This window comes from Saprospira grandis str. Lewin (assembly GCF_000250635.1).
Taxonomy (GTDB): Bacteria; Bacteroidota; Bacteroidia; order Chitinophagales; family Saprospiraceae; genus Saprospira; species Saprospira grandis.
The window spans coordinates 1,038,084-1,153,426 of record NC_016940.1; the positions used below are offsets into that span (position 1 = coordinate 1,038,084).

A 115,343-nucleotide genomic window follows, 5' to 3' on the forward strand; every position below is an offset into this window, starting at 1 on the left:
TATGAACCGCGCCCACTCCGCAGAAGAAGCCGAAAACTGCCTGGCCAACGCCCTGGCCGTGGGCTTCAACCAACTTTCTGTAGACCTTATCTATGGCGGCCCCTTCCTCTCTGATGAGGATTGGCGAAAAACAATCCGAAAACTCTTTGCCTTTCAGGTCCCTCACCTCTCCGCCTATGCTCTCACCCTAGAACCCAATACCCCCCTCGAACACCTTATCCGACGAAAGAAGTTGCCCACCCTAGATGAAGATAAAGCCGCCCGACATTTCGAAATCCTCCTCGAAGAATGCCAACTTCACAACTATGAGCAGTATGAGATTTCTAATTTCTGCCGCAATGAACAGTATGCCCAACATAATTCGGCTTACTGGAAAAGTCGCCCATATCTAGGCATCGGCCCCTCGGCCCATAGCTTCAATGGCCATAGCCGACAATGGAATATCGCTCATAATATGAAGTATATCAAGGCCCTAGAAAGTAATGAATTGCTCTTCGAAATAGAGGAGCTCTCCCCAATAGAACAATTTAATGAGCTGCTCATGACCCGCCTGCGCACCAAATGGGGCCTCTCGCTCTTAGAGGTGGAACAACGCTGGGGAACAGCCACTAAAACTCAATTGCTGCAAACTATTCAGCCCTTTATTCAAGATGATTTGGCCCAGCTCCAAAATGAACATGTCTATCTCAGCAATGCAGGCAAACTCCTTAGCGACCATATTATTGCCGAGCTGTTTCTAGAGGATAGCCCTGCCTAAGTTTTCTTTTCTTCTGCTTTTTTGGGGCTGCCCCTGCGGCCTGTGGCCTTGGGTCGGGCCATTGCGCAGCTCGCAGGTCTGCTCGGCCCTTCGGCGCTTGCAGCGCCTCGGTCTGCCGCCTGCGGCGGCCCTGCTACAGCCCCTCAGCCGAGGCGCTGCGCGCCTTTGCGGCGGCTTCGCCGCCTGCTATACGCAAAACGGACCGCCAAGTTCTTGGCGGTCCGTTTCTATTTGGCCTAGGGGCCTGAAAGGGTGCCGCGAAGCGGCAGACCCAGCAGGCGAAGCCTGCGCAGGGCCGAGCAGACCTGCGAGCCCTGAAAGGGCCCGGCCGCCAAAGGCGGCAGGCCCCAAAAAATCCTACTTCAACTGCCCTAAAGCATCTAGCAAATAAGCCCAGAATTTCTGTACCGAACTGATCTGTACCCGCTCATCAGGAGAATGCGCCCCCCGAATGTTGGGCCCAAAAGAAATCATCTGCATCTCCGGATAATGACGGCCCAAAATACCACACTCCAAACCCGCATGACAGGCATTTACATCGGGCTCCTCCTCAAAACGATCAAGGAAAAGCTGACGCATTTGGTCCACCAAACTAGAAGCCGGCAAAGGCTCCCAACCCGGATAACTGCCCGACAACTGCGTGTCGGCCCCCAATAGTTCATACAATCCCTGAATGCTCTCGGCCAAAGCCCATTTCTCCGTGTCTACGGAGCTCCGACAAAGGCAAAGCACACTGTATTCCCCATTTTTGACCAGCAAACGCGCCAAGTTATTAGAGGTTTGGACCAAGCCCTCTATCTCGGGACTCATTCTGAAGATGCCGTTGGGCGTAGCCAATACCGCCGATAATAGGGCTTTTTGCTCCGCTTCTCCCAACTTGATGGCCGGTAGAGCTACCTCCTCTGCAGTGAAGCTAAGGCCGGGGTCAGTGCTGGCATATTCCGCCTTGAGCTCGGCCTCCAAAGCTGCTAGTTGTTCTTTGCATTGGGCCGCTTCTGCCTTGGGCAAAACCACAATAGCCCAGGCCTCTCGGGGAATCGCATTGCGCAATCCTCCCCCATCAAATTGGGCCAAAGACAAGGGAGAAAGCGCCCGAAGAACACGGGCCAATAATAGGTTGGCATTGCCCAAACCCTTAATAATATCCATACCCGAATGTCCACCACTCAAGCCTTTCAAACTGATTTTTAAGGCCAAATCTTCTTCTGCCCCTAAGGCCATAGGCGTATAGCTGCCCGCTACCGAGATATCTACCCCACCAGCACAACCAATAGTCAATTCTTTGTCGTCTTCTGTGTCCAGATTGAGCAAGTAATCTGACTTTAACCAGTTGGGGCCCAAGCCCAAAGCACCCGTCATCCCCGTCTCTTCATCTATGGTAAATAGGGCCTCCAAAGGCGGATGCGGAATATCCGTACTGGCCAATAGGGCCATAATAGCCGCCACGCCAATGCCATTATCTGCCCCCAAGGTGGTGCCCTTGGCCTTTACCCAATCCCCCTCTACATACATCTCGATACCCTGGCTCGAAAAATCAAAATCGGTATCCGCATTCTTCTGATGCACCATGTCCAAATGGCTCTGTAAAAGAATAGTGGGACGGTCCTCTAGACCTGCTGTGGCTGGCTTTCGGACCAAAATATTCCCAACTTCATCCTCCTCGGCCACTAATCCCAATTTGGATACATATTCACGCATAAATGCACATACCGCCTCCTCTTTTTTAGAGGGCCGAGGCACCGCATTTAGCTGACTAAAGGCCTCCCATAATGCTTTTGGGGCCAATTCTGCTACTTTCTGACTCATGATTATATAGTATATTTGTTAGGCCAAAAAGCTAAGGAAAATTTAGATAATGCCAAGGGATAAGCCCTATTTCTATCTGGCTTTTGCCTTTTATTTCGACGAAGGGCTTACCGTAATCCTTAGGAGGGCTTACTCTACCCCTTTCAAGGGGTTCAGCTAGCCATACCGAGGGCTTGTCGTAGTCCTCCCGAGGGGTTCAACTAGCCATACCGAGGGGGTGCTCTACCCCTCTCAAGAGGTTCAGCTAGCCCTACCGAGGGGTTACTCTACCCATCTCGAGGGGTTACCTTAGCCCTCTCGAGGGGTGCTCTCCCCCTCTCAAGGGGTTTAACTAGCCCTCCCGAGGGGATACGCTAGCCCTCTCAAGGGGAGCAACTAGTACTACTGATGGGGCACTCTAGCCCTCCCAGGGGTTTGCCTTAGCCCTCCTGATGGGGTACGCTAGCCCTCTCAAGGGGGGCACCTAGCCATACCGAGGGGGTGCTCTCCCCCTCTACAGGACTTCCCCTGATCCTTCAGAGGGTCGTTCTTAGTCCTCAGAGGGATTCATGCCCCCCCAGAACTTTAGTTAAAGAAGCCCTAAAGAGGACCTAAACAAGTCCTAGCGAGGACTAGGGGCCAATCAAAAGAGGGCTTGGGCAAGCCCTAAAGACCATTTAGTCTATAGCAATTGAGGACTTGCCTAAGTCCATTCGAGGAGGTAGTAAAATGGAAGCGAGGACTTGCCTAGGTCCTGCGGAGGACCTAGGCAACATCAACGGAGGACCTATGAAAGTGCTACTGAGGGGGTAGAGTAATCCAAATGGCCAATTATGGGGCTCTTCAGGATTTTGTGTATTAGAATAAAATTTGGGCCTTTAGCTTGTTGGGATTTAGCCAATAGTCGCCCAGGGACAAGCCCCTAGGCTAATCCAATGGAGTCAGCCCTCTTCGAGGGCCTCAACTGTTGATATACAAGGCCTTGTTCAGTTGTTATCGCAGAGAAAAACCTTATCCAAAGGCCCTCTTTAGAGGGCTGTCTGAAAAAGCTAGCCTAGGGGCTTGTCCCTAGGCAGCAAAAAGGAGAAACACAAAATTTTAAACAGACTCCAATTACAGTCTAATTAGTAAGATCTAGCTAAAAGCCCCCTTCTTTTATTTCTAAGATAAAAAGCAGACCTTGGGCAAAAATCAGTCATATGCCACAGCTTATCCGCTTTCTTATTTTGCTTTGTTTTCCCTTTATTCTTTTTGCTCAGCAGCCCTTGCGTTTGGTCGATCAACAGCTAGAACAACTGGTCCCTTTAGCCAATGGAGACTGGGGCTGGAGACCATTTTTAGAACTACCAACTACTTTAAAAACAGTAACGGGCCAGGGGGAAGACATTTGGGCCATTAGTTTGGCCAATGAACTATTGCACTATAATAGAAGTCGAGATTACTGGGAAAACCTAGGCCAAATTGAAGGCCTTCCGGCCCTCATTCAAAGGAGTTTCCTCTATAAGGGGCAGCTGTATTTTCAATCTGGGGCCCTACTCTACCGTCTAGAGCTAGAAACTGAGGCCCAGCCAACTGTAGTCAAAAGAGGACTACCACTGCTGCTATCCAACTGGAGCTATCTGCCCAATCAGGGCCGTTTTTGGGCCATGCAATCTAGTGGGGCGCCCATCTTTTTTGAGCCAGAGAGTGGTGTGATTGAACGGCCCAAAAAAACCTGGTTTAGGAATTTTGCTCGGGGGCAAAGCCAGGCCGAGGGACAACTTTGGCCCATAGATGCAGAGCATTTTTTATACTTTAGTGTAGGGGCCCAAGAGCTCTACCTCCTCAATATGGCCAATTATGAAGCCTATAAATTGGGGCCCGTTCAGGGCATACAACCCAAGGCCGAAGTCCTTAGTCTCAATGGCCCTAAGCTTAAAAGCTTTCTTCCGCCAACGGCCAGCCGTTTGTATTGGGGTAAAGGCCTGCGAGGAGGCCGAATTAGCTGGTGGCAGCACCCTAGTCCAAAAATTGACCACTTTGAGCTAGAACGTAAGGAGGGAAGCAACAGCTCCTGGCTGATTGTCGGCAGCCTTAACGCCTATAATCCCCCCCATCAGGCAGGCTTTCATGCCCTAGATGATAGTCGAAAAAGGGGGAAATCAACGAGCTACCGCCTACTAGCGGTTAATCCCTGGGGGCATAAGCGCTATTTACAAGAAATTTGCTTGGGCCCAGCCTGCCCTAAGGTCCAATTAGGTCCCAATATTTTATCGGCCCAAGAAGATTTACGGCTCTATTTATCGGCCTTAAAGGGAGAATGGCTGAAAATAAAATGGAAAAGGGGCGGTAAAGTCGTTCAAAGCCAAGAAATCTATCTGGATTTACCCACATATCAATTAACTTTGCCCGGACAGGCAGCGGGTCATTATGAGCTGTCTATTGAAAATGCCGACAACTGCCAGCGATTTCAGTTGTTTTATGGTTTTTAGCGAACAAAATCGAGATTATTGGAGACGCAGCAAGCAAAAGCCCCTCTTATTTGGGCCTTAGCGGCTAGTTTGGGCAGTGGATTACTGCTGGCCTTTAGCCTTTCGACATATAGTATTGTATTGACGGCTTTCTTTGCCTTTATTCCTTTGCTTTGGCTTAGTAGAAGGCAGAGCTTTTGGCCTTTTGTAGGCTTTAGTATCTTAAGCAACCTACTTGCCTATGGCCTCTTGGCCCCTCAGGCCATAGAGACGGTAAGCCTGCCTATGGGGCTGTTTTCTTGGGCCTTTGTCAGTCTGTTGTTTAGTATTCCCTGGGCTATGCTTTGGCTGATTCATCATCGGCACAATGCCAAATTGGGCTATTGGGCTTTTGTGAGTAGCTATTTGGCGCTGGAGTGGATGCAAGGGCAGTTTAGTGGACATTGGGCCGGTTGGCAGCTAGGAAGCTTGCCCCTGCTTTTTGGAAATAGTTGGCAGGCCTTAACGCTTGTGGGTACCGGGGGCGCTAGTTTATGGATCCTCAGCCTGAATATTCAGTGGTTCCGCTTTCTCTTTCCAGCCCAAGCCAAAAGTAGAAAAGGCGCTATTTGGGCCGGCATTCCTTTGGTCCTCCTTCCCTTTATCCTCAGTTTGTTGATGGGGGCAGTACAAAAGGGAGATTCGGGCAGTTTTGTTTATCAGTCTAGCTACAAAAGCCAAAAAGGCCGCTTGCTGCTAGGCCAAGCCCCCAAAGAAGAGATTCCAGAAAATGCCCTTTATGCCCAAGAAAAGCCTTTAAATGATTGGGCCTATTTGGCCGGGCAAGATAGTTTGGGTAGCCTTCGGTTTTGGCAAAAAGGAGAGCGGCAGCCACTGAGTAGCCAAGCCTTTTCTGTTCGGACCATTTTGGGGGTAGAGCAGCGCTTTTTTCAGTTTATCGATTGGCAGGGCTCTCGCCTACTCCTGCTCAATGCCCATAGCCTAAAACGTACGGCCCCTATCCGAGAGGGCCTGCAAAAAGGAGCACAAACCGTTATTGCCTTTAGTCCAGACAGCAGTTTATCGCCGATTTTATACCGCTCGGCTAGGGCCCGTGCCCAAGAGAGTGGCAGTGATATTATTTTGGTCCAAAAAAAGAAAGCTCATCATTTTTCGGCAAATGGCGACTACCAAGCCCTAGAAGATGGCCAAACCTGCAGCCCTAAAATATGGAGCCCTACATTTTTTGCCCAATATGGCGATTTGCCTGGGCGATTGTCTATCTTTTTGGCGGCCTGGTTGGCTCTAGCCAGCATTGTCAAACCCTTCCGTAAAAAATAATTTAGCTCATGAGTATGAAAAATGAAGATATAGAACTCGAACAGGAGGTCCTTCAAGCAGAATATATGCAGGCTCAGCAACCTGCGCTTTTGGTCCTTTTGGCCCAGGCTCTTTCAGTGGTCTTCCACCCTTTTCTGATTTTGCTCTACGCCTTTGTCCTTTTGGCCTATTGCAATCCCTTTTTGTTTCGGGTGAGTAGCTTTGCCGCCGTTTTCGAGAATAAGGTCAATAGTATGCTCTTTATTTGGCTGGCCATTTTCTCTTTTGCGGTCCCTCTGCTCACGGTCCTCATGATGCGAGCCCTCAATTTTGTCTCTTCTCTACAGATGCCTGGCCGCATGGAACGCATTGGGCCCTATATCGTGGTGGGCCTTTTATATATGGTCATTTTTGTCAATTTTAAAAATAATCCCGGCGTCCCTCTAGAACTAACGGCCTTTGCCCTAGGCAGTACCATTGCGCTGTTCATCTCTTTTTTCTTCAATCTATTTAGCAAAATTAGTGTGCATACTACGGGCATGGGCGGCCTAGTGGCCATGACCCTACTTGCCGTGAGCAGAAGCTATGATGGCCAGGGCTACTTGTTAGTTTGGGTGGTTTTACTGGCTGGTCTGGTGGGTACGGCCCGTCTGCTCCTCGGCGCCCATAAAACCAAGGAGGTTTATGGCGGCTATGCCTCTGGCTTTATGGGCCAAATGATCGCCTTTAATTATTTGTTTGCCACTGCTGCCGAACAGATGTAGAGGGGAGCTCTGCTGTTTTGGGGCCTCCTGCCTACGGCAGGCGCTACGTTTCGCAGCTCGCAGGTCTGCTCGGCCCTTCGGCGCAAAGCGCCTCGGTCTGGCCTTCGGCCACTGCTACACATCGCTAGGCCAGTCCTCCCTTCGGTCGTCCTCTAGCGCCCTAAACAAGCTGTACTTTTGGACCAACAAAAAGCCCCCGCAGTCTCTGACTGCGGGGGCTTCCTTTTTGCCTCGGCTAATTTACCAAAGGCTCCACCATTGCTCCTCATCCTTTTGCTGAGGATCTACAGGGGTTAAGCTTTCTGCCAAACCAGAGCTGCCAAAATCTACGGCATTTGCTTCTATTGTGGCTTGTTGTTTTTGGGCCTCATAAGCATATTTTTTGCGGCTAGGATTGGCAAAATAGGCCTTCCAGGCTTGCTTGTTTTCTTCCTTGGCCAAAATGCGATCTACTTGCTCACAGAGCGCTTGGCCCTTCTCGGCCTGTACCATACGAACATAGTTCGCAAAGCCCTTAATGCTGGCCAAAATAAATCCTTGGCCCCATTCTGCGGCTTGATAACCTTTAGTTTCTATGGTATGCAAACAAGCTCTAAATTTCTTCAATGTTTTGCGGTCTACAGCCACTTGCTCATTTACCGTAAGGCCCGTTACCTCTTGGCGGCGGCCCTTGCGCATAATTTTGAGCTTTTTGGGGTGAATCACAAAGCCTTCATCTTGAATAATCTGCTGGGCCTGCCAAATGATACGGCTAATATTGCTCGTATCATTAGCCGAAAAACTCAGGTCATCGGCATAGCGGCTATAGGTCCAACCTAACTTTTTGGCTACCCCCTCAAAACGGCGGTCCATGCGGCGGCAAAGCCAGTTGGTAATCGCTGGACTAGTAGGTGCGCCCTGTGGCAAATAGCGCTCTCCCTTTTGGGCATAATACAACTGCCCGTCAATTTCTACTTGGTCCACCTCTGGTTCTGTCGTCAATAAGGCAAAGATAATGGACTGCTGCTCAGAATAGCCCAAGCCCTTAAACATCCCCTTCACTCGAGGATAGGTTACGGTAGGAAAAAAGTCTTTGAGGTCCATATTGATGACCAGCTCTTTTTTCTCATGCAGTTTAGCATTACTCACAATAGAGCGCTCTGGCACAAAGCCATGAGCCGCTTCATGCATCTCTAAGCGAGCAAGTACATTCTCTAAGAGCCAGTATTGGGCATTTTTAAGCATAGGACGAGGGGCCGAAATCAGGCGTTTTCCTCCTGTTTTCTTGGCCAAATAAAAGCGCTCATAATGCGATACCGTAGAGAGCTTCCGCTGAAAACAAAGATAGCGCAAACGGCCTACAGAAATATCCATAGCCTCTGCCAGCTCTTTAATATCTTTAAATGCAGGCAGATTTAAAGCCGCTAATTTTGCTAGGTCAGCTTCTTCTTCACTCAAGCCAGCAGAATAGTCTTTACCTAAAAAGACAATACTCCGTTCTTTCTTTTCTTGCCAAGCCTTAGCGCGGGCTTCTTTCTCTGCCTTACGGCGCTCCTTGGTCTCCTCTCGGCGAGCCAAGGCATCCGCCATGCGTTTTTTACGCATTTCGGCCAGCATACGCTCCTTATCTCGGAACATGCGTTGCTTCTCCATCAGCTCACGCAGCTCTCTTCGGAGAGCGCCCTTCTTTTGGATAAGCTCCTCAGAGATTTTTGGAGCCTCTTCAGTGGTATCCCAAAAGCCGAGGCGTTTCATTTCTTCTAAGATATATTCCTCTTTAGAAGTTTGGCGGATACGGTCATAAATCTGTTGGCGGGTCATTCGATGATCAGACATAGGGAGCAGATTGAGACAAAAAAAAACTACTTTCAATTTGGGAGAGCTAAGGCCGAAGCCTAGCTGGTCCAAAATTGAAAGTAGCTGCAAAAGAAAAAAAGAAGGAGAGAAGATTTACTTCGTACAATCTTAGAACTAAGAGAATCAACTCCAGCGAACCGTGGTAGGTGCCCCTACTTGTTCCCCTACAGAGTCTACGACTCGAAACCGCGTAGGGGAACAAGTAGGGGCACCTACCACGGTTCGCATCATAAAGATTCTTCCTTAGTGAACAGTGAAGAGTAATATCGCTTGAACGCCGAAACAGCGCTCTTTTTGCAAGACTTTGTCTTCTCTTGATCCTTCTTTTCAATATCTATATAGAGATGCTTGTCATCCCCATTTGTCTGTTACAATGATAGATATTCTTTAGCAGCTTGTCAAGTTTTTATTTAAATTTTTTCAAAAAATTATCAAAATAGTGAAGCTTTGGTCCTTTTTACGGTAAACAGGCGGCGAAGCCGCCGCAGGCCTAGCGATGTGTAAGGGGGCGGCGAAGCCGCAGACCAAGGCCATCAGGCCGCAGGGCCGAGCGAATAGCGAGCCCTGAAACGTAGCGCCTGCCGAAGGCAGGAGGCCCCAAAAAAATCGCTAGATCAGTTTTCCAGTTTTGCGATTGTGAGCCATACGGGTGGCTAGAATATGTTCGCAGGGGCCTTTGCGCAATTTATTCATCTGAAAATGATTGCAATTGCATTCGGCTTGAACCATGCGGTCATCGGCATCGATGAGGAGTTGGCATTGGTAATTGCGCTGTTGTCCTTTGATCTGTGCCGATAGTCGAGTTTGGCCATTTTGCTGCGACTCTGCCGATAAATTGCTGAGGCGGTTTTGGTCCAAAATCTTGTTGGCTTTTTCTTCTTGTGGCGAGGCAAAGCGGAGCAACTTCATATCGAGTGGTTCGCGATGCAATTCCCGCAGGCGATACACGCCCAAGGTAGGATCAAAAATCACTCGGCCCGCTTGGGTGTAAGCTTGCAAGGAAGCGCTGACGATATCTCTGCCTAACTCTAGGCGTTCTGCTAGGCTATCTACCGACTCGAAATAAGTGCTTTTGAGGGCATCAAAAACGGTTTGTTTGGTCCAATCATCTACCTCTAAGCGAGGGGCGAGCAAATCAAAGTTACCAGCTCTGGACCAATCGTTATCGGTCCAGCCAGAAAGGCCCAAAGTAAAGACCATATCTCCCTCTAGTTGGGCCTCATAGAAAGAAGGCAAACCAGAACCGAGGAAGCTGACTGTAAATTTTTTGGCTTGTGGAATCAGGCGCTCTAAAATGAGTAAGCGGCGGCGGCCCCAAATGCGGACCTCCTCTGCTTTTGGCCCATGATAAATAGAGCGGCGGCAGATAATTTCTTTATTCCAAGGTTCTACCACCACCTTAACGGGCTGCCCAGGGCGAAGTTGAAAGCGCAAAGAGCGGGGGCCATGTGTTTCCTTAAAGCGGCGCAAAAGCTGGCAGATGCTATGAATATCCATGGGATGCAGGTCAAAGCGAATGAGCGGCATCGTCATGGCAGAGCTCACTTGAAGGAAGCCGCGGACCCAGCTTTCGGGTAGGTCAATTTTGACCTCCTTATATAAATCTTGGTCCTCCGTTTGGATTTCGAAGCCAGAAGGATCTACCCGAAAATCGGTTTCCTTATAATTCCGAATCTTTTGAAACTCATTATAAAGGGCTGCGGAGTAATCAATATTGGTTGTTCCGCAAGAAAACTCATCAATATTCTTAAAGACATTATAGCCACAGCTGAGCTTACCATAGGTAGATTCATCTTGGCTAAAGCACTCAAAGAAAATGCTATCGGGATGAGTAGTGATAACGGGATCCAGGACGATCCAGGCATCAAAATCCTTTTTATAGAGGTAATTAAAATACTCTCTTTGTTTTTTGTAGAAATGCTGCATTACGCCTCGTTCCTGCTCTTCTACCCCAGCCAATTCTACCGAAATATCTTCGATACGTTGTTTAATATTGGCCTCATCTCCAGCAATTTCGCCAAGGTATTGGGCCAGCCAGACCTCTTCCTGCTCCTTGGCCCAGGCCAAATAGGCAGATTTATCACGAGGTTTGAAGCGAAGATCAGAAACCACTACGGCATTCAAGGCAGAGATGGCTTCTCTAAAGGCAATTTTCTTATGCAATTGGCCCACAAAAAAAGTAGGCTCGCGCAAACTATCGGGGGCAAAGGACATGGCCGTTTGCCCAGCTTTATTCTTCACAGAGGAAGTTCCTCCATACTTATAATTAAATAACATATTGAGCTAGACTAAGATTGAGTGGGATAATCATGAATCGCAATAGGCTGTTCGAGCAAGGGGTATTGGTCCTGCAAATCACGTAGTACAATAACGGCCTGCTCCTTATCGCCAATCGCTGCAGTGGCCGAGATAAAAGTGGCTAAATCAGAGAGGAATTGCGCTACTTCAAAAGAAGCTTTGGCCTCTTTGGTCAAAAAGCTCCAGATGCGATCCTTGGCCATTCGGCCCTTGTTCACTTGGGCCAAAACGGTATAAAAATAATCGCGTAGCGATAGAATCCGCTCGGGATGTCCAGCCCCAAAGCGCTCCAAATAATTAGTTGCATACAGTTGTAGTTCTGGACGGGGGTGCTGACTCAATTGCTCCAAGTACATGGGGCCATCCTCTTCCTCAAAGAAGCGAGTAATGAGTTGGCGACCAAACTGCTGTACATCTTGGCGAACCGAATCGCAGATGCCCACCATCAAACTAGGGTTCCAATCATCAGCGGTATAGCTTTGGCCAAAGAAATCAAAGGCAAATTGTCGAGAATCGGCCCAATCTACATCTAGTAGACGCAAAGCCTCTTCTCTTTCGTAGCGCATACGATCTTTTTGTTCCTTAAACATTTTCCAAGCGAGCTCGCGAACGGCCACAATTTCATGATTGGCCAGACGAACCGTATTGGCCACCGACAAAGAGTCATAAGGGATATAGCGATCAATTAAGACGGCAGCCAACTCTTGTGCGGGAGCATATTTTGCATTGAGCAGGCGGAAAATAAACTTCCGGTCTACCTCCGCCAAATGGCCCTCTAGTTCGCTAGTTAAGATATCGGCAAAGAGCGCGTGCAAGCCCTCAATTTTTTCTTTGCGGATCAGTTTACGCAAGAGCGCTTGCATTTGCGTCACCGCAAAAGCTTGGTTTTGGGCATAGAGTGGGGCCAAAACTTCACGGCTGGCCAAGCGCACATCCTCTTCAGGATGCTCTAAAAGGCCCAGAAGGAAGTCGCCTTCCTGCAAGAGCTTTTGCTCTGAAGAGTGACGGAGAAGTTCTAAGCCATAGCGCCAATAATCGGCTGTTTTGCCAAAGAGGTATTGAATATCTTCAAAGGGAATTTGTGTAGCTTCTGCCGCATGCCCTTTAAGCAAATGCAAACCAAAGGCTTGTTGCTGAGCCAAAGGCAGGCGTAAAAACTTCCCGATTAAATCTAGGCTGAGTTGTTGGGTTTCCTCGACAAAGTAGCTCTTCAGTAAGGACTCTACCTCTGTCATTAGCATCTGTTGATCTTGGCCCGAGCGGAGCAAGAAGCCCAGCAAACGGCCCAAGAGTGCTTGACGCTTGGCGGCTTCATAAACCTCCACGATACGTCCTAAGGCCTCTTGTGCCCAATTTCTCAAATCTTTGCGTTGGTGCAATAAAAGGCTATAGACCAAATCTAGATCGGCAAAGTAGTCAAAGAAATCAGCTTCTAGCCAAGCCAAAGCCTGCTCTCTAGCCTTTGCATAATCATGGTCCAAAAGGTAAAGCAGGATAGCCGTAGGCTTGCCTGATTTTTCATAATTGGCCACAATTTCTTGCAGGGCCCAAGTTTGTAGTGGCTGATATGGACGGCTCAGTAGCTGCTTCCAGTAAGACAAGCCCAGTCGCTTTTGCAAGCTCTTGGCCTCGGGATGGGCCATAAATGCCGTATGGGCAAACTCTAGGACCTTTTGGCTTTTGGCCTCGGCCATTAGGTGCAAAAAGGCCTTGGGCTCCTGCCGCCAAAGGTCGGCATATTTAGTTTCTGAAAGGGGGGCTGGCAAGGGCATATCTGGATCGTAATGCTTACCATAAACCCATTCTTGTTTCATGGGAGAATATACATATCGCTGACTATTCGCATAAAGAACCTCGTTAAAGATCAGCTCCTTAGAGTAGCTAGGATAATGATATACGCTGGCGATCCAGCGCTGTTTCTTATTATCAAATCGCCAGTTCTTTTCTCGGCGATCTGTGCGGCCATCTCGGCTATCATCATATTGAAGGAGGAGACTTGTGGCCATAGCGACATAAGCGATATTTCCCTTTTGTCCCAATTGGTCCAACTCTTTACGCATATAATCGCTAAAGTAGTCCTTGGTCAAATTGGAGAAGGCTAGACGGCTATTTTCTTTTTTCAACTCATCTTTGGGCCGCATACGGTTATAGCTAACCCAAACATATTGATTATTTCGGCGGGGCATTCTATACTGTGGGCTCGCTTTTTCAAAGCGGTAGGCCAAGGCCCCCCAAAACTGTGCATCCTTGCGAAAGGTCGCCATTTTGAAGAGGCGACGCAGCAAACGGAAGCTATTGGGTCGGAACTCCATTTCGCAAATGACCTCTACTAATGTCTTGCGACAATAAGGCATAGCAGGAGACAATAAATAAAGCATAGCAAATGCTTGCTCCATACTTTTATCTCCTTTGGCCTTGCGTAGCTGATAGGCCAAAGCATCATTATCTTTACGGTCCAAGGCCTTTTGCCAGAGTTCAGGGAGTTTGGGCAGCTCCTCTTCGAGCAAAGCCTGTTGCCCAGCGGCATCGGCTAGTTCCCAATAGACAAAGGGCGCTAGTTTTTTAGCCGTAGGCGCTTTTTTCTTGCTTCGCCAAAAAGTTAATAAGTTGCTGGGGTCCTCTACTGCGGTATCGAGTTGAGCCGTAGCCCAAAGTAGGCTATAGAGCTCCATATCGTCTATAGATTTGCCTCTATGGTTTTGCTCAAAAAGGGCCCAGCAATAGGGTCCAGCCGCTTTGATGTTAAGACTAGCGGCACGCCAAGCGACCCTAGACAGCTTCCAGTTGCGGGCCTTTTGGGCCGCTGGATCTAGTTGAGCGAGCTGTAAATGGTATAGGATCCAGGCCGCCTGAGCTTCTGCTCCTTCTAGGGATTTATCTGGGGGCTGAATAGCCGCCACTTGCTTGGCCTGGCTCTTTTCAGATACATCCAAATAGCCCTTTTTCATTTTATCCTGTAGCAATTTATTGTACAGACTGCGGGCCTTGGTTTCATCTACAGGCGTGGGCGTTTTGCTGCCCTCTCTTAAGGGGCCGCCCGTTTTCCCATAACGGAAATTAACTAGAAAGGCCCCTGCTTCCAATTCGCAAAGGTCTACTTCATATACTTTATCAGAATTGCCCTGCTTAAAATGCAGGCGCTTTTGTTCTATTAGCTTCATCGGCAAAAGGATAAAATGGGCTTTTTAGGGCCTTGGTCTTAATTTGTAGCTCATATTATCGCTTTTTGATGACATTAGCGAGTTTTTTAAGCAAAAAAAGGGGATTTTTTCTTACTGCTGAGAGAAAGAAAGGTAAAAAATCGAAAGGCTGCTATATTTCGCTTCTAAGCGCCTATAGTTAAACTGTAGTAGGGTCGGTCCAGAAAAAAAAGATAGGGCATTTTAGATACGCCCGGAGGAGTTTTGCAGTTGCAGATTAGCTCCGGGGATTCCCCAGAGCTGTTTGTAAGCTGCAGCAGCGCCCTAGACGGTTATTTCTCTCTAAAAAAACCGCCAACAGCACCCCTGAGGGATTCCTTAGGGAATCCCGAGGAGGGGCGGGTGGGCGGGGTCGTGAAAACGAATGAGGAGCGCAGCGACGAATACCGCTTTTCTGCGAAGGCCCGCAGGGCCGCTGAGGGCCCAGCGCTGCGGAGCGGGTGGCCGAAGGCCAGACCGAAGCAGGCGAAGCCTGCGCAGGGCCGAGCGAGCAGCGAGCCCCGCAGCATAGCGGCGGCCGCCCGCCCTTTTTGGGGCGGCCGCGGGCCCCAAAAACATAAAAATCAAAATAAACTTTCCTTTAAATCATAACAGAATGCCCGCATCCCTTGGACGATTCTGTATCTTAGGAGCTCATTCAGCAAAACAAACCATCGCTTATGCGCCAACTTATTTCATGGGCCTTTATTCTGGCCCTACCGGCTTGTCTTTGGAGCCAAGACCTTGGTCAAGAACTGCAAAAACTAGAAGCTCAAAAGCAAAGCCTAGACGAACAAAAAGCCGCCCTTATTGAGCAAATTGAAAACGTCCGCCTACAAAAGATTCGAGCTGATTTGAAAAAAGTGGGCTTGCCAAAAAATGGCGTAGCAGGGGAACTGGTAGAGCATGCCGCCATGATTCTGAACTATTCGGAGGCCCATGAACAGGCCGCTTGGGTGGCCCATATTATTCCGCCCGCCGTGATGGAAGGCAACCTGAGCCGAACCAATGATTTTAGAGCAGATGAGCTAGTCAGTACAGGAACGGCGGTAAAAGCCGACTACTGGTATAGTGGTTACGACCGTGGGCATTTGGCCCCTTCTGCGGATTTCCGCTGGTCCAAAACAGCCATTAGTGAGTCCTATTATTACTCTAACATGAGCCCCCAATTGCCCGAATTTAACCGAGAGGGCTGGGCCGATTTGGAGCGATGGGTCCGAGGAGCCGTCTTTTCTCACAAACGCTCTATGTTGGTCATTACTGGCCCTATTTTGAAAGAGGGCTTGCCCCAAATTACCCAAGGCCCCAATAAAGTAAGCATTCCCGAAGCCTTTTTCAAGGTGGTTCTGGACCTAGAGGCCGAGCAGCCCAAGGCTATCGGTTTTATCATGAAAAATGGCAGCTGCAACAACCCCACAATCAGCTATGCCGTCTCGGTAGATGAGGTGGAGGCCCAAACGGGCTTGGATTTCTTTAGCAATTTGCCCGAAGAGGAAGAAAAACGCCTAGAAGCCATGAAGGCCCCTTCTAGCTGGGAGAAAACGACGGAAGGTCGCTTGGCCGATGTTCCTCCCCTCAGCAATGAGGAATTGCCCAAGGATTGTATCAGCACCGCCGATGCCCCCGTCTTTATGAACCAAAAAGCCTGCGTTTGCGGCACAGTGGTATCCACCAAGAAAACCAAGTCGGGCTCTGTCTTTATCAATCTGGACACAAAATTTCCCAACCAGATTTTTTCCGTAACCATCTGGGGCAAGGACATCAAGCATTTTTCTTATTCGCCAGAGACGGAACTCTATGGCAAGCAGATTTGTGTAAAGGGGAAAATTACAGATTACAAAGGGACCCCGACCATGAATATCACTCATGAAAAGAAGGTGGAATTTATGGAGGAGATGCCAGATAAGAAGTAGGATTTGGGGCTGCCCCTCGCCTATCGGCTCGGGTCGGGCCATTGCGCAGCTCGCTACTCGCTCGGCCCTGCAGGCTTTTTCGCTACGCTTCAAAAGCCTTTGGTCTGCCGCCTTCGGCGGCCCTGCTACAGCCCCTCAGCCTGCGGCCCTTCGGGCCTGTCCCATCCAAAAAATCAATCCATCGCATGAATTACCAAGAACAATTTGCGGCCAATAAGGCCGTTTGGGAGCAAAGAGCGGCTTTGCATCCAGAAACTGAGTTTTATCAGCAAGATGCTTTTATGCAAGGGCAAACGAGTCTGCAGTCTATAGAGCTCTCCTTATTGGAGGCCAACTTATCGGGCAAAAGAGTCTTGCATCTGCAATGTCATTTTGGGCAAGATAGTCTATCTTTGGCCCGCATGGGCGCAGAAGTCGTGGGCCTAGACCTCTCCGAAACCGCCATTGCCAAGGCCCAAAGCCTAGCCGAAGCGCTCAATCTCAATGCCCATTTTTACCAAGGCAATGTACTAGACGCTCAAGAGATTTTGGCCCAAGAAGCCCCCTTTGATCTCATCTTTTGTTCTTATGGGGTCGTTTATTGGCTGCCCGATCTGCTGCAATGGGGCCAAGAAATAGGGCCCTTACTCAAAAGAGGCGGAGAATTTATGCTGGTCGAGTTTCACCCTATCGTCTGGATGTTTGATGACAACTTTAGCTACATCCAATATAGCTACTTTGACCAAGGCGCTATTGAAACCGAAGAAGAGGGCAGCTATGCCAAGCGAGAAGCCGAGATCTCAGGAAAATCTTATGGCTGGAACCACAGCCTTTCCGAAATGACCGCCGCCTTAACCGAAGGAGCAGGCTGGCAGCTCAGTTACCTCAAAGAATATAAGTTTTCGCCTTACAATTGCTTTAATAATACTGTAGCTCATCCCGAAGGCTACCAAATCAAGGGCCTAGAGGATAAAATCCCTATGGTGTTTGCTTTGGGGGCCCAACGGCCCTAGCGAAAAAGCAAAAAGGGGCAGTCGCCAATGGCGACTGCCCCTTTTCTATTGGGCCAAAAATGATTTAGTTGGCTAAGCCCACAATCAACTCTTGGTCAATACTCGCCTTTTCTGTAGGCAACTTATTGATTTGGACCAATTGCGTCATTGTCAGGCCGTACTTTTTGGCAATATCATAAAGATTTTCGCCTTGTCGGACCACATGCACCTTATACTTCTTCCCTGATTTCTCATCGGTGCGGATATAAGGGTTGGGGTCTACATAACTTCCATCATTCACCACCTTAATTCGGCGACCTCTATCAATAGTAGTCGAGTTCAGGCCATTGAGCCCCATGAGAACATCTACTCTGGTATTATATTTCTCGGCAATCTTATAGAGATTATCATTCTCTTGCACGATATAATAGTTGGGGTCATTATTGACCACAGCAGGCGTTTTTTCGCTAGTTTTCTTCTCGGCAGGGCCAGCTTGTTTTTTTGTTTCGGCTGGAATAGGTTCTGCATCAAAAGGAGAGCGGAGGCCACCATGCATAACTCCCTTTCGAGCTTTTTGCTCTTCGACAGAAGTCACCCCAGCTCTTTTCTTTTGCTCATTGGCTGACTTAGTTCCTCGGCTAGCAATGCCATTTTCCTCCTGCATTTTTTGGTAGCAAAGGGCTCGAATATGTTCGGGGATTGTTTTTTTGTCTATTCTTTTCAGTTGGAGGCTACCATTTGCTTGTTGGACCAGATAAAGCCCAATTCCCTCTAAAAAATAGAGGTTTTCAGAAAGGCGGGCTTGCAGGCGGTCAAAAGAGCGAAACTGTCGCTGTTTGAGGCAGCCCAATTGGTCATTATCTACAAAAAGGACCTTTCCTTCAGGGGTAGCGTCTAGATCTTCGCCGCTATTGATTTGGTTGGCGGCATAGACAAAGCTATGTCGGCGGTCCTTATAACTCAGTTGCTTATCATTTTCGGTATAGCTAGCAATCTGGCTCACCTGATGGATATGATAGCGTTTAGTTTGTTCATTATAAACGGCAATATTCACTGATTTTTTCAGGCTATTGACCTCTTGAATAAACTGGCCATTGATAGTAGTTAAATCTGCACAGCCTAGGGCCTTTTGGGGAAGAGCTTCTAAGAGTTCGGCATTCAGGTTAGTGGTTTTTACCCTAAAGGCCAGCTTTTGTTTTGGGGAAACCTGCAACATAAAATCATGAAAGGCCGATTCTGTATATTTATCGACAGCCTGATATTCATATTCCTGCATACAATTGGCATCAAAAAGCAGAATATTTTCGCTAGAGGTTTGGGCTTGGGCGAGGCTAGCGCCTAGGGTGGCGGCAGCCAATAAAAAGGATTTCCAAAGACGTTTTTTCATAGTGCTAATTTTGTATGTGATGGGGAACTTTAGCTTAGCCAAAGCAGGCGAAGCCAAAACAATAAACCTGAAATAATTAGGCCAAAGCTAGCGACCCAACGTATTCGCTTCAGCCAAAGTTCATTTAGCAATTGGCGGAGTCGGCTAGCCAGAAAAACTTTTAAAAAGTCGGTTAGGATGACCATGAGCATAATAGCCACACCAAAAAAGACGAGATCTGTTTGGCTGTAGCCTCTGCTGTAGGCCGTCCCGATACTTGTGAACCAAAAGAAGAGTGGAAAAGGGGTTAAGCTGTTAATCAGAAAGCCTTGTAGGAAATACTGTCCCGCTTGCTTATTGCTCAGGGGTTCTTCCTTGGTTTTGGCTTTGGACTGGGGGCTAAACAGCAGCAGCAGGCCTAAAAGAATAAGAAAAGCGCCGCCGCCTAAGCTCAGGTAAAACTCTAGGTCTTGCCCTAACTCACTTTCTTTGGTCCAAGAAATTAAGAACTTTGCTAAATAGCTACTAATAGCAATATAAATAAAATCGCTGATCCATTGGCCAGCCACTAGGGCAATTCCTGAGCGACTGCCTTTTTCTATACTCACTTGTAGAATAGTAAAGAAAATGGGTCCGGTCATGATGCTAAGTAATAGGCCGAGGCCCAAACCTTCCAGAATTGCTTGCGTGAGCATTATTAACTACTTTAATATAGATGATAAAAAAAGGGGGAAGGGATGTATCCGCCCGCAAAGGTAGGCTTGTTTTTAGCTTTCCTTTGTCCTCTTTAGCAAAAAGGGATCAAAAAAGTTTGTTAAAAAAGCAGATTTTGGCCCAATTGCGTCTAGCAGGCGGCAAAGCCGCCGCAGGCTGAGCTGCCTGTAGGGGGGCCGAAGGCCAGACCAAGTTTTTGAGCGCAGCGAAAAAACGCAGGGCCGAGCAGAACTGCGAGCCCGAAAGGGAGCGACCCGAGCGAAGCGAAGGGGCAGCCCCAAAAAAATCATCTAGTTCTTATCTAAGGAGAACAGCTGCCAATCATCATTTTTGCTGCGGCGATAGAGAAAATTCTTGCGGGGGCCCAGCTTAAAATGATAATCCTTGAGCGGGGCACATTCGCCCTCATGGTTGCATTCGTAATAAATGGGCAGGTCAAAAACCTGGATGCGCCAGGGCCCCTCTTTTTGTTCCTCGCAAAAATAAAGGGCCGTTTTTTGGCTATACTCCTCAAAATTTACGGCCACAAATAGGCAACTCAGTCGGCCATTTTTCTTGCGCCAAATCACGGTAGACAAGCCCTCTAGGGTAGAGAGTTGAGGCAAAAGGACCTGTTGTTTATCGGCATTAAAATCATAGAGTCGAAACTGGTTGTGGGGATGGTCCATATACAGCAAATAATGGCCATCATTGGAGAGTGAAGTGATGGGCGAACAAAGCAGGGCATCATGAATGTTTTTGGGCATTTTGATTACATGCCCCGCTATATCCTCTATAATATAAGCCTTGCAACCCTCCTCATGAGCCACCACCTCAAACAGGCGTTTTGCCCCCTTGAGTTTGCCCACAACGCCGCCCTTATGGGCCTCTTCCTCCTCCTCATGCACATCTTCATCTAGCACCTTCTTAAACTCCTCAATGCCCTTATCCCAGCTAAATTCGAGCAAGTGATTCTGTCGGCCCTCAATGGTGCCACGCAGCAAAATATTGCCCTCAAAAAACTCTGGGGTCACCAAATAATCAATCCGCCTTTCGTGTAAGGGCAGGCCATATTTTTGGTCAAAAGAATCTACATGTTCCCACTGTTGTTGTAGGGGGAAGCTAAAAATTTCTTCTTGTCGAAGCGTATCAAAGGGATAGCGAAAAATGACCAGCTCCTTGCCCTGATAAGAGAGGTCAAAATCATAATGCAAATACACCAAAAGCTCCAAATTGCCGTCATAGGTCACATCCTCAAAATGCAGTTCTGTAATTTTGGCCTTTTGCTTATGCCTAAGGGAAATATGATGGCTATGTTCCCGAGCATTTTCGGACCGAAACAAATAAACCGCAGGCAATTTATGCACCTTATTATAGGCCACCAACCAATGGTGCTCACTATCCTGCATCACCTGCTTAATCCCAATGCCCAAAGTATCTTTCAAGCGAAACTCTTTTTGAGCCCGCTGCTTGGCCTCGGCAATACTGAGCGAAAGCGGGGCATCACAGGCCCAAAAACTGCAAAAAAAGAGGCCAAAAACAAGATAATATAGAAAGCGCATAGACTAATTTATATAGATAGGCGTTGGAGAAAGAGCTTCAAAAGAATGTTTATTTTATTTTTTTGGGGCCTCCCGCCTGCGGCGGGCGCTACGTTCCGCAGCTCGCAGGTCTGCTCGGCCCTGCAGCGCTTTCAGCGCTTTGGTCTGGCCCTACGGGCCACTGCTGCACATCGCTAGGCCAAAAGCGCCTGGCCCCACAGAAAAAGCTCAGTTTTAAGTGTTTTCTCACCAACCATTAGAGCCTAGCCTCCGTTCTTAAACAAAATGGCCCCTTGGGGCCCTCTTCTTGATTCTATTAAAAAAGAACGTTATAGCGCAAACTCTACCACTTAATGAGAAGGCCTCTAAAATAGGGCAAAAAATCATTCTCAGTCCCCCCTAAGATGACCAAAAGCTGCAATTCTTGCATCTTGGTCAAAAAATCACCTTGCCAAAAGCAATTTATTGCATGAGATATTCTAACAAAAGTACAGATAAAGAGCTCATCCAAGGCTGCCGCAAAGGCGACCGATTGGCCCAAAAGCATTTGTACGAAAAGTACTACGGACGAATGTATGGCATTGCTATGCGTTATACCAAAAACCAAGAGGAGGCGCTAGATATTCTTAACACCTCCTTTCTCAAGGTGTTTACCTCTTTGGACAAGTACAAAGACAGCAACAACCTTGCGGGTTGGATTGCCAAGATTGTCTTTAATAGTGCTATCGACCACGTTCGCCGAAATACCAAATACAAACAAGTCATTAACTATAATATAGAGAGAGATGGGGCCGTGCATAACGGCAGCTTGCAACAACTGCAGGCCGAGGACCTCTTCCGCTTGATTCATCGGCTCCCCAATGCTAGCCGTAGCGTCTTCAACCTCTATGTAGTAGATGGCTATAAGCACAAGGAAATTGCGGAAATGCTCGGCATTTCGGTAGGGACCTCCAAATGGCATTTGGCCAATGCGCGCAAAGAACTTCGGAGCTTGCTCGAACAACAAAAGCGCTATGAAGCCGCCCGCTAAGTTGGCCCTATTTTTTGTACAAACATTATGAACCACCCAAAATAAATCGCTTTAGCAAATGAAGCAGTTTTACGAACAAGATGATGATTTTATCCGCTCTCAGTTAGAAGGCCATCAGTTTGAGATGCCGCCTGCTGCTTGGGAAGATATGGACAAAAGGCTCGACCAAATCCAGCTAACGGGAGCCAAGGGCAGTTCTGCCTGGAGCAACTGGTTGGTGATGGGCGCTTTTGTGCTCGCTAGTGGAGCTGGCGTTTTGGCCTATCAATATTGTCTGCCCTTTTTAGGGATGCAAAAAAAGATGGCCCAAAAAGAAGCCCTCTTAGAAAAAGCAGCCGAGCCCCAGCTCATTCAACTGGAAGAGCGAGCAGCTATAGCTAGCGCAGAGACAGAAGAAGTACTGCCTTTGGCAAGGGCCAGCAATACGCCTCCTCCTCCCCCACCCCATAAAACAACTAAAGAAAAAGTAGTGGCGAGTCCAGCCCCCAAGGCCCAAGAAGTTGTTCTTCTAGAAGAAGAGCAAAACACTACAGAAAAGGGCCAGAATAAGCATCCTGAGGTCAAACAAACGATTTTGCCCACTCGCTATGTTTTCTCGGCTAGTAGTAAAGCCAAAGCCGAGCAGCTGCGTGAGATTCAGCGTTTAGAAAACTTGTCTTTTTTAGAAAAGGGCAGTTTCCAGCAGCAGTTGCGCCATAGCCAAAAAACGACTATTGATACGCCAATGATTGTTTTGGACCGTTATCGCAAGGGCGGCAAAAAGCTACAGCTATCGGCTAGTTTGGGCCTCAATGCGCAGGGCAAAGCCCTAGGCGTTCAGGCAGGTATACAGCTAAGCAAAGAGCTAGATGCTCAGTTTTCACTAGAAGCGGGTTTGCAGTATAAGAATATGCAGCGGCTAGGCAGCCAAAGTGAAACGGCTAGATTGGAATGGAATGGCGAGCTTCAAGAGGAGCAAATTCAGGCCATTAAGCGTTTAGAATTTTTGGAGCTGCCCGTTTTGCTCAACTACAAACTGTGGCCCAAGCATCAGTTGCAGATGGGGGCAAAAGTTAGCTACCTCTTGCCCGTACAGATGACCAATGGCCAGCGTACTGCAGATGATTTGGGCTTTAATAGTTGGTCTTCTGCGGCTGTTTTGGGCTATCATTACCAGCTTAACGAGCAATTAAAACTGGGGGTACAATGCAATTTGGCCTTTGCCAATTTGGCCAAAAACAGCCGACAAAAAGCGCATCAGGCCAGCCAAGAAGTATCGGCCCAATTGCTAGAAGAGGACAAGCTTCCGCAGGATGAATGTCTGTTGCCAGAGCAAAATGGCAATGAGCTAGAATTGAGCAGATTGCCTCATAAGTTATACAATAACGACCTATCTATTCAGCTACAATATCAGTTTTAGGCTAGACAAGGCGAAACAAAGAAAGACCTCCAGAATTGGAGGTCTTTTTTTTTGGCCCAAGCGCAAGAAAATTCGGCCAGGGGCGGGTTGGCCCAGCGCTGCGCAGCCGTGGCCCGAAGGGCCAGACCCAAGCCGCCAAAGGCGGCTGCAGGGCCGAGCAGAGCTGCGAGCGGCGCAGCATAGCGGCGGCCAGCTAGGCTTTGCCTAGCTGGCCGCGGGCCCCAAAACATCAATAGAATACTACTTTTTGGCTCGATAAATCAGCCAGCCGAAGACTAAAAAGAGGACAAAAAGGGCCGCCCAGATCAATGGACCATAATTCGTTTTTTGGGGTAACTCTAGCGCGCTACTATTTCCGCTTAGCCACCAAGCGGCCCAGAAAAAGGGCTGGGCGGCCACCTCCTTTTGGTCCACCAACTCTAGGTAGCGGATTTGAGCGGCCTGCAAAGCCTTGTCCTTTCGTTGGCCGGCCTGTAGGTAGCCATAAAAGAGCTCCATCAAAAGGCGGCTACTCTCATCATTGACCTCCCAAAGAGTGCTCAGCGTACTAGCGGCGCCGGCATAGCGAAAGCCAAGGCCGAGACTTTGGGCCCCCTCTCCGGCCTGATAGCGACCGGCGGCAGTTTGGCAAGCAGAGAGCACCACCAAATCGGCGGATAAATGCAGGCCAGGCAGCTCATAAGCCAGCAACAAATCGTCTTGGAGGCTATCTTGAGTTTCGCTAAAAAAGAGGGCCGAATAACTAGGCGCCATAGGGTCGGTAATGGCATGCATGGCAAGATGGATAAACTGTGCTTTTGGAGCTAGTTGTCTAAACCGTTGTTCATTGGCTTGTTCTTGGCGCAAAAACTGTCCATTAAAATGGGTTTCTAGAAAATCGAGTTCGGCCATAGCGCCAGCGAGAGGCTGCAATTGTTTTCGGGCCTGTCCCCAGTCCAGCGCTTGTCGGTCTACAGCTTGCCCTTGGCCCTGATAGCTAGGCGCCATCGCCAAAAAGCCTTTTGCGGCTGTTTTGGGTTGGGGTTGCAGATAAAAATTGGCGGCATACAAATAGCTAATCGCATAAGATCTCATCAGATAACCGAGGCGGCTAAAGGGTTGTTCTTCCGCTTTGGGCAGCAGGCAACTGAAGGCGAGTTGGGATAATTCGGCATGTGGAGAAATGAGCAAATCGTATTTTGGAGTTTGGGGAATCAGCTGTTGATAGAGCTGATGGGCAAGGCGAATAAAATTGCTTTTGAAAGGCTTTAGGCTTTCTCTGGGGCGTTGGACGAGCTGTTTAAAATCTTGTAGCTGTTGACGAAGGTTTGTGGTTGGGCCAAGGATAGAGAGCTGAATTTTGTCCTCTTCTAGCAAAAAGCAGTAGCTATTTTTGGGGCCCATAAAATAAGTGATCAGGCTATACTTTTCTTTATTCAGCTTTTTCTTGAGTTTGTTTAGGTCGAGTTCTTCCAGCTCCTCTTGCCATTTTGTATAGCTAGGATACTTTTGGGCCAATTGGGTCAGGAGCTCGTCTAGTGCTTGGCGTTTTTGAAAAAGGACGGCCTGCATTTTTTGGGCCTTCAGGCTATCTGCCTTTCGTTGGGCTCGACTAAACTGGGCTTGATAATAACTAATATCTTGGCGCAGGCTACGTTCTTCGGCCAAGAGTTCGGCAGAGACATTGCCCAGCTGTTGAGCTTCCTTATTGCGCAAAGAGCTGAGGAGCCAGCTGCCTTTGGCCAGCTCAATTTCGATAAAGGCCTGTTGGATATATATGGGATTCTGTTCTTCTTTTTCTAGGGCGATGGCTGTTTCGACAAAAGCCTCATAGACTTTTTCTGTTTGGGCTTTTAGTGCGGCTTTTCCACCTTTAGAGCCCAATTGTTTTTCTAATTCTTTGGCCAAAGAAATAGCCATTTGGCAGCTTTGGTACTGCTCTAGCAGAGGGGCGGCAATTATCTTTTGGGTTTGATAAATTCCCCATAAAATAGCGAGGCCTTCTTGGCCTTTAAGTTGAGCCAGGCCTTCTTTTTGGCCTAGGCCAGCGGTTTGGAAGCGGATCGCTTCCTCAAAATACTGCTTGGCCAATTCGGCGCTATTCAGGGCTAGGGCGGCTTGGCCGAGGGCGATATAGATTTCTTGATTTTTGGCCAGCTTTCTAAAGGTGGCCCCTTGTTTTTCGGCATAGGCCAAATCGGCGGCCAGACTTTCTATACCTTCAAGGTCTTTAGCTTTCTTGAGCTTATGAATATATGCTTTGAGTAGGGGAAACTGAGCATGGCCTCCACGGCTCAGCAATTCAGGCAGAGAGATATTGCTGCTGCTCTCTTCATCTAAGAGAGCCAAATAGGCGGTTGCTTCTAGGGCAAAAAAGCTATTTAGTTGGCCCAATTCTGCAAATAGCTGGCTAGCCTTTTTTAGGAGCGGCAAAGCCTGTTCATTTTGGCCCAGCTCATAATAGCAAATGCCCTTACTGGCCAAGTTTTTTGCTTGAATAGCAAGGGGTAAGGGTTCGTCATCTAAGGCGGCTAGGGCCTCTAGGGTGCGTTCAAAGTTTCCTTTCTTTCGATAGATTTGCGCCATAAGCGAGTAGGCGACAAATCGGGCCTCCTGCGATTGTAGTTTAGCCAACTTCTTGGCCCATTTTAGGGAAGTTTCGGCTTCATTGGCCAGGCCAAAATGGAAGTAAGCGCCTTCCTTATAGAGAGAAAACTTCAGCTTTTCCGAATAGCGATCTGCGTTTTTTTCTAGCCAGTTCAAGGCCTTTTCTAAGCGCTCTTTTTGCTCTAAAACAGGGCGACTTTCTAGATAACCTACATAATAATGGGCAAAATAGTAATAAGGTAAGCTAGCGGCAGCCTCTTGCTCGGCCCAGCGCTTTTGTTCTAAGACAAAAGCCTTTAGCTCAGCTTCATAGCGTTTTTTGCCCTTAATTTCTTTTCCCCCCATACTTACATAAGCAAAAGCGAGATCGACCAAGGCCCAATCGGCGGCCTCTTGGAAGCTAGTATTTCGCCAAAAAGGGCGTATGGGAGCTGCTTGAGCAAAGCTCCTTTGATAATAACGCATCAGGACTGCCCGCTGCTCTTTGATTGTAGTCAGCTGGGCCAGACTATCTTGATAGCGCTCGGGCGCTAATTTGGGCTGAGCCAAAAGCGTGCAGCTAAAGAATAGGCAACAAAGGTTGTAGATATAATTTCGCATGAATTCTGGAAAGTTCGGTGAGTTGGGCCAATTACAAAGGTAGACAATAGGCCTTAAAAAGCAGTTCCCTTAAGTTGAACAATTAGTACAACTATTATTTAACATAATTTTAAGCTAGTCTAAATAAACCACAAAGTGAGAAATGCTACAAAAGTTACCAGCTTTTTGGACTACACTTGCAAAGCATAAGTTACCAATCAGGTAATATACGCCAAAAACATTGCGCACATTTAAAAACTTTTATTCCATGAAGAATTATTCCTTCTATCTCAGCATTTTTTTCCTTTTTTGTTTTTCCTTTTCTCAGAACCTGCAAGCTCAGGAGACCGATGAAATTAACAATTGGTTTTTTCTACACACGACAGCCAAGTTAAATAACAAATGGAAGTTGGGCAATGAGTTTCATATCCGTCGGGATGACTGGGTACAGAACTGGCGCAATTTGCTGGAGCGTCCCTATGTCACTTATTCTGTAAACAAGCATTTTTCTGCTACGGTAGGTTATACTTATATTGGTTCTTGGGCGCTACCGGGTAGCGACAAAGCCCCTCATAGCAATGAGCATAACATCTGGGAGCAAGTCAGTTTTCATCATAAGCTCAACAAGGCGATTAAGGTATCTCACAGGTACCGTTTTGAACATCGTTTTGTTGATCAGTGGGAGCACAACTTAGTTACAGATGAGTGGAGCAAAACAGATAATGTTTTCCGCAACCGCTTTCGCTATCGGATGACCATTAAATCTAAGCTGTTTAACTTTGGAGACAATCAGGACATCTACCTACATGTTTTTGATGAGATTTGGGTGAATCAGGCCGACAATCTCCGTTTTAAGGGATTGGGACGCAACTGGTTGTATTTGGGCCTTGGGTACGATCTCAATCCGCAGCTTTGTTTTGAGCTTGCCTATATGCACCAACACGATACCTACAATACTACAGACTACCTCAACACGCCTATTATGCAGTTGTCTATTGGCTATAAAGTGCCTGTAAAAAAGTCTTAATGTTCTTTCTTGTTTTTGGCCTTATCCAAAGGGCCTTATCCAAATAGCTAGAATGCCCCTTTACGCTAAATCGTAGAGGGGCATTTTTTATCTTATGCTGTTTAAAACGGAGAGGGGGCAATTGGCCTAGCGATGTGCAAGGGTGGCCGTCAGGCCAGACCGAGCCAGCGAAGCTGGCGAAGGGCCGAGCAGACCTGCGAGCCCTGGAACGTAGCGCCGCAGCTTTGCTGCGGAGGCCCCAAAACAGCAGGCTTCTTATCTACGTCGGCTAGGTCCTTTTGGGAGCATTTCCTCGGCTAATTGCAGGCCAATTTCTTCTACAAAGCAAGCCATTTCCTTTTGCTTATTATAGAGGCCCCAGAGGCTAGTATTTGGGCTTAGCGGGGCGCTTGTACTATTTTTTGGCCAGAAAAAGCGGCTTGTTTTTCCATTAGATAGTTGTAATTCTATTTCGTATTGTTTGGATAGGCTGCCCCAATTCCATTTTTCCTTTTGGCTGAGGAGCTGGGCGAGCATAAGTTCGCCATCGGCTAGGCAGCTACTACGATTTTGCAAAATCTTATTCCCCTGAAAAAGGAAATAGAAAGCGCCCAGCTCAAAAAGCAGCATAAAGGCAGTCATCAGGGCAAAAGAAGGCAATGCCTGCAGGGCAAAGAGGAGGACAAAAAGCAGCAGGGGAAACAGCAAGAGGCTAATTCCGACAATATAGTAGCCTCTGAGTCCATGACTAAGTGGCAACTGTTTTTTGATCCGTTCTAGATTGCGGCCACTTCCGGGGTCTAGGGCCAAAGTGGGAAAAGACTGACTCATAAATTTAGAAATTGGGCAGCAGCTCCATTTTTTCAGACAGGCGTTCCACCAAGCCTTTAGAGCCGATATAAACTGGCGTACGTTGGTGCAACTGCTGAATTTCCAGCTCCATAATTCTTTCTTGGCCATTGGTAGCGGCTCCACCGGCCTGTTCAATCACAAAAGCCATGGGGTTGCACTCATAGAGCAGGCGCAATTTTCCGGAGCTAGAGCTAGGGCTACTTGGGTACATAAAAATACCTCCTTTGATGAGGGTGCGGTGCACATCGGCCACCATAGAGCCCGTATAACGGAAGCGCATATCCTCTTCCACGCAATCATCGATAAAGCGGCGGACCCCTTCGGGGAAGGTTTTATAGCGGCTTTGATTGACTGAATAATTCTTGCTTTCGGGAATCTTGATATCGGGATGCGAGAGGCAAAACTCTCCGATAGAAGGATCGAGGGTAAAGCCGTTGACGCCTTGGCCCGTAGTATAAACGAGCATAGTAGAAGAGCCATAGAGCACATAACCTGCGGCCACTTGTTCGGCCCCATCTTGCAAGAAATCTTCTAAGGTACAGGGACCATCTAGAGAATTGCGGCGATAGATGGCAAAAATGGTCCCAATAGAAACATTTACATCAATATTAGAAGAGCCATCGAGGGGGTCAAAGGCCACCACATATTTGGCCTTTTTGCAGTTCTCAAAAGCCACAAAGCTCTCTTGCTCCTCGGAGGCGATGCCGCAGCATTCTCCGCTATTTTGCAGACAGGCCTGCAGAATTTCGTCGGCTAGAATATCTAATTTTTGGACCGTTTCTCCAGAGGCGTTTTCTACGCCCGCCAAGCCAATAATGTCGGCTAAGCCTGCCTTATTGACCTCTCGGCTAATAATTTTGCAAGCTAGGCAAATATCTCTTAACAGTCCAGAGAGTTCGCCTGTGGCATAAGGAAGGTCTTGTTGCTTGCGGATGATAAACTCGTCTACAGTGATGAGCTGTTTCATAAAGTGAAATTGGATAGACAAAAAAATTAGGGGTACACCCGCAAATATAAGATGATTTTTAGGAATGCTTGAGGCCCCAAAGGATTTTATCGACTAGTCCGCAGATTCTCCCCAACGATAGCTATCATTTAACTGAAAACCGGCCAAATCTAGGGCCCGATCAACCACGGTGGCGGCTAGTTCCTCAAAGGTTTTGGGTTTGGAGTAAAAAGAGGGAACGGCTGGACAAATAATGGCGCCCGCCTCTGTCAATCGCTGCATATTTTGCAGATGAATGAGGCTAAGGGGCGTTTCTCGGCTGAGCAAAATTAGTTTGCGGCGCTCTTTGAGGATGACATCGGCGGCCCGGCTGCTGAGATCGTCGGAAATGCCCGCGGCAACCCGCCCCAAAAAGCCCATGGAGCAGGGACAAACAATCATGCTGTTATATTGGGCCGAGCCCGAAGCAAAAGGTGCCATAAAATCCCTTTTGTCGTAAAAATCAAAGGGGTAATTTTTATAGTCTTGGTTCTCTAGCTCCAGCTCCCAATTATACTTGGCGTTATCGCTCATGACCACCCCCACTTTTTCCCATTGGGCTTGCAAAAGCAGCAGACGATCAAATAATACTTTGGCGTAGATAGAGCCGCTGGCCCCAGCCACCGCAATGACGAGTTTATGTTTTTGCATAGCTTTTTTTAGGGAAACAAGTTTTTGTGGCGGGGGTTGAGGGAAAGGGATAAAAAAAGCCGCCAAATGGCGGCTTGGGGAGTCTAAAACTCAATATAATTCTGTGCATCAATCGGTTGCCCATTATACCAGAGCTCAAAGTGCAGATGCGGCCCAGAGCTCATCTCTCCAGAGTTGCCAATAATGGCCACGGCTTCTCCTGCCTTTACCCGATCTCCCGTTTTTTTGAGGCGGGCCGAATTGTGTTTGTACCAAGAAATCAGGTTGTTGCTATGCTGCACCCCAATCATATGACCCGTATCGGCAGACCAGCTCGACATGATGACCGTGCCCGCCCGAACAGCCTGTACTACCGAGCCTTTGGGCGCCACCAAATCGGTCCCATAATGCGCCCGAGAGGGAGCAAAACTATCCGAAACAACGCCCTTGACAGGAGGAACAAAGCTTTCTTTATCTAGGCGGTCCTCATCTTCCAAAAAGATACTTTGGATCAAAGAACCTAGTTCTCGCTCCATTTCTGCACTTTCCACCACCGATTTGGTGGCATCAGATTGCTCGGGCACGCCTTGAACCGAAGCTTTTTGGCCTGTTTCGGTGCTTCCGCCCGATTTAGGCTTTTCAACATCTTTTTCATACTCAAATTCCGCATTAGCCAGCTGCTTAATGCTTTCGGTCTGGGCCTGATTATTTTCCATATCCATTTTCAGGCTATCCATTTGCAACAACAACTGCTTGAGCTCCTTCCGAACTCCAGAGTCCGCTATATTATTATTGCCCGAAGACATCAAATAATTGAGTGGAGAAAAACGAATCACCAAAACGGTCAGCAAAATAATCCCCAGCGTAATACTACTTGAAACCAGGGCCACATTCAGAGGGCTCAAACGCCAACTTTTCTCCTCTACATAGGTCTGTTCATTGACCACCACCAGTTTATGATGTGCAGAGATCCAGGGAATTAGTGGTTTTTTCTTCTTTTTATGATTTGGCGTAGCGCTCATAAAGCTCTTGATCTAGATTTTGGGATGCTTGGGGCCCTCTTTAAGGAAAGGGCTCAGAAATGGCGAAAATACGAACAAAGCCATTATTTTTGTAGGCCTTAGGGCTTTTTTCGGTTCAAGGGATGAATTCTTCTGTTTTTTTGGGGCCTCCTGCCTACGGCAGGCGCTACGTTTCGGGGCTCGCAGGTCTGCTCGGCCCTGCGCGGGCTGCGCCCGCTGGCTCTGGCGCTTCGCGCCACCCCTCCACATCGCTAGGCCGATCAAAAACTCCCTTTGGTCCTTGAAAGGCAGCCTTTGGCTGCCCAAAAGCTCGCTTTGCTCGCCCTGCAAACTGCTTTTTTGCTCCTAAACCAACAGAAAAAGCCTTTTTTTACGTTTCTAAATTAGGCCCCTTTTGTTTGGACCAAAAAAATAGGGCCAAACAGTCCTTGGCCACAACAAGCCCTTTAGGGCGTCTTCGACGACCAAAGGGAGTAACCGATGGTAGGCAGTGCGGCACAGCCGCAGACCTAGGCGGCTTTGCCGCCGCAGGGCCGAGCAGAGCTGCGAGCTGCCGAACGACAACAAGCCCTTTAGAGTGCAGTTCGACGACCAAAGGGAGTAACCGCAGCAAGCGCAGCGCAGCTGAGGCCCAAAAAATAAATCATTCTACAGATAGCAATTCACTAGCAAATACCTTATGCGACCATTAAAATTTATTTGGCTGAGCATCAGCCTACTGTTTCTTTTCGCCGCTTGTAAGACCAAAGATGGGGCCACCACAGGGCTGGGCAAGGCCTACCATAATGTAACTGGCCGCTACAATGCCTATTATAATGCAGGCCTCTTGGTCGATGAAAGTTTTAAGAGCTTGAATCAGGCACATCGAGACAACTACAATCAGTTGCTGGCCCTTTATCCCTATGCCGCAGCAGAATCGGGGCAGGCGGTTTCTCCAGCCTTAGATAATGCCATTAAGAAATGTGCCATCAATATTGAGCTGCACCGCCCTAGCCATTGGGTAGATGATAGTTATTTTTTGGTTGGGCAGTCAGAGTTTTTGAAGCAAGAATATGAGAAATCTGCGGAGACCTTTAAGTACATTGTAGACAAATACAATCCCGATAAGGCCATTTCGGCCATGACGCCTGATGAACGCAAAGCTTATAAGAAAAAAGAGAGGGCAAAAAAGAAGAAAAAGAAAAAGCGGAGAAAAAAGCGTCGTCGGAAGAAGCGCAGAAAAAAGCGTTCTAAGAAGAAAAAAACAGAGAAAAAGGCCGCTGAGGAAGAAGATATTAGTGAGTTAGACCCTCCCTCCTATTTTCTCAAGCATCCGCCTGTGCGTTATGAGGCCATGCTTTGGTTGGCCAAAAGTTATGTAGAATTGGGCCGTCATGATGAGGCCGGAACCTACCTTCGTTTGTTATTGGAAGATGGTCGGGTGCGCCGCAAAATCAAGGCCGAGGCCCATGCCGTTTTAGCCCATAGTTGGTTGATGCGCAAAGAATATGAAAAGGCAATTCCAGAATTGGAACAAGCCATAGAACTGACCAGAGGCAAGCGAAAAAAGAACCGCTATGTCTATGTTTTGGCGCAGCTTTATGAGCAGCAGGGCCAAAACAAACTAGCCATGGATACCTATAAGCGGGTGCTTCGTTTACGCCCCAAATATGAGATGGAATTTAATGCTCGTTTGAAAAGAGCAACCAATGCAGCTTCGGTAGAAGACCGAAAATTCAATCCAGAATACGCCCTTAAGCGTATGCTGAGAGAAGGCAAAAATGCCGAATACAAGGACCAGATTTACTTTGCTTTGGCCCAGGTACAATTTAGAGCTGGCAGTGAAGAAAATGGTATTTTGGCCCTAAAACAAGCCATGGCCAACAGTCCAGAAGGTAGTTTCCAAAGAGCAGAAGCCGCCTATATGTTGGCAGAACTATACTACAAGCGCAAGGAATATATTCCAGCCTACAACTACTACGACACCACCAGCAGAAGCATGCAAAAGGCCGATGAACGTCTGGCCGCAGTAACTGCCCGAACGCAGCAGCTTAAGGACTTGGCGACTAATATGCAAACCTATGAGCTCAAAGACAGCTTATTGATGGTGAGCAATTGGCCCTATGAAAAGCAGCGGGAATGGGTGCAGCAAGAGCGTAAAGAAGAACTAGAAGCAGCCAATGCCAGCCAGGACAAAAAGCCTGCGGCAGGGCCTTCCGTCATCAATGCCAATAAAATGGCAAAATCTAATTTTGCGCTTTACAATGCTAGCCAGCTCAAGCGTGGGGAGCGTGACTTTAAGAAGCGTTGGGGCGATCGTCCTTGGGCCGACAACTGGCGGCGCAGCAGTGGCGATGGCTTTGATACAGAAGGGCCAGATTTTGCTAGCAATGAGTTGCCTCCCGTTACCGAGCAAGATGTGAGTAATTTTCTCAAAAAATCGGGCGTCCCTGCAGATGAGGCCAGCAAAAAGGCCGCAGAAAAAGAGCTCAGAGATGCCCTATTTATGGTGGCGACCCTTTACTATGAGCGTTTGGGAGAAAATCAGTTGTCGCTTAATAAATTTAAGGAATTGCAAGAGCGCTTTCCGGGACATCCTAGAGAACTAGAGGCCTTATTTAGCATGTACAACATTGCGGGCGCAACTGGCCAAACGGCCCTAGCAGCAGAATGTAAGCGGCGGATTTTGGACCAATATGCCGATTCGGATATTGCCAAATCATTGCAAGATCCCAACTTCCTCAATGCCAAAGAGAAAGAACTCAAGGCCATCAATGCAGACTATGAGCGGATTTATGCCATGATTCGGGCAGGAAAATCAGAAGCGGCCTATGCTGATCTAGAAAAAGTGGCTAAAAAATATGGGGCCAATAATCCCCTAAAAGCTCGTTTTGCCTTATTGGGCGCCATTTGTCAGGGCGGCATGCAGGGACAAAAGGCCTATGTACAAGCCCTACGAGCGGTGGTCACTAGCTTCCCCAATACAGATGAAGAGAAAAAGGCCAAAGAAATGATTGCCATTTTGACCGGAGAAGAGGTTAAAGGCGGCGGGAAGAAGCCTATTGCCGCAGGAGAAACCGATGAAGAGCTCAACAAAACCTTTGAGAATGATTTGGCCCAGGGCCACTACATCCTCATTAGTTTTGACAATCCCTCGGCCAAGGTCAATAGCTTTAAGGGAGCAATAAGCAACTACAATAAAAAATATTATAGCCTACTTCGTTTGAATGTATCGAGCCTGATGTTGGATGGTAAATTTCCTACCCTTATTGTTCGTAAGTTCAAAACGGGTAAAGAGGCCCAAGAATACTATAAAACCGTAGAAGGAAACAAAGAGTTTTTGGGCGAAGATGCGCCAGCGCATCAGGTCTATTTTATTGGTCAGAATAACTACCGAACCATTTTACAAAAGCGCAATTTTGCCGATTACAAGCGCTTTTTTGCGCAGACCTATCAGAATAACTAATCGAATCGATTAGTAGAAAACCAACAAAAGCCCCAGCCAAAATTGGCTGGGGCTTTTCTCTTTACTTTAAGTCCTTCTTTATCCAGTAACCTTAAAGGTAAATTCTACATGGTCTACGGGCTCATTCATTTCTCCTTTCTTAATGATCCGACGAACACCAGAACCCGATACAGGCACTAACTCCGCTACCTTGTTCGCAAATACTGAACGATTCCCATTGGGTACCACATCCAATGCCTGATTACTCAAGTGCTTACTCGATACCCGCCCTCTGTTCTGATCTCTTTTCTGCCACCAATCGGCAAAGGCCTGAATGTTTCCACTGAACCTACGACAAGCATCCAATACATCTTGACCATACCAACGAGCAACGGTCTTCGCTCCACGATTGGGCAAGGTCTGCGTCATCGTAATCCGAGCCTGATCATGATAGGTTCTAATCGTTGAAGTCACTGTTGCTCCCGTCATACCACAAGCCGCCAAAATACTCTTGAGCAACTTCTCCGCTCTGCTATTCATCTTCACCGCCTTCGAGCCATAGCTTAAACTAACATTGCCCGCATTGGGGTGGCTAAAGTCTTTACCCGAAACGCCCCCCTCTTCACTACTGTCTGTAGCCGAGGAACTATCCGAACTACTGCTGCTGTCATCCGAACTTGCAGCAGCCGCACCATTAAGCGCCTGCCAACTCTGCCCTCCAGGATCAATCCGCCCATCAGCCCAACCAAAGGCCGCCTGCTGAAAAGCTTTGATCTCTCCAATAGTGCCCGGCCCAATCAATCCATCTACAGTCAAATTATGCCCCTTGGCCTTCAATAATTCCTGAACCAACTGCACATCGGCCTTATCATTGGTTCCACCACGGCCCACAGAGGCCTTTATCGTTTTCTGATTACTCTCTAGTTCCGCAGGAGGAGCCCCAGCTTCTTCATCTTCACCAGCCTCTGCCTGTGCTGCATCAATTTTGTCCTCCAACAAATCCCCCAAGCTGTTAATCAAGCCCTCAATTTTATCCAATTGATCTTGCTCCTCTTGGTCAATTTTACCGTCGGCCAAAAATAATTCCTTCAATTTGGTCAATTGACCATTATATTGCCCAATAAGGCCCTGAATCTTACCTAAATCTGCCATAAAAGCTATTCTTTAGTTGTTTTGTAATTGTCCTACTGAAAGATACATAAATCAAGAGCAAAAAACCAATTAGACGCTTAACTTTTCAGCCAGATTTTACAGACCATAAACAAGCAGCTCGCCCCCTCCCCTACTTTTTCTTGGCCACTAATTCATCAAAAAAGGCCAAATAACGCTCCTTTTGAGCCACTACAGCATACTCTTCTAACACCCTTTGTCGACCCGCCCGACCCAGCTCTGCCCGCAATTCAGGCGATTCAATCAAAGCCGAAAGCTGCGCAAACCACTCCTCCTCATTATGCGCCAAATAACCATTAACGCCCTGCTCTATAATTTCAGTATTTACGCCCACCGCCGACATCACCGCAGGCAAACCCAAAGCCATATATTGCAAGCCCTTCAAGCCACATTTCCCCTTGGTCCACTCATCCGTCGGCAAAGGCATCAAGCCAATATCCAACTCCACCAATTGCTCAATCTCATCCGCTTCGGTCCAAGCTACCCCCCGAATATCCAACTCAGGCAAACTATAATTGGCATCTCCAATCAACTTAAAGTAAATCTTATCGCCATACTTCTCCTTCAAACGACGCAAAACCGGCAATAACTGCTCAAAGTATTGTACCGTAGAAAAACTGCCCGTCCAACCAATACAAACAGCTGCATCCGCCGCCTTAGCCGGCTTAAATTTAGGATGATGCCGCTGCTCATCCACAGTCGTCGGCAATACCTTTACACAATCATTATATTGCCTCGCATAATCCGCCAAATAACGATTCCCCGCAAATACCATATCCGCCAAAGCAATCAATTCCGCCGTCTTATTCGCATTTTTCAAAAATCCCAAGGCCTTATTATTTGTCGATACATTTTGTAACCATATAGAATCGTCAAAGTCAAAAACCAAGGGCGCCCGCTTGGCAAAACGACGCTCAAAAAAAGAAGTCCCCAACATAAAAGCCTCCCGCTGCACATAAATCACATCAAATTGCTTGGCCCAAGCCCCAGAAGCCCGCCAAAGCCGCCAAATACTCTTCAACAAAACCTTCATTTTGCCCAAATACTGCCCCGCCCCATAAAAAACAGGATCATCCTCCGCCTCAATTAAATAAGAAAGCTCATAGGCATAACCATGCTCCTCCAAAAAATCTAAATACTGCTCATACCGAAAACGCTGTGAAGGCGAGCGATTTGGCCGATGTAAAGCCACAAAAAGAATCCGTTTCATACTATATTTTAGCCTATTGTTTTTTGGGGCTGCCCCCTCAGTTCCTTCGGGGTCGGGCTGTTTCGCAGCTCGCAGGTCTGCTCGGCCCTGCGGGCTTTTTCGCTCCGCTTCAAAAGCCCTAGGTCTGCCGCTTCGCGCCACTGCTGTCCATCCCTCAGCCGGCTCGCTTCGCTCGCCCCTGCCGCAGAATATAAACAACGCCTTTAAGGCCCCGCCCAAAAGTAAGACTTAATCAATGTATTTAATAATAGTGGCTTAGGATTCCAAATCTTATCTCCAACAAAATACAACTTCCTGTTTTTATTTGCAAAAATATATGCAACTATTTGTTTTTAAACAGATTTGTTTTAGATTTGTAGGGCAAGGGGACTTGTTCCTCCTCTGCTCGCCAAATGATCCAATATGAAAAATCAAAAAAAGGAGAAGCGTTTAGCCATGAATCGTCGTTTCATCAAGGCCTTTAAAGCCTTAGAGGAAAAAGGGGATATTGTCCCCAATAGCCACGATAAAGGAATGACCAAACTCTCTTTGCTCTTTTGGGACAAAAAAGGAAACGGACATCTGGTCCGCGCATTTCTCAACCCCCAAAGTAGCCGCTCTATCGATTTTGATAAAGCCAGCCGCTTTTGCGAAGAATTTGGCGTCAATAAGGATTATCTGCTCCAAGGTAAAGGCCCTATGTTTGGCGAGGAAGATGCTCCCGCCTTCGCCAATGGCGAATTAGCCTCCGATTATGGATATGGCTCCCAAATTCTATATTCTAGCCAAGCCGCTTTTGCTAGCTCGGCCCTAGGCATAGATTCCTATGAGGAAGGACAGTATTTTAGCCTGCCCGGCCTCTCTCAAGGCGATTATGTCGCCTTTACCATTAGTGGTGACTCTATGCAACCCACCCTTAGTAATGGAGATTTGGTGATCTGCCGCCCTCTAGAAGGTATCGAAAAGGTGCAGGAAAATGAAGTCTATGCCATCGTCAGTAGCCATGGCGTCCAAGTTAAACGTATCCAAAAGGTGCTTAATAAAGGCCGCCTTACCCACCTCAAACTCATTTCTGATAACTACCTAGAACATGATCCCTTTATGGTGGAGGTCGCTGAAGTACGAAAAATTATGAAGGTGGACCGAAAAGTAACCGCCCTCTAAACTCTCTCTGCCCGCTTTTTCCAAAATACAGCTTACAAATAATTGATACACCCGCCCCTTAGCTAGGCTAAGGGGCTTTTTTATTCTCGACTTAGAGCCGTTATAGCCCTTGCTTTCCCCCTTTTTATCGTCCTATCCCCTCCTTTAGTCTTTGGTTCTACTCATTTATTCTAGCTATCTAGTAGTTGTACTCCTCTAATACAGTAATTTACTGCTTAGATGCAGTAGCTGTACTGCTCGCATGCGGTCCTTTACTGTATACTAGTGGTAGTCAAAGTCCTTTATATAGGTTCTGGAAGTCCATGGTATAGGTTGTAGGACCCCAAATAGACCTCCCTAGATCTATCCTATAAGGTCTATAGACCTACCTCATACAGTATAGAAACCTACCCAATACAGTTCAGCACCTACCTCATGCAGTATAAGAACCTACCTCATACAGTATAGGAACCTACCCGATGCAGTTCAGAAGGGACTGTTCAGGATTTTGTGTATTAGAATAAAATTTGGGCCTTTAGCTGCTTAGGATTTGGCCAGTAGTCGCCTAGGGACAAGCCCCTAGGCTAATCCAATGGAGTCAGCCCTGACAAGGGCCTCAACTGTTGATATACAAGGCCTTGTTCAGTTGTTATTGCAGAGAAGAACCTTATCCAAAGGCCCTCTTTAGAGGGCTGTCTGAAAAAGCTAGCCTAGGGGCTTGTCCCTAGGCGCAGGAAAAGGCAAACACAAAATGTTAAACCGTCTCGCATTTGCATCTAGAGGCGGCGAAGCCGCCGCAGGGCCGAGCAGACCTGCGAGCTGCGCAATGGCCCGACCCGAGCGAAGCGAGTGGGCAGCCCCAATAAAATAATCCTCCCCAAAAAGCGGAGCTAGGCAGCAAAGACCCTATCTTCAACGTATTAGAAACAACTGGGAAAAGCTAGCCCAACCGAGAGAATGCACCCCATTTCCCTCCACTGATAATTATCTGCTATGGATTTTGCCTTGAATATATCGTCTAAAAAAGAGCGCGAGCGGACCGCCAAAGAGCAAGAAGCTCAGCTCATCAAAGCCTGCTTAGAAGAAAAGCGTTGGGCCCAAAAAGAACTCTACGAGCGCTTTTATGGGCGCATGCTAGGGGTCTGTCTGCGCTATTCTAATAATAGTGAAGATGCCCGCGACATCCTCAATGAAGGCTATATCAAAGTATTCCGTTATCTGCATCGCTACAAAGTAGGGACCTCCCTAGATGCTTGGATCAGACGGATTATGATTAACACCTCTATTGACTTTTACCGCAAGGCGATTCGCCACCGCAGCGAAGATATAGAGACGGCCCAACATAAAATTTCTGAAGATGCCGATGCCATTAGTCGCTATTCGGCCAAAGAAATTATGGCAGTGATCCAAAAACTGCCGCCCTCCTATCGGGCCGTATTTAATCTATATGCCATAGAGGGCTACTCGCATCGAGAAGTGGCCCAACAATTAGGAATTACAGAAAGTACCTCCCGCTCCAATTTAGTGAAGGCCCGAGCCAAACTAAGAGAGTACATTAAACAATTATATCACTAAGCGCTAGAGCTAGTTCGCTTATGAAAGAAGATTTTGACAAATTCGATGAATATAGCCGAGAACTCTTTAATGATTTTGAGGCAGAGGCCCATCATCTGGCAGAGGATTGGATGAAGTTGGAGGCCCATTTGGATGCTAGCCAAAATGAAGATGAGCAATTGGACCAATTGGTCCTTGGCGCTTTGGGCAGTTTTGAAGCCAATGAGCTGAGCATGGCAGAGGATTGGGACCGTCTACAAACGGACTTAGACCTCAATGCCGAGGAGACCGAAGAGCTGGATGCCCTCGCTAGGCAGGCCTTGGCAGCTTATGCCGCTACAGAAGAAGAAATGCCCGAGGATTGGAGCCGCCTAGAAGCAGCCCTAGAGGAAGAAAAAAAGGAGCGTCCCCCTGTCTTTTGGCTAAAAAGCATGGAGGCGGGCTTGCTATTGCTCTCGCTCTTTACCTTAATTAACCTCTTTTATTTGCACCCTATGCAAGAAAAAGATGCTGGGGATAAAGGTAAGTCTAGCAAGGCTAGCACCGCTAATGATTTGGCCCAAAATACGCCCCTAGCTAAGCCCAAAAGCGGGCAAAAAGATTCGCCTTCTTCTTTGTCGGCTGGAGAAAATACGGCCCTAAGAGAAGCGCTTCGCCTTAGTGAGGAGCAGCCGAAAATTGCCATGGGCAGCCCCCTACTACAGCAGCAGCCCACTGGGGCATTTTCGACGAGCTTTGGGGCTGGCGCAAAATTGCCCCCCTTTATTCAGGGCCAAAATTTTGCAAAAGCAGCCGCTGGAGCTCAGGCTAATCTTTTGCTGGCTACTGCTCAAGAGGAAAGCATGGAGCAAGCAGAAAACAGCCCTCAGATAAAGGGAACAGAAGAAGAAGCTCGTCCGGAAGAAGCCCGCCCCAAAGCAACACAAAATAAGGAAGCCGCTGTTTTTGCGGCCCTCGACCTAGAAGATCAGGGGCTGCCCTTGGCCGATTATTTGGCCAAAAAAGACAGCAATGATTTGAATAAATTGAGAGAAGACCTCAGTTTTCAGCTCAAAAGTCCCTATAGTTTTCCCAAGGTCTATAATCGCCATCGTCATTTGGGCCTATACACGGGCTTCAATTTGGGCCTAGGCGAAACGGCCAATTTGGGTAGTGGACAGGCGGGTTTGCAGTTTGGTCTACAGCTAGAGCAGGAGCTCAACAAAAATTGGGGCTTGTCTTTGGGCCTATTTTGGCAGCGACAAAACTATGCACTTTTCGAGCAATCTAGCCTCCTCCTGCCCGATGGCCAGAGCTACAACCGCCTAATCAATAAGGAGGAGGGCTTGCAGTTGTTACAATTGCCTTTACAGCTTCGCTATACCGTATATCGAGATAGCAAATGGGAGTTGCAGACCTTGGCGGCTGGCCTTTATCAGTTGTCTTTGCACCGACAGCAGCGGGGCCAAGAAGAGCTAAGCGGACAACAGGCGGCGGGGCAAATCCTCCAAAGAAGCTATTTGCCGCATAACTCGCCCAATTCGGCCCTTTTGCAAGAGGGCAGCTGGGCCAACAACCAACAGTTTGCCTTGCAATTGGGCTTGGGGCTCGATCGCCAATTGGGCGAGCACTACCGCCTTTCTTTGCAGGCTCATTATCTCCGCCAATTGGCCCAAAATGAACAGATGGCCAAGCATCATTTTCAGTTGTTGGTGGGCCTAAAATATCGCTTACCTTAATTCTTTTTTCCCATAATATTTTGGGGCCCGCGGCCGCCCTTTTTAGGAGGGGCGGCCGCCGCTATGCTGCGGGGCTCGCTATTCGCTCGGCCCTGCAGGCAGGCTTTGCCTGCCTTTGGTCTGGCCCTTTGGGCCACCCGCTCCGCAGCGCTGGGCCTTTGGCCTGCCGGCCATGGCGGCTTCGCCGCCTCCCAGCCCTTTAAATTGGACCAAAAAAAAAGCGAGATCGTTTTCACGATCTCGCTTTTGCTCTTAATGTAGGGAGGATGATGGGTTTCGAACCCACGACCTCCAGAACCACAATCTGGCGCTCTAACCAACTGAGCTACACCCTCCATCTTGAAGCGGTACAAATATAAAGCAGCTTTTTGGATAATCCAAGTTTTGGCCATAAAAAAAAGCGAGATACTCAATAGTATCTCGCTTTTGCTCTTAAATGTAGGGAGGATGATGGGTTTCGAACCCACGACCTCCAGAACCACAATCTGGCGCTCTAACCAACTGAGCTACACCCTCCATCTTGAAAGCGGCACAAATATAAGCTAGCAAAATGAAAGGACCAAATTTTCTAGGGATTTTATTCTTCGCTAGGGTGCATAATTGCTTTTTTCTTGAGTAGGGTGGCTTCATCCTCTACATGTTCGGGGTCTGGAACGCAGCAATCTACGGGACAGACGGCTGCACATTGGGGTTCTTCATGAAAGCCGACGCATTCTGTGCATTTATCGCTTACGATGAAATAGAAATCATCGGAAACGGGTTCGTTCATGAGGCCTGCATTGGCGGTTTTGCCGTTATGCAGTTCGAAATCGCCTTCTACTTCGGTGCCTTCTTCATAGGACCATTCTACGCCGCCTTCATAGATGGCGGTATTGGGGCATTCGGGTTCGCAGGCTCCGCAGTTAATACATTCGTCAGTGATAATAATGGCCATAAATAGAAAATTATAGGGCAGTAAAGAATCAGTTCAATGGGAAAAAGTCTTAGTCAGGGACTTTTTGTTTGGAGGGCTAATTATTTTGCGCTCCAATAAGAAACCCCAAAGATAGCAAGCAGTTTAAAGAAAGGGGAGAATTTGGTCCCAAAACTTTTGCCCTGCTTGCAGGGCTTTTGGGCAGCCGCAGGCTGCCTTTGTTGTGGCCTAGCGCTGTGGAGGGGTGGCCGCAGGCCAGACCGAAGCGCGAAGCGCTGAAGGGCCGAGCAGGCTTGCGAGCCCCGCAACATAGCGCCGCAGCTTTGCTGCGGAGGCCCCAAAACATAAAAAAAGCCAACCCTAAAAAAAGAGTTGGCTAAAACTTTATAGAAGCAAAGGCGGCTTAGGCCTCTGTATTTTCTTCTTTGGTAGATGTTTCTTCTTCTACAACGGGATCGGGCTCTAGGTCAATGATACCACGATCGTTGAGGAAATTGAACCACTTAATAATTTTCTTGATATCAGAGATCAGTACACGGTCGGTATCGTGGCTGGGCAAAATTTCTAGAAAATAGCTACGAAGTTCTTGAGGTTTGGCTTTAGAGGTGGGCGTAGGCAACTGCTCGAGTTGGCTAAACATATTGCGAAACACCTGCTTGAGGTCTACGGTATCCTGTTCATCTTCCGTATAGATAGAGATAGATTCTAGGGGAGTAAACTGGTGTACTCGTCCAGAGGCGAACATTCTCTTTTTGCTATCTAGCTCTTCTAGAATAAGGCCATTGGGGCGGTTGGCAGCCATGCGATAAATGCCTGGGCGTCCGCTTACCGCCACGAGTCGTTCTAGGTTCATTATATATTACATTTATTTAAATAAAATCAAAAGCTAAAAAGGGCTACCATAAGGGCCCTCACAAAAGTATTAGGGTTTTAATGAGGAGAGGCCCATTATGGAGCGAAATCCAAAAATACAAATACATTTACTAATGTAAAGGGACAAGCAATTTTTTTTTATCTTGTCCTTAGTCCCTTAGCCCTCACTCCTTTCCCCAAAACCAAAAAATTATATTTCAATCTGCGGCCATTGGCAGGGCCAGGCCGGCACAAAAAAAACACAGTATGAGAACGTTGACTTGTTTAGTATTGCTGCTCTTGGCAGGCAGTGGGGCATTTGCTCAGAAGGAAAAGGCCAGTGGGGTCAACTCTTTGCAGTATAGCGAGTTTATTCCGGTGGAGCCCATTGAGTTTTATGACAATGTAGAGGTAGCCGATAATGAGGGCAATGTAGATCTGAAGTACATCAAGAGTATGGACAAGCGAGAGCTACTAGAGTACTTGACCAATGAAACGGTTTTGGTTTCTGTTGCAGAGGTAGATCCGACAGGAAAAATGAGTTTTATTCCGGGTCGAGTATCTGATAAGGGCATGCAATATATTGTGACCATGGACTACCTCAAGTTTGCCACCTTGGAGGTAAAAAAAGAAGGCGATGTCGCTGGCGAAGCGGCTGCTGGCGTGGGTTTTCGAGTCATCTTAAATATTTCTTCTCGGGCCAAGGACATCAACCTCAGTGATATTTTTAGTATTGGTATGGCTGCCACCGACAAAAAAGTGTATGGTTCTGTGCGGGTTGAAGCCATTGGTTTGCACGATCCAGAAATTACTTCAGTGATTCCTTTGCCTAGCGAAATTAGCGGGGCTTCTATTCAGTCAGTTATGCAAGCCATTACTATTATCAAGTATAAAATTTATGATGAAAAGACGCGTCTCAATCCACAAATTGTAGGCGTACGCGGCACCAAAGAGGGCGTAACGCTTCAGGAACTCCGCGAGGCGGTGATGAAGTACCATAAGTTGGGTAAGAAAAATGTAGCCACCAACAAAAGTGCCCCCAGAAAGAAATAGTCTAGTCTCTACTGAGCAGAAAAAAGGCCAGCGAAATTCGCTGGCCTTTTTTGGTTTATCGATTAAGCGGAGGGAAACAACTCTCGGAGCTTATCGGCAATTTTGCGGTCATCGGATAGACGAGGCACCTTATTTTGCCCTCCCAGTTTGCCAATAGACTTCATATATTGTCGGAAGGCATCGGCTGGAACAGGGCGGATTTTTAGCGGCTGCAAGATCTTATCTCGGACCAAATCCTCATAATAAATATTTTGTTTGCGCATGGCCAAATCGAGGCGCTCGGCTAGCAGCTCCAAGTTTTCCGGCAGCTGATCAAAGGCAATCCACCATTCGTGATAAGGCTTCCCTCCTTCTGGGGGCGTTACCTGTGGGGCCACCGAAAACTCCACCACCTTGGCGGGTTCTACCTCTAGGGCCTCCAAAAGGGCCTGCTCCACCTCTTTGCCAATCACATGCTCTCCAAAGGCCGAAATATAATGCTTGATGCGGCCCGTGACCAAAATCCGATAAGGGTCTTTAGAGATAAACTGCACCGTATCGCCAATGCTATAGCCCCAAAGCCCCGCATTGGTATTTAATACTAGGGCGTAATTTACGCCCAGCTCCACCTCGGCCAAAGAAAGACGGGGCGGATTTTCAGAAAAGTATTGGTCGGCAGGCACAAATTCGAAGAAAATGCCCGAATTGATATTGAGCAAAAGCCCGGGCGCATCTTGCTGGTCCTGATAAGCAATAAAGCCCTCCGAAGCGGGATAAGTCTCTACAGAGGGAATTCGCCCCCCCACCAAAGATTCTAATTTCTCTCGATAGGGCTCAAAATTGACGCCCCCATAAACAAAGATAGAGAGATTGGGAAAAACCTCTAAAACGGTCTTCTTGCCCGTCCGCTCCAATAGGCGCTCATAATACATTTGTACCCAAGGCGGAATCCCCGAAATTAAACGCATATCCGCATGCATCGTCTCGTCTACAATACGGTCTAGCTTTTCTTCCCAATCTTCTATGCAGTTGGTTTCATAAGAAGGCAGCTGATTGCCCTTTAACCAACTAGGCACCAAATGGTTAGAGATCCCAGAAAGCCGACCGAGCAAAATATCGCCCTTTTTCTCTAGTGCTGGAGAGCCCGACAAAAAGATCATTTTCCCATCCATAAAATCGGCCTTACCCGTCTGGGCAATATAATTAAATACCGAATTTCGGGCTGTTCCAAAATGGTTGGGAATACTTTCTTTGGTTAGGGGAATAAATTTGGCTCCCGAAGTCGTGCCCGAAGTTTTTGCATAATATTTGGGCCGACCTTTCCAAAGTACATTTTCCTCTCCCCCATTGATGCGCTCCACATAAGGCCGCAAAGCCTCATAATCAACCAAAGGCACCTGCTGCTTAAAGCTGGCATAATCTACAATTTTATCAAATTGATGGTCCTTGCCATAAGCCGTTGTTTGGCCCACCGCCACCAATTCTTGCCGGATTTTCTCCTGATAGTCCAGCCCCTTTAGCGCTTGCCCATTTTTTTGCTTACTGATGTAGCGAGCTAGCTGCTTAATAAGGAAAGATTTTATAGACATGAATATATTTTTTGATGATTTCTTAAAGGCGAAGATCCAAAATCAAGGGCAAAGGCAAAAGTATTTTCCTATTTTTTTGGGGCTGCCCCTCGCTGCGCTCGGGTCGGGCTGTCTCGCAGCTCGCTCTTCGCTCGGCCCTGCAAGCTTTTTCGCTGCGCTTCAAAAGCTTTGGGCCTGCCGCCTGCGGCGGCCCTGCTGCCCATCCCTCAGCCTGCGGCCCTATCGGGCCTGTAGGACCGAAAAAGGCCAAAACATAAATTTTATAGATTAAATATAGAAATTAGACTAAAGCCCTGCTTTTCGGCAAGTTTTCTTATATTTGCCCACTGTTAAAGTAAGATACAAAACTGTTGTCCATCATTTTATTTCATACAAAAATTGTCAGAATGAAGAAGTTATATTTAAGCTGCTTATTGATGCTCTTGAGCTTTGGCATGGCCTCTGCCCAAGACTTGCAAGATAGCTTTGAACTTTACTTCGAGTTTAATCGTGCTATCCTAAAACAGGAAAGTAAAACGCAGATCGACTCTTTCTTGGAGGCCACTAAAGGCCGCCGTCTTGGTGTACGTATCGCAGGTTATACTTGTGATATCGGAACCGAAAACTACAACATGGGCCTCTCTGAGCGCCGTGCTGAATCTGCCTTTGAATACCTCAAGGAAGTCGGAGAACCCGAAGATAAAATGGAGCTATTCTTCTACGGAGAAAAAGATCTTAAGTACGGTCAAGGCGGTGTAGCCGAAAACCGTCGTGTGTATTTCCTCTTCTCTCTAGAAGATGATGACCGCGATACCCTTTTGCAAAAAGGTTGCTTGGAAGTGTTCGTCGAAAAAGGAACCTTCAAGCCTAAAAAGAATAAAGACATTACCTTTACTTACAAAAGCTTGTCTAGTGCTCGTGAAGTAGCTCAGGCCGGTATCAAAATGGAAGACGAAAACGGCAAAGGCGTTTATGCCAATGCTATCGCCTACTTTGATGCTAAAGTAGATGGCAATGCCCTAGAAGCTGGCAAAACCCTTAAGGTGAAAATGCCCGCAGTTGGCGAAGATGCCGAAGGCTTTATGCTTTATACTGGTGTAGATAATGGCGGAACAATTACTTGGAAAAGCACAGGTAAGCCCTGTGGTAGCCTAGTAAAAGAAGGCGATTGCTCTACCTATAACTTCGAAATGGAAGTAAACGGCTACTGTGGCTGCCTTAAGCCCCGCGCTTGTGAAGAAGATTGTAGCGAAGACCCCTTCGGTGGTGAGCGTCTACCCAATCTAGAAGCTGCCGATATCCGCTATAGCAGCGAAGGTTCTGTGGCCCAAATCAAAGATGGTACTTATACTCAAGACATCGCCAACATGGATGTTCAAGTAGTAGATGAGCCTAACAAAGAGTCTGATTGCGACATCTGCGAGCAGTTCCAGTACGGTATCGCTACCGAAGATTGGTTCCCCGCTTATGCTAACATGAATGATAGCAAAAACGTAATCGTTAAGGCTAAAAACTCTGCTGGCGAAGCTCAGCAAGGTGATGGCAACCGTGGCATGCGCATTATGCTTCCCCGCGATAAAGTAACTGAAACTAATCCTGTTTTGCTTACTGGCCGCCTTACTAAGCAAGGTTACATGAAGTGGGAAACTTCTAAGTATGAGCAAGCTACTTGCCTTGGTCCTATCAACTGTGACTATGTCGTTTTTGATGTTCCTGCTACGGGTAACTACAAGTTGGGCGAATGGAACGAAAACCCCGATGCTCCAGGTGAAGATACTTATGTACTCAAAACTCGTGTACTCCGTAACTCTACTATCCTTGTAGCCAACAAGAAAACAGGCTATGTTTACCGTGCGAAAAATGTAACTCGCAAAGGTAAAACTCGTACCAAAGAGTATCACATCCGCCAAGATGATAACATGGATGATATCATCATTCTTCAGCGCTACCAGCACAAGAAGAAGGCACAGAAAAAGCGTTATGCTGAGGTGAAATTGACTGACCTTAAGTATAAGAAGAAAAAGAAAATGTACGTACTCCGTAAGCGTACTAGCAAGAAAATCAAAGAGTGGGACGAAATGGACCTCAACCTTTGTAAATAATTGCTTCTTTAAGCTTTAATTTTAAGGGCCCGCTGCTGTAGCAGCGGGCCCTTTTTCTCATATAAATACCTAATTATGTCTATTCAAATTCGCCCAGGTAACCCCCAAGATATTCCCGCCATCCATGCCCTTGTCCGAGAACTCGCTATTTATGAGCAAGCAGAAGCCGAGCATACGGTAAGTATAGAAGAAATGAAAGAACATGCCTTTGGTCCCCAAGCCTACTTCTCGTTCTTAGTAGCCGAAAATGAGCAGGGCCAAATTTTGGGAATGGCGCTTTATTTCTTTAGTTATTCTACCTGGAAAGGCCCCTGCCTCTATCTAGAAGATTTGGTGGTTAAGGAAGATTGCCGCCGCCAAGGTATTGGCCAACTTCTTTTTGATAAACTCCTGCAAATTGCTAAAACAAAAAAAGTGGGCCGAATGAGCTGGCAGGTACTCGATTGGAACGCGCCCGCTATTGCTTTTTATAAAAAACTAGGTGCTCAACTTGATGAAAGCTGGATTAACTGTCAATTTAGAAAAGAATTTATTGAAAACTATTAAGCTATTTCTATTGCTACTTTTGGCCCTCCCACTAAAGGCCCAAATCTTAAATGCCGATGCACTGGCCCCAAAACTAGACTCTAGCCGAGCCTTTCACTTGTTTGGCCAAGGAAATCTAAGCATCACCAAACGAAATTATACCCCCGTCTATAGCTTTACTGGCCAAGCCGAATGGGCCTACCACTCTGGCCAACACCAGCTGATGCACAGCAACTATTACCGCCTGCTTCGATCGGCTGGAGAAAATACCCTCAATAGCGGTTATACGCATTTTCGCTACCGCTTAGCCCCCGAAGAAGGCCTGCAATATGAGCTTTTTGCCCAGTTTCAAGGCGATCAAATTCGGGGAATGCAAGAGCGCTACCTATTGGGTGGAAACCTGCGCTTAAAGCTCCGGCAAAAAGATAAAACGAACCTCTTTTTGGGCCTAGGGGGCATGTATGAATCAGAAAAATGGACCTATTCCGCTGTAGAGGATAGCCTACTCCCCGCCGATATTAGTGATTTTTATACCCAATATGCTAAGCTCAATTTTTACTTGAGCTACTGGGAGGATTTTAACCCAAAACTACGCACTCAATTGGTCCTTTATCTACAAACAAGGCCCGATAGCGAATGGCAAAAGGCCCGCATTTTTGTTTCTAATGAATGGAGCTGGAAAATAGCCAAACATTGGGCGCTGGCCTTTGGAGCCCAACTCAATTATGAGCTAGCCCCGCCTGTTCCCCTTGCTAAGTTTTATTATACGACCTCTTGGGCCCTAAAGTATAGCTGGTAGCTAACGGTCCTACAGGCGGCGAAGCCGCGGAAGGCTGAGGGGCTGTAGCAGGGCCGCCGAAGGCGGCAGACCAAAGGCTTTTTAAGCGAAGCGAAAAGCCTGCAGGGCCGAGCAGACCTGCGAGCTGCGAAATGGCCCGACCCGCCCAAAGGGCGGGGCAGCCCCAAAAAAAGACGATCTAAAATAGATCGTCTGAAAGGTTAGTAGAGTTGCTCTAGCCCTTTTAAAGGCCCCATTTGCTCCTCTATCTCATTTTCCCAGCTTTGTTCTAAGCGTCGGCCCAGATGCAAAAAGAGCTTGCGGTCTTTGGGCGTCCACTCGCAGCGGGCGCCCTTGTTGCTGTTCAGGACCCGCTCTTCGGATAGTGCCCTGTACAAAATATGTTGATTTTCATCAATTTCGAAGTGGAGGGCCTGCAACAGCCGCTCTTTATCCTCAAAATGGCCCTGAATACGCAGCAAGGCCTGCCCCCGAATTTTCTTGAGCTTGATTTTTTCAATCTTCAGGCCCAGTTCCTCATGATGAAAAGGGGCCTTGCTTTCTAACCGAGCCACAAACTCCTGGGCTTGAGCCTCTGCCTTTTCGGGATACTGAAGATGAACAAACTCCATTTTGAAGCTTTGCTTTTTAAAATTGAGTTCCAAAAGGGCCTCTTCGGCCAAAATTGGGCTTTGCATTTGGAACAAAAGCGCCGTGAAAAAAAGGAGCTCGTTGAGTAAAATAGCCATGCTGCTTAGTTTTTTGATTCATAAATAGAAATCCAAGCCTGAGGGGTCATTTTTTGGGCCAATTCTTCAACAAGGGGCCAAGGAATATGCCCCGCTTTTTTCCAACGAATACAGCTTTTCCCCATATTTAGCTTGTATTTGCTGCCTGCGGCATAGGCTGCTGTCCACCAATTGAGTAGCTCTTCATCGGCATAAAGCCCAAAGTGATATAGGGCCAAATGACTTTTTTGAGCCGCCAAACTGATGAAAGGCAAGGGCTGCCCCGGCTGCGCATGATAGCCCTGCGGATAACGGCTCAAGGGAACCTCAAAATGCAACATTCGCCCATCAAAACGCTCTGTAAAGCCAGTAGGCAGCTGCTGCCGAAGTAATTCGGCTAGTTTTTCAAGCGCTTGGGCCTTTTCTTCAGGCAATTGCGCTAAATAGTCGCTGAAATTCATAGAAAACTTTTTTTTGAATAAACATTTAGTTTATTTTAAAGGAGTTTTTCACTACATACTATAAGTTATGAACAAGATACCGAATAAAGGCCAAGATCAACAGCATATTTTAGCGCAATTAAAGGCCTTTAAAGGGAAAGATTTACCCTGGCAAGCAGGGAAAATCTTTGCCTATATTTACCAAACCACCCCCGAGGCCAAGGCGGTGGCCGAGGCGGCCTACCTTTCTTTTTTGCCCGAAAATGGCTTGGACCCCACGGCTTTCCCCTCGCTTTTGCATTTGGAGCAGCAGATTATTGGACAGCTAGCGCCTTTGTTGGGCGGCAATGAAGACGTAAAAGGAAATTGTACCTCTGGCGGGACCGAAAGCGTGATTTTAGCAGTAAAAGCGGCCCGAGATTATGCCCGAGCCAAGTATCCCGATCAAAAAGAGTTTGAAATTTTGGTCCCTTCTACGGCGCATCCTTGCTTTTATAAGGCGGCTCATTATCTAAATATTGGCATTCAATCTATAGATGTAGACCCGCAAACACAACGCCTAAAGGTGGCCGATATGCGGGCCGCTATTAGCAAAAAAACGATTTTGTTGGTGGGCTCTGCGCCCTCTTATGCGCATGGCGTGATGGACCCCATTGCCGAGCTTTCTGATTTGGCCCTAGAAAAAGATTTGCTTTTGCATGTAGATGCTTGCGTGGGCGGTATGTATTTGCCCTTTTTGCGGCAGTTGGGTCATGAGGTTCCGCCCTTTGGCTTTGAGTTGCCGGGCGTGACTTCTATTTCTTGCGATTTGCATAAGTTTGGCTATGTGCCCAAGGGCTGCTCTACGATTTTGTACCGCAATAAGGAGCTCCGCCAACACCAGATTTTTAGTTGCTCGCAATGGCCAGGCTATACGGTGATCAATCCCACGGTTTTATCGAGTAAAACAGGGGCGCCTATGGCGGCCGCTTGGGCCATGTTTCAATATATGGGCCTAGAAGGCTACCAAAATGCGGTGGCCGATTGCCAGGCGGCTAGAGATGCCGTGATTGCAGCTTTGGAGCAGTTGCCTAGCCTTCAATTGATTGGCCAGCCCGATATGAGTTTGCTGGCTTTTGCGAGTAAAGATGAGGACCTCAGCATTTTTGATTTGGCCGATCAGCTCAATGAAAAGGGCTGGTATGTGCAAGTTCAATTGGCGAGCCCGCATTCTCCTGCGGCCATTCATTTGAGCATTAGTCATTTTAATTGCCCACATATTCCAAGTTTTGTCGCTGATTTGCAGGAAACTGTAGCCGAGCTCATGAGTAATCCAGTAGAAGAAAATGAGCTATTAGCTGCCCTCGACCATTCTATGTTGGCCCTTTTGATGGAAGATTTTGATCCCGCTATGTTGGGCCAATTTCAAGAATTGATGGGCCTAGAGTCTGCAGAAGGCGGCCTACCGGCCGATATGGGCGCGGTCAATCAGTTGCTCAATGTTCTTTCGGCCAAGCAACGAGAAGATGTTTTGCTGGCCTTTATGAATGAGTTGATTTAAGTTTTGGGGCCTGCCGCCTTCGGCGGCCGGGCTATTGCGCAGCTCGCAAGTCTGCTCGGCCCTGCGCGGGCTTTGCCCGCTGGCTCGGCGGCTTTGCCGCCCTGCTGCATATCCCTAGGCCGCTCATCCGATGAGCATTTTTTGTAGCTGTCGCCTTTGGCCCTAAAACCGCCCCTTTTAAGCGGTATTCGTCGCTTCGCTCCTCATTCCTTAATATTAACCCGCCCACCCTCCCCTCCAATGGATTCCCTAAGGAATCCATTGGGGGAGTTTGGGCCAATATTAAAAATGCCGCTCCTTTTTAGGAGCGGCATTTTTTCTTTACTTCTTTTGCTCGACAAACTGCAGGCAGGCCGAGTTAATACAATAACGCAAGCCCGTTGGCTTGGGCCCATCGTCAAAAACATGGCCCAAATGGCTCTTACAACGGGGACAATGAATTTCAATCTGCTTGCCCGTCCAGCCATACTCTTCTTGGGCCTCAATATTTTTGGGATCAAAAATATCCCAGAAGCTAGGCCAGCCCGAACCCGAATCAAACTTATGGGCCGATTTAAAAAGGGGAAGCGCACAAGCTTTACAGCAATAGGTCCCCGTCTTTTTATTATCCAGCAAAGCGCCCGTAAAGGCCCGCTCGGTCCCTTTTTGGCGAAGGATTTTATACTCTAGCTCCGTCAGTTGGTTTTGCCATTCCGCCTCCGACTTTTCGATGGTTTTGCCATCAAAAATGAGTTGGGGGTCAATCAGGCTATCATTGGCCATTTTGCTGGCTTCTTGGCCCTTGACGGCCGTGCCGCAGCTCGTTAGACTGAGGCCAAAAGCGATAAGAAAACAGATTATCCAAGGCATATTACTTCTTTTTTTTGCGAAAATACTTAGGATGCACCAGCAAGAGGCCAAAAGAAACGCCATCCTCTTTTTCCTGTTTGGCATGATGAGCGCCATGGGCACGCAAAATCCCTCTAGAATACCAGCCATCCAATTGTTTAAACCATTTGAAGCGTTGGTGTATATATACGTCATGGATCAGGAAATAGATCAGCCCATAAATGGAAATGCCCACCCCCACAAAAAAGAGCGGAAAATAACCCGGTACAGCCGAGCCAATAATATAAGAGGCCGCACTAGGGACCGCAAAGACCAAAAAGAAGAGATCATTTTTCTCAAAAAAGCCCTCTACCTCATGAGGCTTATGATGATCTTCATGCCAAATCCATAAAAGGCCGTGCATAAGGTACTTATGGGCCAACCAGGCCACAAATTCCATGGCGATGACGCTAGCCAGCGTAATTAAGGTATAGAATAAAATCTGCATACTAAAGGTATTATGAGAAAGTGGAAATTATCTGCTCCAAAAGCGGGCGAAGCCCGCTACGGCTGAGGGATGGAAAGTGGGGCGGCGAAGCCGCAGACCCAGCGGGCGAAGCCCGCGCAGGGCCGAGCAGACCTGCGAGCCACGACAGAGCCCGACCCGAGCCGAAGGCGAGGGGCAGCCCCAAAAAAAGAACTACATCAATAAAAAGAGGTAGATCCAGAGAAAGAAAACGAACTGCCAAAGAAACAAAAATTCGAGGGCGGGGTTGCGCCTAGGCCCCAAAAAATGGCCAAAAAAGAGCTGTAGACCAAAGGCGGCCAGCCACCAAACCGCATAATTTTGCCAAGGAGCCACCAATAGGCTGTTGTAGGGCGTATTGCCCCAGCTCCACATATCGTAACGGACCGCAGCGGGCTCAATAAAGAGGTCGAGACTGACCATGAGGCTGGCCCCCAGCAGGCTGCGCAGCCAAAGCTGGCGGCTGGCAAAAAAGCGCAGAATGATCGAGCTAGAAGCATAGACCAGCATGGCCCAATTGAGGCCGATCATGAAAGGCGTGCCGCCCAACTGAGGGCCCAAAGTGGCGCCATAGCTATATTCTCCGAAGATGAGGCCCGTTTGCACCCCCGCCAATTCTAAAAACCAGCCGCCCCAATAAACCGCCAAAAGGGCCAAATACAATCGTTTGTCTTGTTGTTTTTCGGCCCAAAGGCAGAGGCCAAAAGTTGTTAATAAGTTGAGGGGCGTGAGCCGCATAAATTCGGGATGCAAGGGCCAACTGACGCCCAGCAAGCCCACAGCATAGAGGCAGCAGAGCAGAATGAGTACCCAATTTTGCTTTTGCGAATAGCTTAAGGACATCTATTTTAGGTTTTTAATGAGGTCTTCTGTGGCCAGCTTGGCCGATAAAAGGGCCAGGGGAATCCCGCCCCCAGGATGCACGCTGCCGCCCACAAAATAAAGGCCCGACAGCTGCCGAGAAAAGTTGGGATGACGGAAAAAAGCCGCCATGCTGTTGTTGGAGGAAGTGCCATATAAAGACCCCAAATGCGATTGGGTTTTTGCTTGAATGAGGGCGGGAGAAAGTAGCTCTTCCTGCACAATATGCGGCTGAATAGGGCGGCCCAAAATGCGCTCTAGCTTTTGGATAATCCGCTTTTTGCTTTGGGCAATCAATTGCTCCCAATCTTGGCCATCGAGTTGAGGGGCATTGATCATCACAAACCAATTTTCATGGCCCAAGGGGGCATCGGTTTGTTCAATTTTGGAGCTAATGTGAATGTAGACCGTAGGATCTTCATAAAGGCTTTTTTCCTCAAATAGTTGGCGGAACTCCTCTGGATAATTATCACTGAAAAAGATATTATGCACATCTAGCTCGGGAAAACTTTGGTCCATCCCCCAATAAAAAATAAGGGCCGAAGAAGACTTCGGTTGCTCCAAAATGCGCTTAGGCCTAGGCTGTCTGGGCAGCAGGCGGTCGTAGGCAAAAAAGATATCCATATTGCAAACGACTTGATCGAAGGCGAGTTCTTTTTGGCCAATTCTGATGCCTTTTACGGCTTTGTTTTGGACCAAAATCTCCTCTACTTTTTGTCCATAATGAAATTTTACGCCTAAATGTTCGGCCAAACGAACCAGCGAATGGCTAATTTCCTTCATGCCGCCCTTGGGCATAAAGGCCCCAAAACCCTGTTCCAGATGCGGAATCAGACTCATGATGCCTGGGGTTTTATAAGGACTAGAGCCATTATAAGTGGCATAGCGATTAAAGAGTTGGACCATTTTGGGATGCTGCTTTAGGCGCTTTTTATTCTCTTGGTCCAAAGAGCGATGCAGCCCTAGCCAAGGCATAGCCAAGACCCTCTTAAAGGTTTTCCAGCGCAAATAAGTGCTGAGTCGATGTAGTGAGTTTTCGAGAAAAATAGGGGCCGTAGTTTCGTATCTAAAGCGGGCCCAAGCCAGATAATCCTTAAGCGCTTGGGCGGGAAATCCCAGTTTTTCTTCTACCTCTTGGCCATATTTATGAAGATCGGCATAGGCGGAGATAGACTGCCCATCCTCCCAAAAATACTTACAAACCGTATTTAGGCGATGGTAATCAAAGCCGAAATCTTTGGGGTTTTCGCCAGCTAGGGCAAAGAGTTCTTCTACATATTGGGGCATGGTAAAGAGGCTGGGCCCCGCATCAAAGCGGTAATCTCCTACTTGCAAATTGGAGAGTTTGCCGCCGGGGTAACTATTGGCCTCAAAGACCGCTACCCTATGGCCAGCGGCGGCTAGGCGTACGGCCGCCCCAATGCCGCCAATGCCGGCGCCAATGATGGCAATATTTTGTTGATTCATTTAGCTGTAAATTTTTTGGGCCATTCGGTAAGTGTTTGCATGGGCCTCAATGATATAGCGCAGCTGAGGCGAATAGCCGCCGCCCATACTGACCGCTACGGGAACGCCCGCCTTTTGGCAGCAGCTAAACACAAATTGGTCTCGCTGAGCACAGGCGTTTAAGCTTAGGCCCAAACGGCCCAACTTATCAGAGGCCAAGACATCTACGCCAGAGAGATATAGGACTATATCTGGCCGAAGGCTTTCGAGCAAAGCGGGTAAATAATCGGCTAAAACCTGCAAATAAGGGCCGTCATCCATCAGGTCGGGCAGGGCAATATCAAGGTCCGACCGCTCTTTGCGGAAAGGATAATTGGCCGCGGCATGCATAGAAAAGGTAAAGACCCTGGGCTCATTTTCGAAGATTTTGGCGCTGCCATTCCCTTGATGCACATCCAAATCGACAATGAGAATTTGCTGGGCCAGGCCTTGGTCCAGGAGATAATTGGCCGCAATCGCAAAGTCGTTGAGCAGACAAAAGCCCTCTCCATGGCTGGCATAGGCATGATGCGTGCCGCCCGCAATATTGAGCGAAACCCCATATTCTTGGGCCGCCAAGCAGCAATCAATGGTCCCTTGAGCAATCACTTTAGAACGCTGGACCAATTTCTCGGACATGGGAAACCCAATTTTACGGGCCGCTTTGGCCGAAATCGTTTGCTTTTTCAAAGAGTCCCAATAATCTTTGCTATGGGTGCGCAAAATCCATTCTTCGGCAATGGGTTGAGGGTGAAAAAAATTCTCTTCTTCCAGACAACCTTCATAAATGAGCTGCTGGGCCAATAGATCGTACTTGATCATAGGAAAGCGGTGGCCTTGGGGCAGCTCGTAGCGGTAGATGGGCGAAAAAGCAACTTTTAACATTTTATTGATTCTTTGTTCTTAGAAAAGCAATTTAGGAAAAAAGTTTTGAGCCCTTGCTAATTTAATTTTTTTGGGAGCTTCTTTTGGGGCCCGCGGCCAGCAAGCTGGCCGCCGCTATGCTGCGGGGCTCACAGGGCTGTTCGGCCCTGCAGCCGCCTGCGGCGGCTTTGGTCTGGCCTTCGGCCACCCCTCCGCAGCGCTGGGCCGCTCAGCGGTCTTTTTTCTTTGGGCCCTCTTCTTCGGCGGCTGAATTTAGGGAGTAGCCGCCTAGCTGGGAGACGGTTTAAAATTTTGTGTGCGCCCTTTCCTGCGCCTAGGGACAAGCCCCTAGGCGACTATTGGCCAAATCCCGAATAGCTTCCCCCGCTTTACAAATGCCGTTTCACAATTTCAGAATAGCTTGCCGCAACTGTAAGATGCTGTTTTGCAATTTCAGAATAGCTTGCCGCAACTGTAAGATGCCGTTTTGCAATTTCAGAATAGCTTGCCGCAACTGTAAGATGCCGTTTTGCAATTTCAGAATAGCTTGCCGCAACTGTAAGATGCCGTTTTGCAATTTCAGAATAGCTTGCCGCAACTGTAAGATGCCGTTTTGCAATTTCAGAATAGCTTGCCGCAACTGTAAGATGCTGTTTTGCAATTTCAGAATAGCTTGCCGCAACTGTAAGATGCTGTTTTGCAATTTCAGAATAGCTTACCGCAACTGTAAGATGCTGTTTTGCAATTTCAGAATAGCTTACCGCAACTGTAAGATGCTGTTTTGCATCTGCAGAATAGGGCATAAAGGTTTTGATGAGGTATTTGATCGCTGTCAATGGGTATAACTCAGGGCTTCAGCCCATGGGCCCAAAACTATCCAGCCGCCGAAGAAGAAAGCCAAAAGAAAAAAGACAGATGAGCAGGCCTAGCGATGCGAAAGGGGGCGGCGAAGCCGCAGACCAAGGCCGTCAGGCCGCAGGGCCGAGCAGACCTGCGAGCCCTGAAGCGTAGCGCCGACGACCGAAGGGAGGCGGAGGCCCCAAAAAATCAGCGAGCTGCGACAACAAGAACTTTAGTTCGTCTTCGACGACCAAAGGGAGTAAACGTAGCGCCGACGAGCATAGCGAGGCGGAGGCCCCAAAAAAACAGAATAAAGCGACTTAGGCATCAACCTTTGGGTCTTGCAGATCGTTAAAGCGGTAAAAGAGAAAACATGCGAAACCAGCTCCCCATTTTTGCCTTGCTGCTCCTATTATTGGGCCTTGGCGCCTGCGAAGAAGAGTATACCCCCGAAGACGTTTTTGATGAGCCTCAACTAGTAGTAGAAGGCTATGTGGAATATGGGCCGGGGGCCCTGCCACCCTATGTTATTTTGACCCAAAGCTCGCCTTATATAGGAGATTTGAGTCCCGATCGGCTAGCCGAACTCTTTGTGCATGATGCCGACGTTCGGGTATCGGATGGAGAAAACGAAGTCCAACTGACCGAATTTTGCTTGGGTGATTTGGCCGCTTTGGATACGGCTGTGGCCCAAACCGTTGCCGAATTTTTGGGCTTGGGGGGCATTTCGGTCACCGAGCTAGAATACTGCATATATATAGACATCTTTGGCTTTTTGAACTTCTCGCCTTTAGAGATTGAGCCTGGGCGGAGTTATAGTCTGCTGGTTCGGGCGGGAGAAGATAGCGTTTCGGCGGTAACGACCTTAGCGCCTTTGGTGGGTTTTGACAGCCTGTATTACGTCGATCATCCGGATTATCCAGAGAACGACTCTTTGGTTGAATTGAGGGCTTCGGTGACGGATCCTGCGGGAGAAGAGAACTACTATCGGGTATTTACCAAGCGGAATGAGGAGCCTTTTTATCCCCTTTTGGGCCAATCGGTTACGGATGATAAGATTTTTGATGGGCGGAGCGGTTTTGAAATCCCGGTACAGCGGGGACAGTCCTTTGTTTCTGAATTTGACCTAGAAACGGCGGGTTATTATTGGCGGGGCGACACTGCCGTTGTTCGGGTCAGCAACATTGATTATCCGCATTTTCGGTTTTGGCAAACCTTCGAGTATAGTTCGGGCAGCCAGGGGCCTTTTGGCAATTATGTCCGCATTGAATCCAATATTCAGGGCGGCTTAGGCGTTTGGGGAGGACTACATTATGAGGATTATGAGCTGATTATTCCTCGTTAGTTGGAATTTGGCTATGCCATTATAATATTGTATTTTTAGATAGACTTGTCCCTATTCCCCTAGCCCTCCAATTCAAAAACTGCTTATATGAAAACACTATCACTCTTCTTTTTAGCCTTATCGCTTCCTTTTTTTGTTCAGGCTCAGCACAGTTGGGCTCGGCCTTATTTTGAGGTAGGCGCACAGCTAGGGACCTCTAGTTATTCGGGGGAGTTGGTCAACTCTATGCTCGATACCAAACACTTGCATTTGGCGGGAGGTATTTTTGCTCGCTACAACCTCAACCAGTACCTCAATTTTAGGTTACAGGCTAGCTACGGCAATATTTCGGGCAACGACCAAGATGCTAAAGAGCTACGCGACCAGATTCGGAACCTACATTTCCGCTCTCATATTTTTGAGGGGGCCTTGATGGCCGAAATCAACTTTATGGGCTACCATACTATGGGCCACAAAAAATTATTTTCTCCCTATGCCTTCATTGGTTTGGGCGTCTTCAACTACAACCCCAAGGCCAAGCACTTTGACCCCAACCGAGACGACGAATGGGTAGCGCTACAGCCCTTGGCTACCGAGGGACAGGGCAATCCCAACCTACCCAATAGAGATCCTTATGAGCTCACGCAGCTCTCTATTCCCATGGGTTTGGGGGTAAAATTTGCCGTTCATAGCCACCTCAATATTGGTTTTGAGATTGGCTTTCGCAAAACATTTACGGATTACCTAGATGATGTTTCTTTGAGTTATCCCTATGATGTGACCACCACTCCCGCCACCGCCCTCTACGATCAAACCCCTTATGATGGGGGCCAATTTGGTAACCTCTCGGAACAACAACTGATGTCTGACCGCACTTATGAGTACCTGGTTAATCAGGCTGGAGGCACCTTTGGGGCCGACTTTCCTAGCCAAGATGCCTATGATGCAGCAGTAGCCGAAAGAGGGGGACAAACCACTCGTGGCGATAAGGCCCAAGACTGGTACCTCATTACGGGAATCACTATTTCTTATAACTTTATTGACAACGGTTTGGTGGGCTCTCGAAAGCGCCGCCGCAAGCGCCAAGGCTGTAAATCAGCTCGTTTCTAGGCGCAAATAAAATCTAATCGATCAGCCTCCTTCCTTAAGAAGGGGGCTTTTTTTTGCCTAAACTATTCTATGCCTAGCTTGTTCTAATGATCATTTATTTTTGGGGCGTTACTCCTTTCAGTCGTCGAACTGCAGACTAAAGTCTTTGTTGTCGCTGCGGCCTACAGCCTTGCGGCGCTACGTTTACTCCCTACGGTCGTCGAACTGGCGCCCCTATAGGGGCTGGTTGTCGCAGCTCGCAGGTCTGCTCGGCCCTGCGGCGGCTTTGCCGCCTTGGTCTGGCCTGACGGCCACTGCTGCACATCGCTAGGCCAGCCCGCCCCTATTGGGGTTTTTTCACTCCAAAAAATGCTCAATCCACCAATTATGCCTAAAAGTCGACTCTTAGAAGCGCCAAAAAGCTTGGCTGGCGCCCAATACATTCAGCTCAACAGCTCCAAAAGCATCAGCAATCGCTTATTGATTATTCAGGCGATTATGGGCCAATTGGCGCCCCCAAAAAGCTTATCTAGGGCCAAAGACAGCCAGAGCTTGGTCCGACTACTACAGCAAGAAGAAGAAGAAATACTAGATGCCGAAGATGCGGGGACCTGTTTTCGCTTTCTCACGGCCTACCTTTGTCTCAACAATAAAAAGCAAGTGCTCACGGGCTCGGCTCGGATGCTAGAGCGGCCCATTGGCCCCTTGGTAGAAGCCCTGCGTAGCTTGGGCGCCCAAATTGACTACTTGGGCCAAGAGGGCTATCCCCCCTTGCAGATTGGGGCCTCTAGTTGGAAGGACACAGAAGAAATGCCTAGCTTGCGTATAGATGGCGGCATCAGCAGCCAGTATATTTCGGCCCTCTTGCTTATTGCCCCTGCCCTACCGCAGGGACTAAAACTGCAACTAGAGGGAGAGATCATTTCTATGCCCTACATTCAGATGACCTTAGGCCTAATGGAGCAGTTTGGCATCGACTATCTACAGGCGGGAAAAAGCTTTTTAATTGAGCCCCAAAGCTACCAAGCGCCCCAAGAAGAATTTATTGTAGAAGGCGACTGGTCCGCCGCGGCCTACTACTATGCCTTAGTGGCCTTGGCCGAGCCTGGATTTAGCCTAAAGCTAGGGCAATTGCGGGCCAATTCCTTACAGGGAGATTCCGTCATTGCCGAGCTGATGCAAAACTTGGGGGTAGTCAGTACATTTTTGCCCGAGGGAGAACTAGAACTCAAAAAAACAGCCCAGCCGCTGCCTAAGGAACTGCGCTATGATTGTCGGCACTATCCCGATTTGGCCCAAACCCTAATGGCCATATCGGCGGGACTAGCTATTCCCTGCCAGCTTTTTGGTCTACAGAGTTTGCGCATCAAAGAGACCGACCGTTTGGCGGCCATGAAAAACGAACTAGAAAAGCTGGGGGCAAGGGTAGAAATTGGAGAAGACTGGATGCACATTAAGTCGGGAGTAAAAAGAGCGCAAAAAAAGCCCTTAATTAGTAGTTACAAAGACCATCGGATGCTCATGTCCTTGGCCCCCTTATCGCTTTTGCTTGGTCCATTAAAAATGGAGCAGCCCGAAGTTGTGGCCAAATCCTATCCCGATTTTTGGAGAGATTTGGGCCAATTGGGCTTTAAAATTGGCTAAAAGCAGTAAGTTTTGGCCTTAAACCTCTAGTTTTGGGCCTTGTACCAAGCAGTTTATAAGAGATGGCCATATTTAGTCCTTATGCGGAGCTCCTCCGCAACTTGATTCCCCAACTACAGAGCAGCCTAGCGAGCTATGCGGAGGCCGATCGGCCTATTTTGGCGGCTCTGCTTGCGCAATGGGCCAATTTTAAGGCCCTACCCTTATTAGAAGAAGAGGAGATGCAACTTTTGCGGGCGCAGTGGAAAAAGGGCGCGCAGTGGGGAGAAGAATTTGAGCAACTCTCTAGTTCTCTACAGGCTGTACATCTGCAACTGGGGTTATTATTGGCCGAGCTACAGCCCTCTTTTGCCCAAAAGCTAGAACTACAAAGCAAGGGGCCGGGGCTCAACCTTTGGCCCATGCAGCTCTCTTTTTGGGCCGAGCAGCTCCTGATTTACAAAAGAGACGGCAATGCCAAAGGCTTATCGGCCTCGGGGCAACTCTTGCTGGCCTATTTGGAGCAGCCCTTAAAGCGGCTGCCTATTTTTAGGCAAAAAGCCCTCTCCTATATCCTCGATAGTTTTTTGGGACCAGCGGCTAAGCAAAGCCTACTCTTAGATTTATTTAGTGAATTGGGGCTAAAGGCCAAGCTAGCCGAAAACTACCCCTTACTATTGGGCCAACTACTCTTCTTGCCCCTGCTTCGGGAATTATGGGACAAACAATACGACAGCCTAGGCAAAGAGCAGATAGATGATTGGGAGGAAAGCCAATTAATTTATCATCGGGAGAAAGAGCGGCCCCTCAACCAGCTCTACTATGGGCCTTCTGCTTGTGGAAAAACCCGGGCCGCTCGTTTGGAAGCCTTGAGCATTTGCGAGGGGCTGCCTTTGGTCCAAATAGAGCAGTTATCGACAGAAGAGATAGAGCAGCGTTTGGAAGAGCAGCGGCAGGCGGGGCATTTGGCCATGATTGCCTTTCATCCCGCCATGAGTTATGAAGACTTTATGGAAGGCTTAAAGCCCCAGATGCAAGGCAAGCAACTTCATTATGTATTAGAGGAAGGCTTATTTAAGCGTTTTGCCAAGGCGGCCTTAGCCCAGCCCCTCAAGCGTTTTGTGCTCTTAATTGACGAATTGAACAGGGCCGAAGTGGGGGCGGTATTTGGGGAGCTTCTTTCTTTATTGAGTGCAGAAAACCGTTTGGGTGGAAAAGCCCCCATGCAGCTAGTCCTCCCCTACTCCAAAGCGACTTTTGCCCTGCCCGACAACCTCTATATTCTGGCCACTATGAATGAGGGCGACCGCAGTCTACAATCCTTAGATTGGGCCTTGCGGAGGCGTTTTCATGCCATAGCGGTACGGCCAGAGCCGCAACTATTGGGTGATTGTCAGGGTATTGATTTGGCTCGGCTACTGCAGGCCCTCAACCAGCGGATTCGTTTGTATTTTTCGGCAGCGCAAGAGATTGGGCATGGCTACCTCTTAGGGATTCGGCAATTGGAGGAATTGAACCTTTGTTTTGCGCATCGGATTATTCCCTTATTGGAGAGCTACGCCTATGGCGATCTTCGTCTGTTGGGGCCTATTTTGGGACAAGCCTTTATAGAAAGGCGGCGCTTGGGGCATTCCTTGGCCTTTTATGGAGTCGGGCAGCAGGAAGAGCAATTTAGTTATCATATTCGGTCTTTTCCGCTTGCAGCAAGCGCCTACAAACAACTATATGAGTAGGTTTTAATTGTAGGGACAAGAATGCTAAGCAAAATACCTATAGATAAACATTAGGTTTTATTCGCTATAAAAACCAAAGGAGCTATCTTAAATTTGAACTGTGACCAAAGTAAATTTGGTTTTCATAGTGATAGTTTTTAGGGTTTAAGCTCTATGATAAGAGCTAAAGCATCAAGCTTGGGGGAGTTTGATGCTTTTTTTATGCCCTTAGGCCAAGGTTCATTAAAGGCCCGGAGGGCCTTTGGCCTAGCGATGTGCAGCAGTGCGGCGCAGCCGCAGACCAAGGCCGTCAGGCCGCAGGGCCGAGCGAATAGCGAGCTGCGAAACGTAGCGCCGACGAGCGAAGCGAGGCGGAGGCCCCAAAACAAAAAAGCCCCTACTTCATCAGTAGAGGCTATATTATTTAGTAGAGTTTACTTGAGTTGGAAATCGCTAACGCGATAGCCAGGGCGGAGGGGGGAGGTTTCGATATCGGCGAAACGTTTGTGGATAGCGAAGCAGCTACTGGGCACACAGAGGAAGAGGTAGGGTTGTTCTTCATGGATGATAGCCTGGGCGCGGAAATAGAGCTCCTTACGTTTTTGGGGATCGAGAGTAATGCGGATACTGTCGATAATGCGGTCACATTCTTCATTTCGGAAGCCGATGCGGTTGCTACCGCCATTTCGGTCTGAGGAAGAGTGCCAAGCCTGCTTAAGCTCGTCGAGATTGGGGCCTTGGGCCCAGGCCGAGCAGATCAGTTCAAACTCTCGGTTTTGGATATCCTTGACAAAGACGGGAAAATCGGCACTTTTGATTTTGATTTCGATACCGAGGGCTCGGGCTTCACCTTGGAGGAGCAGTCCAATATTTTTGCGGATATCGTTGCCTTGATTATACTTAAACTCTAGGCTTAGCTTTTCTAGTTTTCCGTTGATGCGTTTATCTAGAACTCCGTCATTATCGGAATCGGTCCAGCCGGCTTCTGTCAAGAGTTCTTTAGCTCTTTCGGGGTCATAGCTAAAGGGTTTAATTTGGTCATTATAGTGTTCCTTTTGGGGGTTAATCGGGCCAACCGTTTCGGTGGCTAGGCCTTCAAAGAGGACATCAATAATTTCTTGGCGGTTAATGATATGGGAGAGCGCTTGGCGGAGCTTTTTATCCTTTAGCTTAGGGTTGCGCAGATTGATTCCGATATAATAGTAGCCAAAAACGGGGGGAGAAGAGAGTTCAAAAAGATTTTGGAACTCTTGATCTTCTTTTAGGGCCTTAAACTTGACGGGTTTGATATTGTGTAGGACATCAATTTCCTCATTTCGGGCCACGGTAATAGCGGTACTAGGGTCATTGACCACCTTATGAATAATTTTTGTGGGATAGGCCACCAACATAGGGTTTTTGGCCTCATTGGCCCACCAATCTTCTTTGCGTTCTAGGATAATATGTTGGCCATTGCTCCATTCTACAAAGCGGTAAGGGCCAGATCCGACCACTGTTTCCTTACTAAACTTGGGGCTATTAAAATTTTGGGCAAATCGTTCAAGGTTTGCATTTTTGTTGGCGGCTTCATAATCCATCTGGTTGAGTTCGGCCAGACTCACTTTTTTCATTAGGCCTTCGGGGTCATAGACATACTCGGGCATAATGTGCATATCGCCAGCAGATTCTTCGGCGATAAAATAGCGTTGTTTAGAGAAGATCGTAAACTCTCTTTCGTTATCGGGTGAAATATAGATCGAGTCGATAAACTCATAATAGGGGCGGCGGCTGCCCGATTCTACCAGAGGATTTTTGATTGCTTTGACGGTAAAGAGATAATCATAGGCCGTAACGGCTTGGCCATTATCCCATTTGGCTTCGGGTCGGATCTCGAACTTCAGCGACATACCGCCGGCATAGGGGCCCTCTTCTAGTTCTCTGACATCGGGCATTTTGAGGGCGAGTTGGGGCACCAATTTGAGATCTTCTGGATGAAACTCCAACAAGCGAGAGAATATGTTGTTCTGAATATAAGTAGCGGCAGCCCCTTGAGAGGTTACAGGATTTAAGCCATCGGGATCATCTAGTTCCCAGACCGTTACCGAAGGATCCTTCATTTTGTTGCTACTTTGGCTTTCCTTTACTTCCTGAGCGGCTTCTCCGTCTGTTTGGGGAGAGGAAGGCTGGCAACTGCCAAAACATAAACTTAGTCCGAGCAGGCCTAAGATTGTTTTTTTTCTGATATTCATATTGGTCATTATAGTTGTGTAAATTGAAGAAAATTGTTTGTTAACGGGGCGCTTAAAGATATAAAAATAATGAGTAGAATTTTAATAACGGGAGGCAGCGGCCTCATTGGTCAAGAACTTTGTAAGCTCCTACATCAGCAGGGCTTTGAGCCAATTTTGCTCAGTCGGAACCCGGCTAAAATCACGCAATGGACGGCCTTTGAGTGGGATTTGGATCGGGGCTGGGTGGATCCTCAGCTTTTTGATCAGCCGATTGACTACCTCATTCATTTGGCGGGGGCGGGCATTGCTGATGCGAGATGGAGCGATCAGCGAAAGGAATTGATCATTGACAGTCGGAGTCAGAGCCTGAAGATATTGGCCCAAGCCTTTAGGGAGGCGAGGCAAGAGCTCAAAGCCTTTATTTCGGCTTCGGCAGTAGGGATTTATGGAGATCGGGGGAATGAGGTCTTATCGGAGGAGTCGGCCATTCATAAAGAGCGAAAAGACGACTTTTTGGTACAGAGTTGTATTGCTTGGGAAGATGCGGCCAAGGCATTTGAGGGATTAACGGCTCGGATCAGTCATCTTCGGATAGGCATTGTGCTTTCGACTCGGGGGGGGGCTTTGGCCAAAATGCTCCCTTCTTATCAGTTTCATTTGGGCGCTTATTTTGGCGATGGCGAGCAATACTACCCTTGGGTGCATATCAGCGATCTTTGTCGGATGTTCTTGTTCCTCATTCAGCGGGGGAAGGCTGGCGTTTATAATGGGGTGGGGCCCGATCCCGTACAAAATAAGACAATGGCGCATATTTTAGCTAAGGCAACTGGAAAAAAATCCTTGATTCTGCCTGCCCCTCGCTTTGCGCTGCGTTTGGCCATGGGGGAAATGGCCAATGTGGTCCTTTATTCGGCCAGGGTGCTTCCTAAGCGGCTAGAAGAAGAGGGCTTTAAGCATCGGTACCGAGATTTGCAAGCGGCCTTAGTAGACCTAATAGAAAACAAGCGGTAAACAAAAAGCGAGCTGTCGATAAATCGACAGCTCGCTTTGCTTTTGGTCCTTGGCCCATTTACTTACGCACCTGACTAGCGTCAATGGGTAAATCTGGAGAGTAGACCATAATATCGTTGCATACTCCAGAAGACAAACGCTGGGCAAAACCATTGTACTTATTGCCCTTAAAGAGCTTATGGATACGTACATAAGTTGCTCCTGGGTTGGCGCTTTTCCCTTTGGGGTCTAGCTTGAAGGTAAAGGTTTTATCCCAGAGCTTACGCTCTTTTCTGGGGAGGTCGGCATAGTTATCTGGCTTAAACTTAAGGGTCACCACATACTCCTTATAGCCAAATAGGCTTTCCACTTCGGTGGGACCTTCTTCTACAGAGATGACCTTGATCGTGCCCGAGATTTTCTCATCATAGACACAGCTTTCTCTACGGATTTCGTTGGTTACCTGCTCTCGAATAGCGGCCTTGCGGGCCTCTAGGGCTGCTTTTTCTGCGGCCAATTTCTCGGCTAGTTCATCTCGCAGCTCTTCTTCTTTGGCCTTAATTTCCTTACGGCGTTGCTCTTCTAATTTCTTGCGTTCTTTGGCGGCCTGTTTTTCGCGCTTAATAGCATTTTTCTGGTCCAATTCGGCTTGTTTGGCGGCCTCAGCCTTGGCTTTGGCGCGCTCTTCTTTTTCAATTTGCGCCCGCAAAGCGTCTAGATCCATTTCGTCGGGGCTCTTCTTGAGGCCCTCTTTTTCTCGGAGTTCGGCCTCTACTTTTTTGCGCAATTCTTCTTCAGAGGGCAAATTCAGGTCTACTTCAGGCTCTTCCTCTTTGGGATCCTCTTCATCTAGGGGCTCCTCTTCTTTTGGTCCTTCTTCCTCTTTGGGCTGTTCTTCTGGAGCAGTTTCTGGGGGACGGTTTCCGCTGGCCTGAGTGGCTGCGTCTTCGGCCATAGCAATGCCCTTGGCTTCATTTACTTCCTTCTCTTTTTTATAGAGTTTTTCGGCAGCAATTTGAATTTTATAGGCCTTGATGCTATCCTGTGCCTCAAACAAATCATTGGGGATCCCCATTGACTTATAGGTATATTGCTCGCGGCAGGTTTTATCATCGGTCTGCAAAAATTCCATGGCAAATTTTTGGCCCTTATGCACATAATAGTGCTTAAGGTATTTGGGGCCTACTGGCAGGCGGTCATAGCCACTTCGCAAGAAAAAGTCAAAGCTATTCTCGCCAAAATCAGCCATTAGTTGCTGCCCTTTTTCCATGGGCGTAAATTTAAATTTTACGCTGTATTCATCATAGCCCAAAGCACTTTCCGACTTGCTCCGCGTCTTTTCTACTTCCGTAATTTCGGCCAAGCCTTTTAGCACTTCATACTCGCAACCTTGCACGGTCCGAACTTCATTATTGTTTCTATAGCTCGCTTTTTTTGCCGACTGCGCCCAAAGTCCAGAGGTCTGAACAAGCAAGAGCAGCAAAAAACTGGCTATCCATAAGGGTGATTTTCTCATACCAATACATTTTATTATCCAAGTGAATCTAAACTAAAGATGCGCTAAACTTCTTCTATAAGAACAGGATGCACCGCTTTTCTTTTTGGTTGTTATCCAATCCCAAAATTACTAATTTGTAAGCATTTTATCGGCTTCAGTTATTTTTTTTGTTTTTTTGGGGCCTCCGCCTCGCTTCGCTCGTCGGCGCTACGTTTCAGGGCTCGCAGGTCTGCTCGGCCCTTCAGCGCTTGCAGCGCCTCGGTCTGGCCTTCGGCCACCCTTGCACATCGCTAGGCCAATTGGTCCCGCCTACCCTATCTTTTTAGCTAAAATCTTCTCCGATCATGTCTACTACACCCAATTTACTTGCCGTTAGCGAATACTTTTACAGCCTTCAGGGAGAGGGCCAAACGATGGGGGTGCCTGCCATTTTTCTCCGCCTCTCGGGCTGCAATCTCATTTGCGGGGGCAAAGGGGCCGAAAAAGACGGCCAATTGCATGATGGCGCTAGCTGGATTTGCGATACAATGGAGGTCTGGATGAAGGGCGAAAGTCTTCCCTTTGCCCAATTGCTGCAGCGCCTAGACGATGAGTTGCAGTTTAGCCAGCGCCTAAGCCAGGGGGTGCATTTGGTCATTACGGGAGGAGAACCGCTCTTACAAGATAAGCGCATTGCGGCCTTTTTGGCCTTTTTAGAAGCAGAGCGGCAAGGACTTCGTCCTATTATTGAGGTAGAAACCAATGGTTGTTTTCTGCCCTCTGCTCCCCTATTAGAAAGAGTCAGTTACTGGAATTGTTCCCCAAAACTCCAAAACTCGGGCATGCCAGCAAAAAAACGCATTGTTCCTAAGGCCCTAAAGGGCTTGGCCCAAGAAGCTGGAACCATCTTTAAGTTTGTGATTGCCCAAGCCAGCGACTTTGAAGAAATACAAAGCGATTTCTTAGACAAAGGCCTCATCAAAAAGGAGCAATTGGTCCTTATGCCCGCTGCCGATAGCCTAGCCGCCTTGCTCGAACGCAATAAAATGGTGGCCGAAATTTGTATTCGGGAGCAAATTAGAATGTGTAGCCGCCTACATGTAGAAATTTGGGACCAACTAACAGGCGTTTAAAAAAAATTGGCCCAGGGCGAGTCGGCCCTTTGGCCGAAGGCCAAACGGCCTAGCGATGTGCAGCAGTGGCCCGCAGGGCCAGACCGAGCCAGCTTGCTGGCGAAGGGCCGAGCGAACAGCGAGCTGCGAAACGTAGCGCCGACGAGCGAAGCGAGGCGGAGGCCCAAAAACAGCAGCGAGCTGCGAAACGACAACAAGCCCTTTAGGGCGCAGTTCGACGACCAAAGGGAGTAACCGCCTGCCGAAGACAGGAGGCCCCAAAAAAATAGCCTCCTAGTCATGATATCTAGCAGGCTATTTCGGTAACTATTGGCCAACTCCGCCAAAATCATCGTCAAAGGTATCTCCATTGCTGGGCTCATCTTGCTGTTCAAACTCTTGGCAGACCTCTGGTTTTTCGGCCAGCAGCCAGATGTCAATTCCGGCGCCCATACTGGCTCGAGAAGCGGCAGAAGGCGACTGTCGAACCACATAGGCATTCATAGTATCGATGATATTTGGGCCATAGCTCACCGTGCCCAGATAAAAGGCATTGCCCTTAATGATAAACTCGGCTTCTGAGAAGGTTTTGCAGCTCAGGTCGGGGACCAATTTTTTGCCGCTATCTTTTCCTTTATAGAGCTCTAGGTCTACCTTATCGCCTTGTTTGAGCTGATAAGGTTGCTTGGGTCGGCGTTCTCCCTTACTGGGGTCGGCCTCCTTAAAGATCAGGGTTTTATCTTTGGTATAAGCGGCGGCCACCGTATTTTCTCCGCCTCCATCTACATACTTCAGTTGGCCAATTTTTAGGCCGAGCGCCTTAAATTTCTTCTCGACAAAATTGAGCGGGCGGCCAATAATCTCATTATAATAAATATTGACAGGGGGAGCGCTATTGGCGTTTACGGTCAGGTAGATGCTTCGGTTGGGCTTCACTCGGCTATTGGCCTCGGGGGATTGTTTGAGGATAATGCCAGGATTTCGTTTTGCGTTATAAATCGTATCGGTAACAACTAATCGGAGCTTTCGGCTTTTGAGTTGTCGCTCGGCATTTTTGACCGAAAGGCCCTTAATATCGGGTACTTCAATAGACTCATTATGGCGGGTGTAGGAGGGGAGAATGAGCCAAAAGAGCAGCACAAAGCTCAGCAGCGCAATGCCAATCATCATCCCCATATTCTTGAGGAAGAGCTTAGAGCTTAGGAAATAGTATAAAAACTTAAAAAAAGATTTCATGAGAATGAGGACTTAGAAGGTTTAAATCAGGCTCAAAAATAGAACTTATTTTTGGTCCAGTCCAACTTTTTTCTTCCTTGTTTATCGGCCCAAAGAATCTGCCGGCCAACCAAAGCCCTACAAAATTGTTTTAGGAAAAATACTTATCTTGGCGGCATGGCAAGAATAATGGCATTAGATTACGGAAAAAGACGCTCGGGTTTGGCCACCACCGACCCCCTGCAACTGATTGCTTCTCCACTTTGTACAGTGGCCACAGAGGAGCTATATGACTACCTTTGCAACTATTTGCAAGAGGAAGAGGTAGAGGCTTTGGTAGTGGGCCAAGTGCTGCAAAAAGATGGGCAGCCTGTCCCGCAAGAGGCCCAAATTTTGGATTTTATTGCAAAATTGCAAAAGCGCTTTCCCAACTTAGCGGTACACCGCCAAGACGAACACTTTACCTCTCAGATGGCCAAAGAGGTCATCCGTTTTTCGGTCAAGAAAAAGAAAAAGCGCCAAGAAAAAGGCCTAGTCGACCAAGTAAGTGCCGCCATTATCTTGCAAGAATATATGGGATTTCTTTAAGAGGCTCGGCCTCCATTTGATTGATGTATACAACAGTATGAAATTAGCAATTTATGCCTACGGGCATCCTGTCTTGCGCAAAGAGTGCCAAGAAATAGAAAACAACTCTAAGGGCCTAGAAGAGCTCATCGAAAACATGTGGGAAACCATGTACCATGCAGGTGGCATGGGGATTGCGGCCCCACAGGTGGGCCAAAGCCTTCGCCTCTTTTTGGTAGATACCCTACAACTAGATGAAGAAAAAAATGGCGAAAAAGGCCTGAAAGAGGTCTTTATCAACCCCATTATTATTGAGGAAGCTGGTAAGCCTTGGACCTATGAGGAGGGCTGCCTAAGTATTCCCAATATTCACGGAAAAGTGAAGCGAAAAGCCCAAGTTCGCATCGAATACTACGACCAAAACTTTGAGCTCAAAGAAAAGGTATTTGATGGCCTCAATGCTCGGGTCATCCAACATGAGTATGACCATATCGAGGGGGTGCTATTTACCGATTACCTCTCGCCAATGAAGAAAAGAATGCTCAAAAAGCGGCTCGATAAAATTCAGACGGGCGATATCCCACGCCGCTATAAAATGGTTTTTGCCCGCCGCTAATCTAAAAAACGCCTCCCCAATGTTTGTACTCAGAATTGCTTGCTGCTTGTTTTTCTCTGCTCAGCTGATGGCTCAAATGCCTAGAATTACCCTCTCTAAACAGGCGCAAACTACACAAGCCAAAACACAAAATAATCAAGCTACCCTCAAAATGGGCCTGCTCAAATATAAAGGGGGCGGAGATTGGTACGCCAACCCCACCGCACTGCCCAATTTGGCCAGCTTTTGCAAGCAAAAACTCTATAGCAATTTCGAGCTAGATTATGCCACCGTAGATGTAGCTAGCGCCGAAATCTTTGATTACGCCTTTCTCCACATGACGGGCCACGGAAATGTCGTTTTCTCAGATGCCGAAGCCGAAAACCTCAGAACCTATCTGATCTCTGGCGGCTTTTTGCATATCGACGATAATTATGGCATGGACCCTTTTATCCGCCCAGCCATGAAAAAGGTCTTTCCCGAACTAGATTTTGTGGAGCTGCCCTACGACCACCCTATTTATAATATGAATTATAAGTTTAAAGGCGGTATTCCCAAAATCCATAAGCATGACGATAAGCCCGCTCAGGGTTTTGCCTTGCTCTGGGAGGGCCGAGTGGTTTGCTACTATAGCTATGAAACGGATTTAGGCGATGGTTGGGAGGACCAAGAGGTCCATAACGACCCCGAAGAAAAACGCTTGCTTTCTTTGCAAATGGGGGCCAATTTGGTCCAATACGCTTTTGAGTATTAAAGCCATAAATTAGCTACTGGAATCTATTTCAGTAGCTTTTTTATTTGGGGCTGCCCCGCCCTGCGGGCGGGTCGGGCTGTCTCAGGGCTCGCAGGTCTGCTCGGCCCTTCAGCGGCTTTGCCGCTTCGGTCTGGCCTTCGGCCACCCTTGCCCATCCCTCAGCCAGGGCGCTTCGCGCCCTCTAGGTCCAAAAAAAGGGCGAGCTAGATAAATCTAGCTCGCCCTTTTGAGTTGCTTTTTGCCACCACTTACCAATTGCTGGCCCACTGCCAAGCTATGCGGCTCTTAATGTAGTTGTAACGCAACTTTAGGGCCTTCAATTGGGCCTCTACATATTGCTGCTGTCGAGTATTGACAATAAATATATCCGACTCGCCCAGCATAAATTTTTCTCTTTCCGCTACCACCAATCTGCGGTAATTCTCTACTAGTTCATCGGCCAATTGGGCCTGCTCTACCGCCTGCTGTAGGGCCATAAAATAGCTTTTGAGCTTGGTCTGTAAATCTCTTTGCTTAAAGCGATATTTGAAGTCCAGCTTCTGCTGCTTCAGCCGATTGAGGGCCAAATCACCTCGGGCGCTGCGCATCAAAATAGGATGCTCGAGCTGTACGCCCAATTTATAATACTCCAAAGGACTCCCTTGGCCAAATTGCAGACTTTCTCCAGCCAAAAAGTTATACTTCAACTTAATTTTGGGCAATAATTTATTGGCCTTTAAGCGCTCTTCTAGCTCCAAGCCCTGCTGCTGAAAAGCATAGCTTTGTAGCTCGGGCTGCTGCTCCAAACGGGCCAACAAGCCCTCCAAATCACTACTATCTAAGGGGGTTAGAGGCAAGGCCAAAATAGATTGAGCCAAACTGCCCAAGGGCAAACTCTTTTCTTCTAGCTCTTCCCCCCAAAGATGCCGCTCTACCTTTAAGGCCGCTTGCTCACTAGCCAAACGCGCCTCCAATTGCTTGAGGCCAGCATCCTGCCACTGAATAAAGCCCTTTAAGGTGTCTATGGCCGCAATGTCTCCCTGCAAAAAACGGTCGCGCAACTGCGACAATTGTGTAGCCTGAATTTCTCGGTTTTCTTCATAAACAGCCAAACAGGCCTGCTTGTAGGACCAGCCCCAATAGTCTGCAGAAATATCATAGAGCAATTGGTTAATTTGGGCCAATTGCTCGGCCTGATTCTGCGATTGAAGCAATTTTGCCTGCCGAATTGCATTGCGGCGCTCGTTCTGTATCAATCCATTGAGAATGGGGACCTCTACACCCAAAAAAGCCTGCCCCGCCGCTGGCAACTGATCGGCCGGATTGAGGTAGTAACCCTCTGCCAAACGATAACCCGCCTGAAGGTTAATGCCCCAAATGCTAGGCAGTTGCAAGTAGCTTTCAAAAATATCATAATATTCCTTGCTCTTAAATTGCTTTTGGTCCCATTTGGCCATCAACTTAGGGTCTAGCCCTCCCCTAGCCTTACGCAACTCCGCCTCGGCCGTCTGCTCCAAAAGCTGAATTTGTCGACTCAAGGGATGGTAAAGCTTTGCATTTTCTATAAGACTTTGGTAGCTCAGGCTGTCTTGTGCCCGAAGCGGAAAAAGCAGCAGCAAAAGGGCCGCCGCTAAAAAAAAGGATTTCAACGACATGCTTATTTTTTGAGCTGATTGACAGGAGCTTTCATTTTTACTTTTTCATAGTTGATTTCGTAGTAATCTGGCGGGAAACCATTGAGCTGCCGCCAAACTTCATAGCCCAAATAAACATCTTTGAGCAAAATTCGAGCTTCTGCCGCTGCGCCCACCCGCAAGCCCTTGGGCCAATCTTTGGCCGCATAGGGATCCGGAATCACCAAGGCTCTAAACATAGAGTTATCACTTACGGCATTATCTACCGCATAGACCTTTCCTTTAAAGGTACCTACCGACTGATTGGGCCAGCCCGCAAAAACAAAGGCCGGCCAACCATCAAAGGTAAAGATGACTGTCTCCCCTTTCTGAAGTAGGGGGTAATCCATTGGCCGCACATATATTTCTACAGCAGGGGGAGGCGAAAGTGGTGCCACCGCAAGCAATTGCTCCGTTTCTTTCAAGGTCTCGCCAATTCCCTTTTTATAAATCTTAGAGACAAAGCCATCCTGAGGGGCCAAAATGTAGTAAAACTGCTGCCGATTCTGATAATTGGCCTTGGTGTTTTTCAACTTGGCCACTTTTTCTTGGCTGTCAAAACCCGCCGTCAAAGCCGAAAGACGATCCGACTCCGCCTTGGCCAATTTATCGCCATAATCTGCCCGAATGCTATTGAGTGCAATTTTAGCATTGAGGTATTCATTTTTTGATAGCTCTAGCTTATTTTCTGCTGCATTCAGCTTGGCCTCCGTTTCTTGCATTTTATTGCGCTTGCCCTCCCATTCGGTCAATGATTTTAGGCCCTTCTGATAAAGCGTATCGGTCCGAAAAAATTGCTTTTCTGCAATGTTTTGGGCCATTTTGGCCGCCTCCAACTTTGCACTATCCGAGGCAATCTTAAATTTGGCCTGCTTGAGCTTGTTTTCCGCCTGCTCCAACTTGAGCTGCTGCGCCTCTCGCAACAAGCGAATACGCTGCGCCAAAGCCTCCGCCTTCTGCTGATAAGATACCACAGAAGAAGATTTAGCCACCAACTGCTCATCGGTCCGCTGTACTAGCTCAGGGTCCATATAGGCGACCTTAATTTCCGATAAACGCACCAGTGTATCTCCCGCATGCACCGTATCGCCTTCCTGCACATACCATTGCTCAATCCGCCCCGGAATAATCGGGTAAACCGACTGAGGCCGATCTTCTGGCCGCAAAGAAGTCACTTTTCCCTTGGCCCGTATGTTCTGCGTCCAAGGCAAAAAAGCCATAGAAAACAAGAGAATAAAGAGCGACAATAAGGTATAGAGCAACCAACGCCTACTCTTGGGCGTACTCACCTTCTTAAAGGCGGGATATTGCTTAATCCGCTGAATAGGCAGCGAATCGCTAGGAGAAATGTTGAGCATATAAGGGTTATTGTTTTTTGTAGATGGCAATTGTTTGCAAACTAACCATAAATACAAAATAAGGTTGAATTTCTATGGGGATATTAGTTTTTTTTAACAGCCTTTTCTCTGCCCGATGGCCTTAGGCTAAATTTGTGGCTTCCGCAAAAAGGCCCTATCTTTGGCAGCGATAATTTTGATCAAAAAATCGAGAATTGCGCATTCAGCTATGAAAAAACCTTATGTTATAGGGATTACCGGGGGAAGTGGCTCGGGCAAAACCACTTTTTTATCTGCTTTAGAACAAGAATTTGGCAAAGAGCAAATTTGTATCCTCTCGGCGGACCACTACTACCGCCCCAGAGAAGAACAAAAAGCCGATGAACAGGGGGTCCTCAATTTTGACCTCCCCTCTTCCATCAATGCCGAAGAACTAGAGCGAGATGTCCGCCAGCTGATTGCAGGCCAAGATATAGAACGAAAGGAATATACCTTCAATAATCCTTTGGTCCAACCCAAAATGCTTAAATTTAAGGCGGCGCCCATCCTTATTTTAGAGGGTATTTTTGTCTTTCACTATCCTCAAGTCGCCGACCTGATCGACCTCAAGGTCTTTCTCTACACTAGCGAGTCTACGGCCCTTTCTCGCCGGATCAAGCGGGACCGCATTGAGCGCAATTATCCCCTAGAAGATGTGCTTTACCGCTATGAGCATCATGTGATGCCCACCTACCGACAGTATATTGCGCCCATTAAGGAGCAGGCCGATTTGCTCATCAATAATAACCATAAGTTTGATGCTGGCCTTCAGGTCTTTAAGGGCTTTATCAATAATTATCTGCAAGAAGTAGAGGATTAAGTTTTTTTGGGGCCTGCGGGCCCCTTTTGCCTTGCTGCGCTGCGGCAAGGGCCCGCCGGGCTGTTGCGGGGCTCGCCGGGCTGTTGCGGGGCTCGCAGCGCTGCTCGGCCCTTCAGCGCTGCGCGCTTCGGTCTGGCCTGCGGCCACCCCTACACATCCCTAGGCCGGGGCCATTTTTTTCAGGCTGCTCTTTACTCCCCAACCCTTTGCCCATGTTTTCACGCCTTTTTTCTGCTCCGCCCTCGGCCTTTTCGGCTGTTAGTACCTTGATTGTCAAAGTGACTTATCGCTGCAATTTAGATTGTTTGTATTGCTATGAGAAAGTAAGCAAAACGGGCCAAGATATGTCTATTGAGCAGTTTAAAGAGCTGGTAGATTTGAGTTTGGGCCAAACTTCTTCTCCTCAACTCACTTTTCTTTTTCATGGGGGCGAGCCTACCCTCTTGCCCATTCCTTGGTATGAGGAGGGCCTAGATTATGCCTTGAGCCAGGCCAAAAAATGGGGAAAAACGGTTCATTTTGCCATGCAAAGCAATTTGGTCCGTCTAAAAGAGGAGTATATTCAGTTATTTCAGCGCTATAAGATAGCCTTGGGGGTGAGTTTGGACCAGCCCGTTTTCCTGCTAGACGACAGCCAGCGAGGAGGCGAGACCAAGGTCTTCAAGAACTTTAAACGCCTACAGGCCGCCAAGGTCAAAGCGGGGGTTTTGGCCACCATCAACAGCAGCAACTACCCCAACTTTTATACCCTTTGCGAATGGCTGTGGAGCGAGGCCAAGCAGCGCTCTTTTAAGGCCAATGTGGTCACGCCAGTGGGGGCTGCCCATGGGCAGCCCCCACTGCAGGCCGAGCAAATTTTTATGGCCCAAAAAGCCATTATTGATTATATGATAGCGACCCAAGGACAGGCACTCATAGAGAGTAATATTGCCTTAGAGTTGGGCCGTTATTTTGAGCCAGAGCAAGCGCAAAGCACCCTTTGCCATGAAAAAACCTGTGGGGCGGGCCGTTCGGCTTTGGGGATTACGCCAGAGGGGCATTTGTTGCCTTGTGGGCGCTTTGCTTGGAACGAGCCGGCTTACTATTTGGGCCATCTTTCTGAGCAGCGACAAGCCAGCCGAAAAGAAAAAAAGCAATTGGCCCAGAAAATTGCCGACTTTCATGCGCAAAAGCCAGAAAACTGGTACGATTGCGAAAGTTGTCCCGCCCAAAAAGTCTGCGGTTATGGCTGTCAGGCCTTCATTCTCCGCTCCGAGGAGCAAGCCAATTTGGACTGCCTGCCGACCAAAATGCGCTTTGCCTATTATCAGGAAAAAGAAGTGGCTTTAAAGGCTGTTTTTGACAACATCCAAAAGCGGCAGGCGGGTCCCAGTCGCCAATTTCGGATTAAGGACCAAAACGGGCAATGGAAAAGCTACAAACTTTAGGCGGGCCGAAGAACAGCCTTTAGCCTGAAAAAGGGAGATGAGCGGCCCAGCGCTGCGCAGCGGTGGCCGCAGGCCAGACCCAGCGGGCGAAGCCCGCGCAGGGCCGAGCAGACCTGCGAGCCGCGGAGCATAGCGGCGGCCAGCGAAGCTGGCCGCGGGCCCCAAAACCCAGTAATTATAAACAAATTAAGCTAGGGCTAGCAAGCGTTGCTCCACAGATTTGAGCAGGCCAAAAAGCGACTGAAAATTGTCTAGATAATAATAGACCGACTGCATTTCGTGCTTATGAAAATGGTGTTTCAAAACGCTTTCGAGCAGAAAGGGGCGGAACTCGCAATTTTGGCCTTTATGGACCTGAATACTTTCGCCGAAAGAGGACAAAATGCCTGCCCCATAAATGGCTTGGCCCTGAGCATTTTTGCAAACGCCAAACTCGATAGTAAACCAATATAGGCGTTCGAGAGCGGCCACGGCATCGGGCAGATGAGCGACTTGCAAGCCGATGCGGCCGAACTCCTGCATAAAGTCGGCATATTGGGCATTAAAGAGGAGGGGAATATGGCCAAAAGTATCGTGAAACATATCGGGTTCCTCCAGATAATCGAGTTCCTCCATTTTTCGGAGCCAGCAAGAAGAGGGGAATCGGCGTTGGGCCAGTAGGGCAAAAAACTCCTCTACGGGAATCAGGCCGGGCACCAGCTCGATACTAAAATTCTGTTCTTTTTGGAGCAGGGGCGAAAGCTCTTTAAAATTGGGAATAGCTTGGCCATTTAGGGCCGATTGGGCGGCCTTTAGGGCGGGCCAGAGTTCGGGCACCGCCTTATCTTCTAGGTTTTCCCATTGGCGTTTGAACAAAAGTTGCCAAACGGCTTGATCTTCGGCTTGATAAGCCTCATAATTTTGCTGCATCATGATTTTGCGCATAAAAAAACCCGCTTTCTGCTTAGAGAAAGCGGGCTGTATTAAAGTATAAATGTATCTTTAGACAGGCAATAGAACGCTTACTCTAGCGGGGGCAGAGCAGCATAATAATAGCGCTGTAATTGAGTTTGTTTCATCTTTGATTATCTTAAGCGCTCTAAATCAAGCGTTTTAAGGAATAAGGGCAAAGAAAGCAGGCCTTTTGCGAAAATCCAAGTTTTTTATTAGTTTTTTGTCATTGAACTCAAATTAATCCTATGCACACACATTATCACATTCGACTTTCACAGGATGGGCAACTTTGGGCAGAATTTTCATTGCCCGAGGAGGCGGAGGCTAGTCTTTTGCTCAACTCATTAGAAACGATCTTGGACCTTTATCGGGAAGAGGACATTCATTTTTTGTTTAATGAGCGAAAAATCACGGCGGGGCCTGCGCAAAGAGAGCAGGAGCAATCCATTTTAGAATTGAGTCTGGCAGAACTTTGGGGAGATTTGGATGAGGCCTTATTGGTTTTGAACGGGCAAATTTGGAAGCTCTACCTTTTGGACCGGGCCTTAGAAGGGCCTGCTGAGCCGCAGCTTTTGGAATTGGGGCCGCAACTGCAGGAAGTTTGGCAGGAGCCGGCTTCTTTATTGGAAGAATTGACCAATATGTTGGAAATGGCGCCTTTGCCATTGGAGGAAGAGGAAGACGACAACCCTTATACTGTTCAGGAATTGGCTCTTTTTCAGACCCAGATGGAATTTAAGAAAATCCAGTTTCGTCAGTACAAAGCCTTGGGAGAAAGAGCCATGCAGCAGCTGCCCGAGGCCGAGTTATTTCGGCAATTTTCTGCTGATCAAAACAGCATAGCCATTATTGTGCAGCACCTTTGGGGCAACATGCGTTCTCGTTGGACCGACTTTTTGAACACGGATGGCGAGAAAGACTGGCGAAACAGAGACAATGAATTTGAGCTATACCTCAAGGACCGCAAAGCGGTGATGGACTACTGGGAAGAGGGCTGGTTGTTTCTTTTCAATGCGCTAGACCAATTGGAGGCCAAAGACTGGGACCGCAATGTTTACATTCATGGTGAGGAGCATTATGTTTGGCAGGCGATAGATCGGCAACTGGCTCATTATAGTTATCATATTGGCCAGATTGTACTTTTTGCTCGCATCTTTAAACAAGATCCTTGGGAAAGTCTTTCTATTCCCAGAGGCAAATCGGCGGAATACAACCAGATGATGCGAGAGGAAAACGAAAGAGAAGACTAGCGTTTGGGCGGGCTTATTCTGAGGAAGAAAAGGCCCGCTTTGCTATGATTTTTTTTGAAAAAGCTGGATATTGAGCAGTTGTAAATGAACCTAGGCTGGAGGTGGAGACTTGAGCCTATAATAGCGCAGATGAGGAAATTATTCTGCTGGATAAGGTAGCCAAGCAAAAACTATTAACGGATGAGGAAATTAAATCCTTAAAAGCCAAGAAACTAATCGAGGGAAGAAAGCCCAACTTTCATATTTCCTCAGAAGTAGCTAAAGCATCGGGAGATAAAGCAAGGTATATAAAGCAAAGAGGGATTGACGATAAGTTTTATGAACAGTTAATTATTCAATATTTGAATAAATTTCAAGTAGCTAGTAGCGCTGACCTTAAAAAACTACTACTCGATAAATTACCTGAAATTTTAGCTCCCAAACAGAAAGAAAATAAAATCAGAAATATGTTGCAAAAGATGAAGCGCAACTCACTAATTAAGCTAAATGAAAACCGAGAATGGCAACTCGTTTAATTTAAACGGGATTTAAACGGGATTTAAACGGGATTTAAACGGGATTTAAACGGGATTTAAACGGGATTTAAACGGGATTTAAACGGGAAATTAATGCAAAGTACTGGAAATCAAAAACATAAGTCTCGTTTAATTTGGTTTAAAAAAATTTAATTTAATCGAATTAGCTATTTTTAAATGATAGAAATTTAAGCCTCAGGAATCGACTAATTAGTCAACTAATCAAAACATTTTTACACAAAGCGCTGTATTTTACTAGAAAATTAGGGTATAATCATCCAATATTTTCATATATAGGCAAAGCAAAAATCAGAACCACCAAATATCAATGATAAATGTCTACTAAAAAGAAACTACATATTCCCATCTTGGCCGATATGGCTGCTGCGGGCCAAGAGCCCGAGGTCCTTTTTTGGGTAGGTTGCGCAGGCAGCTTTGACGATAGAGCCAAAAAAGTAACTGTGGCCTTTAGCAAGCTGCTTTCGGCGGCGGGGGTAGAATTTGCCATTTTGGGCAAAGAAGAAAGTTGTACTGGAGACCCTGCTCGCCGAGCTGGAAACGAGTTCATCTTTCAGATGCAAGCCATGCAAAACATCGAAACGCTCAAGATGTATAATGTGAAGAAGATCGTGACGACTTGTCCGCACTGCTTCAATATTCTAAAAAATGAGTATCCTGTTTTGGGTCTAGAAGGGGTTGAGGTATTGCATCACACCCAGCTCATTCAAAGTCTATTGGCGGAGGGTAAATTGACTGTAGAAGGCGGTAGCTTTGCAGGCAAGACCCTGACTTACCATGACTCTTGCTACTTAGGTCGAGCCAATGATATTTATGAAGCGCCTAGAGCTATTTTGGAGAAAATTGATGGCCAATTGACTGAAATGCAGCGTTCTCGCTCTAAGGGACTTTGCTGCGGAGCGGGTGGAGCCCAGATGTTTAAGGAAAATGAGCCTGGTGACAAGCGAATTAATATGGAGCGGGCTGAGGAAGTCATTGCTACAGGGGCCGACTATGTTACGGCCAACTGTCCTTTCTGCATTACTATGCTTCAGGATGGACTCAAAGCAGAAAATGACAAGCGCCAAAGTCCTATTATGGTCCTTGACCTTTCTGAAATGATTGTAGAAGCCAATAAACTGTAAGCCTTATGGCCAATTTTGATGCCTTTTCGCCCAATAGCCGACTTTGGATTTATCAGGGGCAGCGCCCTTTTACTGCAGAAGAACAGGCAGAATGGAACCCCAAACTACAGGCCTTTGCCAGCTCTTGGTTGAGCCACCAAAGACAACTTAAAGCTTGGGGCGGGATTTTGCAAGATTACTTTGTGGTCTTGATGGTTGATGAAGAGCAAGCCGATGCTAGTGGCTGTTCTATTGATAAATCTGTTGCTTTTATTAAGGAGATGAGCCAAGCTACTGGCCAAGACCTTTTTGAGCGGATGTTCTTTTTGTATCGCAATGAAGAGGGCCAAATTGAAGGCCTTCCCTCTACTGATTTTGCCGCGGCCTTTGCTGAAGGTAAAATCAAAGCGGATAGCCCCGTTTTCAATAATTTGGTCCAAACCAAAGCCGAACTAGAAAGCAAATGGGAAATTCCCCTAGAAGAGAGTTGGCATAAGAACTTTGTTTAGGGTTTGTTTAATCCTTAGCCCTTAAACAAATATGGCCTCCTCCGCTTTTAAGAGAGAAGAACATTTAGAACCGAAGTGGAGCTCACTCCCTTCACAAAAAAAGAATTATGGCACTTACGCATTCTAATATGCTGCCCCTAGGCAGTTCCGCTCCAGCTTTTCAACTGCCTGATACTGTTTCGGGCCAAAGAAAAAGCCTAAGCGAGCTGCAATCTGATCAAGGAACCCTTGTCTTTTTTATTTGTAATCACTGCCCTTATGTCATCCATATCTTGCCTGAGCTCAAACGCCTAGCCCAAGATTATCAGGCAAAAGGAATTAGCTTTATCGCCATTAGCTCTAATGATGTAGAGAACTATCCCGATGATTCTCCCGAAAAGATGAAGGAACTGGCCCAAGAAGAAGGCTGGGACTTTCCCTACCTCTATGATGAGGATCAAAGCGTGGCCAAAGCCTATGATGCCGCCTGTACGCCCGATTTCTACCTCTTTGATGGAGAAGCAAAACTGGCCTACCGTGGTCGTCTAGATGACTCTCGTCCCAATAGCGGAACGCCACTAACTGGCGCAGATTTAAGAGCCGCCCTAGATGCTGTACTCGCTAAACAAGCCGTTAGCGAAACGCAATATCCTAGCGCCGGCTGTGGTATTAAATGGAAAAAATAACCCTATGCATCAAGCATTTTTATGGGAAATAAAGCAGGGAGGCCAAGCGCCTCCCTCTTTTGTCTTGGGCAGTATGCACAGTACCGACCAAAGAGTATTTGGCGGACTAGAACAACTAACTGCTTTGCTTAAAGAAGTAGAATACTTTGCCCTAGAGTTTGATAGCCAAACGCTAAATGAAGAACAACAGCTTCAGCTGCATTTGGCCCAACAACTTCCCCAAGGACAACAACTTTCAGACTTGGTTTCGCCTAGTATTTGGCGCAAGCTCCAAGAACTCTTTGCTCAAGAATTGGGCATGCCTTTTTTGCTGGACCAATTGGTCCATAGCCGCCCTATGCTCATTCCCCAATTCTATAACCAATGGAAAAGCGCTAAGGATTATCCCATGGCCTTAGACCATTATCTCCTGCAGTTGGCCCAAACAGAAGAATTGCAAATTGAAAATCTAGAGACCTTTGAGGAAATGCTCTCGGTCTTTGAAAACTTGCCCATAGCCCCTCAAATCTGGGCCCTCAAAAAATTTGTCTGTCAGAGAGGCAAACAATGGAAGAAGTTTCAGCAAAGTCTAGACGCTTATGCCGCAGGCAATCTGCCCTACCTGCTCAAGCAACAACAAAAGGTTTCGGGCAAAAGCAGAAGGGTCATCCTCCTCCAACGCAACCAAGCCATTTTGCCCCGTATGCAAAAACTCATGAAAAAAGGCCCCAGCCTAATGGTCCTTGGCCTCTATCATCTGATTGGCAGCCAGGGCTTGTTGCGCAGCCTCAAACAAAAAGGCTATTTAGTACGCCCTTTGTTTTAAAGCTCCCCAAAGCGGCCTTCGGCCGCTTTTTTTGCCCCCTACTCTAGCTTTTCTAAGCCCCCAAATTCTGCCTGCCCCTGGGCCAACATGGCTTTGCGAGCCGATAATTCTACTTTCTCCGATTTTTGCAAACAAGAGAAGTCCGCCGCCAAAATGGCTTGGAGCTCCGCCAAAACTTCTTCCCGACTCAACCAGTAGTGCTCCGTCAAAAAGATGTCGTCTAATAGCTTTTGCTTAAAGGGATCTAAGGCTTGATCTAAGTTTAAATCGCTCTGATAAAGCGCATCCAGCCGCTCAAAAAGGGCCAAATGCTGCCCCCGACCCAATAGGCTGTATTCCCGATTTTCTTCCAACAAAGCTATGCTCCAACTCCCCAGAGAATAACCCAAACTGTCTAAAGGATAGGCCGCATAAAAAAGCTCCACCAATTGGTCATCTAAGCTGTCTGCCGTCTGCTCGGCCAACTTCCCCCAAAATCTGTAATCCCGATACAGCTGATATTCGGTTTTGGGGGCTGGCAAATAGACCAAATAACCCGGCAGTACATGCTGCAACCAAAAGAAATTGGCCAAACTATCTGCCGAACTTAAGGCCAAGGCCTCATTCACCCGCTCCTCCAAGGCCAATTCTAGGTTTTCGCCCTTTTTATACAACATCCGAAAAGCAGGCAAACTCTGAATCTCTGCTGCTTCTCGCTGATATTGCTTGACCTCCGCAGCCAACTCGTCGCCAAAAAAGAAGTATAAACGCCGATCTAACCAAAGCCGCTGCAAATCCTCCGAGGGCAGGCTGTCAAAGCTCAAACTCCCCCCAAATAACCAGCCCTTATAGCCATCTGCCGCCTCTACTTCTAGCCAGGGCTCCCTATGGTCCACCCCCTCCAAACGGATCAAACTTTCGGCCTTGCTCATCCGCCCCAAATACCGAAAACTACTGCCTTTGTGGTAGCTCCGCAAACTTTTTGCCCCCCAATCTGGCGCCGCTTTCAACTCCCCTTCTCGACTGCTCAGGCTCAGGCTGGCTCCTTGCCCATCTGTCGATATGTATAGGCTGCTGTCTGCGGTTTTGGGCGCTTTTTCTGGCCCTTCTAGCAGCGGTTCCTGGCCTTGCTCTTCGGTACAAGAAAACAATAACAAACAGACAATCAAGGATATAGCGGAATATATTTTCATCTTTTTTTTTATTTTGGGGCTGCCCCGCCCTGCGGGCGGGTCGGGCTGTGTCAGGGCTCGCAGGTCTGCTCGGCCCTTCGCAAAAAAGCTGCGCTTTTTTGCTCGGTCTGGCCCTGCGGGCCACCCTTATCCATCCCTCAGCCGAGGGCCAGCCGCCAAGCGCTTTAGCCTAAAATTTTTATCAAAGAAGGGCCAAACAATTAATTAGATCATTGCGAAGCAATACCATTTTGGCCTAGCGATGTGCAGCAGTGGCCGTCAGGCCAGACCGAGCCGCTGAAAGCGGCGAAGGGCCGAGCGAACAGCGAGCTGCGAAACGTAGCGCCGCAAGGCGAAGCCGCAGCGGAGGCCCCAAAACATCCTAATCCTCCTGAGAAGAAGACAACAAACTGTTTTGCGCTTGTCGCTCTTGGCCAAAAGTCAGAATCTGCCGAATAAAATCGAAGGGCTGATAACCATTGATGGCCGTTTGGTGGAAGATGCAGGTGGCGGGCGTCATGCCGGGCAAAGAATTGACCTCAATGACCAGGGTTTCGGCTCGGCCATCGGCATAAATGCGGACAAAAGCATCGATTCGGGCATAGCCCGTAACCCCCAAAATGCGGGCCGCCTGCTCTAAATCGGCCTTAATTTGGGCCGCCAAGGGCGCATATTCAAGTTCGCCAACAGCCAAGCGAGCAGGGGTAATATTTTGTCCCTCTCCCGCCAAAAACTTCTCTTCCAACGATAAAATCTCGCCAGAAGCCAAGGTTTCAGAAGGCTCAAAAACCTCATAGCGGATGCTTCCATCGGCCTCATGATGACAAAGTAGGCCCACGGTCACCTCCAGAAAATGCAGGGCATCTTTTTGCTCCACCAACTGCTCTAAAAGGGCATATTGCTTTTGGGGAAACTCCTCTTTGGGCAAAATGGCTAGGCGCTCTTGGGCAATTTTTGGCAAAATATCCTCTTCACGGAAAAGGGCCGCCAAAAAGGCCTCCAATTCCGCCTCATTTTTGATCTTTTTCACGGCAGAGCTACAGCCATCATCTACTGGCTTGGCAATCAGGGGCCAGCCTAGTTTTTCGCCTGCTTGCTGCAGACTTTGTTCAGGCTGGGCCAAATAATCGCTTTTGCTCAAAAGGATTTGCTCGGTCACGGGCAGGCCAGCGGCTTTCAGCTTTTGGAGACTTTGGTACTTATCAATCGTCAAGGCAGCAGAATCGGCCTCCGAACCATTAAAAGCGATGCCTCTTTTGGCCAACTCTCTTTGGAGCGCGCCATCCTCGCCGGGGCGGCCATGCAAAGCGATAAAGGCCAGACGGGTCTCCTCGCTTAATTCATCAAAAGAGAGCGAGCGGGGATCTAGGCGGCTACTTCGGCCAGAAAACTGATTAGCAATATGAGCCGTTTCTTGGCGAATCTTTTGGATAATGGGATGTACCTTATAATTTAATAATTTATCGCGAATATCGTCGGCATTATCCTTTAGCAAAAGGTTGATTGGTAATTCGTAGAGCTGTTGGTCCTCCGCCTTGCCCGTCAGGAAAACGGGAAAAGGCAGATAATCTGCAGAGCTGGCCAACTTCTCATAAATATTGCGGCCACTTTCTACCGAAATATGGCGTTCGGAAGAATAACCGCCTAGAATAACCGCCACCTTTTGGAGTTCGGCAACCTCTCCTTCTAGGCGTTGCATCTCGCTTTCCAATCGGGCCAATAATTGGCCATAATTATTGGGGCGCAGGCATTTTCGGCTGCGGGCCAAAAGCGAGCGATGAATAATAAAACTGAGAAAATGCGAGGGATTGAGGCCAATTTCGGCCGCTTGATGGAAAAAGAAAGAAGAAGGCAGCATGCCCGAAGTCGTATTCGGATCATTGAGAATAATGCGGCCATCGGCTTGAATAAAACCATCGATTCGGGCATAAACATCAAACTCCAAAAAGCGGAACAGCCGTTCGCACTCTTGGCGGATCGCTTGGATTTGGGCCTCGGGCAAATCAATAGGGGTTAACTTACGCGAGAGTCCAGCCAAATACTTAGAGCGATAATCAAAAAGCTCTTTGCCCTTGATAATTTCGGTGGGGGGCAAAGCAATGGCTTGGCCATCCTCATCTTGAATCACGACACAGGAAAACTCTCGGCCCTCAATAAAGCCCTCTAATAAAACGCTTTCCTCTCGGTATTGGCTTTGGAGTCGGAGCTTGGGGCTATGTCCCTGCCCCAATTCCTTATCGAGTAGGGCCAATAATTGCTCGGGATGATAGAGCAACTGTTTATCTTTTTTTGGGCCTTCCACCTCTAGCGGGAAGCCGAGGCCAGAGCGAATATCGAGCAATTTCCGCATCCATTGGATCTGCTCCTCTCGGCTCATTTGCTGCCAGTCTTCGGCGCTAATTTCGAGGCCAAAAAAGGCATTTTCTAGGGCATCGAGAAGGTCTTCAGCCTGCTCGACAATACGCACACCGATAGAAGAACCTTGATTGGAAGGGCGGACCACCAAGGGGAAACCCATCTCTTTTTTGAGCTGCTCCAGATTGGGCAATTCGCCGCTCCAGTCTTTGGCCCAAATTTGTTGGATGGGAGGACTTTCAAAGCCGCCTGCCTGCATCATTTTCTTCTGGAAACTTTTGTCCATGCCCAGGCTACTCGCTCGGATGCCAGAGCCACTATAGGGAATCCCCAAAGCTTCTAACATCCCTTGAAGTTGACCATCTTCGCCCCATTCGCCATGCAGACTCAGAAAAGCAAAATCGATCAATTCGGGCAATTCGCTAAAGCTAATTGGGCGGCCAATTTGGGCCAGCAACTCCTTAGAGGCCTGCTTAGAAAGGCCTAGGCTTTCCACATAAATCTGAAAATGGTGTGGGCTAGGCGGCAGTGCCTCTACTGGGGGATAAAAATCTCGGATACTGCCCTTATAGAGATACTCCCAATCGAGTAGGCAGAGTTGGCCAAAACTATCCACAAAAATAGGGATGGGCCGAAAAAGTTGTTTATTTAAATTATCGTAGACGGTCCGGCCACCTGCAAAGGCGATTTCGCGTTCTCGAGAGGGGCCAGCCAGAAATATTCCAATGTTCAACATAGGTGCAAGGCAGATTTATAATGATGGGCGCAAAGGTAGCAGATTTTTTAGAGAGTTGAGTTTTTAGCGAATAGAGAGTAAGCACAGGGGAGTATTTCGCCCTAAAATAAAAGGCCCCGACAAAATTGTCGGGGCCTAGAACAAGCAGTTAGTTAGCTTAATATTATTGTACCGTTACCGTAATAGTTTGGCTAAAGTTGCCATGGCAAACGGTAATATTTGCGGTTCCGCCGCTGAAAGAAGTGGCAGAAATTTCTCCGTTGAAATCAACATCTGCTACTTGGATATTATCTGAGCAGTAAACGATTGGCGCACCAACAATAGCGGTAGCGCCAGCATCTACTACCTCCGCAGAAATCTGAGCCGTTTGGCCAAAGCTAAGCGTCACATTAGAAGAACTATTGAGATTGAGGCCTGCCGCATTGGGGTCGGCTGTACCACAATTACAAGAAGAACCTACAGCCACAGAGAGAATACTTACGCCAGGAAATACCTCAGGATCATTAGCATCAGCAGCAATCACAAAAGTAGACATACCTGGGTTGGCTGAAGATTTTACGGTAGCCAAACCATTGTTGTCAATAGTAGCTACATCAAAAATGGGAAAGCCAAAAGTAGGAATTTGCCAGCTGACATTAGAGGTTGCTTGGGGGTTGTTAAGCACCAACTCGCCATTGCTACGCACTACATCATATTTGGTAGCGCTATATTGCTGTGTATTGCCAGCAGCTACAGAAGCATTTAGCGGATCAAGCGTAATTACTTTATTGGGGCTAACTTCTAGTTGAGCTTCGCCAACTACACCTTGGGCCATAGCATAGACCTTAGTACTTCCGATAGTTTGGGGGCTGATATTTCCATTAGCATCAATTGTTGCAATAGAAGGATCAGCTACCGTCCAGTCAAAAGTGACTGTTTTTTCATTGCCATCCATATCATAAGCCTTGGCGGTATACTGAGCAGTTTCTGTTTTGAGGATGACTTGGCTAGCGGGACTAACCACCACACGCTGCACAGGCAACTCAATCACAGGAGGAGCCAAGACAGTAACGGGCACCTCTACAACAGGGTTACCGTCAATGCCCGAAGCCGTAACTGTAATGATACAGTTTCCAGCCCCAATAAAACTCAACTCTCCAGAAGCATTTACCGTAGCTACGGTATTATCGCTAGACTGATAGCTATAAGTGGGTGAAGAGGTCCCTAGATAAACGGCCTCCATCTGAATATTCGGGAAATCACTATCGACTAAAACAGCTGCAGGAGCCACGGCAAAAAGTGCGGGAGTCTGTATAGCCAAAGGCGCAGAACTAGTCAAGGTCGTTCCACCAACCGTTACCGAAGCCTGAATAGTGGTTGTTCCAGCTGCAACCACTGTAACCGCCCCATTGCTAGCAATAGTGGCTACATCAGTATTTGCACTCGACCAGCTGACATTGCTAGCTGCCGTGCGATTGCCCTCAGTATCTAGCAAAACAGCCGTATAAGTTAGGCTGCCATCCATAAGCATGGTCTGAGCACCATTTTCAATTACAAGCATTTGATTGCTAGCATCCTGATTGTCTCCATTATTATCTTCATCTTTTTTACAGGAGGTCAAGGCTAAAAAAAGTAGACTAAAAAGTCCTAAATAATTTAAAATTTTCATCTTAAAATGTTGAATGTTAATTAAGTGGCTTGTTCCAGCCGCCGCCAAGGTCTAAAAACATGCCAAGACAGCATTAAGCAAGCATTCAAACAACAAACCAACAATTGCAAAAATTTGAAAATCAATTATATATAAAACATGAAAATTAGTTCCTTTTTCAGGAAGATTTCTTTCCTTCTTCTAAGGGTCTATTTCTACTTTAGCCCCAATTGCCAGCCCAAACTCAACTGAATAGAGCGCCCTTCTGCGGGTAAAATACCTGGACCAGGATAAGCCGAAGCTCTACGGCTGAAATAAGCTTTGTTCAATAGATTATTTACATTTAATCCCAAGCGAAGGGCTTTGTACTGATAACTAAAACTAGCATCCCAAACGCCATAGGCGGGAATACGGCCCAAAACCGCATTAGCCACCAGTTCCGCATTGCTGGCATCGCTAAAATGACTTCCCGTATAAGCGTATTGCAGACTAGCTTTGTAGTTTCCTAAATAAGCCTGTAAGCCGAGGCGCCAACTAATGGGCGGCACCAGCTCCAATAATTTGCCCTGAGCAAAGGTATTGGCCGTTTTGGTATAGCGGCCATCCAAAATGGAAAAGTTGTTAAAGAACAACAGGCCCTTATCCTCTTTGATACTTTTAAATAAGCGCAGAATATCCCATTCTATAAGGCTTTCTAGGCCCAAAACACGAGCGTTTCCAATATTAGAGCGATAAGAAATGAGCTGAATTAAGTCGGGATTTTCAGGATCGGACCGACTCGTTGAAATATTCCCAATCCGATCTTGGTAGGCCAAATAGAACAAAGAAAAATCAAAGCGGAGATGCCGGCCCCAACGGCCCCGAAAGCCCAAATCGGCATTAAAGCCACTTTCATCCTGCAAATCGGGATCAATGACTTGGTTGGGATTGACCAAGCGCAAATCATTAAAGTTGATGGCCCGATAGTTCTGCGAAATATTGCTGTAAATTTCTAATTGGTCCTTGGGCCGATAGCTCAAGCCAATCCCCAGCAGAAAAACAGAGCGATTGCGGCCCCGCTGCTCATAAATGGCTTCATTGCGCAGAGTATCGGCCCCCTCCGCGCTAGGCTGTACCAATAAATCTTGATAATAACCATCGGCTTGGGTTTGAATATATTCATAGCGCAAACCTGGCGTAATGCTCCAGCCCTTACCCAAACTAAAGAAGTTTTCGGCAAAGGCAGCAAAGTTAAAACTAGGAAAATTATAGTCTGAATTGAGGATGCCTTTCGCAGGCTCCAAAAAGGTAAAATCGGCACGGCTGCCGGTGCTATCGGCATTGGCTAGGCCTTGAGCTTGGGTGGTAAAGCCTTTGTAGAGGCGAACGCCCCCCAAAAGAACGCCCATTTTTTTGGCCCCAATCTTATAGCGGTGCATGATTCGACTTTCTTGCCCAAAGTTTTGGTATTGGCCCTTAATCAGCTGTCTTGGTCCCCCATAATCGACCCGATTGATGGCTTCTAAATTGCCCAAAGATTGACGGCCTGCAAAAAGCGCAAACTGCCGAAAATTAAGCTTAGTATTTTTGGCCAAACGATAATTGATATCTAAAGCCGTAATGGCCCAATCTACCCGAAACCAGTTGCGGGGACGCTTAGCTTGACGAGGATTTTGCCGAAACTCTAAATCGGTCAAACCGCCAGGCTGCTGCGCCAGATAAGACATATAGGTTTGCTCCAAAGACAAACTCAACTTTTCGGTCCACTGATAATGCAAGCCCAAATAGGCCGTATGCTGCTCAAAAGCAGAGTTGGGCCGCCAGCCATCGCCTCTTTTATATTGATGAAAGGCATAATAACGCAGCTTTCCTTTTTGGCCCTCCAAGCTATTAAAGCTCGAATAAAAGCCAAAAGAACCGCCCGTTTGTTGGCCCGTCCAAAGCAATTTATAATCCTTATTTCCCCGCTTCATTCTAAAGTTGAGCAAACCGCCAAACTGCGTTCCATACTGCAAGGAAGCCGCTCCCCGAATCAACTCAATGCCTTCTAGGGCCAAAACAGGAGGTGTATAATAAGACTCTGGATAACCCAATGCATCGGCACTAATATCATAGCCATTTTGGCGAGTGTTGAAGTTGGAACTGCGGTTGGGGCTTAGGCCGCGGCCGCCAATATTGAGCTGAATGCCCGAATTGTCATTCTCCCAAATGTTTAAGCCTGCAATTTTTGCATAGACCTGTCGGCTGTTATTGGCGGCCAAATTGCCCTGCAACTTACTCGCCTTGATGATAGAGGACTTTTTGGCGGCCCCAATCAGCATTTTGTCCCAATCTACGGCCCGAAATTGCTGCAAACCATAATTCCCCTCTTCGGCCTGCACATAAACCGTGGGGCCCTGCCCGCCCAAAGGCTGCAAAATAACTTGCAAAACCGTATCGATAGGCAGTTGCAGCACTAAAGATCGGCCCTGAAACCCCTCTGCATAAACATCCAATTGATAGGGGCCAGCGGCCAAACTATCAAAGCGAAAAAAGCCCTGGGCATCGCTTTTAGTTAGGGTCGTTTTCTGGACCAAAAACAGCTCGGCCCCAGCAATGGCTTGGCCCAAACTATCTGTTAATTGGCCCTGAAGAGCCGATTGCGCTCCTGCCAAAACAGGGAGCAAAAAGAAAAAGAGATAGCCATAAAGTCGCATAAACTCCTTTTGTTTTAAATTAAACGTACTGAAGTAATAAATAGAAGTCTGCCTAGGATGTTGATTTTTTGGGGCTGCCCCTGCGGCCTACGGCCTTGGGTCGGGCTGTTTCGCAGCTCGCTGATCGCTCGGCCCTGCGCTTTTTCACTACGTTCAAAAGCTGGGTCTGGCCTTCGGCCACTGCTGTCCATCCCTCAGCCTGCGGCGGCTTTGCCGCCTGCTAACGGTGGCTGCAACATAAACCCTACAGCAAAAATGGTCCTGCGCTGCAAGGCGGTATAAATTGAGGGCCGAAGAAAATGGCCAAAAGAGAAAAAGACCGTTGAGCGGCTTAGCGCTGCGGAGCGGGTGGCCGCAGGCCAGACCAAGGCGGCTTGCCGCCGCAGGGCCGAGCAGACTTGCGAGCCCCGCAGCATAGCGCCCCGCCGCCTGCGGCGGCGGGGAAGCCCCAAATTAGTCCCTATGAAAAGGAAGCAACCAACTGGGACTACTAAAAAGCGCTGCTTTTTCTTGGGCCAAATTGACCTGAGGATCTACCAAGCGCTGGCTAGGGCGGCCATTGAGGCTGACCTGAGCGTCTAGATAAACCTCTGGGTTTTGATAGCCTTCTTCTGTTTGGTAATAATTGGCCAAATAATGGGCAAACTGCAAAAGCATATCAGGTTGATAGGCCATCATCAGCTCCTGTTTTTCATTGAGATGGTCCAGATTATTGACCCAGCTCATTTTGCCCGTTTGGCCATCGACTACCTTAAACTGAGCATAGCCCCTTTTCTCGACCAGCATGACCATCCAAGAAAAGCGGAAGCCCTGTTCCTGCCAAAGGACATTGCCCGCATAGAGATGATGTCGCAGCGGAAAAAGCGCCTGAAAAAGCAGAAAAGACAGCAAAAAATAGCGTTGAAAAGGGGGAAGAACGAGCTCTAGTTTTAATTTAGACAAAGTCAAATTAAAAATTTGAGCAAAGGTAGCAATTATTTTTTCATGAAAATGGCTAGAGAAAAAAATTGTGGTGCAGGCCATCATCAGGTAGGGAAAAATGCCGATATAGAAGAGGGCGGCGGTGGCTAGGTGGAAGCAAATGACAAAAAAGTAGGCATATTTTCGGCTTTTGGACCAAAGGAGAAAAAAGCCAATACTGAGATCGAAGGCGGCGCCAAAACAGGCAAAAATGGGGGGCAGCCAGCTCTTGCAGAGGAGAGGGCCAAAGATTGGAAAATCGGATAGTTGGCCCAGCCAGATGCGCAGAGGTTGGGCTAAAACGAGCCAATCGCTTTGCAACTTGGCCAAGCCGGCAAAAAAATAGACCAGCACAAAAAGCAGTCGGGGCGTCCATATATATAGAGCGGGAACCTTGACCAAAGTCACCGAGATCGGATAATCTAGGGAAAAAGCGCGATGAGCGGGCAGGATCCAAAGCAGCAGGGCTAGCAAAGCGACCAGGTAGTAATGATTGAGATAATGCGTCAGGTCCAAAAGCTCTACATAAGTAAAGCAAGCAAAAAAAATCCCGGCAGAAAATTTATATTTATAGCCTAGGGCGATACCGAGGCCAGCGGCAGCCATCAAAAAAAAGCAGGCATAAAGGGCTGTTGCGGGCAATTCGGGCAGCCAATGCGTACCCCAAAGGCGGAAGGCAAACTGGGGTTGGATATAGAACTTATCGACCCAGCCGAGCAGCAGCATTCGCAGAGAGAGCCAGCAAGCGATCAGGCCAAAAATGATTCTGAGGCTAATGAGGGGGGCGATACTTTTGGGTTGGTCTAAAGCGAGCATAAGGATGAATTTTATGGGCGCAAAGGTAGACAATAGGCGCAAAAAAATGCTTGGGCCTAAAAAAAGAGAAAGAAAGCTCTATCTTATCTACTGAAAATAGAGAAAGCGCAATATTTCGCAATCCGTGAAATACTAGGAGCGCTTTTATTGGCGTTTTCCATAAGATCGAGGGCATCTCCCTCAGATTTTTAAGACAAAATTAACATATTTGATTTTTTCTTTTTAAAGTCAAGAGAGCCGACAAAAGTTGGTATCTTGAGCCGTACAGACGAATCACAAGACAGAACATTACCATTTCTTCACCTCTACATACTGTTAGTAGCATGCGCATAGGACTACTTAGCTTTTGTTTGATGTTTAGCTTTGGGCTATTAAAAGCTCAAGCCGGTTATCAGCCCCCTTTTCCTTATGAAATTGGTCTTCAGATTGGGACCTCTCAATTTTTGGGTGACCTTGGTGGGCAAAGTGAGGCTGGTCGCCCATTTATTCGGGACACCGATCTCAAGGCGATTCGCCCTTTAATTGGCGCTTTTGGGCGTTGGAATATTGGCCCTTATTTTTCTGCACGTGCAGATTTGAACTACCTTCAATTGGCGGGAGATGATGCGCTTGCGGGTAGTGGATTTAGTGGCGAGACACGTTCAGAGGACCAAGCTTGGTATCGTTACTACCGCAACTTGAGTTTCCGTTCGCATGTATTTGAGGCCTCTATTGCTGGGGAGTTGATTCCCTACAACTTTGAGTTGGGTGGAGGTTATCAGAGCTATAGTGTGATTTCTCCTTATGGATTTATTGGGGTGGGTATTTTCCACTTTAATCCTCAGGCGCAGTATGATGGGCAGTGGGTAGACCTACAGCCTTTGTCTACAGAGGGCCAGGGTTTGGTAGATGGTCGCACGCCTTATAGTCTTACTCAATTTAATGTACCTTTGGGCTTTGGCGTAAAATGGAATTACAACGATCAGTGGGCGCTTTCTTTTGAGGTAAACCACCGATTGACCTTTACGGATTACATTGATGATGTTTCTGTGGACTATGTTGATCCTCAGGTCTTCTATGATAACTTTGCGCCTGAGCAAGCGGCCTTATCTGCTGCTATGGCTCGCCGCTCTGTAGAGATTGATCCCGGCCTAGTGAATGGTTATGTATCGGCTCCGGGCGAGCAAAGAGGAGACCCCAAAGATAATGACTCTTATTATACGATTGCCCTTCGTTTTAGCTACTTCTTTGATGCTAACTCTTTGGGTGGCGGTCGTCGTTATGGTTGTCCCGTTTGGTAGACTAAAGCCAGCGATGAATTGAAATAGAAAAGCTGAGTAGGTGAAAGCCTGCTCGGCTTTTTTTGTGGGGGTGTATATGTTATTTTTAACGCTTTTTGTTGTATATCTCTAGATATAGTTGTACTTTAGTTAAAATTCTACTTTTCCCAAAAGCTAAAAAACTCAAGCTAACTGCTTATCGTTTAAAGTGCATAATCAAGCAGCAAAAACTTTATATGCTATGGATTTATCAATTCAATATGGAAGGTCTAAAAGTATATTAGATTCGCTTTCTGATGAGGCATCTACAGCATCTAGTATAAGTTGGATAGAGCGCCTGCTTTTAATTTTCATTATCAACAGAGTGAATAAAAAGCTCTCTAAATTAAGTGCTGGCATTGAGGCTAAAATTAGCTCAGAAAAACAAGCTAAAGAATACCACAAACTCTATTTGGTAGCCCAAAAGCTCTCTAAAGAAGACATTCAACTCCAAGCCTCTACTTCTTATCATTTTTTGGAGGGTCGAGTAATCAAAAAAGCCCTACAAACACAAAAGCTACTCCTTGAAATCAAGGAAAAATTAGCTGTAGTTTTATTTCCTACTCCCGAAAAGGTAGATCGAGCAACATTTTTCAAAGAGTCGAAACGCATTAAGGATTTTTTTGATGATTTAGATGATGAGGACACGGACCAAGCCTACTTAAGTTATCATCCAGATTTACCTCAATAATATATGAGTTCCTCCTTTGAAGTTGGTGATGTCGTCATCTGTGCCGTATTTTATGAAGAGCGTCTTGAAACCAAAAGACGGCCTGTTGTTATTGTAGAAAAATACAACGACTCAAGTTATGCGGTGAAAGTAACTAGCACAAATATCCCTAGGAAATTTCCTGGGAAGTATAAAGGGAGATGGATTGAAGAAGGAAGCGAAGCCTACAAAATGATGGGGCTAAGAAAAGCTAGTTTTGTATATCACCAAAATTCCGGCGCCACAACAATAAGTAATGTTATGTTTACTCACGTAATTGGTCGTTACCCTTATATTGAAGAGCTTTTACAAGATCTTATAGAAGAAAATGTTTAATATTTTTCAGTGATAAAAAACAACACCTATAAAAAAAAGCGGCCTTCGGGCCGCTTTTTTTCATCCCCCATCTCGGTATAACTTTGGTACAACTCCCCCTAAAAACAAGGCAAATCTAGGCCTTTTTCCAAGAGTACAGTAATGCGCAAAAATGGCGGATAAGTCCCTGACAGATAGGCTAAAACAAAAAAAGCAGCTAGTGAAAACTAGCTGCTTTTGTGATTCCAGCAGGACTCGAACCTGCAACCGTCTGCTTAGAAGGCAGATGCTCTATCCAGTTGAGCTATGGAACCAACTGCAGCGCAAATATGGCAACTTTTAATCAATTGGCCAAATATTTTACCTACTTTTTTGAGCAAAGCCCCTCCCCCAGGCCCTATTGGCCCAGCGCTGCGGAGGGGTGGCCGAAGGCCAGACCAAAGCCGCCAAAGGCGGCTGCAGGGCCGAGCAGACCTGCGAGCCCCGCAGCATAGCGGCGGCCGAGCGAGGCGAAGCCGAGCCGGCCGCGGGCCCCAAAATAATTATCGAACAGAAGAACGAAATACCTGCTGGCCGTACTCCCAGAGAAATTTGAAGACCAAGAAAAAGAGGAAAAACGAAAGCCCAATTTGCCAAAGCTTTTGAAAAGGAAGGACCATTTTGTGCATCAGCAAAAGGAGCAAACCCAGAGCCAAAGCAGCCGTGATGAGCAGTTCGTAGAGCTCGCCAAACCAAGGTAAGGCCTTCATTTTTAGGCCTTTTTTTCGGAGAATCATAAATACAATGACCGCCGAAATTAAGGGTAAATAATAGACGCTAAAACTTAGTTCTAATAGATTTTTTTGGTTCATCATGATGCTGTAGAGCCAAAACACCCCAGAAATAAGGGCCGGAATAGCCGTGCCATAAACCAAAGAGGAATACATATAACCATAGGCGCTAGAAGCTGGCGATGGCCCCGAAATAATATTGAGCAATAAAGCCATAAATGGCAACAGCAAAAAGTAAAAGAAGAGGGCCACGGGGTCCTGATGAAGCAAGGCAATGAGTTCTTCGATCTGCATAATTTTGGGAATGGATTTTGGCAATACAATACTGGATTTTAAATCTAGGAATAAATCATTACTTTTGTAAACTTCCGCAGACGGAACTTAAAACTACTACAAAATGAAATCCTTAGCACTAGTATTCAGCTTTCTACTCGCAGGTCTAGGCAGCGGCCTTTTGGCCCAAAACCCTTCTGATGGCCTCCACTTTTGGAAAGTCCTGAGCAAAGTGAAGTATAAATCAAAAATTGATATCGAAAGCGGGACCCTGATCTATACACCAGTTTTTAATAGAAGCATCAAAAAACTAGATGGCAAAGAGATCGTCCTCAAAGGCTATGTGATTCCCGCCGACCTTAGCGGAGGCCGCATGACCCTCTCCGCCTTCCCCTATAGCTCTTGCTTTTTTTGTGGAGGCGCCGGCCCCGAATCCGTTATTGAAATCGATGCAAAAACGCCCATTATCTACCGGATAGATAAACCAATCACGCTCAAAGGAAAACTCAAACTCAATAGCGAAGACCCCCTCCGCCTGATGTATATCCTCAAGGAAGCTGATTACTACGAAGGCAGTTAATGCCCGAAAAATATTAGATTGTTATGACTCAAATTTCGCGCATTCTGGGCGAACGCAGCGGCTCTGAAAAAGGGCCGCTCTTGCTTATTCTTACCCAGGTCCATGGCAACGAACCCGCCGGCTATTACGCCGTTCAAGAACTCTTTCAACGCATTGACCAAGAGTACCAAAATAAAGCAGATTTTGACTACCGAGGCCGAATTGTCGCCCTGCGGGGGAATCTGGCCGCTATTGCCTCCGGCCAACGATTTATCGATGAAGATTTTAACCGCATCTGGACCGATGAACGGGTAAAACAGGTCCAAAATAGCCCCCTAGATCAACTCAAATCTCAGGAAGAAAAAGAGCTCAAAGGACTACTGGAAACTATTCAGGCCCTAATGGACCAACATCCAGATGAACAGGTCGTTTTACTCGATCTGCATACCACCACGGCCAAGGGCGGCATGTTCCTCATCCCCTCTACCGACGATAATTCTAGAGCCCTAGGCCTCAATATCCACGCCCCGCTCCTACACGGTTTTCTCGATGGCCTAGAAGGGACGATCCTGCACTATTTTCGCCAGAAAAATTTTCCCCACCATCAACTCACTTCGATCTGCTTCGAGGCCGGCCAACACGATAGCCTCTCTTCTGTAGGCCATGCCGTTTCGGCCATCATCCAATGCTTTACCGCTATGGGCGGCTTCTATGCCGCAGATATCGAAATGAAACACGAGCTCCGCCTGAGCGAAGAAAATCAAGGACTGCCCAAAGAAGGCCGCCTAGCCTACTGCCACCGCATCCATCAAGGCGATAACTTTAAAATGCGCAGCGATAAAATTTATCGCAATTTTGACCCCATCTATAAAGGAGAATTACTAGCCGAAGATAAAAATGGCCCCATCTACTCCCCCCTCGATGGCCTCATCCTTATGCCGCTCTACCAAAAACAAGGCAATGACGGCTTCTTTATCATTGAAGATATGGACCTCTCTGCCCCCAAATTGGGCCGAAAAATTCCAAAAACTATTCTCAATGCCTAACTGCCGCAAGTTTAGCCCCAGAAAAGAACTATTTTGATTTAGTCTTGTTAACTTTGCGCCTCCAAGAGGAAAAAACTAATCCTGCCGATCTTTTGGGGCCTCAGCTGCGCTGCGCTTGCTGCGCTACGTTTCGGGGCTCGCAGGCTTGCTCGGCCCTTCAGTGCTGCGCACTTCGGTCTGGCCTGACGGCCACCCCTACACATCGCTAGGCCATCTGGCCTGACGGCCAAGGCGGCTGCGCCGCCTATCCATTCATACCACAAAAAATATTTGATCCGCTACAATATGGCTATCGTAAAATTTACTTTCGAAGACCCTAATATTCCCCCCAAGGAACTAGAAGCCAGCCTAGGCGATAATATCTCCGAATTGGCTGATGATAACGACATTCATATCAACCATAACTGTGGCCGCGTCTGCGCCTGTAGTACCTGCCACGTTTATATTGAAGAAGGCGAAGATAGCCTTCCCGAAATCTCAGACCGAGAAGAGGACTTTATTGATAGAGCCCTAGATCCCCGCATCGAGTCTAGACTCGCCTGCCAGTGCATTATCCAAGAAGATGATGCCGTTATCGAGGTCTTGGTCCCCGACCAAACCCGCATTATTGGACATGAACACTAAATTGAGATATCATGAGTTTTGAACTTAACCTGCCTATCCATTGGACCGATTATGAAGATATCGCCATGGGCCTTTATGATAAATTTGGCGACGATTTTACCGAGTCTAAAATTTATCGCATCCGCTTTACCGACCTCATCGAATGGGTGCTAGACCTGCCCAACTTTGTGGGCAAACGCGAAGATTGTAATGAGGGCCACCTCGAGCAAATTCAAGCCAAATGGGTCTACGAATGGAGAGATAACCAATAAAACAAAAAGGCTACAGCTATTCGCTGTGGCCTTTTTTGCCCATTTAACACTCCTCTGATTGATAAAAGATACAATTATGGATAAACGCATTCCAGTAACTATTATTACGGGCTTTTTGGGCAGCGGAAAAACGACCCTGCTCAACGAACTCATCCAACGCTATCCCGAGAAAAAGCTCGCCATTATTGAAAATGAATTTGGCGAATTAGGCATCGACCAAGATTTGGTGGTCCGTGGAGAAGACCAAATCTTTGAACTCTCTAATGGCTGTATTTGCTGCAGCCTCAATGATGAATTGGTCGATACCCTGGCCAAACTCCTCAATGGAAATTACGATTTTGACCATCTCCTTATTGAAACCACAGGCATAGCCGAACCCGATGCCATCGCCGCCGCCTTTGTGGCCGATGCCTCGGTCCAAGCCTATTTTCAATTGGATGCCGTCATCTGCCTAGCCGATGCCCAATATACCCTAGACAGCCTAGCCGAAAGAGAAGAAGCCAAACGCCAACTCGCCTTTGCCGACCTCATTTTGCTCAATAAAAAGTCTAGCGTTTCCGAAGAACAATTGGAGCAAACCAAGGCCGGCCTGAAAAAGCTCAATCCCCTAGCCGAAATCATTGAGGCCGATTATGGCAAAACAGAACGCAATCTTTTGGACCTACAAGCCTATGCTTTTGCTACGGTAGAAGAAAAGCTCAAGGCCCAACATCAACCCAAAACTTGCAGCCACGGCAGCCATCATCACCATCATCATGAGCAAGGCGAATTGGTCACGCATAGCTTTATTTTTGACCAGCCCTTTGACCTGCTCAAGCTTCGACATTGGCTGCAAGTGCTGCTCATGCTACAAGGAGAAGGCATTTATCGAGTGAAGGGCGTACTTTGGGTGCAATGGCAGGATAAAAAAATGGTCCTGCAATCGGTCCGAAAATCTTTTGCCCTCCAATTGGGCGAGGACTGGCCCGAAGACAAACCCCGCCAAAGCCGAATTGTCTTTATTGGCAAAAATCTACGCAAGGATATTCTAGAGAAAAGCCTCAAACAATTGCTGGCCCTAGAGACTAGCTTTTAAATAGAAAAGGCCCAGAACTCGATGTTCTGGGCCTTTCTTTTGGATGGAGCAGGGCGCGAAGCGCCCGCAGGCTGAGCTGCCGAAGCAGGGCCGCCGAAGGCGGCAGACCAAAGCGCTGAAAGCGCTGCAGGGCCGAGCAAACCTGCGAGCTGCGAAGTGGAGCGACCCGACCAAAGGAAGGGGCAGCCCCAAAAAAAGATCCTAAGCCTCCTTCATCGCACGGAAATGCTCATAGAAATAAGGCAAGGTTTCAATTCCTTTGAAGTAATTGAACACCCCAAAATGCTCATTGGGCGAGTGAATGGCGTCGGTGTCTAGACCAAAGCCCATCATGACCGTTTTAGCACCTAAAATCTCCTCAAAAAGAGCCACAATCGGAATACTTCCGCCCGCTCTGAGGGGAATGGGCCGCTTGCCAAAGGTTTGCTCATAGGCCTTGGCCGCCGCCTGAAACTCAATGCCATCGGTGGGCGTCAAAACAGGCTCTCCACCATGATGAGGAGTCACCACCACCTTGACCGAAGCAGGCGCAAGGGCCTCAAAATGCTTTTTAAATAGGGCCGTGATTTGCTCAGAACTTTGGTTGGGCACCAAACGCATAGAAATTTTGGCATAGGCTTTTGAAGGCAAAACCGTTTTGGCTCCTTCACCAATATAACCGCCCCAAATGCCGTTCACATCGAGGGTTGGGCGAATAGAAGCCCGCTCCATAGTCGAGAATCCAGCCTCTCCAGACACATCATCAATGCCCAATTTAGCCTTATAATCAGCCAAATCGAAAGGCGCTTTAGCCATAGCCTCCCGCTCTTCCGCAGAGACCTCCAAAACATCATCATAAAAGCCCTCTACCGTAATTCGGCCCTCCTCATCTTGCAAAGAAGCAATCATTTTAGCCAAAATATTGATCGGATTAGCCACAGCACCCCCATAAGTGCCCGAATGTAAATCGCGATTTGGGCCCGTCACTTCGACTTCCACATAGCTCAATCCACGCAAACCAGAAGTCATCGAAGGACTCTCATTGCCCAACATAGAGGTATCAGAAATCAGGATGACATCACAGGCCAAACGCTCCTGATTTTCACGCATAAAAGGACCCAAATTTGGCGAACCAACTTCCTCTTCGCCCTCTAGCATAAACTTGATATTGCAATACATTTTTTGCTCCCGCATCATGTACTCAAACGCCTTGACATGCATGTACATCTGCCCCTTATCATCACAGGCTCCACGGGCAAAAATAGCCCCCTCAGGATGACGGTCAGTGGTCTTAATAATGGGCTCAAAAGGTCCAGATTCCCAAAGCTCAATGGGATCGGGCGGCTGCACATCATAATGGCCATAGACCAAAACCGTAGGCCAGCTAGGGTCCATAATTTTCTCGGCATAAACAATGGGGTGGCCCGCTGTGGGACAAATTTCCACGCTATCCACTCCCGCCTCTAAGAGCTTGATTTTCAAAAACTCCGCAGCCGAAAGCATATCTTTTTTATAGGCAGAATCGGCACTCACTGAAGGAATCCGCAAAAGAGCCATCAACTCCTCTAACAAACGGTCCTTATCCTTTTCAATAAATTGTTTTACAGACATAAGTTGTTGTTGTTTTTCTATTTTTTTTGGGGCTGCCCCAGCCTTTGGCTGGGTCGGGCTGTATCGCAGCTCGCTATTCGCTCGGCCCTGCGCTTTTTCGCTAGGCTCAAAAGCTAGGTCTGGCCTTCGGCCACTGCTGTCCATCCCTCAGCCTGCGGGCGCTTCGCGCCCTGTCCCCTGCAATTGGACCAATTAGGCCTTTACAAAGACAATATTATCCGAGTCTTCCCCCTTCCGCTGAAGGTAATCTTCTACCGAGCTATTTAGCCGCTCCAAATGGCCCGAGGAGCAGATAATATGGGGAAAATAAGCCAGCTCCGCCAAAAGCGATTGGGCCGCCAAATGCGGAGCATTATCTCGGCTAGCGGCCAAATACTCCATAGCAATTTTGGGCGAATGAGCGCTCAAAAACGCCTTGGCCCCAGCCAAAACCTCATATTCGGCCCCTTCCACATCAATTTTAATCAATTTGGGCCGAAAAGCGCTGGGCAGCAGATAATCATCTAGGCAAACGGCCTCAATATCGTGCACCTTGGGCGGGTCTTGGGCAAACCAATCTTCGCCTTCAAACTGCTCTAAATGTAGGCTGTTATACTCAGAATGTTTGTTGCTAAACTCATAAAATTTTAGAGTAGCCGCTTTTTGGGCCACCGCCTTATTATTCGGCTTCAGCTGAGGCAGCTCGGCGGCATTTTGGGCCAAAATTCTAAAGGTGGTCGAGGCCGCCTCAAAGGCTTGTACCTGGCCCTTGGGCCCCACCAAATGAGCGGCCAGCAGACTAAAGTAGCCATAATGCGCCCCAATATCCAGAAATTGATCTTCGGCCTTTAGCTCTTGGATGAGCCAACGAGCCAGGCGAATTTCAGAATCATGCGTTTTTCCGCCCGTCAGATAAATATCCAAACTGGCGGGCAGCAGCAACTGCATCTTTTGACCCCAAAAGGTATGGGCTTGCACTGCCCACTCTCCCTTTGGGAAAAGCCGTCTGCGCAATTGGGCCAAAATATAGCCCAAAGGACGTTTTTGCAGGCGTTTCCATTTGCTAGCTTGGGCCAAATTGGCCACTTCTTGCAATTGTTCTAGAATGTTCATTGCGCTATTTCTCTTGGGGGTAAGCAGCAAAGGCAGAAATCTCGACCCGTACATCCTTGGGCAGACGGCTCACTTGCACGGCCTCTCTAGCCGGAGGCGCAATGCCTTCAAAATAGCTAGCATAAACCTCATTGATGGCCGCATAATCATTCATATCCTTCATGAAGATGCTACATTTTACGAGCTGTTCTGGACCAAGACCAGCTTCGGCCAGTACCGCCAGCATATTATTCATCACCTGCTGGGTCTCCTCTTGGATCGTTCCATGCACCTTAAGTTCTTGAGTAGCGGGATCAATCGCAATTTGGCCAGAGAGGAACAAAAAGCCATTGGCCGCAACGGCTTGGCTGTAGGGGCCCACTGCCGCAGGCGCTTGATCAGTATGGATAATTTTTTTCATTTTCTTAGTTATCATTGGTAGAAGCGAAAGATAAGGAAGTTGAGGCAAGCTGCAAAAGTTTTTGGTCCAGATAGGCGGCGAAGCCGCCTGCGAGCGAAGCGAGCCATGGCCCAGCGCTGCGCAGCCGTGGCCCGAAGGGCCAGACCCAGTTTTTTGAGCGCAGCGAAAAAAACGCAGGGCCGAGCAGACCTGCGAGCGGCGCAGCATAGCGGCGGCCGCCCCAAATTGAAGGGCGGCCGCGGGCCCCAAAGCAAAAAAAAGAGGACCGTAGTCCTCCCTTTTCTTATCTAATTTGTGGTTCCAGCCAGCGTTTGAAACGCTTTTCCTGTTCCTCTGTCATCTTCTCTTTAATCTTGAAGACATGTTTTTTCATCATTTTGATTTTGGCGATTTCGGTCTCCAAAGTCATTTCCTTGTAATTGCCTTCGCCATCGGGGCGGAGAATGCGAATTTCTAGCGGGTCGCCTACTTTGAGGCCCTGCATATAGGTAAATAGGATAGCCGAAGCGGTTTTGGGCGTAAAGCTTTTATCGTTCCAAGACAGGATCACATCGCCATTTTTGAGGCCCATATATTTGCTTCCAAACTCATCGAGTTTTTCGGCTTTGGCCATATAAAAACGGCCAAGCGTATCGGTGCGGAGAGCGCCATTTTCTAGCCCGCCTAGGGGAGACATTTCTAGCACAGGGGCCTCTTTAAGGTACTCTACGCCATAAGGCTCTAGAAACTTATTATAGTCGAGCATTTCGGTACCTTCCACATACTTATCAAAGAACTTTTGGAGCTGAGGAAAGCCTGTAATTTCGATAATCTTATCGTAGAGCTCTACATCTTGGAAAGGATTATCTTGGCCATAATAGGCAGAGAGATCGCGAAGGAGCATCGTTAGGTCGTATTGTCCTTCCGAGAGGCGAATCAGTTCTAGATCGAGGCACATAGCGGTTAGTGCGCCCTTATAATAGATATTATTATACTGGCTATTAAAGCCTTTTTCCAGACACTTCTTACTCATTTCGGCTAGAGGAATACCTGCCTTATAGCGAGTAGAAGTTTGCACCTTTTCGCAGAGTTTGTCCATAAACTCCTCCTGTGTTTTCAGGCCATAGCGGCACTGCATATGGTGGGCCATATACTCCACCACCCCTTCATAAAGCCAAAGGTGCTTAGACATTTTGGGGTTCATATAATTAAAATTGTAAATCTCCTCTGATTGGATATAGAGGGGCGTTACAATGTGGAAAAACTCATGAGAGGCAATGTTTACCACCAGCTCGCCGATGCGATCTACTTTTTCCTCGGCTAGGCAGAACATAGAAGAGCGGGGATGCTCTAGGGCACCAATAGAGCCCGAGGGATAGCCATTGGGCGAAAGGTAGATCAGAAAATGGTAGCGATCTACAGGAAGCATATTGCCCAAATATTTATTTTGGGCCTCTAGCATCGGGCGGATCTTATCGGCAATATCTTTGGCCGTTGCCTTTTTATTGGGCGAGTAGACCGAAATTTGGATATCTCCATAGCCCAATTTAAAATTGACTGTATCGGGATTACTGTAAAGAATTGGCGCATCGACTAGGTCGCCATAATCAGAGGCGCGAAAAACGTCTGTATCAAAATCGCCACCCGTTCTGCGCAAAGACGTACTAGCATAAAAATCATTGGGGCGATTGAAGGTCAGTTCAAACTTAAGTTTCTCCTTATCCTCAAAAAATCCAAAGAGTCCGTTGTTATTGATGAAAAAGACCTTACCTGCCTCAAAGTTAGTACAGGCGGGCTCAAAGAGTGGCTCTTTGAGTTTAGCATCCCAGACATCTTCTACCAGATAGGTAATTTTTTCTAGGCGTTTGGCTTTTTTGATTTTCCAGGTATTCTTATCAATACGATTTACCTTGAGTTTTTTACCTCGGCTATCAAAGGCTTCTAGGTTATTGATAAACTGGCCGTAATCATGAATTTCGTAAGTTCCGGGAATGATTCGGGGAAAGTAGAAAGTCACCTCATCTTTGGGGACCGAACTAGGCACCTGCAGGCTTACCTTTACTTGGTCCGCAATGACTTCATTGAGGTCTACTTCGTACTTATAAATATCATCATCTTGCGCCATTAGGCCCAGGCTCCCAAAAAAGAGCAATAGGGCAGTAAAGAGCTTGTTCATAAAAATTTGTTTTTAGTGAATGGAGCATCCATTCAGACAAAATTAGGTATGTTATAGGTCTGTTAACAGAGGAGATAAGAAGTCAAATAAAATACTAAAACGGGGCTATAACTCTTGGCTTTTTCGCCTAAAGCCTTAGTTTTTTAGACTGAGTTAGGATCCTCTTCTTTTAGCTAGGCAATTAATAAACCAAATTTAACTGCATTTAGGCCAAAAGCGCCAAGCGTTTAAAGAGGAAGTAGAGGTTGAGGTTGAGTTCGGCCTGAATGTCAAAGACTTGTCCATTAATGTATAAAATCTGTTTTTTCAGTTGCAGCTCGGCTTGTAGGCTAAAGCGGGCGCTACGGCCTTGGCTCATTGATTGCCGCCAATATAGGCCTTTGGGCGTAAGAATAAACCCTCTGCGGCCCAATTGTCGCATAGAGGGGTCTAAAAAGAAGAGGAGTTCTTCTTGGCCTAGGGCCGAAAAGAATTTTCGGCCAGCTGTTTTCAGTTTTTTGGGCCAATCTATGGCCTGCCAACTATGGGCATAGGGCAATTTATCGCTTTGTAGGTAATTAGCAATTAATGTCCTGAGGTTACAGCTTTCGCCTCTTTGCATTTGTTGGTAGCTCTGCAGACTTTGAGGTAGGGCTTGGGGCAGCTGTTCTCGGCCTTCTTGCAAAAAGTAGGCTTCGGCCCAAGTTCTAAACTGCCAATCTATTTCTTCACTAATAGCCCGAAGTTCTTCTTGCTGGCTGGGGTCTTGTTGCTCTATCCAATAGGCCAGTTGCAAGAGGCGCTCTTCTAAATAGCGTAGTCGAAAGCCATCTTCTTGGCCCAAATCCACGGCCTTTAGGCCCAAATCCCGCCCTTCTTGCTGCATATATAAGAAAAAGGCCCCTTTGAGCTGCTGAGGCAGCCGGGCCAAATCTTTAAAATCTATGGGCCATTGCATGCCCCCGCAGAGCGAACAAAAACGACTGCGGGCGGGCAATTCGGCCTGACAATGTATACAGCTTTGCGCCATAATTCTCTTTAGGGCATTTTAGCAATAGCCTGCTGTAGGTCCTCATATCCTTTTTTGAGGTGCAGGTCTTCGGTTAAATGTTCGGCCAACAATTGGGCGTATTCTTCCGCCTTGGGTTTTTCGCCTCGATAATAGGCAATATGGGCCAAATTCAGGTAAGACATGGCTTTTTCGGCCTTTCTGCGCATCCCCAAATCAATGGCTTGCAACAATTGTTGCTCCCCTTTTTCCAAAAGCGCAAAGCGCTCTTTTTGGTCCATCCCCTTTTCTTGGCTCTTATAAATAGCAATTAGACCCTGACAAAAAAAGTAGTAGGCCCGATGAGAAGCCAATAACCAATCTACTTTATGCGTGGCCGCCAAGTACTTTTCAGCCTGCTCTATTTTGCCCGCTTTCAAAGCAAAAAGCGCCCCATTGATATGACCAAATAGAAAATAACCCAAAAGCAGCAAAATGGCAAATCCCCAACTCAAAATACTCACAGTAGGCCCAAAATCTAATAGCATGGCCACAATCCCCGCCGCAAATAGCGAGAAGATGAGGATAAAACGCAATCTCGGATTAAAAAACATATACTTTATTTTATCTGCGTTTTCCTCCTCTTTTCATATAGCCTTGCATCTGCCCTTTCATGCCACCACGGCCGCCTTTCATGGCCTGCCGCTGCATCTGATGCTGCCCTTTCAACATCAAATCAATCTCTTTGATGTTCTCTTTGACCTGCGGATTGTTGATGTTCAATTTCTTGGCTGTCTCCAAGTACTCTTTCATTTTCATTACATAAGGGCGACGTTGCGTTTCTGTAGTCATTTTTTGCGCATACATGCCCTGCACATTAATGAGCTGCAAATAAAGCATCCCCCGAATATCATCAGGTAGGTCCAACTTCATGGCCTGATTGGCCAATTTTTCACACTTTTTGGTCTCGCCTTTCTGCAATGCCAAACCCGAACGAATGAAGTAGTACATCCCATGATAACCAAATTGCAACCACTCTGGCTTAAACGTATAGGCCAACACTTTTTCGGCCCCCTCGGTATCGCCAATCTGCATTTTCATGGCCGCCGCATTCACGGTACCAATCAAAAAGTGCTTGACCAACAAAACAATAACAACCAACAAAGGCATCCAAGCCCAGGCAAAACCCACTGTCGGCCAAAGCCCTAGGGTCAAGGCCAAACAGGCAAAAAACAAAATCAGCTGTCGCTGAAAAGTAAAAAATTGAATGAAGGATAACATATTTCTCGTTTTACTATTTTCGTTAAGTGCCGCAAAGATACGAAAGCTTGGGCGCAGGACTGCTTTTTTTTTATTTTTTTGTCTGCTCCCCATTTTATAACTTTATTTTGATCTAGTTTTGGGGCTGCCCCTTCCTATGGTCGGGTCGGGCTGTGTCGTGGCTCGCAGGTCTGCTCGGCCCTGCAGTTTTTTCGCTACGCTCAAAAACTTGGGTCTGCGGCTGCGCCGCACCACTTTCCATCCCTCAGCCAGATTTAATCGCGCTGCTTTGGCCATAGTTTGCTATGAATTTTCTGCTAGGCCAGCTATTTTTTAAGGACATAGCCTTCGCTATGGCCGAGAAAAATAGGGCCGACTAGCGGGAAATTGCTGCAAACTATAAAAGTGAGTGCGCTTAAATTTGGCTATTACCTGCGGGCGCTTCGCGCCCTGCTAAACGCAAATTATCTCCTTTTGGACCAAATTTCCATTTATGCTCAAACAAATTGAAGGCCTAGTGCTGCGCACTGTAGATTATAGCGAGAGTAGCGTTATCTGCGATCTATTTAGCCGAGAACTGGGCCGCCGCTCTTATATGGTGCATGGCGTGCGCAAGCCCAAAGCCAAAATTACCAAGGCCCTTTTGCGGCCCATGTCTTGGGTAGAATTAGTGGTTTACCATAATGAGGAGCGAGACCTCAATAAGGTTAAGGAGATTCGGCCTAGTTACATCTACCAAATCATTCCCTTTGATATTGCCCGCTCTAATATGGCCCTTTTTATGGTGGAGCTGGCCCAAAAAGGCCTACAAGAAGAGGGTCCACAAGAGGAGCTCTATAACTTTTTGTGGCTTTATTTTAATCAGTTGGACCAAAAAGAGAGTCCCGCCTGGGCCAATTTACATCTGCATTTTATAGTCCATTTTGCGGCAGAATTGGGCTTTTGTCCCAGCCCTAGCTCCGCCCCTATTTTTGATTATAAAGAGGGGGAATTTGTGCAAGAAAAACCCCTACATCCCTATCATTTTGATGAAGAAAGCAGCCAGATTTTGGACCAACTCCTGCGTTTGAGTCGGCATCAGTTGGCAACGCTAAAGCTCAACCGCCTCAAGCGGCAACATTTTATTGAGCAAATGATTTTATTTTATCGCTATCATTTGCCCAATTTTCAGCTCAAAAGTTGGGAGGTCCTCAAACAGATTATGGGCTAAATTGCGCTTTAGCTCGAGGCCTGAAGGGCCTCTTTTTTGGCCTAGCGATGCGGCGGGGTGGCCGTCAGGCCAGACCAAGGAGCCGCAGGCGACGAAGGGCCGAGCAAGCCTGCGAGCCCCAAAGCGTAGCGCCCGCCGAAGGCGGGAGGCCCCAAAACAGTCAATGTCCCCTTTTTTCCATAAGGATCACATAGCGCATAAATACGCCCCAGGCCAGTAATTTGCAGACGATAAAGCCCACTTTGCCGTCGCGGAAGCCCTGTTGGATGATGTAGTGCTTGAAGAAGCGGAAAGCGGGTTTGAGGTAGAGGTGAAAGAAGCCCACTTTTGGGGTTTTGCTGGCATAATCGCCGGCGGACCAATGGGCGTAGCGCTCCATTTTGGCCATAAAATGGCGCATACTTTTGAAGGTATAGTGCAAAAGGCGGCCCTTTAGCCAAGCGACTTTTCCCTTAGTGATAATTTCGGCATGTACCTCTTTTTCTTCATAGCGGCAAAGGTCGCGTTTAAAAAAGCGGATGACGGCATCATTTTGCCAGCCTGAAAAGCGGACCGCCTGTCCCATAAAATGGTTATCGCGGCCCATCCAGTAGGCAATAGGTCCTTGGGGGTCTTCGGCTTGGCTCATAATGGCCTTAATTTCGGCGACTAGATTTTCGCTAGGGCGTTCATCGGCATCTAGCAGCAGGATCCATTCATTTTTGGCTTGGGGAATCGCCCAATTTTTCTGGCTAGCCGAATTGCCATATTCTCTTTGAATAATTCGGGCGCCGGCTTTTTGGGCCAGGGCCAAGGTATCATCCGTACTAAAAGAATCGACGACCAGCAGCTCATCGGCCCAGCTGACCAAAGGCAATAACTCTCGGAGATTATCGGCTTCGTTGAAAGTGGGAATCAGTACAGTAAGCGGGCGCATAATTAGATGATTTTATAATTTTGGTACTCGCCTACTCTTTTTCCCGTCATATTTTCGATTGTTCTAGAGAGGCGTTCTTTGAGAGAGAGTTTTGGGGGATTGGGCGAGAACTCCCAATTTAGGCGTTTGAGGCGTTGCTCCATCACTTTGGGGGCGGTCCCTTCAAAGCGTTTTACCGAATCGATTTCGGAATAATCGTATTCTCCTTCCTTTTGCATATTCTTCTCGATCCATTCATCGGAATGCCAGAATCGGTTAGAAGAAAGGCGTTTTTGGACCTGTTTTTCGGGGGGGCGCACCCAGCCGTAGTGATAAATATCGGCGGGGATGAGTTTGACCTTTAGCTTTTCGTCCTCTTTGGTTCTGAAGCCTTGAGCATCTTTATAGGAGCGAATATTTTTATCATTTCGGACCACTCGGATTTCTCGGCGGTACCATTTTCGGGAGTCGGCCACATAATCGTAGGAGCCCCAAAAATGTTGATAATTGAAGAGTAGGCCTTGCACCTCTTTATCGTTTAGGTATTGTTCCATAGCTTGGCGGACCGTAGGGATAAACTTTTCGTGAAGCACCTCATCGCCTTGGAGGTAGAACACCCAATCGCTATCGGGGCTAACGGCATCTAGGGCCTTATTGGTTTCTACGGCTAGGACCTTCCCGCCTTCGCGCAGGCTATCATCCCAGACCGAGGGAATAATTTTGAGTTTGGGGTCCTTAATTTGGGCCAAGAGCTCCTCGGTCCCATCTTCTGAGTTGCCAAAGAGAAGGATAAACTCATCGCAGAGCGGGAGGATAGATTGGATAGCTTCGAGGATGGGATAATCAAATTTAACCGCATTTCTGACGAAGCTGATGCCAGTAACTTTCATAAACATTAGGATTAGATGGGTCCTTTAATGGGGCAAAGGTACAAAAAAAAGACCTCTAATAGCAGTTGCTAGAAGAGGTCTTTTGTATTATTGAGTCAAGCGGCTTAGAGCGTTTGCTTCACTTCTTTGATTTCGTAAACTTCGATTTCGTCGCCTTCACGGATACCGTCGAAATTGCGGATGGTTAGACCACATTCGAAGCCATTTTTAACTTCGGGGACACTATCCTTAAAGCGTTTGAGTGAGCTAAGTTCGCCATGTTGTCCTTCCTTTTTGGGGAAGATCACGATACCGTCGCGGATCACTCGGATATAGCTATTGCGGGTTACTTTACCAGATTGCACCATACAACCGGCAACTTTACCCACCTTAGAAATGCTAAATACGGTTTGGATAGCTACAGAACCAATAGTTTCTTCTACTTGCTTGGGTTCTAGCATACCTTCTAGGGCAGACTTTACTTCCTCGATAGCATCGTAGATAATAGAATAGGTCTTAATTTCCACTCCTTCTTGTTCAGATAGGCGGCGAGCAGATGGGTTGGGGCGCACTTGGAAGCCGATAATAATGGCATCAGAAGCGGCGGCAAGGTTTACATCAGACTCTGTAATTTGACCTACAGCCTTATAGATAATATTGGTTTGAATTTGCTCGGTAGAAAGTTTGAGCAAAGAATCAGAAAGTGCTTCTACAGAACCGTCCATATCTCCTTTCACGATCAGGTTCAACTCTTGGAAGTTACCCACTTTGAGTCGGCGAGTAATATCGTCTAGAGTAATACGGCGGGTAGCACGAATCTGTTGCTGGCGGATAATTTGGCCGCGTTTGTTGGCCAATTCTTTCACCTTACGTTCAGACTCTAGCACCTGAAGCTTCTCCCCTGCTTGAGGGGCGCCATCGAGGCCAAGAACGAGAACGGGAGTAGAAGGTCCGGCCTTTTTCACTCGTTTACCTCTTTCATCGAACATGGCTTTCACACGGCCATGATATTGGCCCGCGATGATAGGATCTCCGATAGCGAGTGTACCAGTTTGCACCAATACTTTGGCTACATATCCGCGGCCTTTTTCTAGAGAGGCTTCGAGGATAGCACCAATAGCTCGGCGGCTAGGATTAGCTTTAAGCTCTAGCATTTCAGACTCCAACAAGATTTTCTCTAGGAGTAAATCTACATTAAGGCCTTTTTTGGCTGAGATATCTTGGCTTTGGTAAGTACCGCCCCATTCTTCAACGAGGAGGTTCATAGAGGCCAATTCTTGTTTAATTTTCTCGGGTTGTGCGCCTTCCTTATCAATCTTGTTAATAGCGAAGATGATAGGTACTTCGGCAGCTTGGGCGTGACTAATTGCCTCTTTAGTTTGGGGCATGATGTTATCATCTGCGGCGATAATAATTACAGCCACATCGGTTACTTTTGCACCACGGGCACGCATAGCGGTAAAGGCTTCGTGACCAGGAGTATCAAGGAAAGTAATGCTTCCCATATCCTTCACCTTAACTTCATAGGCACCAATATGCTGAGTAATACCTCCGGCCTCACCTTCGGCAACATTAGCCTTACGGATGCGGTCCAAGAGAGAGGTTTTACCGTGGTCTACGTGACCCATTACGGTAACGATTGGAGAGCGGGGTTTGAGATCTGCGGGATCATCTTCTTCCTCCTCCTCTTCGATATCGACTTGATCTTCGGCAGAGATAAACTCTACTTCATAGTCATATTCTGTAGCGATCAGTTCGATAATTTCTGCATCTAGACGTTGGTTAATAGAAACGAACTGTCCGATTTGCATACACATCATAATGATATCGGCGGGAGTGGCATTGAGCAGGCCGGCCAATTCAGATACAGAGATAAACTCTGTTACCTGTAGTACCTGGGGCTCTTCCATCTCTTCTTCCATACGTTGGCGCATGGCTTCCTTCTTCTCATCACGAGAGGCACGGGTAGAACGGCGTCCTCCTTTTTTGCCTCCACCATGCAGGCGTTGCATGGTTTGTTTTAGTTTATCGTCTACCTCCTTATCAGAGATTTCGCGGCGTTTACCTTTCTTCTTCCGCTTTTTGTTACTATTAGACGATTGGCGATCATTAGATCCTCCACGATTGTCGTTAGATCTTCCACGATTATCGTTTTGGGCTTGATTGGTTGAGATTTTGGTGCGCTTACGTTTTGTTCTATCGTTATTGCCATCCTTTTTCTCCTCCTTCTTCTCTCCGCCTTTTTTGGCCTCTTGTTTTTCCTGAGGCTTTTTATCGTCGGTACCGCCAATTTTCTTGCGGTTACGTTTCTTTTTGCGTTTGCGGCGTGGGTCTTCAATATTGATCTTACCTAAGATCTTGAGCCCTTTAAGTTGGGGAGCCTCCATTTTGATATCGACTCCTTCCTTTTTCTTTTCAGTAGTTGCTTCTGGCTGTTCTTCGGTTTTCTGTTCCGTTTTCTCGGCCACAACTTGTTTTTCTTCTACCACTTTTGGTGATTTGGTTTCTTCCTTTTTAGGCGTCTCCTGCTTAGGCTCTTCCTTAGCTTTGGGGGTTTCTTCCTTTTTGGGAGTTTCTTTCACCTCCTGTTTGGCTTGTTCCTCCTGCTTAGGTTTAGGCTCTTCTTTTTTGGGCGCCTCTTCTTTCTTGGCAGTAGTTTTCTTGCCTCCTTTACGGCGGCCAGAGCGAGACTGCTCATCTAAGTTGATTTTGCCCAAAATTTTTGGCCCTTTAGGCATATTAGAAACCACTTCATCATCTTTGGTTTCCTCCTTTTTCTCAGAAAGCTCGCTTTGCTTTACAACGGGAGTCTCTTCTTTGGGTGTAGTAATTTCAACTTTCTTAACCGGCTTTGCTTCTTGCTTAGCCTTGGCCAATTGGCGCTCTTTTTCCTTCTTTCTTTTCTCCTCCTCCTTCTTTTCCTTCTCTAAGCGGCTGCCAATAGTAATCTTGTCCGCCTCTTCCTTAATGGCGGCAGATTTGTTGAAACGGGCCAACAACTTATCGTACATTTCGTCTGAAACCTTGGCTGTGGGGCGGTTGACCACCTCATATCCATTATCGTTCAGATACTCAACGATAGTGTTTGTTCCAATATTTAGCTCGGCAGCTACTTTTACTAACCTTTTTGACATTCCGTGTATTTAGCTAATTGCGTAAAAATCGTGATTTTAAAAAATCGGTACAAATATAGTCAATATATTTGAGAGCATTCCCATAACATTAGGAAAAATGCCTTTTGGCCCCTTCTTTATTCATAGAAAAGCCTAGGGCCCTTGCTTTTCTTATCTTGAATTTCGTCTTCTGATACCTGCTTTTTCTCTAGCGAGAAGGGGCGATATGGACTAGCTTTCAGCTAAAAAAGGCCTAAGTATAAGATGTTTTTTACTACGCCCCTACTTAGGCCCCTAAACGTTAGCAGTAATTATTCTGCGCTATCTTCTTCACTACTCTCCTCTTCGGCTTCTTCTTCAACAGGATCGGGCAAATCTTTACCTCCATCGTCAAATTCTGCTTTGAGGACCACAATGATTTCCTTAATGGTCTCCTCTTCCAAGTCTGTCCGACGCAAGAGCTCATCCAAACTTAGATTGAGTACATTTCTGGCGGTATCACAACCAATATTCTTCAATTCATCAATGACCCAATCTTCAATCTCATCTCTAAACTCGTCGAGCTCTACATCAAAGTCGGCATCTGTATCAAAGGCGCCTTCTCTAAAGACGTCAATGTTGTAATCTACTAAACGGCTAGCCAATTTGATATTGACGCCCTTCTTACCAATCGCCTTAGAAATTTCAGCCGCTTCCAAAAAGACAGAAGCTTTGCGATTATCCAAGTCCAATTCTACCGAACTGATCCGCGCTGGCGTCAATGCCCGCTGAATCAATAAGGCTTCATTGCTAGTATAATTGATAATGTCTATGTTTTCGTTCCGCAATTCCCGAACAATTCCGTGAATTCTAGAACCTTTCATCCCTACACAGGCCCCAACAGGGTCAATTCGCTCGTCATAAGACTCTACCGCTACCTTGGCTCTATCGCCAGGCGCACGAACAATCTTACGCACCGTAATCAATCCATCCTCAATCTCAGGTACCTCCTGCTCGAGCAAACGCTCCAAAAAGCTGCTGGCCGTACGAGAAAGAATGACCATGGGGTTGTTGTTTTTGTTCTCTACTCGGTCCACTACCGCCCGAACCATATCTCCCTTACGGAAATAATCGCCGCGAATAGTTTCCGATTTAGGCAACATCAACTCCGCTCCGGTAGCCTCATCCACAATCACAAATTCCCGCTTCAAGGTCTGTGCTACTTCTCCAAAAATAAGGTCCCCAATCCGGTCGGCATACATCTGATATACCTTGTCCTTCTCTAGTTCCAAAATTCTTGAAATTAAGGTCTGACGAGCCGCCATGATCGCACGACGACCAAAATCAGCTACCCCCACTTTTTCATAACACTCTTCGCCTACCTCATAGTCCTCCTCAATCTTTACCGCATCGCTAATCGCAATATGATAACGATCATCCTCTACCTCGCCATCGGGAACGATCTCGCGCTTGCGCCAAATCTCTAAATCCCCCTCAATGGTGCTCACAATGATGTCAAAGTTATCATCGGCCCCATATTTTTTGCGAATAAGGGTTCTGAATACATCCTCGAGCACCCGCACCATGGTTGGGCGATCAATGCTCTTCATATTTTTAAACTCCGAAAAGGAATCAATCAAATTGATCATACCTTATGTATAATTTTTAAAATGTAATCTTAACTAGCGCTTTCTTAATACGCTCAAAGGGAATCTCCTGACGCATCTCGACCAACTCTTTCTTTTTCCGCCCCTCTATCTTCACTTTCTCACTATAAGTCAATACAATATGCTCCTCCGTCACTTCTTCTAACTTCCCCTTCGCATGCTTGT

The 115,343-nt window shown here is 47.4% G+C and carries 93 protein-coding genes and 3 tRNA genes (2 of these 96 cut by a window edge); 44 read left to right on the forward strand and 52 right to left on the reverse strand.

What is annotated here, in order from left to right; genetic code table 11:
• Positions 1-757 carry the 3' portion of a radical SAM family heme chaperone HemW gene (gene hemW / locus SGRA_RS04465; RefSeq protein ID WP_050981162.1) on the forward strand. 386 nt of this gene lie to the left of the window's left edge, so 757 of the gene's 1,143 nt are visible here — the last part of the coding sequence; its start codon lies beyond the left edge, outside the window; the stop codon is at positions 755-757.
• A gap of 357 nt (positions 758-1,114) precedes the next feature.
• On the opposite strand, the gene SGRA_RS04470 is transcribed toward hemW, so the two are convergent.
• The gene (locus SGRA_RS04470) at positions 1,115-2,563 is read right to left on the reverse strand and encodes an aminoacyl-histidine dipeptidase (RefSeq protein WP_015691403.1); all 1,449 of its coding nucleotides are present in this window, start codon (positions 2,561-2,563) and stop codon (positions 1,115-1,117) included.
• Between the two features lie 1,178 nt (positions 2,564-3,741).
• On the opposite strand from SGRA_RS04470, the gene SGRA_RS04475 reads away from it, so the two are divergent.
• From SGRA_RS04475 to SGRA_RS04485, 3 genes are read left to right on the forward strand one after another with little or no spacing between them, the layout of a single operon-like run.
• A complete protein-coding gene (locus tag SGRA_RS04475) occupies positions 3,742-5,013 on the forward strand; it encodes a hypothetical protein (protein ID WP_015691404.1) in 1,272 nt (423 codons plus the stop codon).
• Between the two features lie 18 nt (positions 5,014-5,031).
• Positions 5,032-6,312, forward strand: coding sequence for a hypothetical protein (locus SGRA_RS04480; RefSeq protein WP_015691405.1), 1,281 nt, complete (start codon positions 5,032-5,034; stop codon positions 6,310-6,312).
• 8 nt (positions 6,313-6,320) lie between these two features.
• The gene (locus SGRA_RS04485; RefSeq protein WP_015691406.1) at positions 6,321-7,055 is read left to right on the forward strand and encodes a hypothetical protein; all 735 of its coding nucleotides are present in this window, start codon (positions 6,321-6,323) and stop codon (positions 7,053-7,055) included.
• Positions 7,056-7,295: 240 nt separating this feature from the next.
• Here SGRA_RS04485 and SGRA_RS04490 read toward each other — a convergent pair whose 3' ends face one another.
• The 3 genes from SGRA_RS04490 to SGRA_RS04500 form a co-directional block, all read right to left on the reverse strand.
• Positions 7,296-8,870, reverse strand: coding sequence for a reverse transcriptase family protein (locus SGRA_RS04490; protein ID WP_041329845.1), 1,575 nt, complete (start codon positions 8,868-8,870; stop codon positions 7,296-7,298).
• A 630-nt stretch (positions 8,871-9,500) separates the two neighbouring features.
• A complete protein-coding gene (locus SGRA_RS04495; protein WP_041329497.1) occupies positions 9,501-11,168 on the reverse strand; it encodes an SWIM zinc finger family protein in 1,668 nt (555 codons plus the stop codon).
• An 11-nt stretch (positions 11,169-11,179) separates the two neighbouring features.
• Positions 11,180-14,350, reverse strand: coding sequence for a WGR domain-containing protein (locus SGRA_RS04500; RefSeq protein WP_015691409.1), 3,171 nt, complete (start codon positions 14,348-14,350; stop codon positions 11,180-11,182).
• Between the two features lie 698 nt (positions 14,351-15,048).
• On the opposite strand from SGRA_RS04500, the gene SGRA_RS04510 reads away from it, so the two are divergent.
• Both SGRA_RS04510 and SGRA_RS04515 read left to right on the forward strand, forming a co-directional pair.
• Positions 15,049-16,281 carry a DNA/RNA non-specific endonuclease gene (locus SGRA_RS04510; RefSeq protein WP_015691411.1) on the forward strand — a complete coding sequence of 411 codons (1,233 nt, stop codon included), beginning with the start codon at positions 15,049-15,051 and terminating at the stop codon, positions 16,279-16,281.
• Positions 16,282-16,466: 185 nt separating this feature from the next.
• Positions 16,467-17,273, forward strand: coding sequence for a class I SAM-dependent methyltransferase (locus SGRA_RS04515; RefSeq protein WP_015691412.1), 807 nt, complete (start codon positions 16,467-16,469; stop codon positions 17,271-17,273).
• A gap of 64 nt (positions 17,274-17,337) precedes the next feature.
• Here SGRA_RS04515 and SGRA_RS04520 read toward each other — a convergent pair whose 3' ends face one another.
• From SGRA_RS04520 to SGRA_RS04535, 3 genes are all read right to left on the reverse strand, one after another.
• Positions 17,338-18,639, reverse strand: coding sequence for a muramidase family protein (locus SGRA_RS04520; RefSeq protein ID WP_015691413.1), 1,302 nt, complete (start codon positions 18,637-18,639; stop codon positions 17,338-17,340).
• 29 nt (positions 18,640-18,668) lie between these two features.
• Complete coding sequence (locus tag SGRA_RS04525) at positions 18,669-19,313, reverse strand: LysE family transporter (RefSeq protein WP_015691414.1); 645 nt, start codon at positions 19,311-19,313, stop codon at positions 18,669-18,671.
• Positions 19,314-19,622: 309 nt separating this feature from the next.
• Positions 19,623-20,873, reverse strand: a complete 1,251-nt coding sequence (locus tag SGRA_RS04535) for a hypothetical protein (protein WP_015691416.1) — start codon at positions 20,871-20,873, stop codon at positions 19,623-19,625.
• Positions 20,874-21,321: 448 nt separating this feature from the next.
• Here SGRA_RS04535 and SGRA_RS04540 point away from each other — a divergent pair, with 448 nt between their 5' ends.
• Positions 21,322-21,882 (forward strand): RNA polymerase sigma factor, encoded by a 561-nt coding sequence (locus SGRA_RS04540; protein WP_041329498.1) that lies wholly within the window; start codon positions 21,322-21,324, stop codon positions 21,880-21,882.
• A gap of 58 nt (positions 21,883-21,940) precedes the next feature.
• Entirely contained in the window at positions 21,941-23,281 is a 1,341-nt protein-coding gene (locus SGRA_RS04545) for a porin family protein (RefSeq protein WP_015691420.1), read from the forward strand.
• A 240-nt stretch (positions 23,282-23,521) separates the two neighbouring features.
• Here the strand turns inward: SGRA_RS04545 and SGRA_RS04555 are convergent, their stop codons facing one another.
• Entirely contained in the window at positions 23,522-26,467 is a 2,946-nt protein-coding gene (locus SGRA_RS04555) for a CHAT domain-containing protein (protein WP_015691422.1), read from the reverse strand.
• A 247-nt stretch (positions 26,468-26,714) separates the two neighbouring features.
• Between SGRA_RS04555 and SGRA_RS04560 the strand changes: the two genes are divergently transcribed.
• Entirely contained in the window at positions 26,715-27,473 is a 759-nt protein-coding gene (locus SGRA_RS04560; RefSeq protein WP_015691423.1) for a DUF2490 domain-containing protein, read from the forward strand.
• A gap of 255 nt (positions 27,474-27,728) precedes the next feature.
• Here the strand turns inward: SGRA_RS04560 and SGRA_RS04565 are convergent, their stop codons facing one another.
• From SGRA_RS04565 to SGRA_RS04580, 4 genes are all read right to left on the reverse strand, one after another.
• The gene (locus SGRA_RS04565) at positions 27,729-28,283 is read right to left on the reverse strand and encodes a hypothetical protein (RefSeq protein ID WP_015691424.1); all 555 of its coding nucleotides are present in this window, start codon (positions 28,281-28,283) and stop codon (positions 27,729-27,731) included.
• A gap of 4 nt (positions 28,284-28,287) precedes the next feature.
• A complete protein-coding gene (gene fbp / locus SGRA_RS04570) occupies positions 28,288-29,271 on the reverse strand; it encodes a class 1 fructose-bisphosphatase (protein ID WP_015691425.1) in 984 nt (327 codons plus the stop codon).
• Positions 29,272-29,364: 93 nt separating this feature from the next.
• On the reverse strand, positions 29,365-29,940 hold the full coding sequence (locus tag SGRA_RS04575; RefSeq protein ID WP_015691426.1) for a UbiX family flavin prenyltransferase: 576 nt from the start codon (positions 29,938-29,940) through the stop codon (positions 29,365-29,367).
• Between the two features lie 83 nt (positions 29,941-30,023).
• Entirely contained in the window at positions 30,024-30,941 is a 918-nt protein-coding gene (locus tag SGRA_RS04580) for a M23 family metallopeptidase (RefSeq protein WP_015691427.1), read from the reverse strand.
• 679 nt (positions 30,942-31,620) lie between these two features.
• On the opposite strand from SGRA_RS04580, the gene porW reads away from it, so the two are divergent.
• Complete coding sequence (gene porW, locus SGRA_RS04590) at positions 31,621-34,386, forward strand: type IX secretion system periplasmic lipoprotein PorW/SprE (RefSeq protein WP_015691429.1); 2,766 nt, start codon at positions 31,621-31,623, stop codon at positions 34,384-34,386.
• Between the two features lie 78 nt (positions 34,387-34,464).
• On the opposite strand, the gene SGRA_RS04595 is transcribed toward porW, so the two are convergent.
• Both SGRA_RS04595 and SGRA_RS04600 read right to left on the reverse strand, forming a co-directional pair.
• The gene (locus tag SGRA_RS04595; protein ID WP_015691430.1) at positions 34,465-35,517 is read right to left on the reverse strand and encodes a peptidoglycan-binding domain-containing protein; all 1,053 of its coding nucleotides are present in this window, start codon (positions 35,515-35,517) and stop codon (positions 34,465-34,467) included.
• Positions 35,518-35,647: 130 nt separating this feature from the next.
• Entirely contained in the window at positions 35,648-36,745 is a 1,098-nt protein-coding gene (locus SGRA_RS04600) for a glycosyltransferase family 4 protein (RefSeq protein WP_015691431.1), read from the reverse strand.
• Positions 36,746-37,147: 402 nt separating this feature from the next.
• Here SGRA_RS04600 and SGRA_RS04605 point away from each other — a divergent pair, with 402 nt between their 5' ends.
• From SGRA_RS04605 to SGRA_RS04615, 3 genes are all read left to right on the forward strand, one after another.
• Positions 37,148-37,888 carry a S24 family peptidase gene (locus tag SGRA_RS04605; RefSeq protein ID WP_015691432.1) on the forward strand — a complete coding sequence of 247 codons (741 nt, stop codon included), beginning with the start codon at positions 37,148-37,150 and terminating at the stop codon, positions 37,886-37,888.
• 972 nt (positions 37,889-38,860) lie between these two features.
• Positions 38,861-39,442 carry an RNA polymerase sigma factor gene (locus SGRA_RS04610; protein WP_015691433.1) on the forward strand — a complete coding sequence of 194 codons (582 nt, stop codon included), beginning with the start codon at positions 38,861-38,863 and terminating at the stop codon, positions 39,440-39,442.
• 20 nt (positions 39,443-39,462) lie between these two features.
• Positions 39,463-41,139, forward strand: coding sequence for a hypothetical protein (locus tag SGRA_RS04615; protein ID WP_015691434.1), 1,677 nt, complete (start codon positions 39,463-39,465; stop codon positions 41,137-41,139).
• Positions 41,140-41,400: 261 nt separating this feature from the next.
• Here SGRA_RS04615 and SGRA_RS04625 read toward each other — a convergent pair.
• From SGRA_RS04625 to SGRA_RS04645, 4 genes are all read right to left on the reverse strand, one after another.
• A tRNA-His gene (locus SGRA_RS04625) sits at positions 41,401-41,474 on the reverse strand.
• Positions 41,475-41,581: 107 nt separating this feature from the next.
• Positions 41,582-41,655: transfer RNA gene (locus SGRA_RS04630), tRNA-His, on the reverse strand.
• 61 nt (positions 41,656-41,716) lie between these two features.
• Positions 41,717-42,073, reverse strand: coding sequence for a 4Fe-4S binding protein (locus SGRA_RS04635; RefSeq protein ID WP_015691435.1), 357 nt, complete (start codon positions 42,071-42,073; stop codon positions 41,717-41,719).
• A gap of 382 nt (positions 42,074-42,455) precedes the next feature.
• The gene (locus SGRA_RS04645) at positions 42,456-42,905 is read right to left on the reverse strand and encodes a DUF5606 family protein (protein ID WP_015691437.1); all 450 of its coding nucleotides are present in this window, start codon (positions 42,903-42,905) and stop codon (positions 42,456-42,458) included.
• 266 nt (positions 42,906-43,171) lie between these two features.
• Between SGRA_RS04645 and SGRA_RS04650 the strand changes: the two genes are divergently transcribed.
• On the forward strand, positions 43,172-43,957 hold the full coding sequence (locus tag SGRA_RS04650; RefSeq protein WP_015691438.1) for a hypothetical protein: 786 nt from the start codon (positions 43,172-43,174) through the stop codon (positions 43,955-43,957).
• Between the two features lie 62 nt (positions 43,958-44,019).
• Here the strand turns inward: SGRA_RS04650 and SGRA_RS04655 are convergent, their stop codons facing one another.
• Complete coding sequence (locus tag SGRA_RS04655) at positions 44,020-45,525, reverse strand: GH3 auxin-responsive promoter family protein (protein WP_015691439.1); 1,506 nt, start codon at positions 45,523-45,525, stop codon at positions 44,020-44,022.
• A gap of 386 nt (positions 45,526-45,911) precedes the next feature.
• Here SGRA_RS04655 and SGRA_RS04665 point away from each other — a divergent pair, with 386 nt between their 5' ends.
• From SGRA_RS04665 to SGRA_RS04675, 3 genes are all read left to right on the forward strand, one after another.
• On the forward strand, positions 45,912-47,606 hold the full coding sequence (locus SGRA_RS04665; RefSeq protein ID WP_015691441.1) for an OmpA family protein: 1,695 nt from the start codon (positions 45,912-45,914) through the stop codon (positions 47,604-47,606).
• A gap of 75 nt (positions 47,607-47,681) precedes the next feature.
• The gene (locus SGRA_RS04670) at positions 47,682-48,152 is read left to right on the forward strand and encodes a GNAT family N-acetyltransferase (RefSeq protein ID WP_015691442.1); all 471 of its coding nucleotides are present in this window, start codon (positions 47,682-47,684) and stop codon (positions 48,150-48,152) included.
• Positions 48,139-48,930 carry a DUF481 domain-containing protein gene (locus tag SGRA_RS04675; protein ID WP_245538635.1) on the forward strand — a complete coding sequence of 264 codons (792 nt, stop codon included), beginning with the start codon at positions 48,139-48,141 and terminating at the stop codon, positions 48,928-48,930. Before SGRA_RS04670 ends, SGRA_RS04675 begins: the two co-directional genes overlap by 14 nt.
• A 200-nt stretch (positions 48,931-49,130) precedes the next feature.
• Here the strand turns inward: SGRA_RS04675 and SGRA_RS04680 are convergent, their stop codons facing one another.
• Together SGRA_RS04680 and SGRA_RS04685 are read right to left on the reverse strand one after the other, a co-directional pair.
• On the reverse strand, positions 49,131-49,658 hold the full coding sequence (locus SGRA_RS04680; protein WP_015691444.1) for a hypothetical protein: 528 nt from the start codon (positions 49,656-49,658) through the stop codon (positions 49,131-49,133).
• A 5-nt stretch (positions 49,659-49,663) separates the two neighbouring features.
• The gene (locus tag SGRA_RS04685; RefSeq protein ID WP_015691445.1) at positions 49,664-50,098 is read right to left on the reverse strand and encodes a DUF1801 domain-containing protein; all 435 of its coding nucleotides are present in this window, start codon (positions 50,096-50,098) and stop codon (positions 49,664-49,666) included.
• Between the two features lie 67 nt (positions 50,099-50,165).
• Between SGRA_RS04685 and SGRA_RS04690 the strand changes: the two genes are divergently transcribed.
• A complete protein-coding gene (locus tag SGRA_RS04690; RefSeq protein WP_015691446.1) occupies positions 50,166-51,617 on the forward strand; it encodes a pyridoxal phosphate-dependent decarboxylase family protein in 1,452 nt (483 codons plus the stop codon).
• Between the two features lie 321 nt (positions 51,618-51,938).
• On the opposite strand, the gene msrB is transcribed toward SGRA_RS04690, so the two are convergent.
• From msrB to SGRA_RS04730, 6 genes are all read right to left on the reverse strand, one after another.
• The gene (gene msrB, locus SGRA_RS04700) at positions 51,939-52,466 is read right to left on the reverse strand and encodes a peptide-methionine (R)-S-oxide reductase MsrB (RefSeq protein WP_015691448.1); all 528 of its coding nucleotides are present in this window, start codon (positions 52,464-52,466) and stop codon (positions 51,939-51,941) included.
• A gap of 1 nt (position 52,467) precedes the next feature.
• Positions 52,468-52,932: a sterol desaturase family protein gene (locus SGRA_RS04705; RefSeq protein ID WP_015691449.1), complete on the reverse strand. Its 465-nt coding sequence runs from the start codon at positions 52,930-52,932 to the stop codon at positions 52,468-52,470.
• A 192-nt stretch (positions 52,933-53,124) separates the two neighbouring features.
• Positions 53,125-53,793: a carotenoid biosynthesis protein gene (locus SGRA_RS04710; protein WP_015691450.1), complete on the reverse strand. Its 669-nt coding sequence runs from the start codon at positions 53,791-53,793 to the stop codon at positions 53,125-53,127.
• Positions 53,794-55,278 carry a 1-hydroxycarotenoid 3,4-desaturase CrtD gene (gene crtD / locus SGRA_RS04715; protein ID WP_015691451.1) on the reverse strand — a complete coding sequence of 495 codons (1,485 nt, stop codon included), beginning with the start codon at positions 55,276-55,278 and terminating at the stop codon, positions 53,794-53,796.
• Positions 55,279-56,181, reverse strand: a complete 903-nt coding sequence (locus tag SGRA_RS04720; RefSeq protein WP_015691452.1) for a histone deacetylase family protein — start codon at positions 56,179-56,181, stop codon at positions 55,279-55,281.
• A gap of 368 nt (positions 56,182-56,549) precedes the next feature.
• Positions 56,550-56,963 carry a hypothetical protein gene (locus tag SGRA_RS04730; RefSeq protein ID WP_187288181.1) on the reverse strand — a complete coding sequence of 138 codons (414 nt, stop codon included), beginning with the start codon at positions 56,961-56,963 and terminating at the stop codon, positions 56,550-56,552.
• 410 nt (positions 56,964-57,373) lie between these two features.
• Between SGRA_RS04730 and SGRA_RS04740 the strand changes: the two genes are divergently transcribed.
• The 4 genes from SGRA_RS04740 to SGRA_RS04755 all read left to right on the forward strand — a co-directional run bounded on the left by SGRA_RS04740 (position 57,374) and on the right by SGRA_RS04755 (position 62,769).
• A complete protein-coding gene (locus tag SGRA_RS04740) occupies positions 57,374-58,345 on the forward strand; it encodes a DUF4249 domain-containing protein (RefSeq protein ID WP_015691456.1) in 972 nt (323 codons plus the stop codon).
• An 87-nt stretch (positions 58,346-58,432) separates the two neighbouring features.
• The gene (gene porG, locus SGRA_RS04745; RefSeq protein ID WP_015691457.1) at positions 58,433-59,434 is read left to right on the forward strand and encodes a type IX secretion system protein PorG; all 1,002 of its coding nucleotides are present in this window, start codon (positions 58,433-58,435) and stop codon (positions 59,432-59,434) included.
• Positions 59,435-59,800: 366 nt separating this feature from the next.
• Positions 59,801-61,057 (forward strand): 3-phosphoshikimate 1-carboxyvinyltransferase, encoded by a 1,257-nt coding sequence (locus tag SGRA_RS04750; RefSeq protein WP_015691458.1) that lies wholly within the window; start codon positions 59,801-59,803, stop codon positions 61,055-61,057.
• Positions 61,058-61,119: 62 nt separating this feature from the next.
• On the forward strand, positions 61,120-62,769 hold the full coding sequence (locus tag SGRA_RS04755; RefSeq protein ID WP_015691459.1) for an McrB family protein: 1,650 nt from the start codon (positions 61,120-61,122) through the stop codon (positions 62,767-62,769).
• A 413-nt stretch (positions 62,770-63,182) separates the two neighbouring features.
• On the opposite strand, the gene SGRA_RS04760 is transcribed toward SGRA_RS04755, so the two are convergent.
• On the reverse strand, positions 63,183-64,976 hold the full coding sequence (locus tag SGRA_RS04760; protein WP_245538636.1) for an ABC transporter substrate-binding protein: 1,794 nt from the start codon (positions 64,974-64,976) through the stop codon (positions 63,183-63,185).
• A 69-nt stretch (positions 64,977-65,045) separates the two neighbouring features.
• Here SGRA_RS04760 and SGRA_RS04765 point away from each other — a divergent pair, with 69 nt between their 5' ends.
• The gene (locus SGRA_RS04765) at positions 65,046-65,969 is read left to right on the forward strand and encodes a TIGR01777 family oxidoreductase (RefSeq protein WP_015691461.1); all 924 of its coding nucleotides are present in this window, start codon (positions 65,046-65,048) and stop codon (positions 65,967-65,969) included.
• 58 nt (positions 65,970-66,027) lie between these two features.
• Here SGRA_RS04765 and SGRA_RS04770 read toward each other — a convergent pair whose 3' ends face one another.
• Entirely contained in the window at positions 66,028-67,464 is a 1,437-nt protein-coding gene (locus tag SGRA_RS04770; RefSeq protein ID WP_015691462.1) for a hypothetical protein, read from the reverse strand.
• 326 nt (positions 67,465-67,790) lie between these two features.
• Between SGRA_RS04770 and SGRA_RS04775 the strand changes: the two genes are divergently transcribed.
• The gene (locus SGRA_RS04775; protein ID WP_015691464.1) at positions 67,791-68,558 is read left to right on the forward strand and encodes a 7-carboxy-7-deazaguanine synthase QueE; all 768 of its coding nucleotides are present in this window, start codon (positions 67,791-67,793) and stop codon (positions 68,556-68,558) included.
• Positions 68,559-68,864: 306 nt separating this feature from the next.
• On the opposite strand, the gene SGRA_RS04785 is transcribed toward SGRA_RS04775, so the two are convergent.
• Complete coding sequence (locus tag SGRA_RS04785; protein WP_015691466.1) at positions 68,865-69,773, reverse strand: PASTA domain-containing protein; 909 nt, start codon at positions 69,771-69,773, stop codon at positions 68,865-68,867.
• Between the two features lie 156 nt (positions 69,774-69,929).
• Between SGRA_RS04785 and ruvX the strand changes: the two genes are divergently transcribed.
• The 3 genes from ruvX to SGRA_RS04800 are packed head-to-tail and all read left to right on the forward strand — an operon-like array spanning position 69,930 to position 71,668.
• Complete coding sequence (ruvX, locus tag SGRA_RS04790) at positions 69,930-70,340, forward strand: Holliday junction resolvase RuvX (RefSeq protein ID WP_041329847.1); 411 nt, start codon at positions 69,930-69,932, stop codon at positions 70,338-70,340.
• A 37-nt stretch (positions 70,341-70,377) separates the two neighbouring features.
• Entirely contained in the window at positions 70,378-70,935 is a 558-nt protein-coding gene (gene def, locus SGRA_RS04795) for a peptide deformylase (protein WP_002659672.1), read from the forward strand.
• A 19-nt stretch (positions 70,936-70,954) separates the two neighbouring features.
• The gene (locus tag SGRA_RS04800; RefSeq protein ID WP_015691468.1) at positions 70,955-71,668 is read left to right on the forward strand and encodes a DUF4159 domain-containing protein; all 714 of its coding nucleotides are present in this window, start codon (positions 70,955-70,957) and stop codon (positions 71,666-71,668) included.
• A gap of 248 nt (positions 71,669-71,916) precedes the next feature.
• Here the strand turns inward: SGRA_RS04800 and SGRA_RS04805 are convergent, their stop codons facing one another.
• The gene (locus SGRA_RS04805; RefSeq protein WP_041329503.1) at positions 71,917-73,302 is read right to left on the reverse strand and encodes a TolC family protein; all 1,386 of its coding nucleotides are present in this window, start codon (positions 73,300-73,302) and stop codon (positions 71,917-71,919) included.
• 2 nt (positions 73,303-73,304) lie between these two features.
• On the reverse strand, positions 73,305-74,678 hold the full coding sequence (locus tag SGRA_RS04810) for an HlyD family secretion protein (RefSeq protein ID WP_015691470.1): 1,374 nt from the start codon (positions 74,676-74,678) through the stop codon (positions 73,305-73,307).
• Between the two features lie 160 nt (positions 74,679-74,838).
• Here SGRA_RS04810 and SGRA_RS04815 point away from each other — a divergent pair, with 160 nt between their 5' ends.
• Complete coding sequence (locus SGRA_RS04815) at positions 74,839-75,516, forward strand: uridine kinase family protein (RefSeq protein ID WP_245538637.1); 678 nt, start codon at positions 74,839-74,841, stop codon at positions 75,514-75,516.
• 212 nt (positions 75,517-75,728) lie between these two features.
• Positions 75,729-76,943, forward strand: coding sequence for a radical SAM/SPASM domain-containing protein (locus SGRA_RS04820; protein WP_015691473.1), 1,215 nt, complete (start codon positions 75,729-75,731; stop codon positions 76,941-76,943).
• Positions 76,944-77,129: 186 nt separating this feature from the next.
• On the opposite strand, the gene SGRA_RS04825 is transcribed toward SGRA_RS04820, so the two are convergent.
• Positions 77,130-77,855 (reverse strand): phenylalanine 4-monooxygenase, encoded by a 726-nt coding sequence (locus SGRA_RS04825; RefSeq protein ID WP_245538638.1) that lies wholly within the window; start codon positions 77,853-77,855, stop codon positions 77,130-77,132.
• A 266-nt stretch (positions 77,856-78,121) separates the two neighbouring features.
• Between SGRA_RS04825 and SGRA_RS04830 the strand changes: the two genes are divergently transcribed.
• From SGRA_RS04830 to SGRA_RS04850, 6 genes are all read left to right on the forward strand, one after another.
• Complete coding sequence (locus SGRA_RS04830) at positions 78,122-79,126, forward strand: DUF1572 family protein (protein ID WP_015691475.1); 1,005 nt, start codon at positions 78,122-78,124, stop codon at positions 79,124-79,126.
• Between the two features lie 341 nt (positions 79,127-79,467).
• Positions 79,468-79,641 (forward strand): hypothetical protein, encoded by a 174-nt coding sequence (locus tag SGRA_RS23765; RefSeq protein ID WP_015691476.1) that lies wholly within the window; start codon positions 79,468-79,470, stop codon positions 79,639-79,641.
• Positions 79,642-79,976: 335 nt separating this feature from the next.
• Positions 79,977-80,783, forward strand: a complete 807-nt coding sequence (locus tag SGRA_RS04835) for a (Fe-S)-binding protein (RefSeq protein ID WP_015691477.1) — start codon at positions 79,977-79,979, stop codon at positions 80,781-80,783.
• Positions 80,784-80,788: 5 nt separating this feature from the next.
• A complete protein-coding gene (locus SGRA_RS04840) occupies positions 80,789-81,271 on the forward strand; it encodes a hypothetical protein (protein ID WP_015691478.1) in 483 nt (160 codons plus the stop codon).
• A 107-nt stretch (positions 81,272-81,378) separates the two neighbouring features.
• Positions 81,379-81,936, forward strand: a complete 558-nt coding sequence (locus SGRA_RS04845) for a thioredoxin family protein (protein ID WP_015691479.1) — start codon at positions 81,379-81,381, stop codon at positions 81,934-81,936.
• Between the two features lie 4 nt (positions 81,937-81,940).
• The gene (locus tag SGRA_RS04850) at positions 81,941-82,741 is read left to right on the forward strand and encodes a TraB/GumN family protein (RefSeq protein WP_015691480.1); all 801 of its coding nucleotides are present in this window, start codon (positions 81,941-81,943) and stop codon (positions 82,739-82,741) included.
• Between the two features lie 38 nt (positions 82,742-82,779).
• On the opposite strand, the gene SGRA_RS04855 is transcribed toward SGRA_RS04850, so the two are convergent.
• The 5 genes from SGRA_RS04855 to SGRA_RS04880 form a co-directional block, all read right to left on the reverse strand.
• Positions 82,780-83,913, reverse strand: coding sequence for a hypothetical protein (locus tag SGRA_RS04855; RefSeq protein WP_015691481.1), 1,134 nt, complete (start codon positions 83,911-83,913; stop codon positions 82,780-82,782).
• Between the two features lie 361 nt (positions 83,914-84,274).
• Positions 84,275-86,983: a D-alanine--D-alanine ligase family protein gene (locus SGRA_RS04860; protein WP_015691482.1), complete on the reverse strand. Its 2,709-nt coding sequence runs from the start codon at positions 86,981-86,983 to the stop codon at positions 84,275-84,277.
• Positions 86,984-87,146: 163 nt separating this feature from the next.
• Positions 87,147-88,631 (reverse strand): Ig-like domain-containing protein, encoded by a 1,485-nt coding sequence (locus tag SGRA_RS04865; protein WP_015691483.1) that lies wholly within the window; start codon positions 88,629-88,631, stop codon positions 87,147-87,149.
• A gap of 194 nt (positions 88,632-88,825) precedes the next feature.
• On the reverse strand, positions 88,826-91,285 hold the full coding sequence (locus SGRA_RS04870) for a TonB-dependent receptor (RefSeq protein WP_015691484.1): 2,460 nt from the start codon (positions 91,283-91,285) through the stop codon (positions 88,826-88,828).
• Positions 91,286-91,738: 453 nt separating this feature from the next.
• Positions 91,739-93,061, reverse strand: a complete 1,323-nt coding sequence (locus tag SGRA_RS04880) for an HTTM domain-containing protein (protein ID WP_015691486.1) — start codon at positions 93,059-93,061, stop codon at positions 91,739-91,741.
• 323 nt (positions 93,062-93,384) lie between these two features.
• Between SGRA_RS04880 and SGRA_RS04885 the strand changes: the two genes are divergently transcribed.
• The 3 genes from SGRA_RS04885 (at position 93,385) to SGRA_RS04895 (ending at position 95,404) form a co-directional block, all read left to right on the forward strand.
• Positions 93,385-94,341 carry a DUF6089 family protein gene (locus SGRA_RS04885; RefSeq protein WP_015691487.1) on the forward strand — a complete coding sequence of 319 codons (957 nt, stop codon included), beginning with the start codon at positions 93,385-93,387 and terminating at the stop codon, positions 94,339-94,341.
• A 220-nt stretch (positions 94,342-94,561) separates the two neighbouring features.
• On the forward strand, positions 94,562-95,050 hold the full coding sequence (locus SGRA_RS04890) for a hypothetical protein (protein WP_015691488.1): 489 nt from the start codon (positions 94,562-94,564) through the stop codon (positions 95,048-95,050).
• Positions 95,051-95,053: 3 nt separating this feature from the next.
• A complete protein-coding gene (locus SGRA_RS04895) occupies positions 95,054-95,404 on the forward strand; it encodes a hypothetical protein (RefSeq protein ID WP_015691489.1) in 351 nt (116 codons plus the stop codon).
• A gap of 219 nt (positions 95,405-95,623) precedes the next feature.
• Here SGRA_RS04895 and SGRA_RS04900 read toward each other — a convergent pair.
• Positions 95,624-95,697, reverse strand: a tRNA-Arg gene (locus SGRA_RS04900).
• 228 nt (positions 95,698-95,925) lie between these two features.
• Positions 95,926-96,447 carry a hypothetical protein gene (locus SGRA_RS04905; protein WP_015691491.1) on the reverse strand — a complete coding sequence of 174 codons (522 nt, stop codon included), beginning with the start codon at positions 96,445-96,447 and terminating at the stop codon, positions 95,926-95,928.
• Positions 96,448-96,550: 103 nt separating this feature from the next.
• Here SGRA_RS04905 and SGRA_RS04910 point away from each other — a divergent pair, with 103 nt between their 5' ends.
• From SGRA_RS04910 to SGRA_RS04935, 5 genes are all read left to right on the forward strand, one after another.
• Positions 96,551-97,006 (forward strand): hypothetical protein, encoded by a 456-nt coding sequence (locus tag SGRA_RS04910; RefSeq protein ID WP_015691492.1) that lies wholly within the window; start codon positions 96,551-96,553, stop codon positions 97,004-97,006.
• Between the two features lie 23 nt (positions 97,007-97,029).
• Positions 97,030-98,031 carry a M14 family metallopeptidase gene (locus SGRA_RS04915; protein ID WP_015691493.1) on the forward strand — a complete coding sequence of 334 codons (1,002 nt, stop codon included), beginning with the start codon at positions 97,030-97,032 and terminating at the stop codon, positions 98,029-98,031.
• Between the two features lie 285 nt (positions 98,032-98,316).
• Positions 98,317-98,655, forward strand: a complete 339-nt coding sequence (locus SGRA_RS04925) for a 2Fe-2S iron-sulfur cluster-binding protein (protein WP_015691495.1) — start codon at positions 98,317-98,319, stop codon at positions 98,653-98,655.
• 11 nt (positions 98,656-98,666) lie between these two features.
• Positions 98,667-98,906, forward strand: a complete 240-nt coding sequence (iscX, locus tag SGRA_RS04930) for a Fe-S cluster assembly protein IscX (RefSeq protein WP_015691496.1) — start codon at positions 98,667-98,669, stop codon at positions 98,904-98,906.
• A gap of 76 nt (positions 98,907-98,982) precedes the next feature.
• Entirely contained in the window at positions 98,983-99,981 is a 999-nt protein-coding gene (locus SGRA_RS04935) for a CobW family GTP-binding protein (RefSeq protein ID WP_015691497.1), read from the forward strand.
• A gap of 201 nt (positions 99,982-100,182) precedes the next feature.
• Here the strand turns inward: SGRA_RS04935 and SGRA_RS04940 are convergent, their stop codons facing one another.
• From SGRA_RS04940 to SGRA_RS04970, 7 genes are all read right to left on the reverse strand, one after another.
• Positions 100,183-101,571 carry a dipeptidase gene (locus SGRA_RS04940; RefSeq protein WP_015691498.1) on the reverse strand — a complete coding sequence of 463 codons (1,389 nt, stop codon included), beginning with the start codon at positions 101,569-101,571 and terminating at the stop codon, positions 100,183-100,185.
• Positions 101,572-101,763: 192 nt separating this feature from the next.
• Complete coding sequence (locus SGRA_RS04945; RefSeq protein ID WP_015691500.1) at positions 101,764-102,663, reverse strand: FkbM family methyltransferase; 900 nt, start codon at positions 102,661-102,663, stop codon at positions 101,764-101,766.
• Positions 102,664-102,667: 4 nt separating this feature from the next.
• A complete protein-coding gene (locus SGRA_RS04950; protein WP_041329848.1) occupies positions 102,668-103,063 on the reverse strand; it encodes a Rid family detoxifying hydrolase in 396 nt (131 codons plus the stop codon).
• Positions 103,064-103,346: 283 nt separating this feature from the next.
• On the reverse strand, positions 103,347-105,218 hold the full coding sequence (locus SGRA_RS04955; RefSeq protein ID WP_015691502.1) for a M61 family metallopeptidase: 1,872 nt from the start codon (positions 105,216-105,218) through the stop codon (positions 103,347-103,349).
• Positions 105,219-105,423: 205 nt separating this feature from the next.
• Positions 105,424-106,227, reverse strand: coding sequence for a zinc ribbon domain-containing protein (locus SGRA_RS04960; RefSeq protein WP_015691503.1), 804 nt, complete (start codon positions 106,225-106,227; stop codon positions 105,424-105,426).
• Positions 106,228-106,235: 8 nt separating this feature from the next.
• On the reverse strand, positions 106,236-106,799 hold the full coding sequence (locus SGRA_RS04965; protein ID WP_015691504.1) for a hypothetical protein: 564 nt from the start codon (positions 106,797-106,799) through the stop codon (positions 106,236-106,238).
• A gap of 10 nt (positions 106,800-106,809) precedes the next feature.
• Positions 106,810-107,466, reverse strand: a complete 657-nt coding sequence (locus SGRA_RS04970) for a hypothetical protein (protein WP_245538639.1) — start codon at positions 107,464-107,466, stop codon at positions 106,810-106,812.
• Positions 107,467-107,938: 472 nt separating this feature from the next.
• Here SGRA_RS04970 and recO point away from each other — a divergent pair, with 472 nt between their 5' ends.
• Positions 107,939-108,655: a DNA repair protein RecO gene (gene recO, locus SGRA_RS04975; RefSeq protein ID WP_015691506.1), complete on the forward strand. Its 717-nt coding sequence runs from the start codon at positions 107,939-107,941 to the stop codon at positions 108,653-108,655.
• A gap of 160 nt (positions 108,656-108,815) precedes the next feature.
• On the opposite strand, the gene SGRA_RS04980 is transcribed toward recO, so the two are convergent.
• The 5 genes from SGRA_RS04980 to rimP all read right to left on the reverse strand — a co-directional run.
• Positions 108,816-109,571, reverse strand: coding sequence for a glycosyltransferase family 2 protein (locus tag SGRA_RS04980; RefSeq protein ID WP_015691507.1), 756 nt, complete (start codon positions 109,569-109,571; stop codon positions 108,816-108,818).
• Positions 109,572-109,573: 2 nt separating this feature from the next.
• Positions 109,574-110,440, reverse strand: a complete 867-nt coding sequence (locus SGRA_RS04985; protein WP_041329849.1) for a glycosyltransferase family protein — start codon at positions 110,438-110,440, stop codon at positions 109,574-109,576.
• 104 nt (positions 110,441-110,544) lie between these two features.
• Positions 110,545-113,553, reverse strand: a complete 3,009-nt coding sequence (infB, locus tag SGRA_RS04990) for a translation initiation factor IF-2 (protein WP_015691509.1) — start codon at positions 113,551-113,553, stop codon at positions 110,545-110,547.
• Between the two features lie 290 nt (positions 113,554-113,843).
• Positions 113,844-115,160 carry a transcription termination factor NusA gene (gene nusA, locus SGRA_RS04995; protein WP_015691510.1) on the reverse strand — a complete coding sequence of 439 codons (1,317 nt, stop codon included), beginning with the start codon at positions 115,158-115,160 and terminating at the stop codon, positions 113,844-113,846.
• A gap of 16 nt (positions 115,161-115,176) precedes the next feature.
• Positions 115,177-115,343, reverse strand: partial view of a ribosome assembly cofactor RimP gene (gene rimP, locus SGRA_RS05000; protein WP_015691511.1) — the 3' end only. The gene runs 322 nt beyond the window's last position; only the last 167 of its 489 coding nucleotides appear in the window; the start codon falls outside the window, past its right edge; it ends in the stop codon at positions 115,177-115,179.

What these genes read in the sequence shown, in the direction of transcription:
- SGRA_RS04645 (WP_015691437.1), bottom strand. Translation starts at nt 42,905, where the DNA reads ATGAACCTAGAACGACTCGTGGCGGTAAGCGGACGCCCAGGCATTTAT.
- porG (WP_015691457.1), top strand. Translation starts at nt 58,433, where the DNA reads ATGAAAACACTATCACTCTTCTTTTTAGCCTTATCGCTTCCTTTTTTT.
- SGRA_RS04905 (WP_015691491.1), bottom strand. Translation starts at nt 96,447, where the DNA reads ATGCAGATCGAAGAACTCATTGCCTTGCTTCATCAGGACCCCGTGGCC.
- SGRA_RS04915 (WP_015691493.1), top strand. Translation starts at nt 97,030, where the DNA reads ATGACTCAAATTTCGCGCATTCTGGGCGAACGCAGCGGCTCTGAAAAA.
- SGRA_RS04860 (WP_015691482.1), bottom strand. Translation starts at nt 86,983, where the DNA reads ATGTTGAACATTGGAATATTTCTGGCTGGCCCCTCTCGAGAACGCGAA.
- def (WP_002659672.1), top strand. Translation starts at nt 70,378, where the DNA reads ATGAAATTAGCAATTTATGCCTACGGGCATCCTGTCTTGCGCAAAGAG.
- SGRA_RS04470 (WP_015691403.1), bottom strand. Translation starts at nt 2,563, where the DNA reads ATGAGTCAGAAAGTAGCAGAATTGGCCCCAAAAGCATTATGGGAGGCC.
- SGRA_RS04950 (WP_041329848.1), bottom strand. Translation starts at nt 103,063, where the DNA reads ATGAAAAAAATTATCCATACTGATCAAGCGCCTGCGGCAGTGGGCCCC.
- SGRA_RS04890 (WP_015691488.1), top strand. Translation starts at nt 94,562, where the DNA reads ATGGATTTATCAATTCAATATGGAAGGTCTAAAAGTATATTAGATTCG.
- SGRA_RS04740 (WP_015691456.1), top strand. Translation starts at nt 57,374, where the DNA reads ATGCGAAACCAGCTCCCCATTTTTGCCTTGCTGCTCCTATTATTGGGC.
- SGRA_RS04545 (WP_015691420.1), top strand. Translation starts at nt 21,941, where the DNA reads ATGAAGCAGTTTTACGAACAAGATGATGATTTTATCCGCTCTCAGTTA.
- SGRA_RS04515 (WP_015691412.1), top strand. Translation starts at nt 16,467, where the DNA reads ATGAATTACCAAGAACAATTTGCGGCCAATAAGGCCGTTTGGGAGCAA.
- SGRA_RS04595 (WP_015691430.1), bottom strand. Translation starts at nt 35,517, where the DNA reads ATGGCAGATTTAGGTAAGATTCAGGGCCTTATTGGGCAATATAATGGT.
- fbp (WP_015691425.1), bottom strand. Translation starts at nt 29,271, where the DNA reads ATGAAACAGCTCATCACTGTAGACGAGTTTATCATCCGCAAGCAACAA.
- SGRA_RS04750 (WP_015691458.1), top strand. Translation starts at nt 59,801, where the DNA reads ATGCCTAAAAGTCGACTCTTAGAAGCGCCAAAAAGCTTGGCTGGCGCC.
- SGRA_RS04770 (WP_015691462.1), bottom strand. Translation starts at nt 67,464, where the DNA reads ATGAGAAAATCACCCTTATGGATAGCCAGTTTTTTGCTGCTCTTGCTT.
- SGRA_RS04810 (WP_015691470.1), bottom strand. Translation starts at nt 74,678, where the DNA reads ATGCTCAACATTTCTCCTAGCGATTCGCTGCCTATTCAGCGGATTAAG.
- SGRA_RS04665 (WP_015691441.1), top strand. Translation starts at nt 45,912, where the DNA reads ATGAAGAAGTTATATTTAAGCTGCTTATTGATGCTCTTGAGCTTTGGC.
- SGRA_RS04500 (WP_015691409.1), bottom strand. Translation starts at nt 14,350, where the DNA reads ATGAAGCTAATAGAACAAAAGCGCCTGCATTTTAAGCAGGGCAATTCT.
- SGRA_RS04985 (WP_041329849.1), bottom strand. Translation starts at nt 110,440, where the DNA reads ATGAAAGTTACTGGCATCAGCTTCGTCAGAAATGCGGTTAAATTTGAT.
- SGRA_RS04615 (WP_015691434.1), top strand. Translation starts at nt 39,463, where the DNA reads ATGAAAGAAGATTTTGACAAATTCGATGAATATAGCCGAGAACTCTTT.
- msrB (WP_015691448.1), bottom strand. Translation starts at nt 52,466, where the DNA reads ATGCCTTGGATAATCTGTTTTCTTATCGCTTTTGGCCTCAGTCTAACG.
- infB (WP_015691509.1), bottom strand. Translation starts at nt 113,553, where the DNA reads ATGTCAAAAAGGTTAGTAAAAGTAGCTGCCGAGCTAAATATTGGAACA.
- SGRA_RS04880 (WP_015691486.1), bottom strand. Translation starts at nt 93,061, where the DNA reads ATGCTCGCTTTAGACCAACCCAAAAGTATCGCCCCCCTCATTAGCCTC.
- SGRA_RS04925 (WP_015691495.1), top strand. Translation starts at nt 98,317, where the DNA reads ATGGCTATCGTAAAATTTACTTTCGAAGACCCTAATATTCCCCCCAAG.
- SGRA_RS04475 (WP_015691404.1), top strand. Translation starts at nt 3,742, where the DNA reads ATGCCACAGCTTATCCGCTTTCTTATTTTGCTTTGTTTTCCCTTTATT.
- SGRA_RS04840 (WP_015691478.1), top strand. Translation starts at nt 80,789, where the DNA reads ATGGCCAATTTTGATGCCTTTTCGCCCAATAGCCGACTTTGGATTTAT.
- SGRA_RS04510 (WP_015691411.1), top strand. Translation starts at nt 15,049, where the DNA reads ATGCGCCAACTTATTTCATGGGCCTTTATTCTGGCCCTACCGGCTTGT.
- SGRA_RS04495 (WP_041329497.1), bottom strand. Translation starts at nt 11,168, where the DNA reads ATGTTATTTAATTATAAGTATGGAGGAACTTCCTCTGTGAAGAATAAA.
- SGRA_RS04565 (WP_015691424.1), bottom strand. Translation starts at nt 28,283, where the DNA reads ATGAGTCAGTCTTTTCCCACTTTGGCCCTAGACCCCGGAAGTGGCCGC.
- SGRA_RS04525 (WP_015691414.1), bottom strand. Translation starts at nt 19,313, where the DNA reads ATGCTCACGCAAGCAATTCTGGAAGGTTTGGGCCTCGGCCTATTACTT.
- SGRA_RS04895 (WP_015691489.1), top strand. Translation starts at nt 95,054, where the DNA reads ATGAGTTCCTCCTTTGAAGTTGGTGATGTCGTCATCTGTGCCGTATTT.
- SGRA_RS04945 (WP_015691500.1), bottom strand. Translation starts at nt 102,663, where the DNA reads ATGAACATTCTAGAACAATTGCAAGAAGTGGCCAATTTGGCCCAAGCT.
- SGRA_RS04705 (WP_015691449.1), bottom strand. Translation starts at nt 52,932, where the DNA reads ATGCAGATTTTATTCTATACCTTAATTACGCTGGCTAGCGTCATCGCC.
- SGRA_RS04520 (WP_015691413.1), bottom strand. Translation starts at nt 18,639, where the DNA reads ATGAAAAAACGTCTTTGGAAATCCTTTTTATTGGCTGCCGCCACCCTA.
- SGRA_RS04600 (WP_015691431.1), bottom strand. Translation starts at nt 36,745, where the DNA reads ATGAAACGGATTCTTTTTGTGGCTTTACATCGGCCAAATCGCTCGCCT.
- SGRA_RS04720 (WP_015691452.1), bottom strand. Translation starts at nt 56,181, where the DNA reads ATGTTAAAAGTTGCTTTTTCGCCCATCTACCGCTACGAGCTGCCCCAA.
- SGRA_RS04755 (WP_015691459.1), top strand. Translation starts at nt 61,120, where the DNA reads ATGGCCATATTTAGTCCTTATGCGGAGCTCCTCCGCAACTTGATTCCC.
- iscX (WP_015691496.1), top strand. Translation starts at nt 98,667, where the DNA reads ATGAGTTTTGAACTTAACCTGCCTATCCATTGGACCGATTATGAAGAT.
- SGRA_RS04820 (WP_015691473.1), top strand. Translation starts at nt 75,729, where the DNA reads ATGTTTTCACGCCTTTTTTCTGCTCCGCCCTCGGCCTTTTCGGCTGTT.
- SGRA_RS04655 (WP_015691439.1), bottom strand. Translation starts at nt 45,525, where the DNA reads ATGTCTATAAAATCTTTCCTTATTAAGCAGCTAGCTCGCTACATCAGT.
- ruvX (WP_041329847.1), top strand. Translation starts at nt 69,930, where the DNA reads ATGGCAAGAATAATGGCATTAGATTACGGAAAAAGACGCTCGGGTTTG.
- SGRA_RS04605 (WP_015691432.1), top strand. Translation starts at nt 37,148, where the DNA reads ATGAAAAATCAAAAAAAGGAGAAGCGTTTAGCCATGAATCGTCGTTTC.
- SGRA_RS04580 (WP_015691427.1), bottom strand. Translation starts at nt 30,941, where the DNA reads ATGAGCGCTACGCCAAATCATAAAAAGAAGAAAAAACCACTAATTCCC.
- SGRA_RS04800 (WP_015691468.1), top strand. Translation starts at nt 70,955, where the DNA reads ATGTTTGTACTCAGAATTGCTTGCTGCTTGTTTTTCTCTGCTCAGCTG.
- SGRA_RS04940 (WP_015691498.1), bottom strand. Translation starts at nt 101,571, where the DNA reads ATGTCTGTAAAACAATTTATTGAAAAGGATAAGGACCGTTTGTTAGAG.
- SGRA_RS04845 (WP_015691479.1), top strand. Translation starts at nt 81,379, where the DNA reads ATGGCACTTACGCATTCTAATATGCTGCCCCTAGGCAGTTCCGCTCCA.
- SGRA_RS04560 (WP_015691423.1), top strand. Translation starts at nt 26,715, where the DNA reads ATGAAGAATTATTCCTTCTATCTCAGCATTTTTTTCCTTTTTTGTTTT.
- SGRA_RS04540 (WP_041329498.1), top strand. Translation starts at nt 21,322, where the DNA reads ATGAGATATTCTAACAAAAGTACAGATAAAGAGCTCATCCAAGGCTGC.
- SGRA_RS04760 (WP_245538636.1), bottom strand. Translation starts at nt 64,976, where the DNA reads ATGAATATCAGAAAAAAAACAATCTTAGGCCTGCTCGGACTAAGTTTA.
- SGRA_RS04710 (WP_015691450.1), bottom strand. Translation starts at nt 53,793, where the DNA reads ATGTCCTTAAGCTATTCGCAAAAGCAAAATTGGGTACTCATTCTGCTC.
- SGRA_RS04555 (WP_015691422.1), bottom strand. Translation starts at nt 26,467, where the DNA reads ATGCGAAATTATATCTACAACCTTTGTTGCCTATTCTTTAGCTGCACG.
- SGRA_RS04785 (WP_015691466.1), bottom strand. Translation starts at nt 69,773, where the DNA reads ATGAAATCTTTTTTTAAGTTTTTATACTATTTCCTAAGCTCTAAGCTC.
- SGRA_RS04830 (WP_015691475.1), top strand. Translation starts at nt 78,122, where the DNA reads ATGCACACACATTATCACATTCGACTTTCACAGGATGGGCAACTTTGG.
- SGRA_RS04825 (WP_245538638.1), bottom strand. Translation starts at nt 77,855, where the DNA reads ATGATGCAGCAAAATTATGAGGCTTATCAAGCCGAAGATCAAGCCGTT.
- SGRA_RS04870 (WP_015691484.1), bottom strand. Translation starts at nt 91,285, where the DNA reads ATGCGACTTTATGGCTATCTCTTTTTCTTTTTGCTCCCTGTTTTGGCA.
- SGRA_RS04885 (WP_015691487.1), top strand. Translation starts at nt 93,385, where the DNA reads ATGCGCATAGGACTACTTAGCTTTTGTTTGATGTTTAGCTTTGGGCTA.
- SGRA_RS04690 (WP_015691446.1), top strand. Translation starts at nt 50,166, where the DNA reads ATGAACAAGATACCGAATAAAGGCCAAGATCAACAGCATATTTTAGCG.
- SGRA_RS04805 (WP_041329503.1), bottom strand. Translation starts at nt 73,302, where the DNA reads ATGTCGTTGAAATCCTTTTTTTTAGCGGCGGCCCTTTTGCTGCTGCTT.
- nusA (WP_015691510.1), bottom strand. Translation starts at nt 115,160, where the DNA reads ATGATCAATTTGATTGATTCCTTTTCGGAGTTTAAAAATATGAAGAGC.
- SGRA_RS04575 (WP_015691426.1), bottom strand. Translation starts at nt 29,940, where the DNA reads ATGCAAAAACATAAACTCGTCATTGCGGTGGCTGGGGCCAGCGGCTCT.
- SGRA_RS04535 (WP_015691416.1), bottom strand. Translation starts at nt 20,873, where the DNA reads ATGCGCTTTCTATATTATCTTGTTTTTGGCCTCTTTTTTTGCAGTTTT.
- SGRA_RS04635 (WP_015691435.1), bottom strand. Translation starts at nt 42,073, where the DNA reads ATGGCCATTATTATCACTGACGAATGTATTAACTGCGGAGCCTGCGAA.
- porW (WP_015691429.1), top strand. Translation starts at nt 31,621, where the DNA reads ATGCGACCATTAAAATTTATTTGGCTGAGCATCAGCCTACTGTTTCTT.
- SGRA_RS04955 (WP_015691502.1), bottom strand. Translation starts at nt 105,218, where the DNA reads ATGAACAAGCTCTTTACTGCCCTATTGCTCTTTTTTGGGAGCCTGGGC.
- SGRA_RS04490 (WP_041329845.1), bottom strand. Translation starts at nt 8,870, where the DNA reads ATGTCTGATCATCGAATGACCCGCCAACAGATTTATGACCGTATCCGC.
- recO (WP_015691506.1), top strand. Translation starts at nt 107,939, where the DNA reads ATGCTCAAACAAATTGAAGGCCTAGTGCTGCGCACTGTAGATTATAGC.
- SGRA_RS04865 (WP_015691483.1), bottom strand. Translation starts at nt 88,631, where the DNA reads ATGAAAATTTTAAATTATTTAGGACTTTTTAGTCTACTTTTTTTAGCC.
- SGRA_RS04685 (WP_015691445.1), bottom strand. Translation starts at nt 50,098, where the DNA reads ATGAATTTCAGCGACTATTTAGCGCAATTGCCTGAAGAAAAGGCCCAA.
- SGRA_RS04680 (WP_015691444.1), bottom strand. Translation starts at nt 49,658, where the DNA reads ATGGCTATTTTACTCAACGAGCTCCTTTTTTTCACGGCGCTTTTGTTC.
- SGRA_RS04730 (WP_187288181.1), bottom strand. Translation starts at nt 56,963, where the DNA reads ATGCCCTATTCTGCAGATGCAAAACAGCATCTTACAGTTGCGGTAAGC.
- SGRA_RS04765 (WP_015691461.1), top strand. Translation starts at nt 65,046, where the DNA reads ATGAGTAGAATTTTAATAACGGGAGGCAGCGGCCTCATTGGTCAAGAA.
- SGRA_RS04485 (WP_015691406.1), top strand. Translation starts at nt 6,321, where the DNA reads ATGAGTATGAAAAATGAAGATATAGAACTCGAACAGGAGGTCCTTCAA.
- SGRA_RS04910 (WP_015691492.1), top strand. Translation starts at nt 96,551, where the DNA reads ATGAAATCCTTAGCACTAGTATTCAGCTTTCTACTCGCAGGTCTAGGC.
- SGRA_RS04775 (WP_015691464.1), top strand. Translation starts at nt 67,791, where the DNA reads ATGTCTACTACACCCAATTTACTTGCCGTTAGCGAATACTTTTACAGC.
- SGRA_RS04855 (WP_015691481.1), bottom strand. Translation starts at nt 83,913, where the DNA reads ATGAAAATATATTCCGCTATATCCTTGATTGTCTGTTTGTTATTGTTT.
- SGRA_RS04670 (WP_015691442.1), top strand. Translation starts at nt 47,682, where the DNA reads ATGTCTATTCAAATTCGCCCAGGTAACCCCCAAGATATTCCCGCCATC.
- SGRA_RS04610 (WP_015691433.1), top strand. Translation starts at nt 38,861, where the DNA reads ATGGATTTTGCCTTGAATATATCGTCTAAAAAAGAGCGCGAGCGGACC.
- SGRA_RS04980 (WP_015691507.1), bottom strand. Translation starts at nt 109,571, where the DNA reads ATGCGCCCGCTTACTGTACTGATTCCCACTTTCAACGAAGCCGATAAT.
- SGRA_RS04850 (WP_015691480.1), top strand. Translation starts at nt 81,941, where the DNA reads ATGCATCAAGCATTTTTATGGGAAATAAAGCAGGGAGGCCAAGCGCCT.
- SGRA_RS04970 (WP_245538639.1), bottom strand. Translation starts at nt 107,466, where the DNA reads ATGTTATCCTTCATTCAATTTTTTACTTTTCAGCGACAGCTGATTTTG.
- SGRA_RS04960 (WP_015691503.1), bottom strand. Translation starts at nt 106,227, where the DNA reads ATGGCGCAAAGCTGTATACATTGTCAGGCCGAATTGCCCGCCCGCAGT.
- SGRA_RS04965 (WP_015691504.1), bottom strand. Translation starts at nt 106,799, where the DNA reads ATGTTTTTTAATCCGAGATTGCGTTTTATCCTCATCTTCTCGCTATTT.
- SGRA_RS04650 (WP_015691438.1), top strand. Translation starts at nt 43,172, where the DNA reads ATGAGAACGTTGACTTGTTTAGTATTGCTGCTCTTGGCAGGCAGTGGG.
- SGRA_RS04835 (WP_015691477.1), top strand. Translation starts at nt 79,977, where the DNA reads ATGTCTACTAAAAAGAAACTACATATTCCCATCTTGGCCGATATGGCT.
- crtD (WP_015691451.1), bottom strand. Translation starts at nt 55,278, where the DNA reads ATGAATCAACAAAATATTGCCATCATTGGCGCCGGCATTGGCGGCATT.
- SGRA_RS04935 (WP_015691497.1), top strand. Translation starts at nt 98,983, where the DNA reads ATGGATAAACGCATTCCAGTAACTATTATTACGGGCTTTTTGGGCAGC.